Consider the following 115,343-nt stretch of genomic DNA (forward strand, 5'->3'; position numbering starts at 1 on the left):
CACTCATGTTTTAGTTTGGAAAATTGATCGTGTTTCCAGGAACCTTCGTGATTTCACAGAAATGTACGATGAAATAAAAAAATACAATGTCACTTTTATTTCTAAAAACGAACAGTTCGATACCTCCACTGCTATGGGTGAGGCTATGCTTAAAATTATCCTGGTATTTGCAGAGCTAGAACGAAAGCTCACAGCAGAAAGAGTTTATTCCATTATGCTTTCAAGGGCAGAAAAAGGTTTGTGGAATGGAGCACCTGTGCCTTTAGGGTATGATTTTGACGAAGAATTGAAATTTGCTGTTGTAAATGAAGAAGAGGCCAAAATAGTAAAGTTTATTTTCGATACCTATGAGGAAGTAAGGTCCACCGGAGAAGTAAAGCATCGTCTAGAGGCTAATGGTATTCGAACTAAAAGAAATGGCCACTGGACTACTAAAACAATAGCTGATATCATAAGGAATCCTTTTTATATCGGTACCTATAGGTACAACTACAGGTATACTCCTCATGGCAAAATTCGACCAGAGTCCGAATGGGTAGTCGTGGAAGATAATCACCCTGCGATTGTGTCGAAGGATCAATTTGAAAAGCTTAATAAAATAATGGATTCTAATGCTCACGGAAGAGGTACCGATAGAACAAAAGAAAATCATATTCATGTTTTTAAAGGTCTGATTAGCTGCAGTAAGTGTAATAAAAATTATATTGCATCTATCGATCGTCCTAGGTCTGACGGATACAAACCTTCTGTTTACCGGTGTTATAATTATGTTCATAACAAAAAACAGTACAGGACATGCAATGGTGGTATTGGCGAGGTAAAACTTGGCCCATTTGTAATTAATTATATAACTAACCTAATTAAAGCTAATGAGTTTATTTCTGCCTATGGATCCAAAGGAACAGAAAAAGAAGTTGAAAAAATATTATTAAAAGGATCCTCTTTTAAGGATGTTGCCGGTATAATTCCCCAGGATCTAAAACATACTTATGAGATTTTATTAAAAAGTACAGGAGACATTCTTTTTGATAGTATCGAGGAGTCTAAAGAAATTGAACAGGATACGGAGCTTGAGTCTTTGAAATCTGAAAAGAAGAAGATTGAAAGAGCTCTTCAAAGGCTAGAAGATTTGTATCTATTCTCGGAGGATAGTATGTCTGAAAAGAATTACCTGGTGAAAAAACAAGAGCTTGAGAAGAGAATTAATTCTATAAACGACAAAATAAAAAAGAGGTCCCAGGAATACTCCAGGAACCTTCCAGGCCATGACTTAAGTTTTATAAAAAAGGCCACTCAATATCTATTGGCTCATAATTTATATAATGATCGAGCTATTAATTATAACAAGATTGTAAAAATGATAGATAAGAAATTACTACAAGATTTCATGCAATGCGTAATTAAGAAAATAATCGTAGAGGAAGATAAAACAATTTCATCTATTGAATTTGTTAATGGTCTTTCCCATAGGTTTATATACAGAAAGTGAGATGGGAAATATTAAATACATCTCACTGCATTCATTTGACAACCGTAAGTAACGATCATCACTTTTTTTTGTCTTCCGGTTGTCCTATATAGCTCCTTATTTTTATGGGAAACTTCTTCTATAATCTCCTGTTGTCTTTGAAGATCTAGTGAATTAATTTCATAGTTTTTTTCTCTCTTCAAACTTACTTCCTCCTTGTACTAAAACAACTTTTGCATCTATTCTGATTTCCTTCTTTCTTGATTATAGATATACGCTTTAAAGCTTAAATTTTAATATCCACGGTTTACAGTTTCCCTCCTAGTGTATTAAAATTCGTAGGCATGTATCTATAAGTATATTATAACCTAATTTAGAGGATAAAAAAAGCACAGGGCTAAATTACCCTGTTATCAAGAAAAAATTTATACAAATATAGGTATTTTTATATAAATTCTATATCACTTTGACAAAATTGATTTAAGGGTATAACCACAATGCTCTGATCCTTTCGCTGAACATACACGTTGATATTGCTCTGGTCAAAGACTACACTACCTGCTCCATGGTCAAAGGTAACAATTTTCCCTTCCATAGAAGTAGGAGGATTGCTCTGAAATTTTTGACCAGTAAAATAATCAAAGATTCTTTTAGAAAGGGTAAAAAACAAATCGATATCGACTTCATAGAGGTGATCTTCTTTAATCCTATTAATTGTATACAAAGCATTATAGCGTTTACCTATAGTATAGAAGGTATAAAGGTCTGCAAGATAAATAACCCGTGATAATAACGGAATATTTTTACCTATAAGCCCTCTAGGGTAGCCTGAACCGTCATATTTTTCATGATGATGTAATATGCCTTTTAACATATCCCTGGTTATAAATGAACACTTTGTCAATAGGCGCTGACTGTAAATTGCATGTTGATAATATTCATTCATATTTTCTTGTTGCCATTGTTCTCTATACCTTTTGTCTTCCGGCAAGTTCAATATCCCTATATCCGCCAACATGGCTGTAATATATAATTCTTCCCTTTTTTCTTGGTTCCAACCCATCCATTTTCCTATCATATAGGCGGTTAAGGCAGTACTGTAGTTATGAAAAAAGAGAGAATCATCTACCCTTTTTATCTTTTCTATTAACTGAGGAACATTGACGAAGGTATTCATTACCTCCATGCTTTTTCTTAAATCTTCTTCTATAGAGGATGCTTCAGAAACATCAGCACTGTTAAATAACAACAGCATTTTTTCAGTAATATTCTTTTTTGAATCCGGTATTAACTTATCAACAAAGTCTGCTTCTTGTTTATCAGGAATATCTAATACTTTTGAGTAAGCTTGCAGCAAAAACTTCTCTTTATTTTCTTCATCAGTCTCTTCCTGCTTTTCTGCTACATTGCCCTGTATGATGTCTTCAAAGAGTTTAGTCGCTTCAAGCCTTTTTTCATCTATTTCTTCAATCTTTACAAGGATACTTTCTATATTGTATCGTTCCAAAATCCGCTGAACTTTTTCCAGGGTATGTTGGTCTTTAACACAATAGCCTTCTTTTACTAAAATATTTGTATTATTTACAATAATATCTTTAGCAATCGTCATCCCTTCTTTCAAGGCTGCTACAGGCACAGTTATTTCCTTTACCGAAACAGTTTTATAGGTACCACTTCCCATCGTTATTCCCCCTTCTAGTACGATATATTCCCCACCCTTTTTCGTTTAAAAATTAAAACTTCTCTTCTATATCTCTAAAAAATTTAAGTAAATCCTATTTATTAAGTTTTCACAACCGCATTATAGATGCGCGCTTCTAAAGTTAAATTTTAATATACACGGTCTACGGTTTCGCCCCAAAACCGTGGGCTGCAAATGTAGCCCTTAGTATATTAAAATTTAAGGGCGCACATCTATAGATCATTGCACAATTTAAAGTAAATCGTTATATTATTATCGGTTTAATCAACTGGTTTCTATAGGATAAAATAATAAAATAAGCCAATAATCCTATTTTTTTGAGATAACGTGAACTCATACATCGGAGGATAATTTTTTCATCCTCCTAAGGTTACATCTTGTTTATCATACCATTCCAAGGCTTCATATAAATGTTCCGCTTTAAAATCTGGCCAATAATCATTGATAACATAAAAGTCTGAATAGACTGATTGTACAGGCAAAAAACCACTTAGTCGACGCCTTCCTCCCCATCGAATAATGAGATCAATTCTGGATATATCTGAAGAGTATAAACTTTGTATCAAATTATTTTTATTTGTAGAGACATTTTCAGGGGTTTTTGATAAGTCCCAATGCCATCCATAGTTCACCAAGAAATTCACTTTTGTAGAAGCTTTTCCAAAGTTTCTTCTACTTGTATAGGACTCAAGCTCTTTAGGAAATAAAGGTGAACTTGTATTACCAAGTACTAGTAAAGAAGCATCTTCATTGCAAAGCATTTCTACTGCACCAACGCAGGCTTTTCTAAAAGCTGTGGTTTGAACAGCTGGTCTTTTTGTATTGTCCATTGTAAAACCATAGTAAGTTAACTCTTTAATACCAATTTCTTGGCAAAGCTTAAATAATTCTAGTCCCGGCCTAAGTCCCCTATCATAGCCATCCTCTTTAGGCAATCCCTTACCTTCCGCCCATCTTCTATTACCGTCTGGAATAATTCCAATATGTACTGGAATTCTCATGTTTATGCCCTCCTATTTTAAATAAATGTATCTTCCATTATTAACATCTTCAGTCATAATCATTCAAATCATATTGTTTATCCTCTAGAAAAAAATATTTCAATATTCTATAAATTGAAACGTAAAGGTTTTCATTGTTTAATTTTTTGAATATGTGTTATTATATAATTGTAAGAATAAATTAAATATATAGGAGGTATATATATGAATTTATCAAAGCGTATTACAGCTATGCAAGAATCTCCAATAAGAAAACTTGTGCCTTATGCTGAAGCTGCCAAAGCCAAAGGAAAATATGTTTACCATTTAAACATTGGCCAGCCTGATATTGAAACCCCCTCATCTTTTATGGAATCAATTCGCAACTTTGAGGGGAAAGTATTAGCCTATTCCTTCTCCCAAGGAATACCTGAATTAATTCGAGCAATTATTCACTATTATAAAAAATACGACATGCATTATGAAGAAGATGAGATTCTTATTACCAATGGAGGTTCTGAAGCTCTTTTATTCGCTATCATTGCTATAGCAGATGCTGGAGATGAAATACTGGTCCCTGAGCCTTTTTACACTAATTACAATGGATTCAGTTCTGCTGTAGACGTTAAAGTTTCTCCTATTACCTGTAAAGCAGAGGATGGTTTTCACTTACCATCGAAGAAAAGTATTGAAGATTTAATCAATCCAAGAACCAAGGGTATTATGCTATCTAACCCTGGTAATCCTACTGGCGTTGTTTATACAAAAGAAGAGATAGAAATGTTAGCAGCCTTGGCAAAAGAATACAATTTATTTATTATTGCCGATGAAGTATATAGAGAGTTTGTTTATGATGGTTTAGGGTATACAAGTTTTGGTAACATACCAATGATTCAAGATAGAGTAATTATTGTTGATAGCGTATCAAAAAGATATAGTGCTTGCGGTGCCCGGATTGGTTCCATTGCCAGCAAAAACAAAGAATTAATTGCACAGGTTTTAAAACTCTGTCAAGGAAGATTATGTGTTCCTATTTTAGAACAGATAGGTTCTGTAGAATTATACAAAACTTCTGAAGAATATTTTCAGATCGTTAATAAAGAATACCAAAAACGTAGAGATATCGTATATGATGCACTAAATAATATGCCAGGTGTATTATGCAAAAAGCCAACGGGAGCTTTTTATGTTGCTGCAAAGTTACCGGTAGACGATGCAGAAAAGTTTGTCGTTTGGATGCTGAAGGATTTCCACGTAGAGGGCAGCACAGTTATGTTGGCACCTGCTGAAGGTTTTTATGCTACTCCAGGCTTAGGTAAAGATGAAGTTAGAATCGCCTATATATTAAATGAAAATGATCTTAAAAAGGCTATGAATGTACTTAAATTAGCATTGCAAAACTATCCAAATAAAACAATCTAACCAATTGCTTTTAGAAAACTATAAATGTGCGCCCCTAAATTTTAATATACTAAGGGCTACATTTGCAGCCCACGGTTTTGGGGAGAAACCGTAGACCGTGTATATTAAAATTTAATTTTAGAAGCGCACATCTATAAAACATGGGAAAGTAGATGGAACTTTGGTAGCAAAAAAATTAAAGCTTGGATGAATTCCAAGCTTTAATTTTTGCCGCCAAATATTTTTTTTAAAATAGATTTTTTCTTGTGTTCTTCTCTTTTTATTCTGTCTTTCAACTCTGCTAATTCATAGGACTTTTCCTTTATTTGCATTTTTAGCTTTGCATTTTCGCAAATTAAAATATCCTTCTCCTGATTTACCATTTCATTTTTTAATTCATCAATTTTTTCTGATAAGGCTTCAATTTCTTTTCTATAGTCTAACTGTTGAATAGATAACAAGGTTTGATTTAGTAGATTTTGAAATTCCTCCTGTATCAAAGCTCCGTTGCTTTCAATAGCATATTGAAGATAATCGTTGTTAGATACAGCGATTTCCTGTAAAACATTATCTCCACCATTCATAATGATTTCAGGAGATTTTAACAGCTGTTTAATTTGCTTATTTGTTAACCCTTTATCCTGTAGTATTTTAATGTTGCGAAGCTCCTCTAGCTCCTTATAGGTAAAATACCTTCTATTCCCCTCATCTCTTGGAATTTCCAGTTCGAATTCCTTTTCATAGTATCTTATAACATGGGGCTTAAAACCAATGATATCTGAAATTTCTTTTATAGAATATACTTCATTTATAACCTCCACATTTCCACCTCCTGATAGAGTTCTTCCATATCCACAAGGAAATTTCCTTTTAAAAATTCAAAGTTTCGTCATACAAATTCGGCCAATCTGCTCTAAAAAAATAAAAATGCAGACAAAAAAAGACATGGAACTCATGTCTTTTTCTATTTACTATTATATTTCGATAGGATTTTTAAGTATATGCACTGTCAGTTCAATCGCTTCTTTTACATCTGATAAGAAGACCATTTCACAATTACTATGAAGGTATCTACAGGGAATAGACAATACACCGGAGGGTACACCACTCCTGGTTAAGTGAATTGCTCCAGAGTCAGTACCACCAAATTCTAATATTTCTAATTGATAAGGAATATTGTTTTTTTCTGCCTGTTTCACCATATAATCTTTCACCTTTGGATGACATAAAATAGAGTTATCCTTTACCTTAATGGCTGGTCCTTTGCCTAGTTCTACTGCCATAGATTTTGCTTTAGGGGTATCTCCAGTCGCAGTGACATCAAAGGCTATAGCCATATCTGGTGCTATATCATAAGCTGCTGTTCTAGCGCCTCTTGTGCCTACTTCCTCCTGCACCGTAAATACGAAATATAGATCATTTTCAGTAGTAGACAGCTTTTTTAACGCCTCTATCATCACAAAACAGCCAATTCTATCGTCAACAGCTTGAGACATTACTTTTTTATCATCATAAAGTGCTGCTGTGTAATATACAGCCATGTCGCCTATGGAAACTTTGGTTTCAGCTTCTTCTTTACTGGAAGCACCAATATCAATAAACAGTTTTTCTAGTTTAAAGTCCTTTAGATCATCAATTTTCTCACTACCAATTACCCCTATTGTTCCATTTTGAAAAATTACTCTTTGGGACAGACTGATGGTTGGAGAAATACCGCCAACATTTGTAAATCTTAAAAATCCTTTGTCATCAATATAAGTAACCATCAGGCCAATTTGATCCATGTGACCCGCCAGCATAATTTTTTTACCATTACCTTTTTTTCTAACGATTAAATTCCCCAACACATCTACTCTTATTTCATCTACATAATCTTTTATTTGCCCCTTTATGAAAGTACATATTCTCTCCTCATTACCTGCTGGAGAGTAGATTTCTAACATTTCCTTTAATAATGCTGTATTTATCACTAAATGATACCTCCTTTGCTAATCTCTTCAATATATTTGGCAACCAGATCTTTTGTATACTCTAAATCCTTCTTACTTAAAACAGATATAGGTGAATGAATATATCTACAAGGTACAGCGATGGACACACAAGGGGTACCACCCTTTGCTAAGTGGAATCTTCCTGCGTCATTACCTCCAAAAGCTGCCTTGCGATATTGCCATGGTATATTATATTTTCTAGCAGTATCAATGATTGTATCTATATATTTTTTATTGTAAATAGAGGATTGATCCATAATAGAAATAGCTGGCCCTTGATCCAGTTCCGTCACTTGTAAATGGGGTTCTATCTCTGCAACATCAGAACATGTGGTTCCCTCTAATACCACCACTAGATTCGCATCAACTTGATTCGCTGCAACTTCAGCTCCTCTTAATCCTATTTCCTCTTGTACAGTAAAAACCCCTATGATATTGACAGGTAGTTGTTTTTTTAATAGATCTATCAAAACATAACAGCCTACTCTATTATCCAATGCCTTTGCTTTTACTCTATTTTCTCCAAACTCCATATATTCACTATGAAAGTGAATATAGTCACCAATTGAAACATGTTTTTCTGTTTCATCTTTACTTTTTGCACCAATATCAATATATAAATCATCAATTTTCAATGCCTTCTGTCGTTCTTCCGGTTTTTGCATATGAATGGCCTTTGCTCCAATCACCCCAGGAATATTTCTTTCTCCGATTAAGACTACTTTAGATACCAAAATCCTGCTATCTATTCCTCCTACTGGAGCAAATCGAATCAAGCCGCTATCCTCTATTCCCTTTACCATCAGCCCTACTTCATCCATATGTGCTGTAACCACAATATTATACGGGGAATTAGGGGCCTTTTTTTCTACAATCACATTGCCCATTCTATCGACTTTTACTGTATCGACAACATCCTTTACTTCTTCCAGTACAATACTACGAACTTCTCCTTCATTGCCAGATCCACCCAAGGCACTTGTTAATTTTTTTAATAGCATAACCATTCCTCCATATCTACCTCATTTAAAGAAACAATAAGCTTCGCCAATAGCTTTCCTGTCTTTTCAATATCCGATAGGCTGATGGTTTCAACAGAAGTGTGCATATATCTTAAGGGGATGGATAAAAGACCAGTGGCAATGCCTTCCCTGGATATCTGTATAGATCTGGCATCTGTGCCAGTGACCCCAGGTTCAACTTCTATTTGATAATCTATATAGTTGTCTTTTGCAACTTCTTTTAATTTTTTAAATACTTTAGGATGAATATTAGGTCCCATTGCAATACCAGGGCCCTTCGCCATTTCTATTGTATCAAATTTATTTAATTCTGGTGTTTTTCCAAAACCTACATCAATAGCTATACCAAGATCTGGGTTAATTTCATAAGTAGAAACGATAGCCCCTCTAGTCCCTACCTCTTCTTGTACAGTAGCTACACAGTAAACATCTATATCATGTTTTAAACTCTGCAGCTCCTTTAAACATATATATAAAGCTGCTACCCCTGCTCGATCATCTAATGATTTTCCTGCTACCCAATCATTTAATAGAAAGGTGAGACTTCTTTTAAAGGTAATGATATCACCTACCCTTATCAACTCATCTACTTTTTCTTTTGACAAACCTACATCGATTACCAAGTCCTCCATTTTATAAGCTTTGCTTCTCTCCTGCTCTGTTGTTAAATGAGGAGGCTTTACGCCAATCACCCCATAGACCTTTTCTTTACCGTGAATGATCACCTCTTGACATAATAGGGTTCTTTGATCGATGCCACCGATATTTGTAAATTTAATAAATCCCTTGTCATCAATTTCTTTTACCATCAAACCTATTTCATCCATATGCGCCGCCAACATAATTTTTTTATTACCATTACCTGTTCCTTTTTTTAAGCATAATAAGTTTCCAAATTCATCCATATGTATTTCATCCGTAAAAGAATCAAAATACTTTTTCACCACTTCCGCAGTTTCCATCTCATACCCTGAAACACCAGCAGTTTCGGAAAGTTTTTGTACGAATTCCTTTAATTCCATCTATAGACATCCTCTCTCTCTAATTTAAGGGGTTTTTGAGTAAAAAAAAGTTCTCAAAGGAGTAAGTTTATATCGATGTGGTAAAATAATTTGCTCGGTACTTCCAACAAACAGTACACCATTATTATTTAACGAATCGTAAAATTTATGATACATTTCATTTTTTGTTTCCTCTGTAAAATAAATCATTACATTTCTACATATAATTAAATCACAATTATCTGGATAAGGACTTTCTAAAAGATTATGTTTATTAAAAGTAACGGTATTTTTTATATTTTCTGATATCTTGTAGCTTTCTGCAACTTTATCAAAGTATTTATCAATAAATTCTTTAGGAAGGTTTTCTAAACTTTTCTTTGAATAGATTCCTATGTTTGCTTTACTCAAAGCCCCTTCATCAATATCTGTAGCGATTATACGAATATCCTTTAAGGGTAAAAATTTTGTCAAAAGCATAGCTAAGGAGTAGGGCTCTTCTCCAGTAGAGCAGGCAGCACTCCACATTTTTAATTTGTTTTTTGTTTTAAATAAATTTGGTAGAATTTCTTTTTCTAGGGTTTCCCATTGTTGTGGATTTCTATAAAATTCTGATACATTTATGGTTAAATAATTGATAAATTCCTCCAGTAGTTTGGTATTGGTGTTCAGAGCTTCAAAGTACTTATCGTAAGAAGTAAAATTATTGCGGTTAATAAGAGACTCTATCCTTCTTTTCATCTGTCTCTCTTTATAACAAGACAAATTGATACCGACTTTTTTATAAATCTTTTCTTTGAAGATATTATAGCCCTCCATCTATTTTCCTCCCCTTGTTATCATATTCTTAACTGCTAAAAATCAACCCTATATTTTTACCATAGACTAGTTTCATTATCAATTATTGGAAATAAAATGAGACTTAATTTAGGGAGAGTTTTTACTCCCCCTGAATTATAGACGAATTTATTTCAAGGATGTAATGCTTGACCTCCCACTTGCATAAGTAAGTGACCTAAATCTTTGATCTGGTGTTAGTCACTTAGTTTGTTCAGCTAGAAGTGGATGTCTTAGCAATACACCGAAGGATAACTTAGATTAAAAAATAAAGAGTCTAGGACTCTTTATTTTCATTTGAAGCATCTAAGGTGTCTACCACATCACCAATCGTAATAGCGTTATCTTCGCTAATATATTCATTGGCAGTCTCTTCTTTATTTTCCTCTGCAGCAGTTATACTTAAGCTAATACGCTTTTCTTCTTTATTGATGTCTAATATTTTCACCTTAACAACTTCATTCATGGCTAAAACATCGCTTGCTTTTGCTATGTGTTTTTCACTAATTTGAGAAATATGAACCAGTCCATCCAAACCAGGCTCCAATTCAACAAAAGCACCAAATTCCACCATTTTTACAACTTTACCTTCAACAATATCTCCCACTTTATAGTTTTCCTCTACATGCTGCCATGGTTGAGGCTGTGTATTTTTTATGCTTAAGGAAACCTTACCCACTTCTTTGTCAAAGTCTAAAACTTCAACCTCAACCTCTTGTCCTACTTTCAAAACATCTGAAGGATGCTTTACTCTGCCCCAAGATATCTCTGATATATGTACTAAACCATCGATACCACCTATATCTACAAACACACCAAAATCTGTTATTTGCTTTACTTCTCCCTTTATTTTATCACCTTTTTGAAGGTTGCTAAAAACTTGATTTTTCTTTTCTTTAAATTCTTCCTTTAAAACAACTTTTCTAGATAATACCACTTTGTTTTTTCTACGGTCCAATTCGATAATTTTTGTATTAAAATTTTTACCTATAAATGATTTTAAATCTTCTACATATTTATCAGATAATTGGCTAGCTGGAATAAAACATCTAATGCCTCGGCATATGGCTATGACACCACCTCTAACAGCCTCTATTACCTTTGCTTCCACCAAAGATTGTGATTCTTTAATTTTTTCTAAGTCTTCCCAGCCTTTTTCAGCATCTACTTTCTTTTTAGATAATAATACGTTTCCATCGCCATCATCTACTTTTACAACATACACTTTTATTTCCTCACCAATCTTAGCTACATCATATGGGCTCACTGAAGTATCATTAGATATTTCATTTCTTGGTATAATACCATCTGATTTATACCCTACATTCACAGTAATTTCATCTTCAGTAACATGAATCACCTTCCCAGTTACTATATCACCTCTATGTAGTCTCACCATAGACTTTTCTATTTCTTCCATAAAGTTTTCCATTTCATTACTCATTACATTTGCCTCCTTAGATTCATTATATATTTCTTAGTTTTTGTATAATTTCGGTAATAATCCACTTAGGCGTCGATGCTCCAGCAGTAACACCTACAAGATCATATTGCTTTAATTCTTCTACCGGTAAATCCTTTGCGGTTTCTACATGAAAAGTAGCCGTAGGTCTAATGTCATTACAGATAGAAACCAACTTTTGGGTATTAGAGCTATGGTATCCCCCTATAACAATCATTGCATCGACTTTTTGGGCTAAATCCTTTGCTGATTTTTGTCTCTGCTTGGTGGCTGAACAAATTGTATTAAACTTAACGACCTCTTTTGCCTTTTTTTCTAATGCAGCAGCAATTTTTTCAAATTGACTGATTGACATTGTGGTCTGTACTACGATACATAATTTTTCAATATTTGGAAGTTTTTTTACTTCTTCTTCTTCTTGGATAATTAAAGCCTTATTATCACACCATCCATTAATTCCTACTACTTCTGGATGCTGAGGATTTCCAATAATCACAATTGTATAGCCTTCTTTATAGTGATCCTCTACAATAGTTTGTATTCTTTTTACGAAAGGGCAGGTAGCATCTATAAGGGTTAAGGCCTTTCTGTCAGCAGCTTCATATATCTTTTTAGGAACACCATGGGATCTGACAATAACAGAGCCTTCTGATACCAATTCAATATCCTCAATTACATCAACACCTCTTGCCTCCAACTCCTTTACAACTTGTACATTATGTATTAATGGCCCCAGAGAAAAAATTTTTTGGTTTTTATCTTCTTTATCTAACTCTTCAAAAGTAGTAACTATTGCTTTTTCAACCCCAAAGCAAAACCCTGAATAGTCAGCTAGAATTACTTTCATATTTTACCTCCCATTTAGATCAACTGGATAACTTTCATTTTTAATACTTTTCCTTTATGTATGCTCTAGAGTTTTTTTAGTTTTGCAGTTTTTTAGCTATGATTTGTTGTATTTTTTCTACAACAGCTTCTATATCCAGTCCAGTGGTATCTACCACAACAGCGTCTGCCGCTTTTACTAGAGGTGCAAATTCTCTTTCTGTATCAATCTTATCTCTCTCCTTAATAGAGTCAATAACATCAGCAAAACTTACTTGTTGTTGTTTGTGCAGTAGTTCAGTGTATCTTCTATGCGCCCTTTCTTCAATGGAAGCGGTTAAAAATATTTTTATATCAGCATTTGGTAATACATATGTACCGATATCTCTTCCGTCCATGACAACACTATGCTGCTCAGCAATTTTTTTTTGAAAACCAACGAGAATTTTTCTTACCTCTGCAATCTGTGCAATATGTGAAACATATTTAGTTACCTCTTGGCTTCTAATCTCATCTTTAACAAGCTGATTATCTATATATACATCTCCATGAACGATGGTAATATTTGTAGTTTCTGCTAATTGAATGATTTTCTCTTTACAGTTTATTTCTATGTTTTCCTTTAAAACTTTATAAGTTAAAGCTCTATACATGGCGCCTGTATCAATATAAGTTATGTTTAGCCCTTCAGCGAGTTTTTTAGCAATGGTGCTTTTCCCTGCTCCAGCTGGACCATCAATAGCTATCTGTAAATTACCCAAGTATATTCCTCCTATGAAAGTGTTATAACCACCAAAAGGTGGTTACTTATAAGTCTAACCTGTCTAATGATGATATACACTATTAAAATTATACATTAATTTTAACAATTACTCAAGTATTCTTAAATTTGAATAAGAGACAAAATTTCTATATTTTTGTTTACTGTAATTTCTTTATAAGGAATACTATTTTTAATGTTAGAAGAAACTTCAAGGATTCTTAAGGTAATTTTTTCGGCATACATTGTAGCATTTACTTGTACTAAATCTCTATCCCTTACTGCAATGGTCACTGCAGTATCTTCTCCAAAGGTTTTATGCACTTCCCCGTTGACTAACACTTCTAAATCATGATAGGTTTGTTGCCCTACTAATCCAATGACAACAAACCCCTCCTGCTTAGGTGATAAAAAAAAATTATATTTTTCTTCTTCTTGAGCATAATATACACTATAGTATCGATTATAGTTTGTCAGATAGTTAAAACTTACCATCATCAAAATTAAGATTACTGTGCTATATAATAAAAACTTTTCTATAAAATCAATTTTTTCGATTTTCATTCTTATCACCATGACCCTCAATATTTATATGACAGGTATCATTATACTTTAATAAAACTGGACCATAGTTCTTATAACCTATGATATTAATGCTACAATTATCTTGCTTTAGTCTATAATAATTACTTAAATCCATATCTAAAATATGCAATAATAATAACTTAATGATCGTACTGTGACTAATGATAAGTATTTTATTTTTTTCTGTGCTTTTCAAGAGATTTTCTGTAAACGCTACAATTCTTTTTTGAGCAAACCACAAGTTTTCACCCTCGGGTATAAATGCTTCATGGGGAGCATCCCTCCATTGTTTTAGCTCCTTAGGATAGCATTGAGAAATTTCTTTATGGGTAAGTCCTTCCCACCTTCCAAAATTCATTTCATTTAAACTTTCTTCATAATAACAAGGCACTTGCAATTTGTTTTTTATCGCCATCGCTGTAGATTTTGCTCTAGCTAAATAGCTGGTATAGATTATCTCAATATTTTCTTTTAATAATCTATTTGCTAATAAATGTGCTTGTGTAAAGCCCAGTTCTGTCAATTCAGAGTCTTGTACTCCTTGGGTTCTTCCCTGTAGATTCCAATGGGTTTCTCCATGCCTAACAACATACAGTTTTTTCATCATCTTCGCTCCAACAGTTTTGTTTTCATTTTATTTATGCTCAAAAATGAAATAAATTATTACAGTATTTCGCCTAATCCTGATAAATAAATAGAAACAAAATTTATTTATCGGTGTATTGCTAAAATGCCCAAAAGTGTGTAAGCATATGATTTGTTAGAGAAAAAATTAGAACACCTTAAAAGGTGTTCTAATGGTATAATCATATTATTTTTATTTTTCTCTATCATAAACATGATACTTATCCCATAAACCTTCTAGCTTGTTAAAGTACCTTGTGATCTCTTCTTTTTCACGCATACCAACAGCTATGATGAGTGCATTGATTAAACTTAAAGGCGCTACCAATGAATCAACGAAGGAAGCCATATTGTTTTTCGCTGTTAAACAGTAGTCAGATAACCCATAAATTGGGGACATCAAACTATCGGTAATAGAAACAATGGTTGCATTTTGTTCTTCAGCATATTTAAGGACTTCTACGGTTCTATTTGAATACCTAGGAAAACTGATGCCGATGACTAAGTCTTTCTCAGACACCCTAAGCATCTGTTCAAAGATATCGCTAATCCCATAGCCTACCACCTTTACATTATCTAATACTAAATTCAAATAAAAACCTAAATATTGTGCCAAGGCAGTAGAACTTCTTAAGCCAATAATATAAATATTTTCAGCAGATAATATTTTACCTACAACTGCTTGAAACACTTCATAGTCCATATTTTCCTGGGTGGCACGGATATTATCTATATCAGATTTGAACATCTTTTTTAAGATGACTTCTTCATCTGAATAATCTCTAGCCATCTCTACCCTTTGTACAGTGGTAAGTTTGATCTTAATAATATTCTGTAATCCTTTCTGTAGTTGAGGATAACCATCAAATCCCAATGCATTTGCAAATCTAACTACAGTTGATTCACTGACATTCACTGTTTTAGCTAACTTCGATGCAGTCATAAAAGCAGCTTTATCATAATTGTCTATGATATATTGGGCAATTAGTTTCTGTCCTTTACTTAGTTTGGTAAAGTTTTTTTGAATTTCATGTATTAAGTCTTTTTTTTCTTCTATCATCATTGACCTCATCATCCTATTATTATTTTTTCTATTTCATTGATTCCTTTGTATCATCTTACTTTCTTTTGTTAACCGCTAACCCTCTCTTAATGTAAACTTATTTTTTTCAGAAGCAATACCTCACCCCCTGTTGAGTTTTCATCGCATCTCCTTTTTCAACATAAGGTATACTTATAATTATTTGTTGATACTATTAATTTTATCAGTAGCTTTTAAATATTCCTCTTTATATTCCGGTGCAGTGATACTCTTAAACACTCTTCTTAAAAAGTTTCCCTCTTTTATCATGATTTTGCTTTTAGGGTATAAGACCCCACCTCTAAGCGTTAGCGTAGGTGGGATTCTCAATTAGGTGTAGTAGACTCTCCACCTGATTCCCCGATGTTCGGACGAGTTCACTCTTCAGTAGACTTTCTATAAATCCTGTTCATTGCACAACATGATAAACAGTTCCTCTAGCAATACAGGTAGCACCAGCTCCTTATAATCCTTAGTTTTTTGTTAAGGGTTTGACTAGACACGCTATGCAGCTCCCTCCATGATTTGCATACGATTACCTCTCAATAAAAGCATAACAAATTTCCTTCAAACTTGCAATTTAAACTTCACAATCAAAGAAATTTTGTTATTTTTGCAATATTCGTTTCATTTTTTTAGTCTTTTAGAACAAAAGAAAATCATCTACATAATAAGGCTATCCTTGAAAATCCCACTCTTTTATTTTTTCAAAGGTTTTAAAATGTGTTAGATCAAAGTGTATGGGTGTAATAGATATGTAATTATTTTGTAAAGCGATGATATCGCTGTTTTGATTTTGTTGTAAGTCCATAACCGTACCAGAAATCCAAAAATAAGAATTACCTCTAGGATCTTTTCTTTCAACAAATGAATTTTCATACTTTCTAACGCCCAGGGTGGTTACCTTCACACCCTTGATTTCCTCTTTGGAACATGTAGGATAGTTAATATTTACAATCGTATCTTTTAGATCCTGATGATAAAATATTTTTTCTGCTATTTTACAAACAAATTGTGCTGCATCTTCATATTGTGTGATTTCTGTACTACCCATAGACACCGCTATGGAGGTAATATCCATGATAGCAGCCTCAACTGCTGCTGATACAGTACCAGAGTAAATAACATCAGTTCCCAAATTAGGACCATTGTTAATGCCAGAGATAACAATATCTGGCTTTCTGTCTTTTAATAATGCCTCTATCGCCAGCTTTACACAGTCTGCCGGTGTACCATTAATGGAATAGGCTTCGATAGAGGTATCAAAAAATTTAATTTTGTCTACTCTTAAGGGATGATGAATGGTAATTGCATGCCCTGTTGCACTTCTCTCTGTATGAGGGGCTGCAACAATAACTTCTCCCACACTTTGCAAAGCCTTTGCTAATATATATATTCCTTCTGCAAAGATACCATCATCATTGCTAATTAAAATTCTCATAAACTTCCTCCTCTAATATAAAAATAATTTAATTATATATCCTGCATCTATTACAAATACTATAGTAACTTGACATAGTTCATTCGTCAGAAATTTATATTTGAGGTGATATTTTGATTCAAATAGATGACGCAGGTAGCGGTAGCCTATTAGGCGGTACCATTATAGGTGTATTAAGAACAGAAACCGGTGAGTTTCAATATTCTGTTATTCCTCTAGATTATTATCGAGGCAAAAACTTTGATCGTAAATCTTATATCAATTATGTTGTTACAATTGTAGAAAAAATATTTCAAAAACTCCAAGTAACAAAAGAAGAAGATATTGAAATATGTCGTGGCTACATGTTTGATCTATTAGATGTATGGCTCAATGAAAAGGGCTATCGTTTCACTAGAACAAAAATTCAAGAGCCTCTTCAAAGTAAAATTGAAACAGCTTTTGAGGAATATGCCATAGAATTAGGATTACCTCAAAAGTTTATTAGCTATACGAAATATCCTTTTCATTTTCATAGAATATTGAAATGGGTTTATGCAGACTACGACAATCGTAGTTTGCTCTGCAAAACCGGCTGGAAAAGCTGGAAAAAATTCGGAAACCTCTCAACGGAATACAGTCAAGAATCTATTAAAAGCAAAAATTTAATTTGTTTAAAATGCTATGAAATCATTCCTAAAAATACTACTGCAACTGTGATTAGCTATTATAGCAACAAATTAAACAAAGTATTTATTCATAATGCGTGCATTTAGAAGGCTCCTAGTAGTTTTTAGGAGCCATATCTCTTACAATTTATACAGGATGGTTTTTTTCTACTTCATTATATAAAGTAGACTCTATTTTATATTTTTCAGCCCATCTTTCTTTAAAAAAATTCATAGCCACCTGTGGGAATAATGCATAGGAAAGAACATCTTCTTCCTGTTCTAGATATTCCTTCATCTCTTGTTTTAAAGAAGGTAATTGTGGTGGAATAATGTCAGCTGGTCTTTGTGTCATTACTTCTTTATCACCTATAATCTTTTGTTTTACTTCATCCTCAATAGGAGTAGTGGCTTGCCCATAAAGTCCTGCAACATAATCCTTGATTTCTTTTGGTACCATTTTATAGCGCTCACCTATGATGACATTGAACAGCGCCTGGGTTCCTACCATCTGGCTCATAGGGGTAACTAAAGGTGGATACCCTAAATCCTCCCTTACTTTTGGAACTTCTGCTAAAACTTCTTCAAATTTATCCAGCTTATTTTGTTGCTTTAATTGAGAAATAAGGTTAGATAACATTCCCCCAGGAACTTGGTAAGTCAAGGTATTAGCATCTACTCCTAATACCTTAGGATCAATAAGTCCCTCACTTAAGTATTTATCCCTTAAGGGTCTAAAATAATCAGCTATTTCACTTAGTAATTCTAGCTTTATGCCAGTATCATAAGGGGTATCCTTTAAGGCAGCTACTATAGGTTCCGTAGGTGGTTGTGAAGTTCCCAAAGCCAATGGAGAAATAGCTGTGTCCACAACATCTATGCCAGCTTCAATTGCCTTCATGTAAGTCATAGAAGCGATACCACTGGTATAATGGGTATGTAATTGTATAGGAATATTTACTGCCTGTTTTAATTGTTTCACTAGGTCATAAGCTGCATAAGGCGTTAATATACCCGACATATCCTTAATACAAATCGAGTCCGCCCCCATACCTTCCATCTCTTTAGCTTTTTGCACATAATAAGGTAGATTATGAACAGGACTAATGGTATAGGAGATTGCACACTGAGCATGTCCTCCTTCTTGTTTCGTTATCTTTAAAGTAGTTTCTAGGTTTCTTATGTCATTGAGTGCATCAAACATTCGGACAATGTCTATACCATTATAAATTGCTTTTTTAACAAATTCACTAACCACATCATCAGCATAATGTTTATAGCCTAAAAGATTTTGTCCCCTCAACAGCATTTGTAGTTTTGTCTTTTTTACTTTTTTTCTTATACTTCTAAGTCTTTCCCAAGGATCTTCATTTAGAAATCTTAAGCATGCATCAAAAGTTGCTCCTCCCCACATTTCTAAAGAATGATAACCCACTTCGTCCATTTTCTCTGCAATAGGTAACATATCCTTTGTTTTCATTCTTGTAGCTAAAAGTGATTGATGTGCATCTCTAAAGACAGTTTCCGTAATTTTTAGCTTTGGTTTCATCTTCTATACTCCTCCCAATCTAAATTAATTACTCGGCTTGTGCAATTTCTCTCCGTAATTTCTTATTGTATTCTTTTCAACCCTACTTTTTTTCTACCAGCAAAATAATAGGAGGATCGTTTTCTTGGTTGATATAACTACATTCCATTACTAGGTATTTTTTAGCCTCCAATTGCTTCATATATTCAAGGATTGTATTTTTTTCCTCTATACCGCCTGCATGCCCATAGTATAGAACAATCGACAAAATGCCTCCCCTCTTTAATAAATTTAAAACCGCATTCACCGCTTGTAGCGTAGTCTGGGGCTTGGTAACAATATTTTTATCGCTACAGGGTAAATAACCTAAGTTAAACATTGCTCCATCAATAGGTTCTTTTACATATTTCTCTATATTTTCATGGCCATCGTGTATCAATTGAATATTCTTATGATCTATTGAAATGTTTTCTTTCTTCAAGGCTTGCCTCGTATTTTCTAATGCTGCCTCTTGAATATCAAAAGCATAAACTTTTCCACAATCTCCAACTAGATTATATAAAAAAACTGTATCATAGCCATTGCCCATTGTGGCGTCTATGACAGTACCACCTCTATGCATCTTATGCTTTATTAAATCCTGTACAAAACTGGTTGCTTTCAACATTCCTTTATTACTCATTTTTCACCTCAAATAATTTTTTTATTTTCACAACCTTGTTTAAAAAATAAAGGAATATCACAGAAAAAACTGCTCTCTAAATCATACTTCCACAAATACGTTTGAAGATTTTTAGGAACATCAGTTTCACTTAATAAGCGTAGCCCTTCTTTCCTTAAAAAGTTAAACAAACCTTGCTTTTTAGCATCCTGTATCACACCCCAGAGATAGCCTTGCTTTTCAGCATAGTTCAAAGCAGCTCTAAAAATACCATCTCCTAGTCGTTGACCCCTTTCCTCTGGGTTTATATAAATTGCTGCTATTTCTACTAAGTCTTTATCATAAAACTTTATTTTAGAAAAACCTAAAGGAACATTTCCATCTAAAGCAATGATATATTCTTCAACATTAGGTATATCCTCGAAAACAAATTGTCCTTTGTAGGTATTCGATAATACTAAGATATCTTCTTTTGTTGCTTTTCTAATGGTAATCATCTTTTTCACTCCTCTGACCTATTTTATTTTTCTTGCATAAATTGAGACATTTATATGTTTTTTAGATATTGCAACTCTTCAGTAGTTAAATATCTCCACTCACCAGAAGGTAGCTTTCCTAATTTTATCTTACCTACAGCGATTCTCTTTAGACTAACCACAGGATGACCAATAGCTGCACACATTTTTCGCACCTGTCTATTTTTTCCTTCCCTAATTTTAATTTCTAAAATACTATTTTGATGTTCTTCTTTTATTATCTTAAGCTTGGCTGGGCTGGTTACATAATCCTCTATTCGTAAACCCCTTTCAAAAGCCCTTTGTTCCTCCTGGGAGGGTTTTCCTTCTACCCTTGCAATATAAGTTTTTTCTACCTTAAACTTAGGATGCGTTAACTTAAAAGTTAACTCTCCATCATTGGTCAATAATAATAATCCTGATGTATTATAATCTAATCTTCCTACAGGAAAAAGCCGATAAGGCAGGTTCACCAGGTCTATTACCTTTTTTCTATTGAACTGGTCTGAGGCGGTAGTGATATAGCCTGTAGGTTTATTCAACAAAACATATACATACGCTTCTTTTATGTTTACTTTTTTATCTCTTACAGTGATTTGATCTTTTTCAGGATCTATCTTATAACCCATCTCAGTGATAATTTTTCCATTTACCTTTACAATACCTTCTTTTATAAGGTCTTCGCTTTTTCTTCTTGAAGCTATGCCAGAAGATGCTAAAAATTTTTGTAATCGCATTTACTTCACTCCTTCTGCTTATTCGAGTGTTTAATTGTATATATCCATTCCCTCTTTTTAACTTATTATTCTTCTTAAGCATTAGAATATAACAAAAACTAATTGTAGTCCTGAGAGACTACAATTAGTTTTTTAGATGAATAAAGTTATTGCGTACTAAGGATATACTCTATTTAATGTTCGAGCAAAAGGAATTGTCTGTCTAATATGGTCAATGCCGCAGATCCATGCAACGGTTCTTTCAAGTCCTAATCCAAATCCTGAGTGAGGTACTGAGCCATATCTTCTTAAATCTAAATACCATTCGTAAATCTCCAAAGGTAGGTTTTCTTCTTTTATTTTTTGTAAAATCAAATCTAAATCATGGATTCTTTGAGAACCTCCGATAATTTCTCCATAACCCTCTGGTGCAATTAAGTCTGCCCCCAAAATTACTTCTGGGTTATCCGCATCTGGTTGCATATAAAAGGCCTTCATTTTTGTAGGAAAATGCGTGATAAATACAGGCCTATCGAACTGTTCTGCAATATAGGTTTCATGAGGAGCTCCAAAATCATCTCCCCATTCAAACTCAAAGTCTGCCTTCTTCAACATTTCTACTGCATCGGTATAAGTTATGCGGGGGAATGGTGCTTTAATGTTTTCAAGACTTGTGGTATCTCTGCCTAATACTTTTAATTCGTATTTTTTATTTTGAAGAACTTTTTGTACAATGTACTCTATCATTTCCTCTTGAATTTTTAAATTTCCTTCAAAGTCTACGAAGGCCATCTCTGGTTCTACCATCCAAAACTCATTAAGATGCTTTCTTGTCTTTGATTTTTCTGCTCTAAAGGTAGGCCCAAAGCTATACACTTTTCCAAAAGCCATTGCTGCGGCTTCCGCATAAAGCTGTCCTGTCTGAGATAAGTATGCATTTTCTCCAAAATAGTCAATTTCAAATAATTCTGTTGTCCCTTCACAAGCAGAAGGTGTAATAATAGGTGGTTCAATCAATACAAAACCTCTTTCGTGAAAAAAGGTTCTGATTGCTAGGTTGATTTCATCACGAATTCTTAAAATAGCATTTTGTTTAGGTGTTCTCATCCATAAATGTCTATGCTCCATTAAAAAGTCTGTTCCATGTTCTTTCAGAGAAACAGGGTACCCCTCCAAAGCAATATGAATAGGTTTCACTTCCTTTACCAGTAACTCATAGCCGGCAGGGGCTCTATCATCTTTTTGTACCAAACCAATCACTTCTATAGAAGACTCTTGGGTTAACTCCTTACATATCTTAAAAACCTCTTCTTCCACTTCATTTTTTACCACTACACCCTGAATAAAAGCGGAGCCATCCCGAATCTGAAGAAAATGTATTTTCCCACTTGATCGTTTATTATATAGCCATCCTTTAATTAAAACTTCTTGTCCTTCGTGCTTGTTTATCTCTTCTATCGTTGTAAAAACAGCCATTTTAATACACCTCCAAAATTCCATATAGATGTTAAAAATTAAACTTTTAAGTCAACTTCAATACCTAATAAATCTTTGTTTTTATCTAAAATAGGATCAATATATTCCTCTAGAAATTCAACAACCTGTTGCGGCGCTCTGCCGATAAAATTCATAGGGTTCATAATTTTACTAATTTCATTTTCTGAAAGATTAAAACCTTCATCCTTCAAAATTCTATCTATGAGGTCATTCTCTTTTCCTTCTATCTTTACTTGCTTTGCAGCCTCCATGGAATGCACTCTTATTTTTTCATGTAGCTCCTGACGGTCTCCACCATTCTTCACAGCTTCCATAATGATATTTTCAGTTGCCATGAAGGGTAGTTCCTTTTCAATATGTTGATGAATCATATTTTCATAAACCACTAAACCATCACTTACATTGACAGCAATTTCTATAATAGCATCTGTTGCCATAAACATCTCTGGTATTGTGATTCTTCTATTTGCTGAATCATCTAACGTCCTTTCGAACCATTGGGTAGAGGTTGTCATAGCAGCATTTTGAACAGCCGACATCACGTATCGTGCTAAAGAAGCAATTCTTTCGCTTCTCATAGGATTTCTTTTGTAAGCCATAGCAGAAGAGCCTATTTGATCTTTTTCAAAAGGTTCTTCAATCTCTTTAAGGCTCTGTAGCAAACGCAAATCATTGGTCATTTTATGTAAGCTTTGAGCAATACCACTTAATACTGATAAAACTTCAAAATCTACCTTCCTTGTATAAGTTTGTCCTGTGACAGGAAAAGTTTTATCAAAGCCCATTTTTTTAGCTACTTTTTGATCTAATGCCTTAACTTTCTCACTATCATTATCAAATAACTTCATAAAGCTGGCCTGCGTTCCTGTAGTCCCCTTAGCACCCCTAAGCTTCATCTTACCTAGCTGAATTTCTATATTTTCATAATCCATCAATAGATCATGTAACCATAGTGTAGCTCTTTTCCCAACAGTTGTCAATTGGGCTGGCTGAAAATGTGTAAACCCTAAGGTAGGTAACGCTTTGTAGGTTTTAGCAAACTTGGAAAGTACCTCTAGCAAGTTCACCAACTTCTTTTTAATGAGTTTAAGTGCCTCCGTCATAACAATGATATCTGTATTGTCACCAACATAAGCACTGGTAGCGCCTAAGTGAATAATCCCTCTTGCTTTAGGACATTGTTCCCCGTAAGCAAAAACGTGAGACATAACATCATGGCGAGTTTCCTTTTCTCTTTTTCTTGCTACATCATAATTTATATTATCCCTATGGGTTTTTAATTCTTCTATTTGTTCGTCGGTTATAGATAACCCTAGCTCTTGTTCAGCTTCTGCTAATGCAATCCAAAGCTTTCTCCAAGTGACGAACTTATTGTCAGAAGAAAATAAATAACTCATATCTTTGCTTGTATATCTTTCAATTAAAGGATTTTGATATAGTGATGCATTCAAATTTGTTGCTCCTTTCTTTTCTTTAAGTATTTAAGTAATCGTGTCACTAGTTTTTAATTTCCTTCAGTAAATAAGACATGAGAAGGTCTCATATCTTATTTGTTTAAGAAATCATCAATTCGATTTAATCCTTCTTGTATATTCTCTAGTGAAGTTGCATAAGACAGTCGCATAAAGTTGTCCGCACCAAAAGCGATTCCTGGTACAATAGCCACTTTTGTATTTTCTAGCAATATTTCAGCAAAATCTATAGAATTATTCACTTTATATCCTTTTATTTCTTTACCAATCCACTTTGAAATATTCATCATTACATAAAAAGCACCCTTAGGTGTAATACAGGATAAATCTTTAATTTCATTGATCCTATGAATCATATATTTTCTTCGCTCATCAAAGGCTTTTGTCATTTCCTCTATGGTGGTTTGTTCTCCCCTTAAGGCTTCTATACTGGCATATTGGGCAATTGTATTAGGGTTAGAAGTAGCATGACTTTGGATGTTACCCATTATTTTTGCAATTTCAAGGTTTGAAGCTGTATAGCCTATTCTCCAACCAGTCATAGCATATGCCTTTGACATACCATTCAATACAATGGTGCGCTCCTTTATTTCTTCATTTAAACTAGCAATGCTAATATGTTTTTCTCCATCATAAACTAATTTTTCATAGATTTCATCTGATACTACAAGAATATTGTGTTTTACAACAATCTCAGCAATTTCTTCTAATTCTTCTTTTGTATATACTGAACCAGTGGGGTTAGATGGGCTGTTTAATACAATGGCTTTTGTTCTAGGCGTAATAGCAGCTAATAAGTCACTTTTTTGTAACCTAAATTCATTTTCTTCCGTACATTCTATGTATACTGGTGTAGCATCCGCCATTTTCACTGATTCAGGATAAGTTACCCAATAAGGCGTAGGAATAATCACTTCGTCACCAGGATTACAAATAGCCTGAAAAATATTATAAAGTGCGTGTTTTCCTCCATTGGATACAATGATATTTTCTGGATGATAGGACAATCCATTATCTTTTTGAAGTTTCTCACAGATAGCTTTTTTAAGCTCTGGCAGTCCAGAAGCTGCCGTGTACCCTGTAGGGCCTTTTTCTATTACTTCTATCGCTGCTCTTTTTATATTGTCAGGGGTTTGAAAGTCTGGCTCTCCTACACCAAAGCTAATAACGTCTATACCCTCCGCCCTCATTTGTTTACTTCTTGCATCAATTGTTAGTGTTACTGATGGTGAAATTTTAAGATTTTTTTCAGAAAGTTTAATATTCATTCATTTACCTCCACAATATTTAAATATACTTTTACTTAATAGCTAAGTGACGATAGGATTTTATCCTTCGGTGTATTACTAAGACATCCACTGAATTAAGTCTCATTTTATTCTATCAGATTTTTTCAATTACCGATAGTAAAATTATGCAAAATTATTTATAACTTCTATTCATCCCAACCCTGTAAACTTACAATAGGATCTTCCTTTAAAGGATTTTTAGAGCTTTCAGGGCTGCTTGCCACTATGCATGATAAATGTCCTTTAATGTATTTTTAATAATGGTCAGGGAGTCTTGTAGGTTGGCTTCATATAATCTCTTAATATTACTATAGTGTTCTAATCCTTCATCTGTTATACGGTAATGTCTAATGGATCTTTTGTCTGGCTCTTCCCACCAACCTTTGATATAGTTATTGCTCTCTAAATCCCGTAATAAAGGATACATCATTCCTGGACTAGGCTCCCACTTGTAATCCATTCTACTTTTAATTTCTTCTATTAATTCATTACCGTAAAAGCTCCTGTAGGCTAATAGATGCAAAATATATAGTTTAACAAACTGTGTTGTACTTATTTTAGATGGAAACTGTCGATTTCTTTCCCCTTTTGATCCCATGACTTCAACCCTCACTTTACCTTACTTTTTATAAATTTATCTACCTCTTCTATAGAGATTTTTTCACTACCTAAATCTCCATGCCTTGTTTCTCCCTTTGGGGGACTGTGAAAATCAGATCCTGCTGTAACTTTTAAATGATACTGTCTTGCAATCAATGAAAACTTTTTATGCTCCTTCTCTCCATGCTCTGGATGGTATACTTCTATACCATCTACTTTTTTTTCTAATATATCTATCAATATCTTTTCATTTTTTATGAGTCCAGGATGTGCTATTGTAACAAAACCTTCAGCTTTTTTTATCATATCTATCGCTTCAAAGGGGGTTATTTTATATCTTGGCACATAAGCAGGGCAACCCTTACTTAAATATTTGTGAAATGCTTCCTGTATACTTTCAATATAACCTTTTTCCAGCAAAACCCTTGCTATGTGTGGTCTCCCTACAGCACCCTCCCTTGCTATTTTCAAGACTTCATCATAGGTGATCAGTAAACCTAGCTTCTGTAATTTATCAACGATTTTAACTGCTCTATTCCGCCTTTGTTCTTGAATAAAGCTTAATGCCTGTAATAAATCTTTAGATGTATGGTTGATGTCATAACCTAAAATATGAACTTCCTCCCCTAGATATTCTGTACTGAGTTCAATACCTGTTATTACAATGAATTTGCCTAATTTACTAGCATAGTTCATTCCTTCATCAATACCTTCTACTGTATCATGATCCGTAATTGCAATGCCACTAAGACCTTTAGTGATAGCGTAGTCTATCAATTGTCTAGGACTGTAAGTACCATCCGAAGCAGTGGTATGGGTGTGCATATCTATATATCTCATAATTTTACTCCTTATAATACTTGATAAATTCTATAGTATAATTGTTGACTAATTTTTGGTTGCTGATGCTGCTAGAAGTAAAAAAGCCCACTCAATAGTAGGCTTTTTATTTTTCTCTTTATCTTGGTTCTACAATTAATTTAATTGCAGTTCTTTCTTCACCATCTATTTCTATATCAGTGAATGCAGGTATACATATCAAATCAATTCCACTAGGAGCTACAAATCCTCGTGCAATTGCCACTGCTTTTACTGCTTGATTTAGAGCCCCAGCTCCAATAGCTTGGATTTCAGCAGTCCCACGTTCTCTGAGAACTCCTGCTAATGCTCCAGCAACAGAATTTGGTTTTGATTTTGCTGATACTTTTAAAACTTCCATTAAAAAGCCCCCTTTGATATTTTGATGTAATGTATCTTCCTACAATTAAATCCATCTTATATTATTCTACCTATTTTTAAAAATACCTGCATTTTTCATAAAATTTTGTTAAAATTTATTTTCCAAAAACTGCAAATAAAAAAAACTGCTTTCAGCAGTTTTTTTACTTTGCAAATTCTATAGCTCTTGTTTCTCTGATAACGTGAACTTTTATTTGACCAGGATATTCTAACTCACTTTCAATACGTTTAGTAATACCTCTAGCTAATACTACGATTTCTTCATCGTTATATTGCTCCGGCTTAACCATAATTCTGATTTCTCTTCCAGCTTGTATAGCAAAAGATTTTTCAACCCCATCATATGCGTTAGCAATTTCTTCAAGCTTTTCAAGTCGTTTAATGTAGGATTCCAATGTTTCACGTCTTGCCCCTGGTCTGGCAGCTGATATAGCATCTGCTGCTGTAATTAACACAGCTTCTATTGTTTCCGGTTCATAATCCCCATGATGTGTAGACATAGCATGAATGACTTCTTTTGATTCCTTGTACTTTCTAAGAAGCTCCATTCCTATCTCCACGTGAGTACCTTCAATTTCATGATCTACTGCTTTGCCGATATCATGCAACAATCCAGCTCTCTTAGCTAGTTTCACATCTACACCTAACTCTGCCGCCATAATTCCTGCAAGATAAGATACTTCAATAGAGTGTTTTAATACATTTTGACCATAGCTTGTTCTATACTTTAATCTTCCTAATAGTTTAATCAGTTCAGGATGTAAGCCATGAACCCCAGTATCAAAGGTTGCTTGCTCTCCTTCTTCCTTGATAATATTATCAACTTCTCTTTTAGCCTTTTCAACCATTTCTTCTATTCTAGCCGGATGAATTCTACCATCAACAATTAGCTTCTCCAAAGCTAGTCTAGCAATTTCACGTCGAATTGCATCAAACCCTGATAATATTACAGCTTCAGGCGTATCATCAATAATCAAGTCAATACCTGTTAAAGTCTCTAGCGTTCTAATGTTTCTACCTTCTCTTCCTATAATTCTTCCCTTCATTTCGTCATTGGGCAATTGAACTACAGTAACAGTTGTTTCAGCCACATGGTCTGCAGCACATTTTTGAATGGCATAAGTAATAATTTCTTTGGCTTTTTTCTCAGCATCTTCTTTTGCCTTTGTTTCTATATCCTTGATCATAATTGCTGCTTCATGCTTAATTTCTTTTTCAATGTCATTTAAAAGAAGTTCTCTTGCTTCTAAAGACGTTAAACCAGATAATTCTTCTAACTTTTGGACTTCTTTTTCATAAAGTTGTTGAATTTCCTGCTCTTGCTCTTCTAATTCTTTAAGTTTTCGATTTAGCTTTTCGTCTTTATGTTCTAAAACATCTGACTTTTTATCTAAAGTTTCTTCTTTTTGAATTAGCCTTCTTTCAATTTTTTGTAGCTCATTACGCCTTTCTCTACTTTCTCGGTCAAATTCATTACGAAGCCTATGAACTTCTTCTTTGGCCTCTAGCAAAATTTCTTTTTTTGATGTTTCAGCATCTTTTTCTGCTTCTTCAACTAATTTTTTTGCTAGTTCTTCAGCACTGTTTATCTTACCCTCCGCAATGTTTTTTCGGATAAAATAGCCGATAAGGCATCCTACTATAGCAGCAACTAAAACTATGAGTATGATTAGACCATTATTAATACGTGGACACCTCCTTTATTAAGTTTTTTTCAACGTATACATTTTCACTAACATGAATAAAAACTTTTAAAATTTAAAAGTTTAGGTAAAATCATCTAAATATATAATGATTTGATTTTATTGTATATCTTTTTTTATTTTGTGTCAAGTTACATTATCAGTTATAAAGGATTGGTCATTTTATATTTTTTCCAATTATTAGTATATTATACCTTTCTAGTCCCCTGAACTAAGCTGGCCTTTTTATTATAATATAGTATTTATATCTATAAATATACGCTTTTATCGTTGTATTTTGTTCCATACCGCTATCGTTTTATTTTCCACCGAAAGAAGGAATAAATATTTATAAACCCACCTCTAATTCCTAGGCATATGTTTATCCTTTGGTGTATTGCTAAGACGCCGACTTTAAGTAGTGGGCGATTAAGCAATACATCATGGAAATAAATTCTTCTACAATTCATGGGAGTTTTTACTCCCCATGAATTATAACTAAATTTTATATAGCCTCTGAAAAAATAATTTTACCAAAAGAATAAAAATAGAGTTTAAAACCCTATTTTTATTCTTTGCTTACTTCTGCTCTTCTTCTTGTTCTTGATTTTGTTGACTTTCTTCATTAACATCATTATTGGGGTTTGCTTTTGCTAAGGGTAAGTTATAATGTTTTCTGATGGTATTTTCTACCTCTAAATAGATATCTGGATTTTCCTGCAAAAATTGTTTAGCATTTTCTCGTCCCTGCCCTAGTCTATGCTCTCCATAGCTATACCATGCACCAGATTTTTTAACAATTTCTAAGTTAGTTGCTACGTCTAAAACATCCCCATACTTAGAAATCCCCTCTCCATACATGATATCAAATTCAGCTTGTCTAAAGGGCGGAGCTACTTTGTTTTTTACTACTTTTACCCTCGTTCTATTCCCCATAACATCATTACCTTGCTTGATAACATCTATTTTTCTTACGTCTAATCGAACAGAGGCATAGTCGACTAAGAACCAAACGCCTTTCCGCATTACTGAGGTAGGTTTTTCAATTCTCGTCACCAAACCGTACTTGAAAGTTTCCAATCATACGGCTCTCCAATTGTTACTTGATGTCTCAATTCTCAATTCCTACAGAATTAGTCAAGTTCTCCTTTGTGTAATCTTAGGTGGCAATTATTTGTTGACCCTTTGGTACAAAGTACAAGAGTTTTTCGTTTTCGGGCTATCATAAGTTTCTCCCAAGTCTTTTTACCTTTTAAGTCTTTTAGTTTTTTAACATGATGAACTTCAAAGGGTCCTGTCATGTCTCCACACCATTCACACTTATTTGCTAATAATCTTTTAATGAGTCCGTTTCTTCCTCCAAAATTAGTGTTTGGTTTTATGTCAACGGCATCATTGTCTTCTTCAAAGATTTTTTTACAAAACTTGATTTCTTCCCTTTTAAAGAGAGGTACAAAACATTCTTGTCTATCTTTATTAACCCAAGTAATACCCCATTCACCTTCTCTGAAATACTTTTTGTTGCCTTTTTCGGTTTTCTTTCCCATAAGTTTACTTGTTTTACACGCATATTTATTACCTAGTGTCTTTGTAAAGCTGTTTTTGAATACAAAGTGTGCATTAGATAATTTACTTGCTACGTCAAAGGCAAACTTATAGTAATTATAAAATCCTCTAAATTCTTGGTTATATGCCGTTACTATTTCTAGGTCATCATTATGACGAAATTTTGCTCTGTGTACTGGTTTCCATACTTTATCATCTTCTTTGATGTAGCCATTTTTCATCATAAAGTTAACTAGCTTGTCATGGGGTAGTGAGAGTTTGATGCTATTAACACCAGTTTTTGCTACCTCTTTTCGACCTTGAAAATTTCTTTTTATTAGCAAATCTTCATTAGTATTGACAAAAACATCATATCCTAAAAATCTAGCTTTTTCAGAGTTATGGGTTATAAGTGTTTTCTCCTGACTGAGAGTTAACTTGAGTTTATTGTTGAGAAATGATTTTAATTCTTCTTTGACTTTCTCTGCATCTTCTTTTGTTCCTATAATACCTATTAGAAAGTCGTCTGCATATCTAACATATTTCATTCTCCTATGGTCTTCATCCATTTGTTCATAGGTTTTGAGTGTCTTTAGTTCTTTTGATAGTTCCTTAATTTCAGATATCAGTTTACTTCTTTCTTCTTCGCTTGGTTTACGTAATACTAGGTTCCTTTTGTAAATGCAACCTCTTAAGCGACGAACTGTATCATCATTGTTAAAGTTCTTTATTTCAGGGTGAAGAGCACAATACTGTTTTATTTCCTCATAGGCTTCTTCAATTTCCTTTTTTGCTTTTTGAATTTTTTCATCTGGTTGTTCTTTCAGAAGCCTTCTTTTAAGATGAATTTTATTTGAGATATTTTTGTATTGTCTATTTTCTTTTCTTTTATTCCCTTTATCAAACTTTCTTATATATTCCTCCATATATATATCTAATTCATTTAGATATATATTAGCAAGAATTGGACTCACTATACCTCCTTGCGGAGTGCCTGAGTATGTTTGATACAGTTTAAAATCTTCAATGTATCCTGCTTTAAGGAATTTCCATATTAGCCTTATGAACTTTTCATCTTTAATTTTCTTCTTAAGGATTTCAACCATAATAGCATGGTCAATGTTATCAAAGAAACCTTCAATATCTCCCTCTATCCACCATTTTGTTGCAGTAAAGTTATGTTTTATCTGCAATAAAGCTGTATGACAACTTCTTCTTGGTCTAAAACTGTGAGAATTATCCGAGAATGTTGGCTCATATATCGATTCTAATATCATTCTTATAATCTCTTGCAGGATTTTATCATATATTGCAGGTATTCCTAGTGGTCTTAGTTTCTTACTATTTTGTTTAGGAACATAAACTCTACGTGCTGGTTTCGGTTGATATGATTCGTCTTTTAGGCTATTGATTAATTTCTCAACAATGTGTACGCCGAAACCATCTATTGTTTGATTATCTGTTTCTGCTGTCATATTTCCTTCTTTAGCATATATTTTCTCATATGCTTTTAGATAAAATTCTTGATTATAGAGGTTTCTGTATAAGTCTTCAAATCTGTACCCTTCTTTGATAGAATTGTTCCTCAGCACCTCTAAAACTTTGTCTGGATTTCGCATGGTATCTCACCATATCCTTTCTCCATTTTAGAATTCACAATCTGTTCCCCTTCACTCCATGGGCATTACCCCATTTCATCATTACTACGAGAACTCCGTTACCATATAGGGCATCTATCGCGTCTACACGCTGTATCTATGGCAGGAAATATAGATATTATAAATCCTGTTTTAACGTTCAAGAACGATTGTTCGACATGTAAAAATTTTAATCAAACTTTTATTGCCTTCCATAGACATCCCTACTTAGGTAATCCCAAGTTATCCTATATATCATAATTTATATCCTTCCGTTTAGGTTCTCCTTTCGACATTTACTCTCTTATTGAGATTGTGGAAAAGGTGTTCGTTAACATACGTATAAATTTTAAATACGCTGTATCCTTTTCTACTACCAATACTATCTCCCAGTAGGTAGCACCCGCCCTTTCTAGGCACTCTGTCTAGAGTTCAAGCAGTCTAGCTTTAACCATGCGGAAGATTTCCGTCTCGCCATTCGTCTTTGCTCTTGAGAGATAGAGCAGATTATGACTTTTCAACCATGTGTTGGTCCCCCATCCCTTTCGGTAAGAGGTAAGGTTGCTAACGGTAATCCAAACGAACTAGATTATCTGTTTTTCAACAGCAATGCTATATAAGACGCGTACTAGCAATACTTTCACGTATTATGCTAACACTTCTTGGCACACAAACTTCAGCGCTCTTCCACCGGGGGTCACTTCTGGATTTCCAAACATGATGCCCACTTTCTCTCTTAATTGATTGATAAAGATAGCTGTGGTTCTAGATTTATTCACAGCCCCTGCTAGTTTTCTTAGGGCTTGCGACATCAGCCTGGCCTGTAATCCAACATGACTATCTCCCATCTCTCCTTCTATTTCCGCCTTTGGCACTAATGCAGCAACAGAGTCAATTACAATAACATCTATAGCACCACTTCTTACTAGTGCTTCAGCGATCTCCAGAGCTTGTTCACCAGTATCTGGCTGAGAAACGATTAAGTTATCTGTATCTACACCTAGTTTTCTAGCATAAGCAGGATCAAGGGATAGCGATAGGTAATCAACTGTCCTCGGCTTTACCCGTTAGGAGTGATTTTGTCGGCTAAGTCAGAGGGATTACTCCCTCCTTCTCGCCTAAGAACCGTACGTGTTGGTTTCCCAACATACGGCTCAAGCATACATTTCTCCTAAATCTTGGTTATATAAGCCCTGCTGATTTCTTGTTTTTAATAAATTTCAGGCAATTTCTTAATTGGGCTTCATCAGGTAATCCTTCTTTAACAGGGAATAATTTATGGTATTCTATGTGACATGATATGTGTACCAATTGAAGGTTTCTGTAATCATCACTTCCACCTTTAACTTTAGGTATTTTGTGATGAGTTTCTAATCCTTCCTTAAAATCAGTTATGCTCATACCACATAGAGGACACTTATATTCCTGTTTCTTTGCTAATTTTTTTCTGTAAGCAACATTATTCTTATGAAACTCTTTTATATCTCTTTTGTAGAAATATTCTTTGAGTTCTCTATTGTATAGACTATAGTTATGCTTTACTTGCTGATGTCTAACTATAGATGTCCATGCCATTTTCTTTAACTGATTATTTGTTATTGGGTCAGTTAGTATCCATTTATTTTTACTCTGCCCTGTTTTATCTGGTTTAAAGTATTTCTCTTTAATCCATTTCCAACTTTTCTTTGGGTGTAACCTTCTAAGAAATCTATATACATTCACCCATACATAATTGTCCATTGCAGTATAAACTTCTTTGGATACTACTGATGACCAGTAATTTGCAGTTCCTATGATTATAGGATTTAGTGTGTTAATAAGGGTTTGAATATTCTTACCATACAACATCTTGGTTTTATCTGAAATTTTACCTTTGAAACTTTTTATGCTATTTTTTGAAGGTTTAATGATTAGTTTACTTCCACTTTCAGTTTTATATCTTTTAATATTAAAACCAAGAAAGTCAAATCCTTCTGTGATATGTGCGACTTTTGTCTTTTCCTGTGCTAATTCTAACCCTCTGTTTTCGAGATAAGGTTTAAGAATTTTAAACAAGTCTATTGCATCTTGTTCACTCTCACACATTATTACAAAATCATCAGCATACCTTGCCATAGCATATTTACTTCTGTTTTCATATGTCACTTCATCTTTCCTATTAACGGTATTGTATTTAGTACCGATGGTTTCTTCCATTCCATGTAGTGCTATATTAGCAAGGAGTGGTGAAATTATCCCTCCTTGTGGAGTTCCTTCATCAGTTTCATTAAATACACTGTTGTCAACAAATCCTGCTTTAAGCCATTTTTCTATAAGTTCACTTTGTGGAAAACCTTTGATTTGTTCCGTAATGAATTTATGATTTAGGTTATCAAAGCAACCTTTGAAGTCTCCTTCAAATATCCATTGTTTTTTACCACCTTTAACTGTGTTAAATATTCTTTCTATAGCATCATGGCAATTTCTTTTAGGTCTAAATCCGTAGGATGTAGGTTCAAACCTTGCTTCCCACTGTGGTTCAAGTGCCATTCTAACTATGTTTTGATATATTCTATCTTTAATGGTTGGTATCCCTAATGGTCTAAGTTTTCCATTTTTCTTTTCAATATATGTCCTATAGGCAGGTTTAGGATTGTGACATTTGATGTTTAATTCTTTCATTGTATGGTATAATTCAAGTCTTTCATTTGAGGTTAATGCTTTATATCCATCTACTCCTGCTGTCTTTTTTCCCTTATTAAGTTGAGTTACTCGTCTTATAGATAACAATAATGTTGCTCCACTATTGATTAACATTCTTTGAAGGTCTCTAACCTTTCTTACCTCACCAAGACTTTCGGCATGATATATTCGTTGTTGTAATTTCTCTACATACCCTTCAATCTCTTGCCAACCTATTTGTTGCCAATCGGTAATGTTAGGTAATGCGGACTTCATAGTTGAAGTATTCATCGACTTTTACCTCCCTTTTGAGAATTACTTTACGCTTTATTCTCATGTTGTATACCAGTTAGAAGTCAGCACTCTTTCGAGTATATCTCACAATACTATCCACATGGTTATTTCCATTCCCATTGCCTTTCGACTTTGTGGCATTTGCTTTTTCTAACTTCCTTTACCCTCTGAAGAATTCCGCTTTCCTTACGGTCAACCTACCATCTACAATGGACTTCATAGGGCTTACCAAGTTCGACTTCCGTCAGATACGAATGGGTTAGGTTCTTCCAATACGCCGATAGGCATTTGGGTTGTGTTGAATACATTTTAGGGGAGATGTATTCCCTACCTATAAAACGATAGCAATTATATCCCAACTATCGCCTGTGATGACGACGCTTATAGAAGTTCACTTATCGTTAACCATACCACTCTTTCTCTCGCCCTCAGAAACTATGGATACTAAGTTTCCGATTAGACTTTCCCTCATGCAACCCACAAAGGGATTACTCCCTTTGCAGTTTTGGGTGAGAATATTCCTCACAACTGGAATAACAGCCTATTGCTGTACTGACTAGTGCGGAAGAAGTCGCTTCTTGTCGCACCCCCCGCTTCACACCGTGCATGCGAGTTTCCCCGCACACGGCGTTCCACCGTGATAATAATTCAGTTCATACTAATTGACCAGGAGAATGTCCCTGTATTTGTTGAGTTTATCAATATTTTTCTTATTGAATCTTTTAATTTCCGATACATCAAGATTTGGTTTATGCACTAATACATGACAGCATTCACATAGTGATGCTAGATTTTGAACCTTATTTATTTCCTCAATGGGAAGACTATTATTGATATGATGTGTTGTCGTATTCTTTGCATCTAACCATTCATTGCAGATTTTACACCTGCCTTTGTCTCTGTTAAATGCATAACATCGATTCATATAATATTCAAAATTGTAAATGGGGTTCTTTTTTACCTCCTGCTATGATTCTTGAATAGCTAAGTTCCATTAGCTCCTCAGCTCTTGCTAGCAGTGGTGTTTTCTTAGTCCTTCTCTCAAACAATCCTCTGCCGAAGGGGGTATAAGGTGTTTCTTCTTGATTTTTCATAGGCTTCTTTTTCCAAGTTGCCATTCCTAAACTTGTTATGCCAATCCATTGCCTTTAGGGATGTAGACTCTTCTAACCATTTCAGGGTCATACCTTAAGAACATTTGCTCGATTACCTTATATACTTTTTCTAAATCTTTTTCAAGTATATCCCGTGTGGTTTTTCCATCTACACCAGCAGTTTTACTGCCCTTATTGGCTTTATAGCATTAGTTATAACCACTTTACTAGAGGCTACTTCTACTATACCCTTGAAGGAAGGCGGTTTCCCTTCGTTTATTGCATTGAATGTTGTTTTGTACAGCCAATCTTGAAGATTTCTAAACTCTTGTTCACCTTGCGGTACGGTAAGTTGTTGCACCATTTTGTTATACACCCCCTTATATAGGGAGCATTAATATGGCTTTAGTCAGTTTTGCACACCGATACCATTAAATGATATCCTCACGGCTTCCTTACCTCGTTTGTCAATTAGTATTCCTTATCACGGCTATGCCCCTTCGCTCCGAACAGTTTTATCCATCCTTCCTATGTTGCCATAGATAGTAACTATCGGCTGTTCATCTTAGCTACTACGGGCTGCTGCCCCTCATCTTCAACAGTCATTTCCTACTGTTTAGTGACATCGGACACTACTATCCTTAACATTCACTGATGAGATTCACTTGTTCCTCATTTCCTATCCTTTAACATAGTTTCCTTAGGTTCCCTCTCTGACCCGTCAGCCATTCTTTCGTCCATTGTTGGGGGACTGAGAACTCTAATCCTTCACTGGATTAGGTTAGACAAAGCAAACACGAATACTTTATCTAAGACTGAACCTCCAAACAGAGGTAGGAGACTTCCGATTCGTACTCCTCACGCATTACGAGCCTAACATCCGAGGGTTCTTTCCAGTACATCTGTACTCTATAACCATAGAAACTTTTTGGACCCCCGATTACTTCACTAACCACTTCACAGGTCTGTTTTTCACCGACTTTCTCGGGCTTCATACCTCAATCCAGTAGTTCATTGAGGCATGCCGAAGTATTAGGGCGAGAATACCAACATTTATTCTCTACTTGGGATTTCACCAAGCTACTCGGAAATGAAGTTAGGGTTTTTCTCCTTCGGTGTATTGCTAAGACTCCCACTTATGCAAGTGGGGGGTCAAGCACTACATCCTCGAAGTAAATTCGACTACAATTCAGTAGGAGTAAAAAAAATTCCCACTGAATTAAGGCTCATTTTATACCCCACTAGTTTTCAATATCCGTTTCCAGATATCTTGTCTAGCAACAAGTCGCACCATGTTCTGCATCGATAAACGCTGCTGCACCGCCACTTTTTTGTGCTTCTGCTACGATATGCAAGGAAACTGTGGTTTTACCGGAAGACTCTGGGCCGTAAACTTCTACGATCCTTCCCCGTGGAACACCGCCAATACCCAGTGCAATATCTAAATCAATAGAGCCAGTAGAAATACACTCAAGATTTAACTTTGACTCCTCGCCTAATGTCATAATAGAACCTTTACCAAACTGCTTTTCAATTTGGCTAATCGCCATTTCTAATGCTTTTTTCTTTTCCATCATCATCCAGAACCTTGTCTGGCTCACCTACCTTTCTTTTATTCGAACAAATGTTCTCAACCTATTATAACCTATTCCATTTATTTGGTCAAATAATAATTTTATCCTCAAAAATAAAGAAACACCTTTAAATGATGAAAAAATCCATGGTTTTTTCATCACCTAAAGGTATATTTGACTATCTTTATATTTTTCATAACTATGCACTAATGTTTTAAAACATGGCTATTAAGTCGAATATAATCTATCCCAGAAATGATTGTAAAAATCACAGCTACCCACACCATAATCATATCAAAGGGAAAATTAATATATTTGAATGGAAAATTGTCTATTAAAACCGCTATGATTGCTATAATTTGTGTAATGGTTTTTAATTTTCCCCACCAACTGGCTGCGATCACAACACCCTCTGCAGCTGCCACAGCTCTTAAGATACTAATAGTAAACTCACGGGCAATGATGATAATTACCACTAGGGCAGATAGTTTGCCCATTTGCACTAAAGATATTAATGCCGCTGATACTAAAAGTTTATCAGCTAAAGGATCCATAAACTTACCTAGAGTTGTTATTTGATTTTTCTTCCTGGCTACATAACCGTCAAGAGCATCTGTAATAGCAGCTATGATAAAAATAAAGGCAGCAATCTCTACTCCATAAGGAATTTTATTTAATAAAAAAATCATAAAAACCGGAATCAAAAATATTCTTAAAATGGTTAATCTATTCGCTAAATTCATCCACTTTCTCTCCAATCAAATCGTACTCTAGAGCACTTGTTATCTTAACCGGAACAATATCACCAATCGCTATTGGTGTTTTTGTTTGAATATATACCAAACCATCAATTTCTGGTGCATCACCCTTAGTTCTTCCTAGATATTCACCGCTTCCTTCTAGCTCTTCTTCTACTAAAACCTCAAGTATTTTACTGATTTTCTCATTATTTTTATCAAGAGAAATTTTTTGCTGTATCTCCATAATCCTCTTTTGTCGCTGTTCTTTTATATCTTCTGCCACTTGATTTGGCATCTTAGCAGCTGCTGTATTCTCCTCCTGAGAATACATAAATACGCCTAGTCTATCAAACTTCATTTCTTCAACAAACTCCAATAATTCATTAAAATGATTTTCCTCTTCTCCAGGAAAACCCACAATCAAGGATGTTCTAATAACGATCTCTGGTACTTCTTTTCTTAGCTTGTTGATTGTTTTTACTAAGCTCTCTTTGTTTGTTCTGCGATTCATCTTCTTTAAAATTTCATCACTGCAGTGCTGTATAGGCATATCAATATATTTACATATTTTATTATATTTTGCAATAGTTTCTATTAATTTATCTGTAATCATTTCAGGGTAACAATAGAGTAACCGAATCCACTGAATACCCTTTATCTCATTCAACTGTTGTAATAAATGAGAAAATTTATACTCCCCATATAAGTCTATGCCATATCTTGTAGTATCTTGAGCAATTAAGATGATTTCTTTTACACCATTTTCTGCTAACTGCTGCACCTCTTCTACAATACTTTCCATTTTCCTGCTTCTATATTTACCCCTTAATTTTGGAATAATGCAGTAGGTGCAGTAATTATCACAACCATCAGAAATTTTAACATAGGCACTGTGGGTAGGGGTGGTTTGGAATCTTGGCAGAGATTCATCATAGATACTATCTACATTTCCTATGCGAACAATTTTATTTCCCTTTATACTTTCATGAATGATTTCGATAATTTCATTATAGTTCCCAGTACCGACAATGGCATCTACTTCAGGTAATTCCTTTAATAATTCGCTTGCATATCTTTCTCCTAAGCACCCAGAAATAATCAATAATTTTAGTTTGTCTTTTTTTAGTTCTCCCATTTCAATAATCTTATTAATAGATTCTTCTTTAGCAGATTCAATAAATCCACAGGTATTTACAATAATTACATCAGCCTTTAATTTATCATTGGTCAACTTATATCCATATTTATTCAATAAACCTAACATAACTTCTGCATCAATAAGGTTTTTAGAACATCCAAGGGATTCTAAGTATACGCTTAAGTTCATTATTTTATCTTCCCTTCTACTTGATTGTAATAATGCTTTAGTTGCTTTACTGCCTTTTCAATTTTATCATAATTTACATATAAATCATAATCATATTTTGCAATAGAATGTTTATATAAGGGATCATAGTAGTTGAGCATTAATTCCTTTGCCACTTCTTCATATTTTTTACTTGCAATATAGTCAATATATTGACTTACTTTTTCTTTACCAACTCTTTTTTTTAGATTTATAATAGACTTTATTAATCCTTCATCAGGATTTGCAGGCTTGTTTACATAATCATCCATTAATGTAGCTATTCTGTTATTCACAGTAGTTTCAATCAGCACATGCCTTCCACCCATGATCTGCTGATGTAGGGAATTGGGGATGAATACATTGCCGATCCTTTTACTTTCACTTTCAACAATAAGAAATTTACTTTTAGCTTTTATAAGGTTATCCACTAATAAAGCTTCAAAGTTTTTTTGTGTTACATCTGTTTCATCAAAACTTATATTGCCAAATACAGATCCAGTATTTTTTGCTAAAGCTTCTAAGTTCAGCGTAGGAATTTTTTCATCCTGCAGCTTATCTAGAATTTGGGTTTTGCCTACACCTGTATAGCCATGTAAAACAATGAATTCATGATAATTATGAATGTTTTCTAAATATTCCAAGGTAAACTTACGAAAAGATTTGTATCCTCCCTGTAGCTGATAAACAGCTACACCTAAATTATTTAAAAAATTTACTACCGAACTACTCCTTAGTCCACCTCTTGCACAAAACACAATAACTGCTTCATTTGTTTTACTAACCTCTGACAATATTTCATAAATATGGGCTAACTTAGAGGAAGCAAACTTAACACCTTTGACCTTAGCCTCCTCAACAGAATTGTTTTTGTAAATTTTTCCGACTTCAACTCTCTCCTCATCATTAAACAATGGAAGATTTATAGCTTCCGGAATCGTACCGTCTTGGTGCTCAAAGGGGGAACGTATATCTATAAATACTTTTTTTTCTACATATAATGCATTTTTAACATCAATTGTCTTCAACATACTCTTGTCTCCTACAACATATAAATTTTTTATCCTTCGATGTATTGCTAAGACGCCTGCTTCTAAGTGAACAAACTAAGTGACTAACACCAAATCAGAGATTTGGGTTATCTACTTATACAAGTGGAAGATCAAGCACTACATCCTCGAAACAAATTCCTCTACAATTCGGTGGAAGTAAAAATTTCCCATGAATTTAGTCTCATTTTATCTTGTTTTATCCATTTCGTTTTTATAAAAAATAGCAGTTTCACCTTGTTTAACAACTACCCTCCTGCAAGAAAGTCTCTTTGTCTACGAGTACCTGCCTTGGTTTACTACCTTCATGGGGGCCTACCATACCCTTGGCTTCCATTTCATCTATAAGCCTTGCCGCCCTGTTATAACCAATTTTTAATCTCCGCTGCAACATAGAAATAGAAGCTTGTTGACTTTGCACAACAATTTTCAACGCATCTTCAAATAATTCATCAGAATCCATATCCTCTTGAGCCACATTGCTTTGATCTATTTTCTCAATGATTTCCGCTTCATAACTAGGCCTTTCTACTTGTTCCTTCATAAAAGCAACAACTTCTTCCACTTCTTTTTCAGAAACAAAAGCCCCTTGTATTCTCATGGGTTTACTGGCGCCGATAGGATAAAATAACATATCTCCTTTACCTAATAACTTTTCAGCTCCTCCCATATCTAAAATTGTCCTTGAATCTGTTTGAGAAGCAACAGAAAAGGCAATCCTTGAGGGTATATTTGCCTTGATTACCCCTGTAATAACATCCACAGAAGGTCTCTGTGTAGCTATAATGAGATGGATTCCTGCAGCTCTAGCCATTTGTGCTAATCTACATATAGAATCCTCCACTTCATTAGGAGCTACCAACATCAAGTCTGCTAACTCATCTATGATAATGATAATATAAGGTATTTTATTCTCTTGGAACTTTTTATTATAACCCGCAATATCCTTTACACTATTTTCACTAAAGGTTTTATACCTTTGCGTCATCTCCTGTACCGCCCAGTTTAAGGCACTGGTTGCTTTTTTTGCATCTGTTACTACAGGAATTAGAAGATGAGGAATACCATTATAATGATTCAATTCCACTACTTTAGGGTCAACCATTAAAAGTCTTACTTCATCTGGCGTGGATTTATATAATAAACTTAGTATTAAGGTATTAATACAGACACTTTTTCCAGAACCAGTAGCTCCTGCTATAAGTAGATGAGGCATTTTTCCGATATCAGTGATAAAAGGGCTCCCTGAAATATCTTTACCTAATGCAAATGGTAAACTAGAACTAAAGGACTGATAAGCTTCACTATCAATGATCTCTCTTAAAGTAACAATGGTTACATCTTCATTAGGTATTTCTATACCTATTGCTGCCTTACCAGGAATAGGTGCTTCTATCCTTATGGCAGGCGCTGCTAAATTTAAAGCAATGTCATCACTTAAATTTACGATTTTGCTGACTTTAACACCCGTACTAGGTTGCAATTCATATCTTGTAATAGCTGGGCCTTTACTTACTTGTAATACCTTAGCTTGAACACCAAAGTTTTTTAAAGTTTCCTCCAAAGTTTTTGCCTTCGATACAATTTTTCTTTTATCATCTTTATTTGGCAAGTGGTTGATCTCATCTAATAAGTCAATACTTGGTATTTCGTATTGAAAATTTTCAGCATAGGCTTCAACTTCCAAAAGGGGAGGAGGAGTTTCATCCTTTTCCAAGGATACATTTTCTTTCATATCTTCTTTATTCATTACAGTATAGTCTAATATTTTTATCTTTTCCTCAACATTTGTTTCCGTCTTTGGTAATCGATCCTCTAGGATAATCTCCTTATCTTTAAGTTTTTTAGTCCTGTTTTGGGGCGTCACTTTAAATCTCCAAACCAGTTGCTTTATACCGGAAAAAAAGTTACCTATATAGTCTTTTACTTGAATAGTGAAGGCTAATAAAGAGATCTTCGTATAGATAATAATAGAGATTAAAGACAGTGTTACAATAATAATATAAGTACCTACTTGTCCAAATAAATTAACCAACCAGTAGGTGATAACCGTTCCTACAGCACCTCCCCCAATTCCCTGAGTCCCTTTAGTAAACATGATCTTTATTGCTTCAATAAAACTGGAATCTGTTAATTCTTCTATAAGAGATATCTCTAAAAGTGTTCTAAATATCAATAAACATAGAAAAGTTAATATAAAAAACAGTTTTCCTTTTAATTCTTTCCAAAAAGGTTTATTAATAAAAACCAACACCCCTAATAAAACCATGATATAAGGAAGAATAAATGCAGTATTAGAAAACAAACCCATCAATAAATATTTAAGTCCTTCTCCTACTTTACCTGCGCCATTACTCTGAAGAGCGGTTAGAAGAATAAGCCCTAGTGCAATGGTAAAGATGCCATATATTTCATGATTAAATTCTTCTTTTAACGAAAAAAAAACATCTTTACTTTTTTTCTTTTTTCTACTCAATGCAATCACCTCTCTTAATATGTACAATATGTATTGTAACATATTATCTGCTTTTTTTATTGGAAATTTTTTATGAAACAAAGGTAGCCCTTAGTCTATAGATGTGCGCCCTTAAATTTTAATATATTAAGGGCTACATTTGCAGCCCACGATTTTGGGGCGAAACCGTAGACCGTGTATATTAAAATTTAACTTTAGAAGCGTGCATCTATATTAAAATTCATGGGTAGATGCCTATAATAATTTTACACCATAATTTGATATTCTACAAATTTTATATTTTCTATCAAAATTTCCCTTAAAAAATCCCTGTCTTTTTAAAATATCTTGAGCTGTATAATGCTTTCATCTAAATAAAAAATTCCCCAAGTCGAATAGTATAAAAAAATAAAGTGTTAATAAAAATATTAACACTTTATTATGAAGAATTAGCTTTCTTTTCCCTGTTGAATTAATTCCTGCAGTTTTTTTACCGCTTTATCAAGGCCACCAACTTCGTCAATAAGTTTATATTTTACAGCTTCCTCCCCAATCAAGATACTTCCAACATCATTCGCTAATTCGTCTGTTGCGCTAATTAGATCCATAAGTGTTTCTTTATTAATACCTGAAGTTCTAATAATAAAGTCAGTAATTCTATCTTGCATTTTGGCAAAGTACTTAAAGGTCTGAGGTACACCGATAACAAGCCCTGTCATTCTAATAGGATGAATTGTCATCGTCGCTGTGGGAGCGATGAAAGAGTAATCCCCTGATGTAGCAAGAGGAACGCCAATACTATGACTACCACCTAGTACTAATGTAACCTTTGGTTTTGATAAACTATGAATCAATTCTGATATTGCTAAACCAGCTTCTACATCTCCTCCTACTGTGTTTAATATAACTAATAAGCCTTCCACATTCGGGTTCTCCTCTACAGCAATAAGCTGGGGAATAATATGCTCATACTTTGTGGCTTTGTTTTGAGGAGGAGCTACTGTATGTCCTTCAATATGTCCTATGATGGTTAGTGTATGAATTTTTTGATCTACTGTAGGAATATTTTGTGTGCCTAAAGCATTAATATTTGATAGCTCAGGATTTTTTTCGCTACCCTCATCGATTTTTGGAGAATTTTCCTGACCTTCCTCTGTGTTTTTTAACCTTAATTTATATTGACTCATCACAATTCACCTCTAGCTATTTTTTTAATTCTAGTACTATTTTTACCTTTTAGTGAACAACTATTCTTGAATTGTGATATGTATTTGTATTTTCATCTATTATTATAGGGAGTATTTTCTCTTCTTATCATCTTCTAATTCTATAATAATCATATCATTGCCAATTTTTTTAACAGCTTCCCAAGGTATTTCCAATACAGAGTTATTAGAGAAAAAATTTAAGAAGTTTTTGTCATCTGGTATCAATAGAGCAACTATTTTTCCTGTTTTTTCATCAATTAATAAGTCAGACTCAGCAATAACACCTAAGCGACTTCCGTCACATAAATTTACAATTTCTTTACCTCCTATCGCACTGAATCTCATAGACTCCCTCCTCGTTTTACATTTATCCAACCTTGTCTTTATTTAAATATATTCTTTATCTTATAATATATTCTTTATCATTTATGATAAAATTTTTTATGATATATAAACTTGAAAATAAGGCTAGTTATTTAGCCTTATTGAGCACAAAATCTTTTTCTATTTTTCCTACGACGGTTGAAGCAACATGATCTAAATCAATAATTTCCTGAATAATTTCTTCAACGTCTTCCATCTTCACGGTATCAATTTTTTCAATAATTTCTTTAGGGCTATATATTTTATTTAGTAATAGTTCTGATTTCCCTATGGATGTCATTCTACTACTTGTACTTTCTAATCCTAAGATATAATTTCCTTTTAGCTGTTCTTTTGATTTATTCAACTCTGAAGAAGTCAGTCCCTTTGTACGAAGTTCTTCTAGCTCTTTATAAATTAATGCCGTTACTTCTTCCAGTAGGTGAGGACTCATGCCTCCATAAATCGTCAATAAACCTCCGCCTTTGTAATTTGAAGGGTATGAATAAATAGAATAAGCCAAACCCTTCTCTTCTCTAATATTTTGGAAGAGTCTAGAGCTCATGCTTCCTCCCAGTATATTATTGACAATTAGCAAAGGGTATAGTTTGCTCTGTCCCAAGGGGATACCTTTAAATCCTAAACAAAGATGTACCTGTTCGATATCCTTTGATTTTGAAACAGATTGAAAATTATATTGAAGGGGTTCCTGTTTTTTCGTTAGCTCCTCTGTTCTTTCCCATTGACCAAATTTCTTCTCAATCACTTTCAGGAGACTATCCTCGTCAAAGTTTCCTGCTACAGATATGACAGCATTATTAGCAGTATAGTATTTTTTCATATAATGAATAATCTCACTTCTACCTATTGGTTTAAGTGAATCATTGGTTCCTAATATAGGAAGACCTAAAGAACTGTTTTTAAAAATAGACTGATACAATAAGTCATGTGCTAAATCTTCCGGTGAATCTTCATACATACTAATTTCTTCGTATACAACACTTTTTTCTTTTTCTATATCTTCCTCATCGATTTTAGAGGAGAATAACATATCTGCTAAAAGGTCAAGAGCTAGTTCATAGTGGGTATCTAAGACTTTAGTATAATAACAAGTACATTCTTTACTGGTAAAGGCATTAATTTGCCCACCTATGCCATCAATGATTTCTGCTATTTCCTTCGCTGATTTTGTGGTGGTTCCCTTAAATAACATATGTTCTATAAAGTGTGAAATACCATTATTCGTAGCTGTTTCATATCTTGATCCTGTTTCAATCCAAACACCAATTGAAATGGACTTGACAAAGGGTATATGCTCTGTTACTACTCTTAAACCGTTATCTAGTGTATGTTTTTTGTACATTTTATCCTCCTATGTAACTGATTTTTCTTATTCATTATAATGTAGTTTAGCCATATATGCAACCTAATCCATTAAGACATCACTTACGCCTCCAACTTTAAGGTTTTTTCCCTGCAATTCATCTATAAGGGTAGGTAGTGCCTTTGCTGTTTCTGGCATAGGATGCATCAGTACAATAGCTCCCCGATGATTGGGTTTTTCTATCACTCTTTTTACAATAACATCCCTAGTACTTCCCTGTCGCCAGTCAATCGTATCAATAGACCATAATATGGTTTTATAACCTAATTCCTGTGCACTAATTAAAGTATATTCATTATAAGCTCCTGAAGGAGGTGCAAATAAAACTGGTTTTTTGTCACTATATTGCATGATAAGTTCTTCCGTTTGTTTTATTTGTTCCTTATTTTGGTCTAATGTCAGTTTGCTGTAATCAACATGTTGGTAGCCATGGCTGCCAATTTCATGTCCAGCCTTAACAATCTCTTGAAACATTTCTGGAAAGGCCTTCACCCATCTTCCAGTTACAAAAAAAGTGATTTTCACCTCTTTTTCTTTTAAAATAGCTAATATTTCTGGTATAACCTCATTGCCCCAGTCTACATTGCAAGCAAAGGCTATGTAATCACTATTTTCATTCCCTCTTTCGATGGGTCTATTCACTGTGGCATAATTCGTTGTTGTACTGGTAGCAGCTTTCCTATTATATAGTATTGTTCCTGTAATAATTATTATAAGTAATAAAATAACTGCAACGATTATACGAAGAAATTTTTTGTTCAAAATTACAATCATATACTTACCCCCTTTAAACAATGGTTTTGATAATATATTATTCCAAAATTTTAGAGTTATTCTATAGAAATAAAATTTCATAAAAAAAACATAAACCTTTATGGTTTATGCTTTCTTATGATCCTCTTGTTTTTTTTCTTTATTTACATTAGGTTTAGGTAATAAAGCTTTATGAGATAAGTTCACTTTACCTTGTTGGTCAATCTCCATTACTTTCACCTCAAGTTCTTGTCCCACTGCAAGAACATCCTCTACCTTATTCACTCTTTCATGGGCTAAATTAGAAATATGCACTAAGCCTTCTTTGCCAGGTAAAATCTCTACAAATGCACCGAAATTTGTTATTTTTACAACTTTTCCTTTGTAGACTTCTCCTATTTCTGGCTCTTTTACAATATTTTCAATGGTTTTTAGTGCTTTTTCTCCAGATTCTCTATTCTCAGAAACAATATAAATCGTACCGTCGTTCTCGATATCGATCTTAACACCAGTCTCTTCGATAATTTTATTGATGGTCTTTCCACCGGTACCAATAACATCTCTAATTTTATCTGGATTGATTTTCATGGTAAGTATTCTTGGCGCATAAGGTGAAAGTTCTTGGCGTGGTGTATCAATGATTTCCTTCATTTTTCCCATAATGTGTAGTCTTCCCACTCTTGCCTGTTCCAGTGCTCTTACCATAACTTCTTGATCCATGCCATGAATTTTAATATCTAATTGAATGGCAGTAATTCCCTTTTCGGTACCTGCAACTTTAAAGTCCATATCTCCTAAAAAGTCTTCCATCCCTAAAATATCCGATAGAATGGCTACTTCGTCATTTTCTTTGATTAATCCCATTGCTATACCTGCTACCATACTCTTAATAGGAACACCAGCATCTAATAGGGATAAGGTACTGCCGCATACACTAGCCATAGAGGAGGAACCATTAGAACCTAAAACCTCTGATACCAATCTTATTGTATAAGGGAATTCTTCTTGAGGTGGAATCATAGGTTCCAAAGCCCTCTCAGCTAAAGCACCATGTCCTATTTCACGTCTTCCAGGTCCCCGTAAAAATTTCACTTCACCAACACTATAGGGAGGAAAATTATAGTGGTGCATATACCTTTTAGACTGTTCTTCACCTAAGCCATCAAGAATTTGTACTTCCCCCAATGCTCCTAGAGTTGCAACATTCAAAACCTGTGTTTCTCCTCTAGTAAACAAAGCAGAACCATGGGTCTTAGGTAATACACTAACTTCGCAGGAAATAGGTCGAATTTCTTCCAAACCTCTATCGTCAGGTCTTTTTTTCTCCCTAAGAATCATACTTCTAAATTCATTCTTAACAATGCCTTCTAAGATCTGTTTTATATCCTTTAAATCATCTTCATATTTTTCAGCAAAATATTCTAAAGTTTCAGTTTTTACCGCATCAATTTTTTCATTGCGCTCTGTTTTATCCACAGTTTTTATAGCTTCTAATATTCTTGTTCCTACATATTCTTTTACTTCTTTTTCTAAAGCTTCATCTATCTCAAAGAGAATGACTTCTTGTTTTGCTTTTCCTACCTCAACAGCAATTTCTTCAATAAATGCCACAATTTTTTTGATTTCCTCGTGACCAAAGGCAACTGCATCCAACATCTGCTTCTCAGTTAATTCATTGGCACCAGCCTCGATCATCATAACAGCATCTTTTGTTCCTGAAACAATCAAGTCCAAGTCACTGATTTCCCTTTGTTTACTATTGGGATTAATCACATATTCCCCATCTACCATACCAACTCTTACAGAACCAGTAGGGCCGTAAAAAGGAATATCTGATATAGAAAGTGCAACAGAAGAACCAATCATAGCTACGATATCAGAAGAATAATCTTGATCCACTGATAGTACTGTTGCTATCACCTGTACCTCATTTCTATATCCTTTAGGAAATAAAGGTCTTATGGGCCTATCGATCAACCTTGAGGTCAGCACTGCTTTTTCTGATGGTCTTCCTTCTCTCTTTATAAAACCACCAGGAATTTTACCAACTGCATACAATCTTTCTTCATAGTCTACACTTAATGGAAAAAAGTCAATGCCCTCTCTTGGCGCCTGTGAAGCACAAGCATTTACCAAAACCGCTGTATCTCCATACTTTACTAAACATGAACCGTTAGATAACCGTGCTAGTCTTCCAACCTCTACTTCAAAAGAACTGCCAGCAATCTCCGTCTTAAAAGTTTTTATCATTACAGTATATTTCCTCCTTTCGTTATCAGCATCGCTTTATAGATAATCAACTATTTTATTACTTTTTGTCGTTGGTTGTCTACAGATGCTAATATACTACATGATTATTATTTCCTTTTATGTATAAATAAATTACTGTCTAGTTTATGTTATTTTTGAGTATTATGTAAATTAAACAATAGAGCGGGAAATCCCGCTCTATACTATTTTCTTAAGCCTAGTTTTTGAATAAGCTCTCTATACCTTTCTATGTTCTTTTCTTTAACATAGTTAAGTAAGTTTCTTCTTTTACCTACCATTTTCAAAAGACCTCTTCTAGAGTGGTGGTCTTTCTTATGCATCTTAAGATGGTCATTTAAGTGATTGATTCTTTCAGTTAATAATGCAATCTGAACCTCTGGTGAACCTGTATCACTATCATGTGTTTTGTACTCTCCTATAATAGACTGCTTTTTATCTTTTTCCATACTTTCACCTCCTTATTTATATCCCCTTATTCTAAGTAACTGTCGGTGAATCAAATTACCGAGAATAGGTTCTTTAACCTTAATCATTTTAGCACATTTAAACCATATTGTAAATGATTTTTTACTTGTTTTACATCTTCATTAATTTGTTTTACCAAGTCTTCTGGGCAAGAAAATTTTATCTCGCCCCTTAATCTTTTAACAAAATAAACTTCTATATATTCATGGTATAAATCACCGTGAAAGTCTATAATAAAGGTCTCAATAGAAGAAGTCTTGCCTTCAAAAGTAGGCTTTATACCTACTGAAGTAGCTCCTTTATAAAATTTTTCTCCAACCTTTACTAAAGTGGCATACACCCCTGCCTTTGGAATCAGTTGAAATGCATCAATAAAAATATTAGCTGTTGGAAACCCCAATAATTTTGTACCTCTAGCATCTCCATGAATCACCTTACTATGAAGAGAAAAGTATCTACCTAAAAACAAATTGACTTTTTCTATATCGCCATTTTTTAAGTATTGTCTTATATTAGAGCTACTGACTTTTTCTTCTTCTATCTTAACAGCATCAATAATACTTACTTTAAACCCGTGTTTTTCTCCAAGTTTTTTCAGTAGTAGAGGATCTCCCTTTGCCTTATGGCCGAAACGATAATCAAACCCTACCACCGCTTCCTTGCAGTTTAGTTCCTTTACTAATATCTCTTCCACGAATTCCTCTGGAGAAAGAGCCATCAACGCTTTATTAAATGCATCTAAAACCAGTAATTCAATTCCTAGATCTTCAAAAACTTTTTTCTTTTGATCTATGTTCGTAATATATTGTAAAGAACTTTTATTATTTATCACAGGCATTGTATGGCTCACGAAAGTATAAACACAGGATTGCAGATTTTTAAGCTTGCATCTTTGCAATAAATGGTGAATAAGTTTTTGATGACCTGTATGTACCCCGTCAAAGTTTCCTAGAGCTATACCTCTTTCGATTTTTTTATTGACTTCTTGATGATGATATATTACCTGCATAAGTACGCTCCTTTAAGCAAACAGCCTAGAAAATTTAACATATCGCTTTTTTTCACTGTCTTCTTTGATATTACCAATACCTATAAAGTTTTCCTCTACATAGATTCTTACTTCAGTTTCCATAGGAATGGAATAAAAGCTGTCTTTTATATATAGTTTATTGCCATTTAAAGCTGCTTTTTTATAGGCAGCATCAAAATCAATTTTAAGTATATGACTTAAGGGAAAGTCAATGGGCTTAAGATAGGCTTCAACATCCTCTGTTTGTTGGAGTTCTTCTAATGTAATTGCAGAGCCTATGTCAAAGTTATGGGTGGCTGTGCGTAGTAAAAAGGACATAACACCTCCACAACCTAATATCTTTCCAATATCATGACATAAGGTCCTAATATAAGTTCCTTTGGAACAGACCACGTCAAATAAAACTTTCTCTCCCATCATACGAATAATGTTTATTTGATGGATTTGTACTTTTCTAGCTTCACGACTTATTTCTATTCCTTGTCTTGCCAACTCATATAATTTTTTGCCCTTTACTTTTAACGCTGAGTACATGGGAGGCGTTTGATAATATTCTCCAACAAAGCTTAAGATAGTTTTTTCTATTTCATCGGAAGAAAGCTTTACAACCTTCTTCTCTATCGTATTGCCATAAATATCTTGTGTATCTGTTTCAATGCCTAAGGTTAATTCAGCTCTATATTGCTTTGTACTATCCAATAAAAACTGAGAAATTTTTGTAGCTTGTCCGATACATATGGGTAAAACCCCAGCTGCATTGGGGTCTAAAGTTCCTGTGTGTCCTACTTTTTTTATCTTTGTTTTTTTTCTTACCCTAGCTACTACATCATGGGAAGTCATTCCTGGAGGTTTTAAAATATTTAAAATACCCTTCAAGTCATCACCAACCTAAGTCCATTGTTATTTGCTCTTCAAGTTTTTTCCTTACTTCTTCTATGGTACCTTCTATGGTGGCTCCTGAGGCTTTTTTATGGCCTCCACCACCAAATTTCCCTGCCAGTAGGCTTACATCTATATCCTTTTTAGCTCTAAAGCCTACTTTTACTTCCCCGCCTGCACTTTCTTTCAATAATATCGCTATCTCTATTCCTTGAATATCTCTTGCATAGTTAATCACACCATCTACATCACTGGAAAGAACATTAAACTTTTTCAATAGTTCTTCAGGTATTGCTATGATTGCTACCTTTCCATCAAAACCTATCTCCATATGATTTAACACATGGGCAAGAAATCGCACACTATTTAAAGGCTTATTCTGATACAAGTGATAAGAAATTTTATGAAGATCTATGTGAAATCCCATCAGTTCAGCAGCCACCTGATGGGTATAGGCGGTGGTATTATCATAAACAAAATTACCTGTATCAGTGGCAATACCAGTGTATAAGCAGGTTGCTATATCTACATCCAATGCAAGTCCAAAGTCCTTCAATAGATTATATACTATTTCACAGGTTGAAGAGGCTTCTGTATCTAGAAGGTTTATATCTCCGAAGGCTGTATTGCTTATATGATGATCAATATTGATGATCTTCTTACTTCTTTTTAAGATGACCTCGCTATAGCCTAAACGCTTTTCGTCTCCACAATCTAATACAAAACAAAAGTCAAAATCCTGTTGACAATCTTCTCTGTAGGCTTCAACCTGCTGATATCCTGGTAAAAACTTGTATTTTTCAGGAAACAAATCATTTCTAAAAATATAAACCCCCTGACACAGTTTTTTCATTGCCAGCCCTAAAGCGATTAGAGAACCTAAACTATCCCCATCAGGGGATACGTGAGATAATATAGCAACTTTGCTATGTGTATCTAATAAAGATAAAGGATTATTCCTCATTTGCTTCATTGTTTTCTTCCTCTTGATGATTTTGTTCCTGACTTATCTTAGAAATTTTATGGTACATGTCTATGCCTTTTTCAATAGACTCATCTAATTTAAAAATAATTTCAGGGGTATATCTGGTTTTGATTTTTTTTCCAACTTCTCTTCTTACATAGCCAGCCGATTTTTCTAGCGCTTTTATTGTCTCTTGCTTTTCTGTCTCGTTCCCTAGAACGCTTATATAAACAGTTCCATACCTTAAATCTCTCGTGACATCCACAGCAATAATACTTGTCAAAGGTGATATTCTAGGATCCCTCAGTTCATTTCTAATAATATCACTGATATATTTTTTCATTTCTTCGTTTAGTCTACTTACTCTAGGATATGCCAAGGTCTCCCTCATCCTTTCTTCTTTATCTTTTAATTTCCTGCATTTGATAAGCTTCTATAATATCCCCTTCTTTTAGATCATTAAAGTTATCAATGCCGATACCACACTCGTATCCGGTAGCTACCTCTTTCGCATCATCTTTAAATCTTTTTAATGATCCTATCACACCATCGTGAATAACAATACCATCTCTTACCAATCTAATTTTAGCATTTCTTAAAATTTTACCTTCGATTACATAACAACCGCCAATCGTACCAATGTTAGGGACTTTAAAGGTTGCTCTAACTTCTGCTTTTCCTAGTTCTACTTCTTTATATTCAGGGTCTAACATACCTTCAATAGCTGCCTCAATGTCCTCTAGCGCATTATAGATAATTCTATAGCTTCTTACATCTACATCTTCCTTCTTGGCTAAAGCCGTTGCACTAGAAGTAGGTCTAACATTAAATCCAATAATAATGGCATTAGAAGCTGAAGCCAGCATCACATCAGATTCTGTAATGGCACCTACCCCCCCATGGATGGCTTTAATAACCACCTTTTCAGTAGAAAGTTTTTCAATTGACTGTTTTACTGCTTCCACAGAACCCTGTACATCTGCCTTAATAATAAGATTTAGCTCTTTAATGGCTCCTTGCTGTACCTGGCTATAGAGAGCATCTAAAGAAATTTTTTGACTCTTCTTCATTTGTTCTTCTTTTACTTTATCTATTCGCTTATTAGCAATCTCCTTAGCAGTCTTATCGTCTTCTACAACAATCATCTGATCTCCCGCTTCCGGTACTTCAGAAAACCCTGTGATTTCCACAGCAGTAGAAGGAAAAGCCTGTTTTACCCGTTTCCCTTTATCATTTACCATAGCTCTTATTCTACCAAAGGTTGTACCTATAACTACAGAATCTCCAACCTTCAAAGTACCGTTCTGTACAAGAACTGTAGCCACGGGACCTCTGCCTTTATCCAGTTCTGCTTCAATAACAGTTCCTATAGCACTACGATTAGGGTTTGCCTTTAGTTCTTCCATTTCTGCTACCAATAGAATCATTTCTAACAAAGTGTCTATATTCGTTCCTTTAAGCGCCGAGACAGGTACGCTAATAACATCTCCGCCCCACTCTTCTATAATCACACCATGGTCAGATAACTCTTGTTTTACTCTGTCAGGGTTAGCCCCCTCTTTATCCATTTTATTGATGGCAACGATAATTGGTACACCTGCAGCCTTTGCATGATTGATTGCTTCTACGGTTTGTGGCATCACCCCATCATCAGCTGCCACTACCAAAATAGCGATATCCGTTACCTTTGCTCCTCTTGCCCTCATTGTTGTAAATGCCTCGTGACCTGGTGTATCTAAAAATACAATTTTATTACCGTCAATCACTACTTCAGAAGCTCCTATATGTTGTGTAATCCCCCCAGCTTCCTTTTCCGTTACATGGGTCTCTCTAATAGCATCTAACAAAGAAGTTTTACCATGATCAACATGCCCCATCACGGTTACTACTGGCGGCCTAGGCCTCAAATCTTCTTCTTTATCAACTGGAATAAATAAATCTGTATCTTCTTCTTGTATTTCTACATTTTTTTCGATCTCTATTTCAAACTCACTAGCAATACTTTTAGCGGTTTCGAAATCGATCTCTTGATTAATAGAAGCCATGACCCCTATCTTAATTAACTTTCCTATAACTTCAGTAGGACTTTTTTGAATTTTTTCTGCAAAATCTTTAACAATAATTTTCTCTTCTATTTGTATCACTTGTTCACCTTTTTCTTCCATAGTATTGTGTTCTTCTTTCTTAAAAGCATCGGTATTCTTTTTGTTTTTTTTGTTATTGTCCACTTTATCTACAACTGGTTTTTTTTCTTTATTTATAACCTTAGGTTCTTTATTTATAACCTTAGGTTCTTTATTTATAACCTTAGGTTCTTTTTCTATAACTTTTGTTTCTTTATTATCTTCTTTTTTATTATAGGATGGTTTTTCTTGAGGTTCACTTGATGTTTCTTCAGTAAATAGCTCTAGCAATAGCTTTGCATCATCATCTTCTATGGTACTCATATGATTTCCTACTTCTACCGATAACTCCTTCATCTTTTCGATTAATTCTTTGCTACTGACTTTTAGTTGTTTTGCCAATTGATATACCCTTACTTTTGACAAAGTAATCACCCCCTAAATTAAATCTAGTCCCTATAAATATACACCTACCAATTTTAATATACTAAGGGCATATATCTATATGATTCATACAGTTTAAAAGCACCGTTGCAAGCTTTTTATCTTTTATACCGATGGTAGCTCTGGAAGTTTTTCCGATACAATGTCCTAACGCATCTTTTGTACCCATGAATTTTAAAGGTACATTGTAGTAGCTGCATTTGTCAGAAAACACTTTTTTTGTGTTATTAGAAGCATCTTCCGCAACAATCACTAGGTATAAACTCTTTTTCAGTTCCTTTTTGCAGGTTTCTTCTCCAGATACAATATTGCCAGCCCTCATAGCCAATCCTAACAAATTGCTAATTTTACTGTCCACCATCACTAATCTCCTTAATAAGTTTTTCATAAACTTCATCAGGTATTTCTGATTGAAATGCACGATTCAGGGCTTTTGATTTTTTTATCTTTTCAAAACAATCTTTATTGTTACAAATATAAGCACCTCTACCATGGGCCTTTCCTGTAAGATCTACATTGATTTCCCCCTGCTTATTACAAACAATTCTAATTAGTTCTTTTTTTCCCTTCATCTCATTACATCCTACACATTTTCTTAGTGGAATTTTTCTTACCTTCATAGGTTCACCACCTTTAGTCAGCAGATTTTACTTGACTTTCACTTTTGATATCTATTTTCCAGCCGGTTAATTTTGCCGCTAACCTCGCATTTTGGCCTTCTTTACCAATAGCTAAAGAAAGCTGATAATCAGGAACAACAACCTTTGCTGTTTTATTTTCAACACTAACATCTGTAGATAGCACTTTTGCCGGACTTAAAGAACTGGCTATAAACACACTGGGATCTTCACTATATTTAATAATATCAATTTTTTCTCCCCTTAACTCATCTACAATTGCCTGCACTCTTGTGCCCTTTGGGCCAACGCATGCTCCAACAGCATCTACATTAGGATCCTTTGATTCTACAGCAATTTTTGTTCTAGAACCTGCCTCTCTGGAAATACTTTTAATTTCTACCACACCTTCATGAATCTCTGGTACTTCTAGCTCAAATAATCTTTTAATAAGTCCTGGATGTGTTCTAGAAACTAATACCTGCGGCCCCTTTGTGGTTTTTTTCACCTCCACAATATAGGTTTTGATTCTTTCTCCATGTTTATATTCTTCATTAGGTATTTGTTCTGTAGGACTCAAGGTTGCCTCTGTTTTCCCTAAATTCACATAAACAATGCCCTTTGCTACTCTAGCTATGGTGCCAGTAATGATATCAGACTCTCTATTAATAAACTCTTCATATACCACACCGCGTTCAGCTTCCCGTATCCTTTGAACAACTACCTGTTTTGCAGTCTGAGCCGCTATTCTTCCAAAATTCCTAGGTGTTACTTCTCTTTCTATAATGTCCTCTACTTCGTAATTTCTATCAATTTCCTTTGCTTCTTCTAAACTGATTTCTAGCAAATCATCTTCAACATCTTCTACTACTCTTTTTTGTGAATAAACATGGACTTCGCCGGTTTCTCTATTAATTTCTATTCTTACATTTTGTGCTGAGCCAAAGTTTCTTTTATAACTTGAGATTAATGCAGCTTCAATTGCATCGATTAGTATTTCCTTCGAGATACCCTTATCTTTTTGGATTTGCTCTAGAGCTTCTATAAACTCTGTATTCATTATTATACCCCCTAAAATTTAATAGCCAACTTCGTAATCGCAACTTTTTCTTTAGGTATCTCCACTAAACCTATGTCAGCTGTATTTATCTTAATTTTATTGTCCTCTAAACCAATAAGTTCACCTTCAAAAATCTTTTTATTATCAATAGCTTCATATAGCTTTACTTCTACATTTTCACCTTTGAACTTTTCAAAGTCACTATCTTTTTTTAGTGGTCGATCTAAACCTGGCGAAGAAATTTCTAAAAAATAGTTTTCTTCGATGGGATCTAACGCATCTAATTTCTCACTCAATTGTTCACTGACTTTTTGGCAATCGTCCAATGTGATTCCCTCTGGTTTGTCAATATACACTCTTAAATATTTATGGGGTCCTTCTTTTTTAAATTCAATATCCACTAGTTCAAAGTTTTCATTTTCCAGAATTGGGCTTACCAATTCTTCAGTTATTTTTTCTACACTGACCTTCCCCATTTTATAACCTCCCTAATATTTAGTTTTAAATTATACTTGTATATTTTGTAATTTTTTTTAGAATTATTCCTCGCTAACATCATTCTATGTAGTGTTTTCTTATTCATTCTGAATAATAGGAAAGAGTGGGCATCTTCCCACTCCTACAGAATAAACCTATATTGTTACATTGAGTATATCATAAAGTACCTTTTCTTGCAAGTTAGAAGAGCGAAAGTTGATTGGTTCTAGGTAAATCTTGAATACATTCATGCTGAATTAAGGCTTCTATCACAGTTTTTGTTACCTTTGTTCGATCTCTTAGGTCTTCTATAGACAAAAATTCTCCATCTTTTCTAGCGGCTACAATGCTTCTGGCAGCATTTTGTCCTACCCCCTGCAGGGATTTCAGGGGCGGTAGTAGTTTTCTGTCCACAATCATGAAGCGGTCTGCATCAGACCCATACAAATCTACAGGTAATAAGCCTATCCCTCTACAATACATTTCAAGCACTACCTCTAAAACTGTTAGCAGGTTTTTTTCCTTTGCTGTCATAGTATTGCCCATGTTCTCTAATTCTATAATTTTACTTTTTACTACTTCCTTTCCTTTAACAATTAAATCAGCATCAAAATCTTCTGCCTTCATCGTAAAGTAAGTAGCATAAAAGGCTTCTGGAAAATGCACCTTAAAATAAGCGATTCTAAAGGACATCATGACATAGGCCACAGCATGAGCTTTAGGAAACATGTACTTTATTTTATTACAGGAGTCAATATACCACTTGGGCACATTGTTCTTCTCCATCATTTCCTCATCCTCCGGCCTCAAGCCTTTACCCTTCCTTACATTTTCCATGATTTTAAAGGAAGCTTTAGCTGGCAAGCCCTTTAAAATTAAATAATTCATAATGTCATCTCTGGTAGAAATAACATCCTTCAGTTCTGCTACATTCCCTCTGACTAAATCCTGAGCGTTATTTAGCCATACATCGGTTCCATGGGATAATCCACTGATTCTAAAAAGTTCTGCAAAGGTTTTAGGCTGAGTATCTACCAACATCTGCCTAACAAACTTTGTTCCAAACTCTGGTATGCCTAGAGTACCTACTTCACATTGATAATCTTTATCTTCTATGCCTAAAGCTTTTGTAGAAGTAAATATTCCCATCGTCATTTTATCGTCTAAAGGTATTTCTTGAGCGTTTAACTTCGTAATATCCTCCAGCATTCTAATAATGGTTGGTACGTCATGACCTAAAATATCCAATTTCAACAATCTACCGCTGATAGAATGGTAGTCAAAATGTGTTGTAATTACACCAGCATTCGGATCATTTGCAGGGTACTGTACAGGAGAAAACTCATGAATATCTCTATTGCTAGGAACAATCATAACGCCGCCAGGATGTTGCCCCGATGTTCTTTTTACCCCGGTGCATCCAGCTGTCAAACGATTCACTTCAGCTTGATTATAGCTGATTTGCTTTTCTTCTAAATATTTTTTTACAAAACCATAGGCGGTTTTATCTGCAATGGTTCCTATGGTCCCTGCTCTAAAAACCTTGCCTTCACCAAAGAGTTCTTCTGTATATCTATGGGCCTCGCTTTGATATTCGCCGGCAAAGTTCAAGTCTATATCTGGTTCCTTATCTGCTTCAAAGCCTAAGAAAACTTCAAAAGGTATATCATGACCATCCTTAATCAGTTGTTGGCTGCATTTAGGACATTGTTTATCCGGCAAATCTGCACCAGAACCAAAGGAGCCGTCTGTAATAAACTCTGAATATTTACATTCAGGACAAACATAGTGGGGAGGAAGAGGGTTTACCTCCGTGATATCACTCATGGTAGCAGCAAAAGAAGAACCTACCGATCCCCTTGAGCCTACCAGATACCCATCCTTTAAAGATTTTGTTACTAATTTTTGTGCAATGATATACATTACAGCATAGCCATTGTTGATAATAGAATTAACTTCTCTATCTAGCCTGTCTTTTACAATGGCTGGAAGAGGGTTACCATAAATTCTTTCAGCTTTTTCATAGCATAGACGTCTTAATTCTTCTTCAGAACCTTCTATTTCGGGAGGAAAGGTTCCATCGGGAATAGGAATTAAGGCATCAATTTTTCCATTGAGTAGATTAGGATAATCTATCACTACCTCTTTCGCTTTATCCTCTCCCAAATAAAGAAATTCCCCCAGCATCTCATCTGTGGTCCTTAAATACAAAGGTGCTTGGTTGTCTGCATCACTGTATCCCTGTCCAGCCATCAATATTTTTCTGTAGTATTCATCCCGTTGATGCAAAAAATGCACATCTCCGGTGGCTACAACTGGCATGTTAAATTGATCTCCTAATGCAACAATTCTTTGATTAATGGCTTTAATATCCTCAACACTACCAAGGATGCCTTTTTCTATGAGAAAGCTATTGTTTTCTAGTGGCTGAATTTCTAAATAGTCATAGTATTTAACAATGCTTTCTATCTCTTCTACAGCAGCATTATTTAGTAAAGCTTGAAAAAGCTCCCCAGCTTCACAGGCAGACCCTATGATAAGCCCCTCTCTATATTTATTTAGTAAACTTTTAGGAATTCTAGGTTTTTTATAAAAATAGTTTAAATGAGATTCACTAACAAGATGATATAGGTTTTTCAGTCCTGTTTGATTTTGTACTAAGAAAATGATGTGATAGGCATTTAATTTTGATATATCTACTTTTTTGCTCAAATGTTGGTTGATATCCTGAAGTGTAAATATATTTTTATCCTTCATCATCCCTATAAACTTGATAAACACCTCTGCTGTAGCTTCAGCATCCTCTACTGCTCTATGATGATTTTCCAATGCAATGCCTAAATCCTTTGCAATGATATTCAGTTTATGTCTTTTCAGGTGGTTTAATAGGATTCTAGACAATTTTAAGGTGTCTACCACTGGACTGCTTAGTCTACAACCTAGTTTTTTCGCATTTTCTCTTATAAAACCCATATCAAAGTCAGCATTGTGGGCTACCAAACAGCTGTTTCCAACAAACGCCAAAAATCTCGGCAATACTTCTTCAATCGTAGGAGCATCCTGAACCATTTGATTGGTAATACCCGTTAACTCTATGACTTTTTCAGGTATCGTCATTTCAGGATTCACCAATGCAGAAAAACGATCTACTACCTGCATGTCTTTTATTTTTACTGCACCTATTTCTGTAATTCTATCATTTTTATTGGAAAGTCCTGTTGTTTCAATATCAAAAATCACATACTCATCCTCTAATGAGTAGCTTCCCTCATCTATATTCACCAGCTTTTCTTCATCATTGACTACATAACCTTCCATACCATAAATGACTTTTATGCCAAATTCTTTTGATGCCTCCATAGCCTCAGGAAAAGCCTGTACAACACCGTGATCTGTTATGGCAATCGCCTTATGTCCCCACTTTGCCGCCATCTTAATTAAACTTGTTGTACTGCTAACTCCATCCATAGAGGACATCTGGGTATGTAGATGTAGTTCTATCCTTTTTTTCTCAGCTAGATCTTTTCTTTCTTCTTTTGTTACAGCAATTATATCTGAAGCCATGATGACATTTTCTCTTACATATTTGTCATAGAAAAGTTCACCCTTCACTCTAACATATTGTCCTTTTTTTAGGGTTTCCTTCATGCTGGGAGACTGATTCTTTCCTTCAAAAACTTTGACAGTAATAGAATTACTATAATCAGTAATATGGAAGGTGATTAAGGTCTTCCCACTGTTCAATAATCTATCCTCTATATGAAAAACTTCCCCTTCTACGATAACAGTTTCTAAATCATTGCCCAAGTCACACAACTTGATCACATTCCCCGAAAAGTTTTTACCCAAAAGAATAGGAGATGTTCCAGCAGAGGTTTTTTCACTAGCCTTTTGTTGGCTTTTTTCTTGAACAATACTTTCTTTTTTTATTTTGTCCAGCAAAAGAATATTTTCTTTTGCTTTTTGATCTTCATAACTGGACAAATCAAAATCTTTTTCATCATGGGAAAAAATCATGCATTTTATAGAAGCATTAAACTGTTTTTTAAAGTAACTCTGTATTTTCTTCTCTATATTACGCTCTTTTGCCTTTTGTGTAATAAAGGGTTCTGGTATTCTAATAGAAAATACATTATCTGCTATTTCCCAAGTCATTTGCTCTTCAACTGCTTTGATGGAGGGTACTTCTTTCCTAAGAAGAAAAATAAGATTCCTCCAGTTTAAGTTTATCAATTCTTCTAGGGACTGATATTGAAGATGATAGTTTATGTTGATTTCCACATCTTTTAAAGTCCCCATACTTTTTTTAAACTGTTTTCTTAAAAAGTATAGTTCCTCCTGATTAATAATCTCTGAAGCTTTTAAGTGTATAGCTAATTTTTTGCTTTTTTTATAAAACTTCAATCCTGCTAGAAAGGTTTTTTCTAATGAAGGGATTGATTTAACCCCAAAAGCATTCGCAAAATCATAAAAATTCATTTGTTTTAAAGGATCCATTTGGCTCCCCCTATTCTAATTTAACCAATATTTCAATATATCCTTATACATCTTTAGCCGCCAAACCATCCCTTTCGTAAGGCCTAGCTTTTCTTCCTTCATGACATGGCTTATATTCTTTAGCATCACCTGTTCTGTGATAATATGATGCTCTTTAATATACTTAGAAAGGGCTATCTCAAGACTATACCCCCTCATATTCAAACCAAGAATATCTTCTATTAAATGCCTTTTAAAAGCTCTTTGCCCTGATAAATTAGGTGCAATTTTTTGTGCTAAGTTGGTTATCATTCTGCCGGATTCAAAGATACCCACCGTCATCTCTACAGGATCTTCCAATAATGGTGCTATTAATGCTTCTATGTGTTGTTGTGTTAAACCTACTAAGTCAGCATCTAAAAACAATATAATTTCACCATTGCAGCGCTGCAAACCATGCTTTATCGCCTCTGCCTTACCCTTATTTTCGGGTAATCTTATTACAGTTATATCATCATATTCAGTAGCAATCAAGGCAGTGCGATCCTTTGAACCATCATCTACTACAATAATATTTGTGATCAATGAGGATTTTCTTAAAGGCTCTAATACATTCTTTATCCTCACTTCTTCGTTATAGGCAGGAATAATAGCAGATACCTTCATAAAAATACTCCTTCGCTACATATTTTCTATTTCATCCATCAATGTTTTTACAATTTCTTTTTCTGGAACTTTTTTGATGATTTCACCTTTTTTAAATAACAAACCTGACTCGATCCCGCCAGCAATGCCGATATCTGCATCCCTAGCCTCTCCGGGACCATTCACAGCACAACCCATGATAGCTACTTTTAATGGCTTTTTTAAGTGATTAATTTTTTTTTCAACTTCATTGGCTAAATCAATTAAATTGATTTGACATCTACCGCAGGTGGGGCAGGATATCAGGGTAATTTCATTCTTTATCAAGCCTAAAGACTTTAATATTTCTTTACCTACCTTGATCTCTTCAACTGGATCTCCTGTTAGTGAAACACGAATGGTATCTCCAATCCCCATTAATAGCAATGCTCCAATCCCAACAGATGACTTTATGGTTCCTCCCCATATTGTACCAGCTTCAGTAATCCCCAGATGTAGTGGATAGTCAACCCTATTTGCCATTTTTTTGTAAGCATCTACCGTTAAGTGCACATCGCTAGCCTTTAAAGAAATCACGATATTAAAAAAGTTCATTTCCTCAAGAACCGCTATATGAGCTAAGGCACTTTCTACCATTGCTTCTGCCGTAGGGTGTCCATACTTATCCAAGAGATTTTTTTCTAAAGACCCCGCATTGACACCTATTCTAATTTTAACATTCCTCTCCTTAGCAAGCTTCACCACTTCTCTTACCCTATTTTTATCTCCTATATTACCAGGGTTTAACCGCAGGCCATCGATGCCTTGTTTTAAAGATGCTAAAGCCAAACGATAATCAAAATGTATGTCCGCCACAATAGGAATAGTGGTTTGCAACTTGATATCTTTTAATGCTTCTGCCGCCTGCATATTTGGAACAGCCACTCTAACAATATCGCAACCTGCCTCCTGAAGTTTTTGAATTTGTTTTACAGTAGCAGCTACATCTCTGGTATCTGTCGTGGTCATAGATTGCACAGATATGGGGTGATTCCCACCAATGAAAATATTACCACATGTAACTTCTTTTGTATTTCTTCTCAAAATTTACCACCTCGATTAAACTGAATGAATTCCTCTAGCTAAAGCATGCCTATGCATTTTAATATAGCAGGAGGTACATTGCCTATATAATAAAATTAAAGGATAAAGAGGCCATACCTACTAACTACTAAAGAAAGTTAATATATCTTTATAAGTAATAATGATCATCAGTAACATTAGCAGTGCTAAGCCCACCATGTGAACAAAAGCTTCCTTGTCTGGATCAACTGGCTTACCTCTAAAAAGTTCAAATATCAAAAATAAAATTCTACTACCATCTAAAGCAGGGATGGGCAGCAAGTTTATGATCCCTAGATTGATGCTTATTAGGGCTGCTAAATATAGAACATTGTACAGGCCATCTCTACTAGCCTGACCCACTAAAGTTATAATACCCACCGGTCCAACAACTTCTGCAGAAATTGCCTGCCTTCTAAGTAATCTTCCAAAAAAACCCAACATTTCTACAACAATCATTCTTGTTTGTTCATAACTACCCCTTAATGCTAAAGTAAGAGACTTTTCTGTAGCTGGTACAATACCAATCATAAATCTATTGTTGCTTTCATCTATTTCTGGTTTTACCACTTTTTGAATTTTTTCATTATCCCGCATTAATTCAAGCTGTAATTCTTCACCCTGAGACGTATTTATTTCCTCTACTAAATGTTCCCAATCCCTTATGGTTACATTGTTGACAGATAGAATTTCGTCCTTTGGTTGAATCCCTACGATTTCTGCTGGTGAATTTTCTATGACTTGTTGTATTCTAGTGGTAGGCGCTCCCATGACATTGTAAAAAGTAATTACAAATAAAAGAATCGCTAAAATGAAGTTCATAAGAGGTCCAGCAAAGATTACCGCAATTCTTTCACCTACGGTTTTTTTGCTAAAACTTCTTAAGTCATTAGAAACCTCATCTTCTCCCTCCATCTTTACATAACCACCTATAGGTAAAATCCTTATGGAATAATCTGTTTCCCCTTTTTTGTACCTAAAGAGTTTAGGCCCCATACCTATAGCAAACTCATGGACTTTGATGCCCACCGCCTTAGCAATACTAAAATGTCCTAGTTCATGAATAAAAACCAGTAAACCAAATACAAAAATTGCTGTTAGGGCTGTTCTCAATATAAACACCTTCCTATCTTAATTCATTAACAATCCAACTTCTCACCCACTGTTCTAACATTTGCAGTTCTTCAGCAGTACTGTAGGAAAAGGCTTGATGAACCTCCATAACCCTTTCAATATATCTTGGTATATCATAGAAACTTATTTTGCTTTTTAAATAATAGTCCACCAACATTTCATTGGCAGCATTCAGAACACAGGGCATTGTGCCACCTATTTTCATAGCTTTGTAGGCCAAAGCTAAACAAGGAAATCGTTCTACATCTGGTTCTATAAAGGTTAAGTTATTCATTGTTTTAAAGTCTAATCTTGTTACCCCTCCTTCTACTCTTTCAGGATAAGAAAGGGCATATTGAATGGGCAGCTTCATATTAGGTACCCCTAGTTGTGCAATAATAGAAAAATCTTTAAGCTCAATCATGGAATGAATAATACTCTGAGGATGTATAATTACTTCTATTTTATCCACATCTACATGGAATAACCATTTTGCTTCAATTACTTCTAAACCTTTATTCATTAAAGTGGCAGAATCGATAGAAATTTTCTGTCCCATATTCCAATTTGGATGTTTTAAAGCCTCCTTAAAGGTAGCTTTTTCAATCTCTTCATAGGACCACTCCCTAAAAGGTCCTCCTGAAGCAGTAAGTATGATCTTAGAAATATCATTCATCTTTTCTCCATTCAAACATTGAAACACAGCAGAATGTTCACTATCTACGGGAAGAAGTTTTACATTGTTTTTATGGCATTCTTTCATCACCAATTCTCCTGCTGCCACTAATGTTTCTTTATTCGCCAATGCAACCGTCTTTTTACTTTTGACAGCCTCCAGTGTAGGTAAGAGCCCTATGCTTCCTACCACTGCGTTTAACACTAATTCAGCTTCATGGTAGGTTGCAACTTCAATTAAGCCTTCTATCCCTGAGGAAATTTTTACATTCGATGAAACTCTAGCCGCCAGGGTTTTTGCTTTTTCTTTATCAAAAACAGCAACAATTTTAGGCTGAAACTTTCGAATTTGTGCTTCCAATTCATCTATACTTTGCATAACAGCTAATCCAACAACTTTAAACTTTTCTGGATGTTCCCCTACAATTTCCAAGGTTTGCTTCCCAATGGAACCTGTAGATCCTAAAATGCTAATTTTTCTTGTCATCCCTTCACCTCTTATTTAATAAAATAAGCATTGCTTTAAGGCTATGCTTATTTTAAATTACTATTTTAATAAGATATATGCTATAAATTTTAATATACTAAGGTCTACATTTACAGTCCTCAGCTGGTCTTTTAGCCTAGAGGGAAACCGTAGACCCTATATATTAAAATTCAAGTCTAAAGGCGCATATCTATTAGTAAAACAAAAAAATAATAAACAATAGGAGCAGTAAATAATATACTGTCAAATCGATCTAATACTCCACCATGCCCAGGTATTAGATTTCCAAAGTCCTTCAGCCCTGTATATCTTTTAATTTGTGAGGCCGTTAAGTCCCCCACCTGAGAAATGATACTTCCAATCATCCCTAAAAAAATAAACATTACCATATATTCTATGAAAAACATATAAGCAAATATACCACATGACAACATGCTTCCGATCGTCCCGACAATTGCTCCCTCCACCGTCTTTTTAGGACTAATTTTAGGGCACAATTTTCTTTTGCCAAAAAAGTATCCTCCAAAGTATGCAAAGGTGTCAGTGGACCAGGCAATAATAAATATAAACCAAATCCCATTACTGTTGCTAAGATTGCTTGTTAAAATAATATGCCCTAAAAAAAATGCAACATATATGATGCCATAAAGCGACAAACTGATGTCTACAATGGTATACTTTGAATGATATAACAGTACTATACTAAATAAAAGAACGGTGATAAATACTAAAAAAAATAAATAATTCATAGCTATAGAGAGATAAAATCCAGTCAATAAAAACACTGTTACACCATAGGCTAACCAGCACATGGGTCGATAGCTTTTAAGTGTCATCGCATGATAAAATTCATTCAGACCTACCAATGCAATTAGCATGGTTGCTAAATATAAAAGAATACCTCCCTGTAAGACAATATAAATCAGCAAGGGGATTCCCACAAAACCACTGACTATTCTCTTTAACATGTAATCTCCCCCCTAAGTTCCACCGTATCGCCTTTGTCTGTTTTCAAAGTCCTTAATAGCTTCTAATAAGTGGGTACCAGTAAAATCCGGCCAGTATACGTCAGAGAACCAAAGTTCCGTATAGGCACTCTGCCATAAAAGAAAGTTACTTAGTCTATACTCACCACTTGTTCTAATTAATAAATCTGGATCTGGAATATCTCCAGTATCTAAATGTATTTTGATTAGATTTTCATCTATATCCTTCACATCAAACTGTTTTTTTGATAGTTTTTCAGCTATTTTTTTAACACATCTCACCATTTCATCCCGACTTCCATAGTTCAATGCAATATTTACACATAAGCCCTTGTTATTTTTTGTTAACTCTTTCGCTCTATGAATTTCAATCTTAACCGCCTCTGGAAATTTTGTAATATCTCCAATTGTATTAATTTTTACGTTGTTTTTATGTAATTCCTTGGCTTCCTTTTTTAAATATTCTACTAATAACTTCATTAAGGCAGATACTTCTTCTGAAGATCTTTTCCAATTTTCCGTTGAAAAAGCATATAGAGATAAGTACTTCACCCCTATGTTAGATGCAGTTTTTATCACATCTCTTAAGGCATTTACCCCTGAGCGATGCCCTAATGTTCTTGGTAAGTTCCTTTTTTTTGCCCACCTTCCATTTCCATCCATAATAATACCAATATGTTGAGGTATTTTTTCTTTATCCACATAAAGTTCCTGGGTATTTTTATTCTTGATCATGTCTTTGATTTTGTTCATTTACTCACCTCAAGTGTTTTTAAACCCCCAAACGGGGGCTTAAAAATAGGATATGATAAGCTCTATTTCATCCTGCGATACTCTTTTTGACCGTATAACTCTAGCACAGCCTTCTTCAACACAGGTTTTAGCAATACTCTCCTTTACATTAATCTTAAATGCATTAGATTCTAGTAAAAGTATAGCGTCTTCAATCTTATAGCCTAGAACATCCGGTAATGTCTCCAATCTTAAACCTCCAAAATTTCCTTTTCTTTTGCTTCCGCTAATTCATCAATTTTCTTTATAAATTGATCTGTAATTTTTTGCACCTCATCTTGCGCTGCTTTTAAATCATCTTCTGTAAGTTCTCCATCTTTGTGCATTTTCTTTAAATCATCATTTGCGTTTCTACGCTCGTTTCTAATAGCTACTTTACTATCTTCAGCTGTCTTTTTAACAATTTTTGTTAGATCTTTTCTTCTTTCTTCTGTGAGTTGTGGAATGTTTAGTCTTATCACTTTTCCATCATTAGAAGGGTTAATACCTAAGTCTGACTGCTGTATCGCCTTCTCAATTGTCCCCATAACCGATGGATCATAAGGTTGGATAGTAATTAGTCTTGGCTCGGGGGCAGCAACAGATGCAATTTGTTTTATAGGTGTCGCAGTGCCGTAGTAATCAATGCTAAGTCTGTCTAACATAGATGGATTTGCTCTACCAGCTCTTATGGCATTCAAGTCTTCTTTTAAAACCTTTAGCGTTTTGTTCATTTTTTCTTCTAGATTCTTATGTGTTTCTAATTTCATATTTTCTCCTCCCTTATATAAAATCTTTATTCACTAAATGTCACTATGTATATAGGTCCCAATTTTTTCACCATAAATCACCTTTAGAATGTTTTCTGGCTCATCTAAGCTAAATACTTTGATAGGTATTTTATTATCCATACATAAAGAAGTTGCCGTAGAGTCCATCACCTTCAACTCTAACTTTAAAACATCTAGATAAGTTAATTCTTCAAATTTTTTCGCATCTTGATTAATATGTGGATCTTTATCATATACAGCATCTACTTTTTTAGCCAATAAAATAATATCAGCTTCGATTTCTGCTGCCCTCAATGCTGCTGTAGTATCAGTCGAAAAATAAGGATTACCTGTGCCAGCTGCAAAAATAACCGCTCTATTTTTCTCTAGATGTCTTACAGCTCTTCTTCTGATGTAAGGCTCTGCAATTTGTCGCATTTCGATGGCTGTTTGCACCCTTGTAACAATATTAATATTCTCTAAAGCATCCTGTAGGGCTAATGAATTAATGACTGTAGCCATCATTCCCATGTAGTCAGCGGTTGTTCGATCCATGCCTTCTCCGCTTCTTCCTCTCCAAAAATTCCCCCCGCCAACAACAATCGCCACTTGTACCCCTTGCTCTGAAATAGCCTTGATCTGTAGGGCAATGTTATTAATGGTATCTGTATCTAATCCAAAACCTTTTTGTCCCGCCAATGCTTCTCCACTAAGTTTTAATAGAACCCTTTTATACAGAGGTGTTCTCATATAGGAGCCTCCAATCTAATTATTTCTACAATCAGTAAAAAAATCCTTTATTTTATCTATAGTTTTCACTAAAAAACTTTATTTAACACAAAAAAAATAACAGCGTCTTCAAAAAGTATTTATTTGAAAAGAGAACACGAAAGTGTTCTCTCAACAAAGCTATTGTCCCATTTGTTTTGCTACTTCTTCTGCGAAGTTTTCTTCTTTCTTCTCTAATCCTTCTCCAACTTCAAATCTTACGAATCTTCTTATACTTAAGTTTTCTCCGATTTTAGAAATTTTCTCTGTTAACAATCCACCAACAGTAATATCAGGATTTTTCACAAAAGGCTGCTCTAATAAACAAACTTCCTTGTAATATTTCTCAATTCTACCTTCTACCATTTTATCTACAATTTTTTCTGGTTTGCCTTCATTTAAAGCTTGCTTTCTTAGAATTTCTTTTTCTTTTTCAATTTCATCCTGAGGTACTTCTTCCTTACTAACATAGAAAGGATTAGATGCTGCGATCTGCATAGCTACATCTTTAACAAACTCTTTAAATTCTTGATTTTTAGCAACAAAGTCAGTTTCAGAGTTTACTTCTACTAATACGCCAATTCTGCCACCATGTATGTATGATTCTACCAATCCTTCTGCTGCTATTCTTCCTGCCTTTTTAGCAACAGCAGCAAGTCCCTTTTCTCTTAAAATCTCTACAGCCTTGTCCATATTTCCAGCTGCATCTGTTAAGGCTTTTTTGCAATCCATCATACCGGCTCCAGTTTTTTCTCTCAGTTCTTTTACCATTGCTGCAGTAATATTCATTAATAACGCCTCCCTAAAATATTTTTAAAGGTAAGGACGTAAGGGAATATTCCCTAAGCCCTTACCTTCTCATTGTATAGTATTAACTATTCTTCAATTTGGAATCCTTGTCTTCCTTCTATTACAGCATTTGCTATAGTAGCAGTAAGCAGCTTTACAGCTCTAATTGCATCATCATTACCTGGGATCACATAATCAACATCATCAGGATCACAATTAGTATCTACAATTGATACTACAGGTATACCCAATGTATGAGCTTCCTTGATAGCAATTCTTTCTTTTCTTGGATCTACAACAAAAAGTGCACTAGGCATTTCTTTCATATCTTTAATACCGCCTAAGAACTTTTCTAGTTTTTCCATTTCATTTCTAAGCTTAATAACTTCTTTTTTAGGAAGTACATCAAATGTACCATCCTCTTCCATCGTTTCTAATTGACGAAGACGGTCAATACGATTTTTAATGGTATTGTAATTTGTTAACATACCACCTAACCATCTTTGGTTAACAAAGTACATACCGCATCTTTTTGCTTCTTCTTCTATAGCTTCTTGTGCCTGCTTTTTTGTTCCTACAAAAAGAATGGTTTTTCCTTCAGAAGCTAATTCCCTAACAATATCATAGCACTCTTCTACTTTTTTTACAGTTTTTTGAAGATCTATGATATAAATACCATTCCTCTCTGTAAAAATATACTCTGACATTTTAGGGTTCCATCTTCTTGTTTGATGTCCAAAGTGAACGCCTGCTTCTAATAATTGTTTCATTGAAATTACTGACATTTTACTACCTCCTTTAGTTTTTTCCTCCATCTTACTCATCTCAATACAGAACCCTTTGAGGCACTACTGCATTGATTATAAGATGTGTGTTTTATCACCTTTTGTATTCTAACACAATGAAAAACATTTATCAATACATATTTTTCAAATTTTACTATAATTATTGTCAACAAATGTATTTTTTATTAGTGTTTTTTATCAAAATTTTATTCATTCATATCCATATACTCGACCAGTAACCCTGGTTTTTTCCCTGGTTTCTATCAAATTATTCTCCAACGCATTTAATTCTATAGAAAGTTGATTCATCGTATCTTCTCTAGTTGCATTTTCCTGTGTTATATTTTCTCGACTTATGCTTTCTTGAAGAACCTTTTCATTTCTTGTAACCTCAATAAAAGGATCGCTGTTTTGCAAGCTATCTATAGGCTGACCAGTAAGTAATATATTTATAACAGCAGCTATGATCATTCCTATTCCTATTCCTATAGCTAAGCTTTGAATAGAAAACTGTTTCAATAAATTCACCTCATTTTACTAGTTTTACAACCATCTCAACCTCTCGAATGCTTTTATTCAGCTTTCTTGCGATTTCCTCTAGATTATTGGTTTCCTTATATAATTCAATAATATCTTTGTTTTTTTGAAGAAATTTGTTGTAATTTAGAATATGGTTGAAATGCTCATGATCATTGGCCTCATAAGTAGATACAGTACAATTTTCTATGGATTTCTCTTTAACATCTGGCAGATTTGTTATATATTCTCTCAACAGAGCTACTTCGCTTGTAAGTTTATGTATTTCATGACTTAGCTTCAGATGTCCTTCGCCTATTAAAGCTTCGAGTTTTTTTAAGTCTTTTTCATTAGGATTAAGGGAAGAAAGGTGATTTTGAGAAAAAGAATGATCCTTTTGTCGCAATAAAATATATAAAGCTATAAAAATAGTAAACATCCCAGTTATAACAATAATGATATTATAATCCATGACACACTCCTTAAATTCAAATGAAAATATCTAATTTTTGACCTTTTTCTTTAGCACATCTTATTTTGTTCTTTTGCTTCGTTGTTTTTTTTTCTGGGTTTTGAGAAGATTTAGACTTTTGTTGCCTGCTTTGAGACTGCTCTTTATTATCTTTAGTAATTTTTTTCCCCTGGGTATCCTCAGTATGCTTTACTTTATTTCTATTTTGCTCTACTTGATTTTTTTCAGTGTTTTGCAAAAATGTATTTGTGTCTCTTATTTTATTAAAATCATTTTGTTTTTCTTTAGATTCCATAAGCGTATTATTTAGGGTCAGATGATAATCAATGGGTTTAATAGACATATTTTCACCACCTATTTTTCATAGGGACCAATGATGATTTCCCCTTCTTTTACACATAAGGTGCACATAGATAGTTCATCATATATGTGCCTTGCAGCATTTAATATGCTGACTTTTACACCAGGATAGATTTTTATAGAAGCATGTACCTTTCCTCTGGATAAATCTTGTGCCCTCAGCTCAAAACGCTTCAATTTATCCTTAAGTTCTTTATAATTCTCTTTTAAGTAATCATAAGTTTTTACAGACTTAACCAAAAGCTCTTTTTTGCTTTCCTCTAAACTTGAATTTTTGCCCATTTTATTTAAAAGTTCGATAGTTTTCTTTAAATTGCTTAAGTTTTTTTCAATTTCACTAACTTCTAGCTTCATTTTTTCGTAATTTGATTTTTCCTCAGGATCTATACCTACTTCAATTTTCGTATTGGTCCCCATATGAGAACCAATCACCTTCGCTCTTATTTCTTCTCCGGCCCTCACCTGGCCTCCAACAATTAGCCCCCGTTTTCCAACAACAGTAATGCTTTTTTTTGCGATCACATCACTGTGAAGTATACAATCCGATTCAATGTTTTCTAAGCTCTTAATCTTAGTATTTTCGATATACTTAGCCACTAAGCTTCCTTCACACTCTAAATAAGACTGATTATTGCCTTGAATCCCTCTATTAAGAATAATATCGCCTTTTGCTATTAAGGTTGCTCCTTCTACCACACCATTGACCTGTATATCTCCATCTGCCTCAACCGTAAACCCTGACTTAACATTCCCCTTAACCACTACTTTACCATTAAATTTAATATTTCCTGTTGCATGCCCTACATCCCCTGAAACCTCATATACTTCACTTACATGCAACTTCCCATCTTTTATAAGAACTTGACCTTCAACTTTAGAATAAAGCTTAAGGCCGTCTTCGCTTTCTACTACATTTTTTCCCAAAATTGTTTTTGTTGGTTTTCCTTTTTGTGGTGTTATTTCATTACCAAAGACATCCATCCCACAAATTCCATCAGTAGGAGGAATAACTTCAGCCAATAACTGCCCTTTTTTGACATTTGTTATTAAGTCTAACTGTTTAAAATTTACTGTTCCATCCTCCAATACTTGAGGCTTAGACTGCTTATGTATCGCAACATGGTATAGTATTCTACCATTTTCTCCATGCTGAGGTTCTTTACCCTCAGCAATCAAAATTTCTTCATCAAAAATACTATTGTAAAGGATTGTATTTATTTTTTTCTCATCTATACCATATAAAACACCTTTTTCCCTGAGGGCTTCTTTGGCATCTTCAAACGTAATATCCTTGCCACCAAGGGCTTTGGTAATCACAACATATGCCTGGAGCCTATCCTTAGAGATACTTATTACAATGCTTCCATCTAATAAGTGCTCCTCCTGGTATGGTGCTATTTTTGTTGGCTCACCTATATTCTTTCCTAGACATTCATGAATAGCTTCTATATTCAATTCAATCACAGACTTTTTTTCTAAATAATCCAATACTTCCTTCGTCTTTTCCTGAAGATTTTTTTCTGTAGCTCTTGTAACAGTCATATAAACACCCTCTGGAAGATAATCAATGCGAAAAAAATCTTCATCTAAATATAAGCTTAGAGCCTCCATAGCCTGGGGCTGTATTTCTTCATTTTCATTATTTAATTCACTATTCAATAAAAATTTTTCAACGTTTTCCTGTTTTTCACTTATCTTCAGGCGAATAGATTTCTTTTTCAAAATCAAAGAGGTTTTCTCTTCTAAAATTTCTACCTCTACTTCTTCAAGTTTTAGTTTCAGTTCCTCTAACCCTTTGCTTAAAGCAGCTTCATAATTTTTTCCTTCGACAATAATATCTTTCACTGCTCCCACGCCCCTTTAAGATTGCTATTAAAGTTGAATAATTTTTGATTTCAGTCTACTGATTGCTTTTGAATGCAACTGGGAAACCCTTGATTCAGATATCCCTAAAACTTCTCCAATCTCTTTATAGGTTACCTCACTATAATAATATAAAGAGATTACTTGTCTTTCACGTTCTGGTAATCTGTCTATATTATATTGTAGTAAATGATGCATCTCATTATTACAAACAAGATCTTCTGGTGAACTTTCATGGGTTCTTAAACAATCTGTTATATTGCCATCGTATAACTTTTCCTCCAAAGATACGATATTGAAACTATTAATCTGCTGCAAGATACTATACAGCTCATCTAATGACAGATTTAATTCTGTTGCTACCTCCACATCTGTAGCATTTCTTCCCAGCTTATTTTCTAACTTGTTATAAGCTTCTTCAACTAATTTTGATTTTTGTCTTATAGACCTTGGCACCCAATCTAAATTTCTTAATTGATCAATAATTGCACCCTTAATTCGTATTTGTGCATAAGTTTGAAACTTCACTTGTTTATTTATATCAAATTTTTCTATAGCATCCAATAGGCCAAATATACCATAACTAACTAGATCATCGTATTCTATATTGGAGCCATAAGTAGTACATAGTCTACCAGCAATCACCTTTACCAATTCAATGTATTTTTCTATGAGACAATTTTTAGCTTCTAAGTCATTGTTCGTTTTATATTTTTGCCATAGGCTATGGTACTCCATCGAAAAACCTCCTGGCTTATATTCTTCTAAATCTCTTTAACACCATGTCCTATTGTTTTTACTAATAATTTTCCAGTATCGCCGTAAACTTCTATCGTCCTTCCATGATTCCCTCCTGTGTCTTCAGCTAACAGAGGAATTTTTAAATCTTGCAGCACTTCTTTTGTAGCTACTACATTTCTGTAGCCAATCTTCATTACATCGCTATTGCCGCCAAAAGAAAACATTTGAGCACCACCGGCTATTTTTGCAACAGTCCTGCTCTTATTTCCCCCTGCTTTTATCATTTCTTCCAGTAATATATTGATTGCAGTATCAGCAAATTTAGCTTTATTGTTATTATTCTTTATTTGATTACTGTTGGGCAGCATGATATGGGCTAATCCAATAATTTGAACTTTTAAATCATATAATGCAATACCTACACAAGAACCTAATCCTAGTGTGGTTAGCACCTCAGGAAACTTTGTAATTTTTAAATCAGCCATCCCAACCTTAATTGTTTTTTGCATTTATTCATACACTCCTAGACTTTTTAATAAAGTACCAAAGGATGTAGCATTCGGTATTAAAAAGAAATTTGCTTTTACTAAATCATTGCCATCCCTTAACTTTGTTTCAATGAGCAATACTTTGTCTGTTACAAAACCAAACTGGATTGCTGGAACACTTAAAATAGCGCCTGCCATATCTACACAGAGGGAAGGAACCGAAAGTGTCAAATTGAGGCCAGTTAGCGTAGAAAGAGAAGCAATATAGGAGCCGGATAATATATTGCCTACCTCCTGCAATGCTGAGTGATCCATTTCGTCTAATTCCTTTGAATAATCTTCTCTTCCCATAAGTATACTCGTTAATATTTTAGAAGAAACAATATCTAATAAAAACATAATATTACCATCCAAATCTCCATCAAGGTTGAAGTATATCCCAGCCACAACACTTTCTTCTCCCCCTAATGTGCTGACCACATCGTTAAAGTCCAAAATTTTTACATTTGGAACCTCCATATCAATTTTTTTATCTAGCATATTCGCTAAGGCAGTAGCTGCATTTCCTGCACCTATGTTGCCAATTTCTCTTAAGACATCTAGATGCATATTGTTTAAATTTTCCAAATTCAACATTTCCATTCCACCTCCTTTTAGACCTCTTGTATTTCTTGTTTCAGTATCTTAAGTATATCTAAGATAACAATAATCCTACCTTCAACTTTTCCTATGCCCTTAATATAGTCATCTTCAAAGGCACTAATGATATTATTGGCATTTTCAATATCTTCTTTTTCCATTGTTATCACTTCCGAAGAGCTATCTACCAATATTCCTACAATCATTTCATCCAATGATAGAATAATAATTCTTGATTCCTCTGTTAAGGGCTTTTCTTCCATTTTAAATCTTTTTCTTAGATCAACTACAGGAATCACTTCTCCCCTTAGGTTAATTACTCCCTTTACATAGTAGGGCGCATTCGGTAAACGTGTAATCTCTGAGACTTTTTCGATTGTTTCAACGAGATGAATGGCAATGCCATAGTACTCTTCATCAAGCTGAAAAACAACATATTGATTAATTATACCTGTATGATTATCCAATCTATTTCACCCCTCTAAAAAAATGAATTTGTGTCTATAATTAAAGCTACAGAGCCATTACCTAGTATTGTTGCCCCTGCAATTGCCTTGGTGTTTGATAAAAACTTTCCTAAAGATTTAATAACAATCTCCTGTTGACCAATCAATTCATCTACAACAATTCCAGTGATCTTGTCACCTTTTTTTACGATAACGGTTGTATATTCTTCGCTTTCATCCTTCGTGTTCGGCACATTTAATAATCTAGAGAGCCTTAAAATTGGTAAGGTTGAATTTCTAAATAGAACGACTTCATTCCCCTGAACTTTTCTAATGCTATTGGCAGTAATTGTAGTAATTTCTTTGATATTGTTTAAGGGTATAGCATATTTTTCCTCACCAGTAATCACTAATAAAGCCTGTATGATAGCCAAAGTTAAAGGAAGCCTAATAATAAATTTGCTACCTATGCCTTTGATGGAATCAATTTCTACCGTGCCCCCTAAAGCTTCAATTTTTGTTTTAACAACATCTAACCCTACCCCCCTGCCAGATAAGTCAGAAACCTTATCCGCTGTACTGAAGCCTGGGGCAAAAAGCAACTGAATAATTTCATTTTCCTCCATTAATTGACTTTGTTGCAGTGAAATGATATTTTTCTCAACAGCCTTAGTTTTTACTTTTTCAGTATCTATTCCTTTGCCATCATCTTCTACTTCAATAACAACGCTGTTTCCATCAGGATACGCTACAAGCTTTACTGTCCCTTTTTTATCTTTATTCTGTTTTAATCTAGTATCTATATCTTCAATACCATGATCAATTGAATTTCTAATAAGGTGGATTAAAGGATCTCCTATTTCATCGATAACAGTTCTGTCTACCTCAGTATCAGCTCCTGTCATAATCAAAGATATTTCTTTATTAAGCTCCTTCGATAAATCTCTAACCATTCTAGGGAATCGATTAAATACCCTTTCAATAGGAACCATTCTGACCTTCATCACTGCATCATGCAGGCTGGTAGTTATTCTCTCTAAATGTTCTGTAGCTTCGTTCATACCATGTCTTTTCTGAGAATCATCAATATCTTCTAGTCTTGTTTTTATAATAATTAACTCACTGACTAAATTCATCAAATTATCTAAACGATCTATATCTACCCTAACAGTTTTTCCTGTTTTAGATTTTTTGCTGCTAACATCTTCAGATTTATCAGAGGAAAAATTGCTTACCGAAGGCTGTTCCTCATGAAAATTTTCCAATGGTATCGCTTCTGCTTGGTCTATAGCTGCAATACTATAAGCCTTATTCTTTAAATTAATTAGTTCTATCGATTCTATTTCTGAAATATCACTAAGTTCATTGTGAATATAACGATCGTCATATTTAGAGATGATAATTAATTCAAAATCAAGATCAAATTTCTCATCTTCAATATCCTCTATGCTCGGGGTAGACTGAATAATTTCCGATAGTTTTTCAAGTGTATTGATAATAATATAGGCTCTAGCTGACTTCAACATACACTTTTTATCAAGAGATAGCCTAATCAAGTATACATTAAAACCTTTGTTCATTGCTCCTTCTATTGTGTTACTTACATACTGATCTATGGTAATGTTCTTACCTTCTTCCAAGGTTTCCACCGAAGCTGCTTCATTGTTTTCAACAGTTACAGTTTTAGCCTCCTGATTCATCAACCTCTGTAATTTTTTTATTAAAATATCAGAGGTGGATTCTCCTTCATTATTGCTATGTTCTATTTTATTGATGTATTTTTCTAATTCATCAAAGCATTCAAAAAGTATATCGATTACTTCACTGTTGACATGAATTTTTCTATTTCGAATATTGTCTAAGATATTCTCCATTTCATGAGTTAAACTTGAAATATTGGTAAAACCCATAGTACCAGACATACCTTTTAAAGTATGGGCTATTCTAAAAATTTCGTTTAACAAGTTAATATCCTCTGGGGAATTTTCTAACTGCATTAAAATTTCATTCATACTTTGTAAGTGTTCCTTTGATTCTTCCATAAAAATGTCCAAATATTGACTCATGTCCATACTATAACACCCCCACCCTTTTTACTATAATATCTATTATTTCTTTTAATGGAACTATTTTATCTACTATGCCTGCCTTCACTGCACTTTTAGGCATTCCATAAACAACACAGCTTGCCTCATCTTGAGCAATAATATAGGCTAACTTTTTTGTTTTAAGCTCCTTTAGTCCGTTTGCACCGTCAGAACCCATCCCTGTCATAATTACACCTGTGATATTCATGTGCTTAAAATTCATTTCTGCTAATGAATGAAACAACACATCAGCAGCCGGTCTATGCCCTAAAACTGCTTGCTCTTGAGATAAATGAATTAACAATTTATCTGTGTTACTCTTTTTTACCTTTAAGTGATAATTTCCAGGAGCAATATATACGTGGGCAGGGAGAACTTCTTCTGACTCCTCAGCTTCTTTCACTGTAACAGCTGAAATACTGTTTAAACGTTGTGCTAAGGATTTTGTAAAACCTGCTGGCATATGCTGAACGATTAAAAAGCTTCCTGGAAAATTTTGAGGTATCTGAGGAATAATGCTTTGTAGCGCTCGTGGCCCACCAGTGGAGGTTCCAACAGCTATGATATTTTTAGTTTTTGTACTATTTATTTTAGGACTTTCCACCGCTGCAGTATTTTTTTCTATACCAACTTCCCTCAAAACCTCATGATTTTTCTCTACTTTTATCTGATATGCCGCTTTGATTTTTTGTATCATTTCTATTTTTAAGTTTTCTCCCTGCATATGAAATAAACTTGAGGGTTTTTGTATAAAATCTACTGCCCCCAGTTCCAGTGCAGTGATGGTAGCTTCGGCACCATGATGCGTTAGGCTACTCAACATAATGACTGGTACTGGATATTTTTGCATAATCGTCTTTAATGCTTCCAACCCATCCATTACAGGCATCTCTATATCCATAGTAACTACATCCGGCTTCAAGGCAATAATCGTTTCTATTGCTTGTTTACCGTTTTTTGCTGTAGCTATTACTTGAATAGCATCATCATTTTGTAAAACATCTGCTATAATCTTTCTCATAAAGGGTGAATCATCTACAATTACTGTCCTTATTTTCCTTCTTATTGAAGTCATATTATATCAATCCCTTTTGTAAAAGTTCCCTCTGTTTTTTAAAAATAAAGGAAATAATTTCATTTCTTGTGTTATCTGCTATATCAATATAGCCTATGGCTAACTCATATTCATTCGTTACGGAACTTCTTACAGCCCTTATTACTTCCCCCACTACAGTAACAGTTTTGCTTTCTTCTAAGGTTATTGCACACTCTACTTTCTGTCCTTCATTAAAAAGTTTTTTAGAAACAACTTTCATTCCACCGCCGCTGATATCCTTTGTGTAAGTTTCCACCGCCTCAGTCTCACCAATGCCTTTAATAAGCACTTTTGTTAAAGCTTTCAGCCTAAAATAAAATCTTCTTTGTGTCTTCTCTGGAGAACTTATTGGCTGAATCGTATATATAGGTAATTGTATATCTATTCTCTGTATAACCTCTCCTTTAAAGCTATAGACCCCCTTCTCATCTCGAAAAAATAGGATGGTTATTTTTTGACCTACATGTAAAGGGTATTTCATTCCTTGCTTTATAGGACTAGATATAAATAACAAATCATCTTTTATATCTATAAGCTGACTTACGATAGGCTTTGAAATAGTACTTTCCCCACTTCTAATAGGTTCAATCTCCAACTTATCTCCTACTTTAAGTACCATTGATAAATCCATTGACACATCTCCCTATCTAAATAAGTTAAGTATTTTACTAAAAAAGCTATCTGCTTTTAAACCCTCTTGCTCTTCTATAGCATGCTGCATAACTTTTGATGCTATTGTTTCTATATTTTTACTAACTGCGCTACCAGGATATTGTAAAACAAATGGTTTTTGTAGCTTAACAGCTCTACTGACATTATAATCTTCAGCAATAAAACCTAACTTTTGAATTTCTAAATCCAAAAATTTTTCTGCAGCATTTTTTAATTTTTGAAAAGCAACATTACCTTCATTTATATTTTCAACACGATTAATAACCACTTTAATATTTTTATTTTTATCCTGAAGTCCAATTGTTTTTATCATGGCATATGCATCTGTTAAAGATGTAGGCTCTGCAGTAGTAACAACAATTACCTCACTAGCAGCTAAGACAAAAGAAACTACAGATTTTGACAATCCTGCCCCCGTATCAATCAAAATGATATCTGCATAATCATTAATTTTATTCAATTGGTTGATGAGTATATTCAAATCTTCATCTGACATATCGACTAAATCTAAGATTCCCGACCCTCCAGATATAATTTTTATTCCATTAGGCCCAGTATTCATAATCTCTATAATATTCTTATTATTTTTCACAACATCCAACAAAGTATATTTAGGTATAACCCCTAACATCACATCAACATTTGCTAAACCAAGATCCGCATCAATAACAACAACACGTTTGTCTTGCTTGGACAAAGCTATGGCTAAGTTTGCAGTAAAGTTGGTCTTTCCTACACCTCCTTTTCCACTAGTTATACAAATTACTCTAGCATGATGTTGTTTTTCCTCATTTTGTTGTATAGAAGCACTAGGGATAATGTTTTTCTTCCGAATTAACTCCCTCAATTTTGTTGCTTGATCCATCACTCAGTGGCCTCCTTTGTCAGAAGGCTAACAATTTTTTTAATGTCCACTTCTTCAATATCGTCGGGAACGCTTTGCCCTGTTGTCATATAGGCAATAGGTTTTTGTGTTTCCTTGGCTGTATTAATGATCGTTCCAAAAGCAGTGGCCTCATCAACTTTTGTAAAAATGATATTATAATTTTCAATAAAATCATAAGTGTTAATAATTTCTTTGATATCCTTCTCTCTGGAGGTGCAGCTTATTACAAGATATGTTTCTTTTTCTTGTACTTCATTTAATAATGACTTCAGCTCCAAAACTTGTTTTATATTTTTATGGCTCCTACCAGCGGTGTCTACCATAATAATATCTTTATCCCTTAATTCTTCTATTGCCTTATGTATTTCAGTAGAATGGTAAATCACCTTTAAAGGTATGTTAAGAATATCACTGTATACCTTCAATTGTTCAACCGCTGCAATCCTATAGGTATCTGCGCTAATCAATCCTACTGTCTTTCCTTCATTTAAAGCATAATGTGCTGCTAATTTTGCTATAGTAGTAGTTTTTCCTACACCGGTAGGTCCTACAAAAAACATCGTTTTAGCATTGTGATGTCCCTGCTGCGACATAATATACTTTTTAAGCACTTCTTTAATCTGATCTTCTACAAATTCTCTGCTTTGTTTATTTTTATCCTTTTGGTCTTGTATTGAAACATAATGATGAATAATTTCCTCTAAAAGAAATGCATCAAGTCCTTGATCTTTTAACGTATGAAACACTTTAGAAGTTTCTTGGTCTTCTACATTTTTCAAAAGAATCGGTAAATCTTGCTGATTCATCTTAGAAACAACTGTCTGTAGCATCTCTTTCATTTCTTCCATTTCTTTTGAAATACTTTTTGTTATTTCCCCTTGATATTTATTCTCTTGTGGTTTTTTATCTAGGCTTTTTGCTACTTCAACAAAATCATTAGCCTTGTCAGATGCGTAGCGGGAAGTTTCTTCTTTAGCTGCCACTACTTCAATAATAGGTTTTTTAAAAATCCCAAAAATTCCTTTGGGTTTTACCTTCCTTTGGTATAAAATAATAGCTTCTGGCCCTAATTCATTTTTTACTTTTGATAATACTTCTTGGTTATTGTTGGCAGAAAACTTTTTTACCTTCATCTATATACTCACCGCCCCTACTGATTGAATTTCTACGGAAGGATCTACTTCATTATAGGATAAAACAACTAAATCTGATGTAAGCTGTTCTGATAATCTTTTAAAGTAGAGTCTCACTATGGGAGCCGTCACAATAATAGGATGCTCTCCTATAGAAATCAGCTTTTGTACTTGTTGAGAAAGATTATTGATCATTCTCTGTATCACATCAGGGTCCATTGAAATATAAGTACCGCTTTCTGTTTGCTGTATGGAGTCCATAATTTTTTGCTCTAATTCTTTTGTAACTGTGATTACTTTAGCAGGGTGAGATACAATAAATTGTTTTGTAATAGCTCTACCTAGTGCTTGTCTTACATATTCTGTAAGCATATCCGTATCTCTGGTAATAGTAGCATAATCTGCCAATGTTTCTAAAATCGTCACCATATTTCTAATGGATACGCCTTCTTTAAGCAGATTAGCCAGTACCTTCTGTATTTCTCCTAGCCCCAATTGATTAGGAATCAGTTCTTCCACAAGAACTGGATGATTTTCTTTAACATTATCAATCAGTTTCTTAACATCCTGTCTGCCTAACAGCTCAAAAGCATGCTTTTTAATAATCTCAGTTAAATGTGTAGCAATAATAGATGGAGGATCTACAACTGTATAGCCTAATATTTCTGCTTTTTCACGCTCCTGTTCATTGATCCACTTGGCAGGAAGGCCAAAAGCAGGTTCTACTGTATCAATCCCTTCTATTTCTTCATCAATCATACCAGGATTCATTGCCAAATAGTGGTCAAATATAATTTCGCCAACAGCTATTTCAATTCCTTTTATTTTTATGATATATTGATTCGGTTCTAATTGAATATTATCACGCAATCTAATCATAGGAACAATGATCCCTAACTCCAAGGCGCATTGTCTTCTAATCATTACTAATCGATCAAACAGGTCTCCTCCCTGACTAGCATCCGCTAAAGGAAGAATACCATAGCCAAACTCTAATTCTATTGGGTCAACATTTAAGAGTGGTAAAACATTTTCCGGTTTTCTTTTCTCTTCAACCGCTTCCTCTATTTCATCAGGAATCTCTTCAATTTCTACAGCTAATGCGTTTTTCCTTAAAGTTAAACCGAGAAAAAGAAAAGCAGCTGATAAAAACATAAAAGGCAGTACTGGTAGTCCAGTAAAGCTAAAAAACAATAAAACACCAGAAATAACAAACATAATTTTAGACTTATTAAAAAGCTGCTTGATTAAGTCGGTACCTAAACTTCCTTCTGATGCCGCCCTCGTAACTACAATACCAGTAGCTGTAGATATTAAAAGAGCAGGAATTTGACTTACTAACCCATCGCCTACCGTCAACAATGTATATTTTTGAATAGCAGCACCAAAGTCCAGCCCTTGCATGGATACACCTATAATAAAGCCTGCTATAACATTGATGATGGTTATGATAATTCCAGCTATGGCATCACCTTTAACAAATTTACTGGCTCCATCCATAGCACCATAAAAATCTGCCTCTCTTTGAATTTTTGTTCGTCGTTGTCTAGCTTCACCATCGTCAATGAGTCCGGCATTTAAGTCAGCATCTATTGCCATTTGCTTCCCTGGCATCGCATCCAATGTGAATCTTGCAGCCACCTCAGCTACCCTTTCGGAGCCCTTCGTAATTACTAAAAATTGTATAATAACTATGATTAGAAATACAATAAATCCTACAATTGCATTTCCTCCCATAACAAAGTCGCCAAAAGTAGTAATAACATCTCCCGCAGTCCCTTTTGATAATATATACCTGGTGGTTGTAATGTTTAAAGCCAACCTCAGTAAAGTAGTAATTAGCAGGATTGATGGAAATATGGAGAATTGCAAAGCTTCTTCAGTATACATAGCTATTAATAAAATTAATAATGCTAAAGATATATTGAAACTCAATAGTATATCAAGAGCCCCTAGAGGGATAGGAATAATGATGATAATGACAATGGCAATAATCGCTAATGCTACTATGATATCTCCGTGTTTCAAATGCGTCCCTCCTTAGGTTCTATTGTTCATCTGATAAACATAAGCTAGTATTTCTGCTACTGCCTGATATAACTCTGGTGGTATAAACTCACCAATCTCTACCGTATCATATAGCGTTCTAGCCAGTGGCTTATTTTCAATAATAGGCAAACTATTTTCTTTGGCAATTTTTTTGATATTCTGTGCTATTAAATCCTGTCCCTTTGCTAAAACTTTTGGCGCATCGAAATGTTTAGGATTATATTGGATGGCAACTGCAAAATGGGTTGGATTTGTGATAATAACGTCTGCTTTCGGCACTTCCTGCATCATTCTCCCCATAGACAGCTGTCGTTGTTTCTCTTTAATTTTTGATTTGATTTGGGGATTGCCCTCTGTTTGTTTATATTCTTCTTTAATTTCTTGTTTCGACATTTTAAGATTTTTATCATAATCGTATTTTTGATAGTAATAGTCTAATACTGCAATCACCAACAAAACAACAGCAGATCTCAAGCCAATATTAATCGTTATATGTATTAGGGTTTCTACAATAACACCAACATCCAACAACATCATATTGAAAATTGTGCTTAACTGATTTACAGCATAACGGTAAACGATATAGCCGATAAAAATAATTTTAATGAAGGATTTAATGAGTTCTACGAGGGATTTCATAGAAAACATTCGTTTAAAACCTTCTATAGGATTTAGCTTACTAAACTTCACAGCTAAGGTTTTTGTCGTAAACAGATAACCTACCTGCGCATAGCTACAGATCACGCCAATCAATAAACATACAATACCAATAGGAATACTAATCTTTAAAAGATGATAAAGGGTAATCAAGGTTAATCGGCTGATGTTTTTAAGAGAAAACAAATAGTCTATGTTCAAATATTGATCATATATATATCTGGCGAATCCCCTCATTGACGCCCCTATATACCCTGCTAATAAATTTAGGGTCACAAACGCTCCCAATAAAACTAAGGCAGAATTTACTTCTTTACTTTGTAATACCTGACCTTTTTCTCTTGACTCCTTCACCTTTTTCGGGGTTGCTTTTTCTGTCTTTTCTTCTGTGAATAACTGTAGGTTAATATGAAATTTCATAAAATCATCCTCTAGATATGATGTCAATGAAAACCTGTAGGCTATGAAACATGCTGTCAAATAATCTTTCTGAAAAAGGTACAATAAATTGCAAAGTAATTAAAACCGTCAGTAAGCCAACCATAACTTTTAGAGGCATTCCTACAATAAAAACATTCATTTGAGGCATCGTTCTAGCTAAAATTCCTAATAATACATTTGCTAGAAAAATCGTAGCTAGAACTGGTGCACTAAATCTAAAAGCTAATATAAATACCTCCATCAGAATTAACGTTAGACCATAAATTCCTTCTTCTCCTATGGTAAAAGCAACGCCTACTGGCAACATATCATAACTATATACCAAAGCCCGTATAAGAAAATGATGACCATCAAAGAGCAGGAATAACAGCGTAAAAAGAATATTATAGTAGTTTCCCATAATTGGCATTTGTGTGTTGGTTTGGGGGTCTAACACATTCACCATACTAAAACCCATCTGGGTGTCAATAATCGTCCCAGCTAGATATAGGGTGCTGAAATATAAAAAACCTATAAAACCAATAATTATTCCTATCAAAAACTCATTAACACTATAAATTGCTAACTCTATAAAATTGCTATAATGAATAGAGGCAGAGGTTGAAAGAATTGGCAACAATATAAATGCCATTAACAAAGATATCCCAACCTTCATCGTCATGGGTAAATTGTTTCGTCCAAATACGGGTGCTATCACAAAAATACCAGTAACTCTTATCAAAATAAGCAACAAGAGATCTATGTTCAGTAAAAGAAGATCGTATATATTATCCACAGGTATCCTCCCACTTTACTGTATAAAATTGCTCATATTTGTATATAATGTTACTGTAAAATTAATAATCGTTGAAAGTAGCCAAGGCCCAAAAATTACAACAGATCCTAAAACAGCAATGATTTTAGGAATAAAAGCCAGTGTAGCTTCCTGTATTTGCGTTGTAGCTTGAAAAATACTTACTGCTAACCCTATGATAAGGCCTATACCCAACATTGGCGCTGACATTAACAAAATCGTAAACATTGTCTGTTGTCCCAGTTCGACAACCATTGCTTCGTTCATATGGTCACCTCTATCTAAAGCTTGTTATTAAAGAACGGATTAATATGTTCCAACCATCTACCATGATAAATAACAAAAGCTTAAAGGGTAAAGAAATCATGGCAGGAGGTAACATCATCATTCCCATAGACATCAACGTACTTGCCACCACCATATCAATGACGATAAAAGGAATAAACAAAACAAAACCTAATTGAAAAGCAGTTTTTAGCTCACTGATAATAAAAGCAGGTATTAATACCGTATTGGTAATTTCCTTAACTTCTACAGGACCCTCTACATTTGCAACTTCTGCAAACAAAGCCAGGTCCTTCTCTCTTGTTTGCCTCAGCATAAATTCCCTTATAGGTTCCATTGCAATGGTTAGGGCCTCCCCTTGACTGATTTCCTCTTGAAGATAAGGCTGCAATGCATTTTGATTGATTTCAGAAGCAATGGGCCCCATCGTAAAAAAAGTTAAAAATAGCGCTAACCCAATCAGCACTTGTGTAGGCGGTGTTTGCTGTGTAGCTAAGGCATTTCTTAAAAAAGATAATACGATAATAATCCTGGTAAAACTAGTCATCATAATGAGTATTGCTGGAGCAAGAGACAAAATTGTCAGTAAAAATAAAATTTGAATGCTCGTTACTGCCTCTTGAGGGTTTTCTGCATCTTCAATGGTCAACCCTATTCTAGGTATCGGCAAATCCGGTTGTGCATAAGCACTTATTGTGCTCATTATAAACAAAATAAGCAACACCGTAATTAAAACTATGAACTTTTTGTTCTTCTTATATTGTTTTTTCCTTGTATTTGTTTTCATGATTTCTACTTTCTATCGCTTTTTTTATTGATTTTTTTCATCATGACTGCAAGCTTTTCTTTCATTTCCCTCCAAATATTATGGGAAATTTTTAAAAAATCTTTGTTATTTTGCAAAGCATCACCTTGCGTTTTTTTAAAGATGTTCCACGCCTCTATACTTAGCGTGTCTAAGATTTCCATGTTCTTATTACAAACAACTAAAATATATACTTTGTCCATTACTTGAATAACCATTAAGTTTAAGTTTGGAGCCAAAGTTGTACGCTCTAGAACTTTGGCTGTTCGCCCTTGAAAGTATAAATTGGATTTTTTGCCAATAACCCTCGTGGTATAATAGGCAAGAAAAATCACACAAACAGCTATAATCACCATCATGAAAAACGTATAAATAGTATTTATCATTATATCTCCTAACTAAAGTTAAGATAAATTAACCAATGACTTTTTTTACAGCTTCAATGACACGATCCGCTTGAAATGGTTTAACAATAAAGTCCTTCGCCCCCGCTTGAATGGCTTCAATAACCATTGCCTGTTGTCCCATGGCAGAACACATAATAATCTTAGCATTAGCATCTATTTTTTTTATCTCTTTTACTGCTTGAATACCATCCATTTCTGGCATAGTAATATCCATAATCGTTAATTGTGGTTGCAGCTCTTTGTATTTTTCAACTGCTTTTTGACCATTTTCAGCTTCTCCAATAACTTCAAATCCATTTTTAGTCAATACATCCTTCACCATCATTCTCATAAATGCAGCATCATCAACTATTAAAATACCTTTAGACATAATTTTCTTCCTCCTTGATTATCTTTTAATACTTATCTAGCACATATAAATATTAATAAAGGTTACTTTCATTTTATATTAATATTACTATTATGACAATTTAATTTCGTCATAGGACTTTAGAATTTTTTATAAATGACTCTATATTTTCTCAAAACGTCTATTTGCATGAACAATATCTGTTATTCTTATGCCATAATTTTCATCAATGACCACAACTTCTCCCTTAGCAACATATTGACCGTTTACTAATATATCTAAGGGTTCCCCCACCAATTTATCTAATTCTATAATTGTTCCTGGGCCAAATTCTAATACTTCATTAATTCTTTTTGTGGTTCTTCCAAGCTCAACCGTAACCTGCAGAGGTACATCTTGAATTAAAGCAATGTTTTCAGGTATCCCCTTCTGAGACCCTTCATCAAAGGATTGAAAGGTAACAGGTTGAACATTTATTTTCGTATTATGTTGAGGTCTTGTGCTCTCTTGATGCTTTTCAGAATTTAATGGCATGCTAGGGGTTTCCTGATTACTTTTCATTTCTAAGTTTTGACTATTTGGAGCATCATAATAAGGTTCTGGTACTGCAACGGATTCTTGAATATCAGTAGCATTGCCAGCAGGCATAAGAATGCTCACCATTTCTTTAGCAAAATCCATGGGAATTAATTGCATAATTTCACTATCAATTAAGCCTTCAATTTCCATCTTAAAAGCAATTTTTATAACACTTTCTTGTTGATCACTAAGAATCCCATTGATATCATTTGACTGAAAATCCAATTCAAATGCTCTAGGAGGATGTATATCTATTTTTTTAGAAAACATTTCTGATAGAGAAGTAGAAGAAGATCCTACCATTTGGTTCATAGCTTCACTGATGGCACTTAGATGTAACTCAGATAACGGATCTTCAGTAACTGTACCACTTCCCCCCATCATTAAATCAGTAATGATCTTCACATCATCTACCTTTATAATTAAAAGATTGGTCCCTCTAATGCCTTCTTTATATCTAACATCTACTGCTACAAAAGGTATCGTATATTGCTCCGAAAGTTCCTCCATTGTAATAACAGAAACTTTTGGTGTTGTAATACCTACTTTATGTCCAAGCAATGTAGATAAGGTCGTTGCAGCAGTTCCCATGCTAATATTGCCGATCTCACCAATCGCATCTTTTTCTATATCTGTAAACTCATCTATCGCTTCTTTCATCGAATCCACTGTATTAATATCACTTCCACTAAGGAGAGCATCAATTTCTTCTTGAGATAACATATCACTCATCTAGTTCATCTCCTCCCTTGTCAATTTTAGTTACTTTTATTGCTATCTTATTTTTTACCGTCCCCGGTATGCCAAAGTATTTTCGTTTATCTCCTACCAAAATTTCTATCTCCTCATTTGCTAACTTATCCAAAACAATGACATCACCCATTTGCAACTCTAAAAAATCCCTTACTGTTATATAAGTAGACCCTAACTGAGCAGCTATGTTTACCTTGCTTTTTTCAACACGTTTTTTTAAAGATTGTTTATCCTCTTCCGTAACAGTTTTACTAACACTGGAAAACCAAAACTTTGTGCTTAATTTTGTTAAAATAGGCTCAATAACAATATGAGGTATACATAGGTTCATCATTCCCATAACATCGCCAATGGTTATATTCAATGTTATAAGCGCAATAGTTTCATTTGGAGAAACAATTTGAGCAAACTGAGAGTTGGTTTCTATTTTTTCTAAAGATGGTTGTAATTCTATCACATTTTCCCATGGATCAATCATCAAATCCAGTATCTGTCTCATAAATTTCTTAATAAGCATAATTTCGATTTCAGTAAAAGTTCGACTCTCTTCATAGTTTTTGCCACTTCCACCTAGAATTCTATCTATTAAGGTGAAGGCAATAGATGAGGATAAGTCAATCATTATCTGGCCAGTTAAAGGCTGAAAATTTACAATAGACAACACTGCAGGATTAGCAATAGAATTACTGAATTCGTAGTAAGATAATTCTTCTACGGAAGAAACCTCTGCTTGAACATAACTCCTTAAATACCCTGATAAAAATGTATTTAAAGTTCTAGAAAAGTTTTCATGAATGATCTGTAAAGTCCTTAACTGATCCTTTGCTAATTTTTTAGGACTTTTAAAATCATAGCTCTTTGTTTTTCTTTCCTGTTTTTCCTCCTTAATTTCTTCTGCATCTAACTCGCCGCTATTTAAAGCTAGAAGCAAAGCATCTATTTCATTTTGTGATAAAACATCAGACAACAATATCACCTCCTATTGAATAATATAGTCAGTAAAATACACATTGGTGATTTTATCCGATGCCATTACCTGTCCTATCACCTGTATTAGTTCTTCTCTTAGTTGTTGCTGACCTTCTGGGCTCAAAATTTCCTCTGGTTTCTTTGCAATAATCACCTCTATAATACTATCTCTTAGTTCAGCATTTTTTTCATCAAATTTTGACAATAATTTTTTATCGGCTGTTTCAATAACAATCTCACCTTTGAAAAAGTTTCGTTGATGGCTTAAGTTTGTAGAAAAAGAACCTATGTGGAATTCATAAGTCTTTATATCTCTATTAGCTTCATGGGCCCCCCTAAAAAATGCAAAATATGCAATTGTACCAAAAACAACGCCTGATAGTATAAAACCTATTAATGAATATAGTACTATTTTTTTTACATTCATGTTGTATTAACCCCCGATTCATAGGTTGTAGGGTGCAGAAGTAGTTAACTCAGATTTCAAAATCACAATATCCACCCGCCTATTTTTTGCCTTGTTTTCTTGTGTATCATTAGAAGCCACCGGTTGATACTCTCCGTATCCCGACGCCGAAAATCTAGCTGGCTGTAAACCTATCTCTTCTATTAAAAATCTTACTACATTTGCAGCTCTAGCCACCGATAATTCCCAATTGGTTTCGTATTTAGCGTTTGGTCTCAACGGATCTGTGTCCGTATGACCCTCCACGTTAACAAACTTCTCTTGAAACTCAAGTTCCTCTAGAAATTCTGCTATAGCTGCCAGGATTTCCTTTGAGTCCTCTTTTATAATGGCTTTTCCTGAATCAAATAGTACATTATCTTGAAAACGCAGTACTAGCCCTCTGGTTTCCATTGTGACCAACACATTGCCCTCAAGCTCTTTGTCTTCCAGAAAAGCCTCTAACCGCTCTTGAAGCTTTCTAAAATCTTCCAGTTCCTCCAGTTGCTTTGTAGTCAGATCTTCATCATAAGCGCTAAAAATATAATCACTGGGTTCTATTGTCTTGCCAGCATCTAAAACCCCCAAAGATCCTTGAAAAGATTGAATAATCGCTTCAAATTTTTTTACATCAATTTCTGAAAAAGAAAATAATAATATAAAAAAACATAATAACAATGTCACCATATCTCCGTAGGTAGTCATCCACTCAGGAGAGCCCTTTGGGGCACTATCTTCACTGCGACTTTTCCTTGCCATTACGCCTCCACACCTTCCTCTTTTTGTTGTAGTTCTTTTCTGATTTTAGGTGGTAAAAAGGCTTTTAATTTTTCTTCGATAATTCTAGGGTTTTCGCCAGCTTGGATAGATAATAATCCTTCAACCATAATTTCTTTTCGTAAAATTTCTTCTTTACTTCTAAGCTTCAGTTTATTTGCTAGAGGAATAAATAATAAGTTTGCCAGCAAAGACCCATAGAAGGTGGTAATGAGTGCCACCGCCATACTTGGTCCTATCGTACTGGGGTCGTCCAATGTCCTTAGCATGTTAATAAGTCCAATCAATGTTCCAATCATTCCAAAAGCAGGAGCTAGGGAACCCATTGTTTCCAATATTCCTTGTCCCTCTTTATGTCTTTCTTCTACAAAAGCTAACTCCGTCTCCAATAAATTTCTAACTAACTCTGGGTCAGTACCATCTACAATTAACATAACACCTTTTTGCAGAAATTCGTCTTCTACCCCCTCTGCCGCTTCTTCTAAAGCCAGTAAACCTTCTTTTCTAGCAGTATTGGCTAAGCCATTAATGCTATGAATAATATCTCTAGGTTCTACTTTTTCTTTAGAAAACGCTTTAGATGTTATTTTCATGGCCTCTAATACCTTTGCTAGAGGATAAGCAACAAAAGTAGCAGATATCGTTCCCCCTATTACAATCAAAATTGATTCAAGGTTCAGATAGGTTATGACACTCCCTCCCGCCATAATACCTGCAAAGACAAATATCAGTCCCACTATTATTCCAGCAATCGTTCCTAAATCCAAGTCTACACCTCTTTTCTTTCACCAACTTAATCTTGAGAAATAGCATGAATTTTTTTCTTAAATGCAATGACTTTCTCAATGATTTCATCTGCTGTCTCTTTTACTACAATTTTATGACCATTTACTAAAGTAATCACAGTATCTGGTGTTTCTTCAATTAATTCTATTATTTCACAGTTTAGTATTACTTCACTATGATTTAATCGCTTTAACTTTATCATAAGCACCTCTTTTTCTTTTGTAAGAAATAGATGAAAAGCATTTATTTAAACCATGAGTAGAGTACATGATTTCCTCTACTCATGGTTATAAACTATCTCTTCATATTCACCACTTCTTGCAGCATTTCATCACTGGTGGTTATAATTCTTGAATTTGACTGAAAACCTCTTTGTGTGGCGATCATCGTAACAATTTCTCTTGACAAATCTACATTGGACATTTCCAAGCTACCGGCACTCAACGTTCCTAACCCTCCAACACCTGGATTGTCTTCTATTGGTATGCCAGAGTTAGAGGTAGCGCGATACATGTTTGAACCAATCTTTTCCAAACCCGCTGGGTTTCTAAAGTTTGCAAGTCTAATTTGACCCAATAACTTTCTTTCGCCATTGGAAAATATTCCTGTTATCTCTCCCGTTGGAGCAATAGTAAAATCATCTAAGGTTCCTAATGGAAAGCCGTTTGTTTCGTCGGCATGAGCAGTGGAAGAACTGGCAAACATCGTCAAATCCCTATGACTTAGTGTAAAGGTAGTTGCTTCTGCCCCATTGGTTAGACCTTCACCAATTCTTAGCTGCATCGATTGACCAGCAATCAACTTTCCTTTTGCATCAAAAGTTAAGATATTATTTTGAGGCGCTGTCAACGGATCATCTGCTTGCCCAGTAGCATGAATCATATTACCATCCTTATCCAGGTAAAAGGTTTCTACTCTAAACTGACTATTACCATCGGCATCATCTTCTATCCTGATATAAGCCTGTTTTATTCTGTGAATACCTCCTAGACCATCAAACACCTCATAACTGGTTTCTCTAGCCACAGAATCAGTAAACTCCTGATTAATTTGATAGACCACCGGGTTATAATTGTCTTCATTAGGATTTGGTTGATAGGCTGCATCTGGATCCTTTAAGACCGCTCTATAAACCATACCTTCATTTGGTCCTCCTGCTGCATCTAAGGCTTCTTGATTTCCATTAAATCCAGCAAGATTTGCCACTAAGGCACCATCTGCAGGTAAAGCAAATCGTTTTGTACCAGCGTCTAAGTTGCCTTTCATTGTTACTCTGTCCGTTGCCATCGGATTAAAAGTGGCTGATTTTGAAATAACCAAACCAGATAAATTAGGTTGAAGGACCCCTTCTTCATCTGCTCTAAAGCCTAATACCTTAAAGCCATCAGGTGTTACCAAATTTCCACTAGCATCAAGGGAAAAACTTCCTGCCCTCGTATAATATTGATTTAATGCATTTGCATCATCTGAAACAATAAAAAAACCATTGCCGCTAATCATAACATCTGTCATATATTCTGTTCTCTCTACTGTCCCCTGAATATGAAAGGTATCCATTGCAGCAACATCAATACCCAAACCAACCTGCTGCGGATTGGTACCGCCTCTACCATCTCTAGCTGCTGATGCTCCTTGGATTGTCTGATTCATCACCTCTTGAAATGTCATTCTAGATCCCTTAAAACCTATGGTATTCACATTGGCAATATTATTGCCGATTACATCCATCTTAGTTTGATGAGCCCGCAGACCTGACACAGCGGAAAACATCGATCTCATCATAGTTCATAACCTCCTCATTTTTTCTATTCTTTTCACTTCTTCTGTCATTCAGAAGTAATCAGCCTCCACAATTGGTCCGGCTTAAATAATTACAGCACCATCTATATTGGTAAATACATTTTCTTTTAGTTCTTCCTCTACAGCTACTGTAATCACTGTCTTATTCTTCACACTGGCAATAAACACTCGATTATCCATAATAATCAAAGTTTCTTTTATTCCCTTCTTTGCAACAGTATCCATAGCATGGTCCAGTCTTGTCATTTCTTGCGTCGTTAAATGGATATTCCTCTGCTGTAATCGTTCTGCAGCATGCTTAGAAAATTTCAATCCACCATTTTTAGTGATTTGTTCCTGTAAAACCCCACCGAAGCCTGTTGCAGCCTTTAAGTTACTGGACTTTGGTGTGCTATTTTGGGTCAACAGCGGTTTGTCATTAATTTTATATGTAATCATATTCATTCCTCCTTACTTCTGCTGTTGCTTAAGGAGTTTCTGTTTCCACTTCACCTTCATTTGGCTCTTCGCTTTCATTCTCACCTTCGTTTACATCTTCAGTTTCTTCATTGTTAGGCAGTAAGGCATCTGCTATTTTCCCAAGGGTTGTGTTAATACTGTCTAATGTTTCACTCATAAAGGTATGACTTTTTACCAGATTATTATTCATCATGGTGATATGCTCTGCTAAGGTTGTTTTCACATCCTGCAAATTATCATTCATATTCTGCATCTGCTCCAAGGAACTAAACTGGGCCATTTGGGCAATAAATTCTTTATCCTCCATGGGGTTTAATGGGTCTTGGTTTTTAAGCTGTGTAACTAAAAGTTTTAGAAAAGCATCCTTATCAAGATCACTGGATTTTTGATTCTTTGTTTCACTATCATAGTATCTATAACGATACTCCGTTTCAGTTGTACCATTTACATTACTCAAGGACTTCCCTCCTTATCCAAATTTATCAAAATCTGTAGTAACAATATACGGATTGATATTCTTTATTGTACCAAGCTCTTCATTACTTATCACACTATGAAGTTGATCCAAAGGTCTTCTAAACTTCATTTTCTGCTGTGTGAAATTTTTGTTTTGTTGGAAGTCATTGGCGTCTTGTCCTACAGTAACCTCTATGGTTAAAATATTTATGCCCTTTTCCCTTAAGGATTCTCTAAATTGATTTAAATTACTTTCGATCACTTCCTTTACCTGTAAGGATTCAACATAAACCTTAGCTTTTACTTCTTGATTGTTGCTAGATAAATCAATAGAAATTTTTCCAAGGTTTTCAGGCAGCAATTGAAGACTCATTTGATTTTTCCCGTTTTTAAATGACGTAAATATTTTATAGCTGATTTCTTCTAAAAAAGCGCTGCTGTATACTTCATCAACAACCAGTGTTTCATAAGGCATCGAGGTAACTTTTACTTGTAATTCCTTCTCTAAACCTAAAGCTTCTAAGTGCTGATTTGCATCCATCGTTTCTTGTGGTTTTGAAGTGATAATGTTTTTATCCTCTTCTATAGAAGCTTTTTGTTGTTTTGGTGCTTCTTTTTTATCAAGGTGTTTATCTGTAGCAGTTATGTACTCATCTTCTTTTAGATTTTTAGGTGTCTGGATAGCCTTATCCTCTTCCGTCTTTAAAAATTCTTCGAATTTTTCTTTTACTGCTTCTTTACTTATGCCTTTGAATTCTTCATCAACACCTATTTCACTTTCTAGGTTGATTTTTTCTTTCAATTCACCTAAAATATTCTTGTCAATCTCCCCATAGCCTTCTATTATCTCCAGAACCTTTAATAAATTACCTAAATTTTCCACAACAACAGATTCTATCAATTCCTCTTCCAATGCCTTTAATTCATTTTCTTCTATACACCCCTGCTGCTGCAATAAACATATTAGCTCTTGTATTAGCTCATATACTTTACAATTTTCCTGCTGTGTACCGTCATCTTCATCCGTTATTTTTATATCTGTTTTTGGCTTCTTGCTCATCGTAGAATGATGATTTACATGATCCATCAACTTAGTACCTTTATGCTGCATATTTTTTTTTGGTTCTTGAAACAAATTATTATGACGTTCTTGCATTGACTTATTTTTGCTTTTTAGGATTTCTAAAAAATCCTTTTCATTATTGTTTGCAACGGGTATAGATTTTTGGGAAACTTGCATGTTTATTGCATTTGTTATTCCGTTAAGCTCTATCACCTTCTCACCTCCTTTCTCTAAAATCTAATTTACACACCAATCGTCTTTTTATCTAAAAGCATTTACTACAAATTTTTGTGATAAATCTATCGACCTTTCTGTTTCTAATTTTTCTAGCAATTGTGCTACCTTATTGGGTTTAAGATGATTTAATACATCAACAACTAATTGTTCTTCTGTAAAAACAATCTCTTCATCCCCCACGGAATGCCTGCTATAGATTCTGTTGCTTCGCATCATTTCTTCCACAACATTTGTAAGCTCCTCTACAGACATTCTCTGATAAATTTCTACTAATTCTCCTACCTTTGTTTGATAGTTTTTATGAATTTCTACAGCTTCTGCTAAATGTACAGGTAGGTTGGTTTCTCTTTTGTTAAGGACTTCCAATGTATTGATTTGATCATATAATTCTGTTGCAAAGGCTTGTTCCTCTACAGAAGCTAAAATTCGGCCTCCAGTTTCTATCTTCATATTCTTGAATATTACTGCCAAGTCCTGCGCCCTAAACTTATTATCATTCCCTAAATCAAACACCTGTTCTTCAAGAGATTTCTTTTCATAAATACTAGCTAGAGCTTCCAGTTCTTTTTCTTTATTCTGGGTCTCTTGTATTTTTTTCTCAATGTTCCTTCTCGCTGTTTCTCTCAATTGATATCTTATAGCTTCTGTCAAAGCCGGGTCTAAGTAAAGCAAGAACCTGGCACTTTGATCCACCGAAATGTTTTCTAAAATGGATACTATTTCCTCTCTATCTAGTTCACCACTACGATAGGTTCTTTCAATTTCTCCTATAGCATCTGTTATTTTAAGAGAAGTATAATATCTGGCCAATTCATTCACCTTTTCAGTTTTTTCTTCATCAATATCGTCTAGAATTCTTTGTAATAGATTTGGTGTTAATTGTGCCTTTCTTAAATGTTCCCGCACACTTCTCATCTTCATTGGGTTTTCTCTGTTTAATAATAGTAACAGTTCATCATAAAGGTCTTTATCTTCACCCTTTACAATCAACAACTTATCTACTAACCTATCCTCTTCTAAGGAAATATAATGCTTAGCTATTTGCTGTTTTAGGTTTTCTTTCTCTTCCTTAGTGGGCATTCCTTTAAAATAGCTCCCTATGTTGCTAGGCAGCAAAGATAAATAGTCATTCATCGTATATCTAAGATTTTCACTGGTGAAATAAAGCATTATTATCGTCATGATAGGAATAAGTAGAAAGGCTATAACAATAATAAAAATTGGCTTTATTCGTCTTTTTTTCTCACTTTCTTGAAGGCTATCCGTCATTTTAACCTCCTTTGTTCGCTATGCTTTTATAGGTAACTAATTGATCTACTAAATTTGCTTCGTTTTTTAGTTGCGTGTTTACAAAGGTTTCATAATCCTTCTCCATTAGTTTTTCAAATGTTTTTGTTTGTTTCTTTGCCTCTATTAATTCTCCTCTTGCTTGATTTAATCTTAGCTCATGATTTTTTACCTTAGCCACCTGCTTTTTAATCAAATCCTCCACTAATTGAATATTGTTTGAACAATCCTGTAACGCCTTTATTTTTACTATGTTGTTTTGCTTTGTTTTGTTATTCCAGCTTTCAATAATGGATTCTCTTTTTTTTATAAGCATAGCCAAGTTTGATTTTTCCTTTTCTAAATCCTTCTGCACATCAGCAAATTGATATTTTTTGCTTTCTTCAATTTTTTCCTTTATTTTTAAAATGTGGTTAAACCGATAAACAAAGTTTTCCGCCAATAGAATCCCCTCTTTACTTAATTAATTGACTTAGCAAACCTAACACTTCATTGTAGTTAATTTTTTCATCTACATCCTGGTGTAAAAAACCGTTCACTGCAGCTATGTTTGCAATGGCATAGTCTATTTTTCTATTGCTACCCTTAGCATAGGCACCTATATTAATTAAGTCTTCAGCATCCTTATAGGTTGCTAAAATCTGCTTTACTTCATTGGCCCTCATTATTTGCTCCTTTGGAACGATATTAGGCATAACCCTACTGACACTAGAAATCACATCAATAGCAGGATAATGCCCCTGATTTGCTAACTTTCTGGATAACACAATATGTCCGTCTAGAATTCCTCTTACTGCATCAGCAATAGGCTCGTTCATATCATCTCCATCCACGAGAACAGTATATAAGCCCGTAATTGCACCTCTATCTGAGGTCCCTGTCCGCTCCAACAACTTAGGCAATACCGCAAATACCGAAGGCGTATAACCTTTTGTAACTGGAGGCTCTCCTATAGCCAGTCCCACCTCTCTTTGAGCCATCGAAAACCTGGTTAGTGAATCCATCAATAGTAAAACATTATGGGTCTGATCTCTAAAATACTCTGCAATAGCAGTGGCTAAAAGAGCCCCCTTCATTCGTACTAAAGGCGGTTGATCAGAAGTAGCCACAATAACAACAGAGCGTTTTAAGCCTTCTTCCTTAAGGTCATTATCAATAAATTCCTTCACCTCCCGCCCTCTTTCCCCAATAAGGGCGATTACATTAATATCCGCTTGAGTATTTCTAGCGATCATACCCAGTAACGTACTCTTACCCACCCCACTTCCTGCAAAAATCCCTATTCTTTGACCGTTACCGCAGGTTAATAACCCATCGATCGCTTTTATTCCTAAAGTTAAAGGCTCTCTAATTTTTGTTCTTTCTAAGGGGTTTAACGTTTTTCCCGCCACTGGGTAAGTTGTTGTCTGATGAAGAGGCCCCTTATTATCTATTGGATTTCCCAGCCCATCTAAGACTCTTCCCAATAGAGAATTCCCTACCTTCACCTCTAGAGAAGTTCCTAAAGCCTCTACTCTACTACCAGGACCTATACCCTCCATTTCTCCCAAAGGCATTAGCAGTACCTTTTTTTCTTTAAAACCTACAACCTCCGCAATAATAGGAGAATCATTTTTTAGCGTATATATTTTGCAGACTTCTCCTATTTTCACGGCTGGCCCTATAGATTCAATGGTCAAGCCTATTACTTGAGATACTTGTCCTGTATACTTTATCAAGTCTAAAGCTTCGAGGGATTTTCTGTATCTTTTAAGCATGATTTCTTTCATGAGATTCCTCACTTCTTAATATTTCTTCAAATAATGTTTCTATTTGTTTTATCTGTACATCGATACTAGCATCAACTTTACCCGAAAGGGTTTCTATTATGATACTACCCTTTTTCAGAGCAACATCACTTTTAATTTCTATGCTGTCAATTCCTTCTAACATCATATAGATTTTGTTTTTATAGGAATTTAAAACTTCGTAACCCTCTTCGCTGACACGTATTACCAGTTTTTCTGTAAATGTACACTTCTCTAACCCTTTTTTTACAAGATTAAGCAAAATTTCATTGTTTTCTTCCAACGCATAATCTATGACTTTTTTTACACAGTACACCACTAAATCAATAATTTCTTCTTCCAATTCTTTTACTAACTTTTTTCTAAAGTGATATACTTCTTGTTTTGCAGCAACTGCTTCCTCCATCAATTGCTGGAATTCGTGATAACCTTCCTGCTGCCCTCTTTGAAGTCCTTCTTGATACCCTTGAGCTTTAGCATCTTCTAAAATTTTTTTACTGTCTTCATAAGCCGCTTCTATGATGACAGCCGCTTCTTTTCTAGCATTCTCTATTATTTTTTTTCCTTCTAAATCTGCTGCCTCTAGAGTTTCTTTAGCCTTTTTTTCTGCAATTTCCTCTGGCGTTTCTTGTTGTTCCACAGCTTCTACTAAAAGAGGATTTGGTTGTTTTGTTATACTTTGATTTTGAAATTCAAGTTCTTTCTTATCTCCCAGTATAACCTCCATAGACTTATAAACTCTATACAATGATTTCATCTCCTCCACCACGAGCAATAATAATATCTCCGGTTTCTTCTAGTTTTCTTATGATGTTAACAATTTTCTGCTGTGCCTCTTCTACATCTCTAAGTCTTACTGGTCCCATAAACTCCATATCTTCTTTAATCATTTCTGCCATACGCTTAGACATATTGGTGTAAATAATGTTCGCCACTTCCTCTGTTGCTCCTTTTAAGGCAATAGCTAAATCATTATTATCAATTTCTCTGATAAATCTTTGGATAGAAGTACTATCTAAGTTAATAATATCCTCAAATACAAACATTCTCTTTCTAATTTCCTCCGCCAGCTCTGCATCTTGTATTTCTAACGTATCCATAATATTTTTTTCTGTCCCTCGGTCAACAGAGTTAAGTATATCAACAATAGATTGAATGCCCCCTGCTGAGGTATAATCTTGATTTACTAATGTTGAAAGCTTCTTTTCTAAAACCATCTCTACTTCTTTAATAATATCAGGAGATGTCCGATCCATTGTTGCTATTCTACGAGCGACTTCCGTTTGTTTTGCCTGAGGAAGGGCTGATAAAATCTGTGATGATTGTGTCGATGGAAGGTAAGATAATATTAAAGCAATGGTTTGTGGATGTTCATTTTGTATAAAGTTTAATAGTTGTGCCGGATCTGCCTTTCTTGCAAAATCAAAGGGTTTCACCTGCAAAGAAGCAGTAAGCTTATTGATGATATCCATTGCTTTTTGTGAACCTAATGCTTTTTCCAACACCTCTTTTGCATACCCAATACCACCTTCAGAAATATATTCTTGCGCTACACAGATTTCATAAAACTCCTCCATGATTTTTTCTTTTTCTGCAGGAGATACCTTTCTCATATTGGCTATTTCTAAAGTTAATTCTTCAATCTCCTCATTATTTAAATGTTTGAAAATTTGTGCTGAATACTCAGGCCCTAAGCTTATTAATAAAACCGCTGCTTTTTCCCGACCCGTCAGCTCTCCTTTTGCCCCTCTTTTAGCCATCCTTTTATTTCACCTCTACTCTTCACTAAGCCAATTTCTTAAAAGCTGCGCCACAGCATCAGGTTTCTTATTCACCAGTTTTTCTAGTTGCTGTTTTACTTGAGAACCCGATAACTCTAAGTCAATTTCTTCAATCAAGTCTTCTGATTGAATAGGCGTTTCCCTCATTATTTCTTCGGATGCTTCTTTCTTTCTTCTGTTGGTTCTCATAAGCAGGAAGAATCCTCCTCCCAACAGTGCAGCGGCTGCTAGGCCTAATGCCCATAGCGGTATTTTTTGTCCTCCAGTAGCTTCTGCCGCCTCCATAGCTAAGCGTATTTGCTCTTCTAAACTATTACTAAATTCCTGTGCTGCCACCTGTACAACTCTAGTATCTAGGCCAGCTGCAGCAGAAACAATATTTTCTAACTCTCTTCTTTCCTCATCAGTAAGCTCCCCACCATTAATAGCATTTTTATTTAAGTAGACAGCTACAGTAATATCCTGCACTTGTCCCTGCGCTTTAACGATTTTTTTACGCAACTCATTAATTTCATAATTGATAATTTGATTTGCTTCATAGTACAAGGAGTTTTCTTGATCCTCTACAACATACTGAGGAATATCCTCCGTATTTGTGTCGGTCCCTGGGGCACCTCCTGCTGGTGAATTTACTACCCTTTGCTGCAAATCCTGCATACTTCTTACGATGCCCTCTGTTTCACCGTCAATTGGGGGAGAAAATTCCTGTATTTCTGTAACCTCGCTATTAAAATCTAGCTTTACATTGGCCATAACCACGACATTGCCATAGCCATAAACTGTGGAAAGAAAATCTGTAATACTCTTTTCTAGGTCTTCTTTTACTGCCTGTTGTAAAGACAACTGATCAGTAGGTCCAAAGGTATCGGAAGAATCAGAAGAAGTGGTATTTAATACCCGTCCGTCTGGTCCATGTACCGTTACATTTTCTGGATTAAGCCCCTGTACAGCATTAGAAACTAGAAGTGTAATTCCTGTTACACTATTGGGATCAAGTGTAGTGTTGTAATCTAAGTTTAAAAAGACCGAAGCTGTGGCGCTCTGATCTTGTGTAGTACGAATAAAACCTGTGTTTTCTGGTATAGAAAGCGTAACATAGGATTTATTAATGCCAGGAATTTCTTCTATGATTTTACTAAGCTCATTACCCAGCGCAACGATAAATTCCTTTGATTTTTCTTCACTGGTTTTCATAAAACTATTTCCAGAAAAAAAATCCTCATAGGAGAACCTTGCTTGGGGTAGTCCTTCAGTGGCAACCACGACTTGTGCCCTTTGATAGTCTGGTTTTTGTACTAATATGGTGCTACTGGTTTCCCCAAGTTTTGCTCTTATCCCACTGCCCTCTAAGGTATTCATAATCTCTCCTGCCTGTTTAGCATCAAGATTGCTGTAGAGTACAACATACTGCGGCCTTGTAAAATAATAAATAATTGCTGTTAAAGTAATCAAAATTAAAGCTATTGCAACAGCTATTTTGATTTTCTGCTTTTTTTCTAGTCCTTGTAAGAATTCGTTAAATTGATTTCGTATTTGCTGCAATCCTTCCGCCATGTATTCACCTCTTTTCAGCTATGGTTAAATCTGCATTCTCATTATTTCTCTATATGCATCAAGAACCTTATTTCTAATCTCCATCATAAATTGAAGAGATACTTCTGCCTTCTGTGATGCCACCATAGCTTCATGAATATTCTCTATTTCACCGGATGCTAGTTTCATGGAATATGCTTGAGCATTACTTTCTAATTTATTTACTTCATTTATTGCACCTGTCAGAAGCTCCTTGAAAGAGGTATGTACTGTTTTACTGTTCTTATCATTAAATAATCCTAAATTAGTGCCTAATATTTTATTGTTTTCTACATTCAAACGATTTACCTGCATGTATTTACGCCTCCACTATCTTCCTAATTCTAGGGCTTTTAATGCCATATTTTTTGTTGCATTTAATGCAGTAATGTTCGCTTCATAAGCTCGAGAAGCGGAAATCATATTGGCCATTTCCGTAACGATTTCTACATTAGGCATTAAAACGTACCCTTGCTCGTCTGCATCTGGATGTCCAGGATCATGAATTTTTTTGAAGGGGGTTTGGTCATTGCGTATCCCTACAACCTCTACTCCTTGCCCATTACTGTTTCTTTTTCCTATAGCTTGATTAAAAATTTGTGAAAAAGAACCGCTATCTTTTTCCTTAAAAACCACCACTTGCCTCCTATAGGGTCCTCCATTTACAGTTCGTGTTGTAGTTGCATTGGCAATGTTTTTTGAAATCACATCCATTCTTAGTCTTTCAGCCGTTAAACCTGATGCACTTGCGTTAATCGCATTAAATATTGACATTCTCTATCTCCTTCCTTCGTTAATAACTGTTTTTAATCTTTTTATATCATTATTTAATTGGGTTGAAACGGTATTAAAAACGATGGTATTTTTAGCTAATTCTGCCATCTCAACATCAATATCTACGTTATTTCCATCTCTTCGTGTTTCATAGTTTTGCGGCGTAACTACCTTATGTGTTAAATTGTTCAAGTCTTTTATACCAATATTAATATGTCTATGATGGGTTGTGTTTCCTGCAATTTCTCCTCCCCTTAAATGTTTCTGTAACAATTCTTCAAAAACTACATGTGATTTTTTAAAGTTAGGGGTTTCTGCGTTTGCAATGTTATTTGAAATCACTTCATCTCTTTTCCATGCAGCATTTAATGCCTTTGTCATGATATCCATATTTTTAAAAAAACTACTCATAACTACAACTCCTTTAGTAATTAGTATATGTAGACATCTATTCGAAACTATTTTAAATTGCATTTGAAACAACTTATATTTTAAAATTCATTTCCTAGATAAACCATATATCTAAGTTTCTACAGCTCTTCATAAAACTCCTCCAAAATTCTACATTTTTTTGAGTTTTTTCCCGTAAAATCTTTGGAAAGTTTACTACAAATTTCCTTTGATTGTTGTAAGTTACAGGCTTATTCCGGCAAAAAAATAGCTCTTCTGGTTGAAATTCCTAGTTTTTCACAATCTCTACGCTTGCTTCTTTTGCTTAATTTATTTTACCAGCAGCACCTAAAATATACAAGTAGCAAACAAAAAGATAATGAATTTCAGGACTTTTTGCCTAATTATGTTATTTTTTGTAAAAAAATAGAAAGAGAAGTCATTTATCCTGTAAATAACTTCTCTTTCTATTATATTTGAATTGTCCTACTACTTAATATTATCGTTTTATTTTTCTCAATTCTTCTAACAATCTGTCATTTAATATTCTTATATGTGTTCCCTTCATACCTAAAGACCTTGATTCAATCACCCCTGCACTCTCAAACTTTCTTAAGGCATTCACGATAACGGAGCGAGTAATACCTACACGATCAGCAATCTTACTGGCTACCAAAAGACCTTCATTGCCGTCCAGCTCATTGAAAATATGTTCTACAGCTTCTAATTCAGAGTAGGACAAAGTATCTATAGCCATTTGCACTACAGCTTTTTTTCTAGCTTCTTCTTCTATTTCTTCTGTTTTAGCCCTTAGGATTTCTAGTCCTACTACTGTAGCACTATATTCTACCATGACTAAATCTTCATCTTGAAATTGATCCTCATGTCTTGCTAAAACCATTGTACCTAACCTTTTTCCACTACCGTTGATAGGCACAATCGTTACTAGCTTGTTGTAACTTTCAACATCATAGATAAATACCTTCAACAGTTCATCCTGTGTGATATTGGATTGTGTTTCTGTAATCTGCAACAATTGTTCATTATACTCTTCAGGAAACCTTTTTGTTCCTGTTTTTTCATCAACGATAATCGGACAATCTGAAGCATCTGTTAGACTAACCCCCAATACTTTTCCTTTGGAACTAGCAACATAAACATTTGCATCTAATATCTCACTCAATATTCTGCAAAGTTCATTAAAAGACACTGCATTCTCCCCAGATTTTTGTAATATTTTATTAATTCTCCTAGTTTTTTCTAGTAAGTTGCTTTTCATTACACTTCCTCCTTTGTTCATTATATAATATATTTATCTTCACTAAAAGTTTTCACTGTATTATCGAGTTTCTTCTTCACATACTGCTTATCTATGGTTATTTCTTTCTCTAATAGTTCTGGTGCTTCAAAAGAGATATCCTCTAACATCTTTTCTGTGATTGTATGTAGCCTTCTAGCACCAATATTATCCCCCTGCTCATTGCTTATATAAGCAATCATAGCAATCTCATCTATAGCTTCCTCTAAAAAATGGATTTTTATACCTTCTGTTTCTAACAATAATTTGTATTGGGTTAGCAAAGCATTTTGTGGTTGCGTTAATATTTTTTTGAAGTCTTCTATTGTTAAGTTATTTAAGCCTACTCTAATTGGAAACCTTCCCTGCAATTCTGGTATTAAATCAGAAACTTTAGCTATATGAAAAGCTCCGGCTGCAATGAAAAGAATATGATCTGTTCTTACAGGACCATACTTTGTCATCACTGTAGACCCCTCAATAATAGGCAAAATATCTCTCTGAACCCCTTCTCGTGATACATCAGGACCAGATCCTCCATGGCTACCAGCAATTTTATCTATCTCATCAATGAAAATGATTCCTTGTTGTTCTGCGTTGTTAACAGCAGTTGTTATCACTTCATCCATATCCACTAATTTTTGTGCTTCCTCTTCGATCAATATCTTTCTGGCTTCTGTTACGGTAACTTTTTTTCTTTTTGTTTTTTTAGGAATAATACCGCCTAACATATCCTGTAGGTTAATGTTCATTTCCTCGTTTCCCCCAGCAAATATTTCAAAGGTGCTGGGGCTACGATCCTCCATTTCTACTTCTACCAACACATTCTCTAACAAACCTTCTTTTAACTGTTTTTCAATTTGTTGTTTCTTTAGTTTTAAATCAGCTTCATATTCTCCTTTTCCTACAGGTTCTTCCATAGGATTATTGGTTTTAAATAACATCTCAAATGGATTTTTAAAAGACGCTTCTTTACGTGGTGCAGGGTCTAATAAATCCAACAAACGATGCTGGGCTAACCTTTTGGCCTTCTCATAATTCTTTTTTATATATTTTTCCTTTATAATCCTTATAGAGGCCTCCACCAAATCTCTAATCATAGATTCTACATCTCTGCCAACATAACCCACTTCTGTAAATTTAGTAGCTTCTACTTTAACGAAGGGAGCTTCTGTTAATTTAGCTAATCTCCTTGCGATCTCCGTTTTTCCCACCCCGGTTGGACCTATCATTAAAATATTTTTAGGCTTGATTTCTTCTTGAAATTCACAGGAAACCTTACTTCTTCTTACTCTATTGCGTAAAGCAATCGCTACTGCCTTCTTAGCCTCCTGCTGCCCTATAATGTATTTATCTAATTCCTCTACAACTTGTCGTGGTGTAAATTCCTTCATCCTTTTCACCTCGCTTTATTGTTGCTAAAGAGCCTCCACAATAATTTGATTATTTGTGAATACACATATATCTGCAGCAATTTCTAACGACTTCTTTACGATTTCACTACTAGATAAATCTGTGTTTTTTTTCAATGCAATTGCAGCTGCCAAAGCATAAGAACCACCAGAACCTATGGCAATCACATTATCATCAGGCTCTATGACTTCTCCTGATCCACTGATCACCAACATCGTCGTTTTGTTTAGTGCAATTAACATAGCCTCCAGCTTTGTTAATACTTTATCACGGCGCCAGCTTTGTGCCAGTTCCACCGCCGCTCTTTTCAAGTTGCCATCATGCTTTTCTAAAAAATTCTCAAATTTTTCTGCCAATGCGAAGGCATCCGCTACAGAACCTGCAAAACCTATAAGCACTTCATCCTTATAAATTCTCCTCACTTTTTTAGCACAGTGTTTTATCACTGTTCTTTCTCCCAATGTAACCTGCCCATCTCCCGCTATAGCACAATCTTCCTCACTTTTTCTTACCGCCACGATTGTCGTACCCTTTAACATCTTTTATTCCACCACCCATCATTTATCATGATTTTGCTTTTAGAGTATAAGACCCCCACCTCTAAGCGTTAGCGTAGGTGGGATTCTCAATCAGATGGAGTAGACTCTCCATCTGATTCCCCGATGTTCAGCTTTAGCTGGACGAGTTCACTTATGCTAAATAATAGAACAGGTACTTAAATAAGTATATAAATCCTACTAAGATTTCACTTCTCTAGTATATTTACACTCTTTATTGGTACACATGATTTTTTCGCTTTTTTTGTTTACTTTATGTGTAAGTAAACTATTGCAGTCTGGACATTTTTCATTGATGGGCCTACTCCATGAAACAAACCTACATTTTGGAAATTCACTACACCCATAAAAAATTCTTCCCTTTTTCGACTTTCTCTCTATAATTTCTCCATCTTCACATTTAGGGCATTTAACACCGATTTTATGAACGATAGGTTTGGTAAAAGTGCAATCTGGATAATTAGAACAAGCTAAAAATTTTCCATAACGTCCATATTTTATAAGCATCTTTGCATTACAAACTTCACAATCCTCATCACTTTCTTCTACCAAATCTATTTCTTCAATGTCCTCTTCTGCCTTCATCAACATTTTTTCGAAAAATACGTAGAAATTTTTTATAAGTTGACGCCAATCTTCTTTTCCTTCTTCAATGTAATCCAGCCTTTTTTCAAAATCTGCTGTAAAGTTGATATCTATAATATCCGTAAAATACTCTTCTAGTATTTCAGTAACAAGAGCTCCTAATTCTGTTAATATTAAATGTTTTCCGTCCTTTTCTACATAACCCCTAGAAAGAATGGTACTTATGGTAGGAGAATAGGTACTAGGGCGCCCAATTCCTAATTCCTCCATCGTTTTTACCAAAGAAGCCTCTGTATATCTTGCTGGAGGTTGCGTAAAATGTTGATTGGGTAGAATATCAAGAACATTTACCAAGTCCCCTACTTTTAAAAGGGGTAAATTTAATTCTTCTGAGGTGGTAGCGAAGGAGTAAATTTTTAAAAATCCATCAAAATTTAATCTCGATCCAGTGGCTTTAAAGATGACATTTTCCACCTTTAGCTCAATACTTAAAGTATCGTAAATGGCTGCTGCCATCTGACTGGCTAAAAATCTCTCCCAAATCAATTTATATAACTTATATTGATCCTTTGATAAAGAAGGCTTTATGTGATCTGGTTGCCGAATAACATCCGTAGGCCGGATGGCTTCGTGCGCATCTTGTATTTCTTGATTTTTTTTAGCAGCTGTTTTAGGTTTTTCGTTTAAGTACTTTTCTCCCAAGTGATCCAGGATGTATTGCTGTGCACTCTTCTTAGCCTCTTCTGATAATCTAGTAGAATCAGTACGAATATAAGTAATTAATCCAACGGTTCCTTCCTTTTCAAGATCAATACCTTCGTACAGCTGCTGCGCAACAGACATTGTTTTCTTTGTAGAGAATCCTAATTTATTAGAAGCTTCCTGCTGCAATGTACTGGTAGTAAAAGGAAGGTTAGGATTTCTTCTTTTACTGCTTTCCTTAACAGCTGTTACTATTAGATCTTTCTTCTCTATTAATTGAATGATCCTATTTACTTCTTCTTGTGACTTAATATCTTTATTCCCCAAATCATCGCTGGCAAACTTTACTTCAAACTTTTCTTTTTGATTTGTCTGTACTTTGAGCACTAAACTCCAATATTCTTCTGGAATAAAACTTTTTATCTCTTCTTCTCTATCTTTGATAATCTTTGTTGCTACAGATTGAACTCTACCAGCACTTAGGCCTTTACGCATTTTTCTCCAAAGAAGAGGGCTAATTTTATAACCTACTAGGCGATCTAACACTCTTCTAGCCTGCTGAGCATCTACCAAGCTTTTATCAATGATCCTAGGCTTTTTAATAGCATTTTTTACTGCATTTTTTGTAATTTCATTAAACTCAATTCTACAAGGAATATCTTCTTGAATATTTAAAGCATTCGATAAATGCCAAGAAATTGCTTCTCCTTCTCTATCAGGGTCTGTTGCTAAATAGATTTTTTTAGCTTTTTTTGCCTCTGCCCTAATTTCTTTTAATACTGGGCCTTTACCCCTAATTGTAATATATTGAGGATCAAAGTTGTTTTCTATATCAATGCCAAGCTTACTTTTTGGCAGATCTATAATATGTCCAACAGAAGCTTTGACCACATAATTATTTCCTAAAAATTTTTTTATCGTTTTTGCTTTTGCAGGTGACTCCACAATTACTAAGGACTTTGTCAATCACCTCACCTCCAGTACCTCATTGTTTTTGGAATAATTCGACAAAATTAATTCAATCCATTATATCAATTTATTTATTTGCTGTAAATGTTTTTCCTGGCAACTGACATATAAATCCCTTTAATTCCAATATCGTTAATATTGTATTTAACTGAGAAATGTTTATACCACTCTTATAAGCGATCAAATCTATATGAATAGGTTGCTCTTGAATCGTACGAAACACTTTCATTTCTTCCTCACTTAAAGTATTCTTTAACTGTTGCTTTTCCTTAAGATTCTTTAAAGGATACTTGTATTTAAGTTCTTCTATAATATCCTCTACATCTAATAAGATTTTAGCACCCTCTTTTATTAACTTATTTGTTCCTCTGCTTTGACTGCTGTTAATATTGCCTGGCAAAGCAAATACATCCTTGCCCTGCTGAAGGGCATGTTCCACTGTAATTAACGTGCCGCTTTTTTCACCAGCCTCAATAACCACTACTCCATCAGACAGACCACTAATAATACGATTTCTTGCAGGAAAATGATGCTTTAGGGGTTGCATCTTAGGGCCATACTCAGATAAGATACACCCTTTTTCTTCTATTTGCTTGTATAGATAATAATTGGACTTCGGATAGTATTGATCAATACCGCAACCTAACACGCCAATGGTATAGCCGCCCTTTTCCAGTGCCCCTTTGTGTCCTTCCGCATCAATCCCTAAAGCTAATCCACTAACAGTACCTACGCACCAATCTGCTAATTCTGCAGCAAATTTTTTAGCGGCCCATCTGCCATAAGCTGTAGACTTTCTAGCTCCTACAATTGAAATAAGAGGTTTATCAAAGTTTTTCTCTCCTTTTATGTATATTACATAGGGTGGATTGTATATACATTTTAATTTTTCGGGGTAATCTTCATCTAAAATAGTTATAACTTGAAAATCACTATGATCTATTTCCTCTATTAACATTTGTAAATATTGTTTATGTCTAGTTTTGAACAATTTTTTTGCTATTATACGGTGATTATGCATTACCCGATATAAATTTTCTTCTTCTACATACCACAACTCTTGAAGGTTACCAAAATGTTTTATAAAACCTAATATCATCTCATAGGTAATGCTCCCTAAAGAATTAAGCCAAATCAGCAGATTTCTTTCATTTATCATACCTTACCTCCACATGATATTGTTAATCTTTCTATATTGAAGCGCCTCTGCTAGATGATGTACTTTTATTTCATCACTTTCTTCTAAGTCTGCAATTGTTCTAGTGATTTTTATTATTCTATTATAGGCTCTAGCACTTAAGCCCATTTTGTCAAAAGCATTACTTAGAAGACTTTGTGATGGACTATCAAGTTGACAATACTTTTTAATAGCAGCAGGTGTCAGCTCACTATTGAAGGTAAATCTATTTTTTTTATATCTCTCTAACTGCCTTTGGCGAGCCTTTTCTACTCTTTCTCTAATTTCCTTAGAAGTTTCTGTCTTTTTATTGCTGGTTAAATCTTTGTAAGAAACTGCACTTGTTTCTACGATAATATCCATCCTATCCAATAAAGGGCCTGATACCTTTGCCGTATATCGTCGTACTTGTTGAGGCGTGCAGCTACAGTGATGCTGTGGCGCATCTGTTCCATGATAGCCACAAGGACAGGGATTCATAGCACATACCAACATAAATTTCGCGGGATAGGTAAAAGTTCCATTAACTCTAGATAGCGTAATAGACCCATTTTCTAATGGCTGCCTTAGTACTTCAAGCACACTTTTCGTAAACTCTGGTAATTCATCTAAAAAAAGTACACCATAATGGCTTAAGGATACTTCCCCTGGCTTAGGAACACGACCTCCGCCTGTTAGAGCAACCATTGAAGCTGTATGGTGAGGTGCTCTAAAGGGACGTTGTGTTATTAATCCCTTCTGTGATGTCAACAATCCAGCAACACTATAAATCTTTGTTATTTCCATTGCCTCCTCAAAAGTAAGCTTTGGTAATATAGAGGGCAAAGCTGCTGCTGCCATGGTTTTACCTGAACCTGGAGGTCCTATCATCATGAGGTTATGACTTCCAGCTGCTACAATCTCTAAGCCCCGTTTTAAACTTTCTTGCCCTTTTAAATCTTTAAAATCTTGATGAAAATCCTGCTGATCCCAACGATGAAAAATAGTTCCTATAGAGGTTTCTAGTTGAATTTCATTATTAATAAAAGCTACCACTTCTTTCAATGAAGTTACGCCGATACATTCTATGCCTTCTACCAGCTTTGCTTCTTCGATATTCCCTAAAGGCAGGAGTACTTTTGTAAAACCTCTAGTACACATTTCCAACAGCATAGGTAAAACACCATTAACAGGATTGATTTGTCCATCTAAGGATAGTTCTCCTAGTACGACAACTTCCGAAAAATCTGTTAGCCTTATTTGCTCAGAAGCTGCTAATATTCCTAAAGCAATTGGCAAATCAAAATAAGTGCCTTCTTTTCTCGTATCTGCTGGAGATAAGTTTACAGTAATCCTCTTTAAAGGAAAATCTAATTCACTATTTTTAATAGCGGCCCTCACCCGTTCCTTCGATTCCTTCAAAGCAGCATCAGGGAGGCCTACAATATTCATGGTTGGTAAGCCATTAGCTAAATCTACTTGTACCTCAATATCCGCCGCCAAAAGACCATGAATGCAACAGGTTTTAACTTTTGCAAGCATCTTACTAACACTTCCTATCCAAATTAGATTGATATTAGTAAGATATTCTATATAGAACAAGTTTTCCCTTTATCTATTTTCTAAATATTCTTTATTTCCTTCAAAAAGCATTTTCGATATGATTTATTTCGTATTGATTTTTATTCTCGTTCCATTGAACCTCCATCACATCAAAACGAAAATTCATGTTTTTTAATTTCTTGTATTGTATGTATTGTTCTGCCAACTTTATTAGCGTCACTTGTTTTTTATAGTTAACGGCCTCTCTAGCTAATCCAAAAGTCATTGTTTTCCTGGTTTTTACTTCCACAAATATAATCGTATCATCTTTTTGTGCAATAATATCTATTTCACCTAATCTTGTCCTATAATTGCTATTTAGTATGAGATAGCCTTTATTGATAAAATACTTTCTGCTTAATTGTTCTCCATAGTGGCCTGTTTTTTTCTTCATAGCGCCCCTCTCTCTCCAATTAAAGCAATATTTTTTTTAAAAAACTTTTTCTATGCATATCCGTGGCACCGTATTTTATGAGGGCCTCTCTATGGGCTTTTGTTCCATAACCTTTGTGCTGATCTATACCATAAAGGGGATACGTCTCATGCCACTCCTTACACAATCTATCTCTTGTCACCTTAGCTATAATAGAAGCTGCAGCAATGCCATGGACTAAATCATCGCCTTTAACAATAGGCTTTTGAGGGATACTGGTATCGATTTCTTCTGCATCAATAAGAATATAGTCAGGCGTTAATAAATTACCATTTCTGTCTTTCAAATTTAAAACAGCCTCTTTCATTGCATGTCTTGTAGCATTCTTTATATTGATTTTATCTATCATCTCTGGAGAAACCATACCAATCCCCACAGCTAAAGCATTTTCTAGAATAATGGAATACATTGCTTCTCTTTTTTTAGGAGATAGTTTTTTAGAATCCTTTACTCCCTCTAGTTTAAGGCCTTTCGGGAAAATCACCGCTGCGGCTAATACAGAGCCAAAAAGACATCCCCTTCCCACCTCATCACAGCAAGCTATTTTCTCATACCCTTCTTGCCATATGCTCTCTTCAATTTCTAATTCCATCCTATTGCCTATCCCCCTCTATTTTATAGCGCTATGTCTATGGATTTCCATACAATTACATATAGTTATACTGGTGTTTCTAAAGAAATTTTTCCAATTTTTCCTGCACGAAACTCATCCAAAACCATATTTGCTGTTCTCGTATAATTTATTCCTCCACCACCGATTATGCATCCACGATTTTTTGCGATCCTATCCATTACCTCTATAGGTAACTCCAGCTCTTCTTCTACCTTGTATCTCTCTACCACCTTTTCTTTTTCCTTCCTCCATAAACTTTCTATGAGTTTCAAAGCCAAGGTTTCCGTATCCATGATTTCATCTTTAATGGCTCCTGTAAAAGCTAAGTTTAATGCAACTTCCTCATCTTCAAATTTAGGCCATAGGATTCCTGGCGTATCCAAGAGCTCCATATTTCCCCTTAATCGAATCCATTGCTTACCTTTGGTAACGCCTGGCCGATCACCGGTTTTAGCACTTTTTTTCCCTGCTAATCTATTAATAATAGAAGATTTTCCTACATTAGGAATCCCTACAATCATAATCCGTATCGCTCTGCTTCTACGTCCCTTTTGTTTCAAAGCCTCCATTTTTTCCTTCACAGCATTTTCAGCTTCTATCGTAACTTCTCTTAATCCCTTTCCCTCAATAGTATTCATGGGAATCGCTTTTAAACCCTGGGCCTTATAAAAGTCTATCCATTGTCTTGTAATGTTATCATTCGCTAGATCAGATTTATTCAAAACAACCACTTTAGGTTTATTCCCGATGATTTCATCTATCATAGGATTTTTACTACTCAAAGGGATTCTTGCATCTAATAATTCAAACACCACATCTACTAGTTTTAACTGTTCTTTCAACAGTTCCCTAGTCTTCTTCATATGACCAGGATACCAATTAATATTCATTTTATCTCTCCTTTTAAAATCACCGAAGGATCATTAGAAGAATTACACAAGCAGCATTACTGATTTATTATTATGTAAAATAAAGGGACTGTAACCAGTCCCTTTATCTCTAGTACTTTTTCTTTTCTTTAATCTTAAAGGCAGCTTTACCAATTCTGTCTCTTAAGTAGAATAGCTTAGCTCTTCTTACTTTACCATGCTTCATTACTTCAATCTTTTCAATCTTAGGAGAGTGTAATGGGAAAGTCCTTTCTACACCAACACCATAAGAAATTCTTCTTACAGTAAAGGTTTCTGCAACGCTTCCACCTTGTTTTTTGATAACAATTCCTTCAAAAACCTGGATTCTTTCTCTGTTACCCTCTTTAATTCTCACATGTACTTTTACTGTATCACCAGTATTAAAATCTACTACTTCGCTTTTTAATTGCTCTTTTTCAATTGCTCTGATTAAATCCATAGTTGTACCTCCTTCCTTCCTAGACGTTCATATGATTTGCATAGAGGACCGTCCGTACTAACCTTGACAATTATATCATAACTATTATAATAGTTCAATAGTTAATCTCCATGATTTTTTAAAATTTCTATTATTCTTATATCTTCTTCAGTAAGCTCTGCTTTTTTTATTAAATCAGGTCTTCGATCAAGGGTAATTTCTAAAGATTTTCTCCTTCTCCATCCTTCAATCTCCCTATGATTCCCTGAAAATAATACTGAAGGTACTTCTAAATTTCTGAATTTTTTAGGACGGGTATAATGAGGATATTCCAACAAACCTGAATAAAATGATTCTTCTTGAAAACTTTCCTTTTGACCTAGCACCCCTGGTATCAACCTAGCTATGGTATCAATCATAACAGCAACAGGTAGTTCTCCTCCAGTCAATACAAAGTCTCCAATAGAAACCTCATCCGTTACTAATTCGTCAATGACCCTTTGATCAATGCCTTCATAATGACCACAAATAAAAACCAACTCTTTTTCCTTAGCCATCTCTATCGCCATCTGTTGGCTAAAGGTTTTTCCCTTGGGAGAACAGTAGATGGTTCTAGGTTTTGAAGTGCTATGAAGATTTTTTATCGTATTCTCATAACAATCAAATAGAGGTTGGGGAGTCATCACCATGCCAGCACCACCGCCATAGGGATAGTCATCTACTTTTTTATGCTTATTACTGGTAAAGTCTCTTATATTCACAT

The 115,343-nt window shown here is 34.6% G+C and carries 115 protein-coding genes and 3 pseudogenes (2 of these 118 running past the window's edge); 3 read left to right on the forward strand and 115 right to left on the reverse strand.

Annotated features, from left to right (window positions below; translation table 11 throughout):
* Window positions 1-1,489, forward strand: the 3' portion of a protein-coding gene (locus tag BJL90_RS16075) for a recombinase family protein (RefSeq protein ID WP_236904938.1). The gene continues 221 nt to the left of window position 1, outside the view; 1,489 of the gene's 1,710 nt are visible here — the last part of the coding sequence; its start codon lies off the left edge, out of view; it ends in the stop codon at window positions 1,487-1,489.
* A gap of 11 nt (window positions 1,490-1,500) precedes the next feature.
* On the opposite strand, the gene BJL90_RS22110 is transcribed toward BJL90_RS16075, so the two are convergent.
* The 3 genes from BJL90_RS22110 to BJL90_RS16085 form a co-directional block, all read right to left on the reverse strand.
* Window positions 1,501-1,671, reverse strand: coding sequence for a hypothetical protein (locus BJL90_RS22110; RefSeq protein WP_156778827.1), 171 nt, complete (start codon window positions 1,669-1,671; stop codon window positions 1,501-1,503).
* A gap of 242 nt (window positions 1,672-1,913) precedes the next feature.
* Window positions 1,914-3,149, reverse strand: a complete 1,236-nt coding sequence (locus BJL90_RS16080) for an HD-GYP domain-containing protein (protein ID WP_070970295.1) — start codon at window positions 3,147-3,149, stop codon at window positions 1,914-1,916.
* 377 nt (window positions 3,150-3,526) lie between these two features.
* On the reverse strand, window positions 3,527-4,171 hold the full coding sequence (locus tag BJL90_RS16085) for an undecaprenyl diphosphate synthase family protein (protein WP_070970297.1): 645 nt from the start codon (window positions 4,169-4,171) through the stop codon (window positions 3,527-3,529).
* A gap of 204 nt (window positions 4,172-4,375) precedes the next feature.
* Between BJL90_RS16085 and BJL90_RS16090 the strand changes: the two genes are divergently transcribed.
* A complete protein-coding gene (locus BJL90_RS16090) occupies window positions 4,376-5,572 on the forward strand; it encodes a pyridoxal phosphate-dependent aminotransferase (RefSeq protein ID WP_070970300.1) in 1,197 nt (398 codons plus the stop codon).
* A gap of 200 nt (window positions 5,573-5,772) precedes the next feature.
* Here BJL90_RS16090 and BJL90_RS16095 read toward each other — a convergent pair whose 3' ends face one another.
* From BJL90_RS16095 to surE, 12 genes are all read right to left on the reverse strand, one after another.
* Window positions 5,773-6,372, reverse strand: a complete 600-nt coding sequence (locus BJL90_RS16095) for a MerR family transcriptional regulator (protein ID WP_070970302.1) — start codon at window positions 6,370-6,372, stop codon at window positions 5,773-5,775.
* Window positions 6,373-6,525: 153 nt separating this feature from the next.
* Window positions 6,526-7,521 (reverse strand): M42 family metallopeptidase, encoded by a 996-nt coding sequence (locus BJL90_RS16100; RefSeq protein WP_472234747.1) that lies wholly within the window; start codon window positions 7,519-7,521, stop codon window positions 6,526-6,528.
* Entirely contained in the window at window positions 7,521-8,543 is a 1,023-nt protein-coding gene (locus BJL90_RS16105) for a M42 family metallopeptidase (protein WP_070970306.1), read from the reverse strand. The genes BJL90_RS16100 and BJL90_RS16105 overlap by 1 nt, the downstream gene beginning before the upstream one ends.
* Window positions 8,534-9,586, reverse strand: coding sequence for a M42 family metallopeptidase (locus BJL90_RS16110; protein WP_070970309.1), 1,053 nt, complete (start codon window positions 9,584-9,586; stop codon window positions 8,534-8,536). The genes BJL90_RS16105 and BJL90_RS16110 overlap by 10 nt, the downstream gene beginning before the upstream one ends.
* A 24-nt stretch (window positions 9,587-9,610) precedes the next feature.
* Window positions 9,611-10,384, reverse strand: coding sequence for a CheR family methyltransferase (locus BJL90_RS16115; RefSeq protein ID WP_070970312.1), 774 nt, complete (start codon window positions 10,382-10,384; stop codon window positions 9,611-9,613).
* Between the two features lie 295 nt (window positions 10,385-10,679).
* On the reverse strand, window positions 10,680-11,846 hold the full coding sequence (gene rpsA, locus BJL90_RS16120) for a 30S ribosomal protein S1 (protein ID WP_070970315.1): 1,167 nt from the start codon (window positions 11,844-11,846) through the stop codon (window positions 10,680-10,682).
* A 22-nt stretch (window positions 11,847-11,868) separates the two neighbouring features.
* Complete coding sequence (locus tag BJL90_RS16125; protein ID WP_070970318.1) at window positions 11,869-12,711, reverse strand: 4-hydroxy-3-methylbut-2-enyl diphosphate reductase; 843 nt, start codon at window positions 12,709-12,711, stop codon at window positions 11,869-11,871.
* Window positions 12,712-12,787: 76 nt separating this feature from the next.
* On the reverse strand, window positions 12,788-13,450 hold the full coding sequence (gene cmk, locus BJL90_RS16130; RefSeq protein ID WP_070970321.1) for a (d)CMP kinase: 663 nt from the start codon (window positions 13,448-13,450) through the stop codon (window positions 12,788-12,790).
* A 122-nt stretch (window positions 13,451-13,572) separates the two neighbouring features.
* The gene (locus BJL90_RS16135) at window positions 13,573-14,013 is read right to left on the reverse strand and encodes a hypothetical protein (protein ID WP_070970325.1); all 441 of its coding nucleotides are present in this window, start codon (window positions 14,011-14,013) and stop codon (window positions 13,573-13,575) included.
* Entirely contained in the window at window positions 13,994-14,638 is a 645-nt protein-coding gene (locus tag BJL90_RS16140; protein WP_081562049.1) for a histidine phosphatase family protein, read from the reverse strand. The genes BJL90_RS16135 and BJL90_RS16140 overlap by 20 nt, the downstream gene beginning before the upstream one ends.
* A 213-nt stretch (window positions 14,639-14,851) precedes the next feature.
* Window positions 14,852-15,721: a MurR/RpiR family transcriptional regulator gene (locus BJL90_RS16145; protein ID WP_472234751.1), complete on the reverse strand. Its 870-nt coding sequence runs from the start codon at window positions 15,719-15,721 to the stop codon at window positions 14,852-14,854.
* A 694-nt stretch (window positions 15,722-16,415) separates the two neighbouring features.
* A complete protein-coding gene (gene surE, locus BJL90_RS16150) occupies window positions 16,416-17,180 on the reverse strand; it encodes a 5'/3'-nucleotidase SurE (RefSeq protein WP_070970332.1) in 765 nt (254 codons plus the stop codon).
* Window positions 17,181-17,293: 113 nt separating this feature from the next.
* Between surE and BJL90_RS16155 the strand changes: the two genes are divergently transcribed.
* The gene (locus BJL90_RS16155) at window positions 17,294-17,935 is read left to right on the forward strand and encodes a hypothetical protein (RefSeq protein ID WP_070970335.1); all 642 of its coding nucleotides are present in this window, start codon (window positions 17,294-17,296) and stop codon (window positions 17,933-17,935) included.
* Between the two features lie 40 nt (window positions 17,936-17,975).
* On the opposite strand, the gene BJL90_RS16160 is transcribed toward BJL90_RS16155, so the two are convergent.
* The 100 genes and pseudogenes from BJL90_RS16160 to trmD form a co-directional block, all read right to left on the reverse strand.
* Entirely contained in the window at window positions 17,976-19,376 is a 1,401-nt protein-coding gene (locus tag BJL90_RS16160; protein ID WP_070970339.1) for an oxaloacetate decarboxylase subunit alpha, read from the reverse strand.
* Between the two features lie 82 nt (window positions 19,377-19,458).
* Entirely contained in the window at window positions 19,459-20,037 is a 579-nt protein-coding gene (gene mnmM / locus BJL90_RS16165) for a tRNA 5-(aminomethyl)-2-thiouridylate-methyltransferase MnmM (protein WP_070970343.1), read from the reverse strand.
* Between the two features lie 8 nt (window positions 20,038-20,045).
* Complete coding sequence (locus BJL90_RS16170; RefSeq protein WP_070970347.1) at window positions 20,046-20,513, reverse strand: GNAT family N-acetyltransferase; 468 nt, start codon at window positions 20,511-20,513, stop codon at window positions 20,046-20,048.
* Between the two features lie 50 nt (window positions 20,514-20,563).
* The gene (locus tag BJL90_RS16175; protein ID WP_070970350.1) at window positions 20,564-21,268 is read right to left on the reverse strand and encodes a pseudouridine synthase; all 705 of its coding nucleotides are present in this window, start codon (window positions 21,266-21,268) and stop codon (window positions 20,564-20,566) included.
* A gap of 156 nt (window positions 21,269-21,424) precedes the next feature.
* Window positions 21,425-22,723, reverse strand: coding sequence for an asparagine--tRNA ligase (asnS, locus tag BJL90_RS16180; RefSeq protein ID WP_070970354.1), 1,299 nt, complete (start codon window positions 22,721-22,723; stop codon window positions 21,425-21,427).
* 38 nt (window positions 22,724-22,761) lie between these two features.
* Window positions 22,762-24,195: an adenylosuccinate lyase gene (gene purB, locus BJL90_RS16185; protein ID WP_081562050.1), complete on the reverse strand. Its 1,434-nt coding sequence runs from the start codon at window positions 24,193-24,195 to the stop codon at window positions 22,762-22,764.
* Between the two features lie 95 nt (window positions 24,196-24,290).
* Window positions 24,291-25,484, reverse strand: a complete 1,194-nt coding sequence (locus BJL90_RS16190) for a pyridoxal phosphate-dependent aminotransferase (protein WP_472234755.1) — start codon at window positions 25,482-25,484, stop codon at window positions 24,291-24,293.
* A 244-nt stretch (window positions 25,485-25,728) separates the two neighbouring features.
* Window positions 25,729-26,103 (reverse strand): PadR family transcriptional regulator, encoded by a 375-nt coding sequence (locus BJL90_RS16195; RefSeq protein ID WP_070970357.1) that lies wholly within the window; start codon window positions 26,101-26,103, stop codon window positions 25,729-25,731.
* A gap of 11 nt (window positions 26,104-26,114) precedes the next feature.
* Window positions 26,115-26,945 carry a PHP domain-containing protein gene (locus BJL90_RS16200; RefSeq protein ID WP_070970360.1) on the reverse strand — a complete coding sequence of 277 codons (831 nt, stop codon included), beginning with the start codon at window positions 26,943-26,945 and terminating at the stop codon, window positions 26,115-26,117.
* 118 nt (window positions 26,946-27,063) lie between these two features.
* On the reverse strand, window positions 27,064-27,324 hold the full coding sequence (spoVS, locus tag BJL90_RS16205) for a stage V sporulation protein SpoVS (protein WP_044822864.1): 261 nt from the start codon (window positions 27,322-27,324) through the stop codon (window positions 27,064-27,066).
* A gap of 163 nt (window positions 27,325-27,487) precedes the next feature.
* Window positions 27,488-29,029, reverse strand: coding sequence for a ribonuclease Y (gene rny, locus BJL90_RS16210; protein ID WP_070970363.1), 1,542 nt, complete (start codon window positions 29,027-29,029; stop codon window positions 27,488-27,490).
* Window positions 29,030-29,605: 576 nt separating this feature from the next.
* Window positions 29,606-30,022, reverse strand: a pseudogene (locus BJL90_RS16215) (recombinase RecA); the annotation flags it as partial.
* A gap of 137 nt (window positions 30,023-30,159) precedes the next feature.
* Window positions 30,160-32,190 (reverse strand): reverse transcriptase/maturase family protein, encoded by a 2,031-nt coding sequence (locus BJL90_RS16220; RefSeq protein ID WP_070970365.1) that lies wholly within the window; start codon window positions 32,188-32,190, stop codon window positions 30,160-30,162.
* A 689-nt stretch (window positions 32,191-32,879) separates the two neighbouring features.
* Window positions 32,880-33,239: pseudogene (locus BJL90_RS21585) on the reverse strand (recombinase RecA); the annotation flags it as partial.
* A 151-nt stretch (window positions 33,240-33,390) separates the two neighbouring features.
* Window positions 33,391-35,160: a group II intron reverse transcriptase/maturase gene (ltrA, locus tag BJL90_RS16230; protein WP_070970371.1), complete on the reverse strand. Its 1,770-nt coding sequence runs from the start codon at window positions 35,158-35,160 to the stop codon at window positions 33,391-33,393.
* Between the two features lie 661 nt (window positions 35,161-35,821).
* On the reverse strand, window positions 35,822-36,088 hold the full coding sequence (locus BJL90_RS22595) for an HNH endonuclease (protein WP_156778829.1): 267 nt from the start codon (window positions 36,086-36,088) through the stop codon (window positions 35,822-35,824).
* Window positions 36,089-36,095: 7 nt separating this feature from the next.
* Window positions 36,096-36,281 carry a hypothetical protein gene (locus tag BJL90_RS22125; RefSeq protein WP_156778830.1) on the reverse strand — a complete coding sequence of 62 codons (186 nt, stop codon included), beginning with the start codon at window positions 36,279-36,281 and terminating at the stop codon, window positions 36,096-36,098.
* A gap of 145 nt (window positions 36,282-36,426) precedes the next feature.
* Window positions 36,427-36,621: a hypothetical protein gene (locus BJL90_RS16235; RefSeq protein ID WP_070970374.1), complete on the reverse strand. Its 195-nt coding sequence runs from the start codon at window positions 36,619-36,621 to the stop codon at window positions 36,427-36,429.
* Window positions 36,622-37,549: 928 nt separating this feature from the next.
* Window positions 37,550-37,831, reverse strand: a pseudogene (locus BJL90_RS16245) (recombinase RecA); the annotation flags it as partial.
* Between the two features lie 206 nt (window positions 37,832-38,037).
* Entirely contained in the window at window positions 38,038-38,574 is a 537-nt protein-coding gene (pgsA, locus tag BJL90_RS16250; RefSeq protein ID WP_070970380.1) for a CDP-diacylglycerol--glycerol-3-phosphate 3-phosphatidyltransferase, read from the reverse strand.
* Window positions 38,558-39,898: a 30S ribosomal protein S12 methylthiotransferase RimO gene (gene rimO / locus BJL90_RS16255; RefSeq protein ID WP_070970383.1), complete on the reverse strand. Its 1,341-nt coding sequence runs from the start codon at window positions 39,896-39,898 to the stop codon at window positions 38,558-38,560. The genes pgsA and rimO overlap by 17 nt, the downstream gene beginning before the upstream one ends.
* On the reverse strand, window positions 39,898-40,947 hold the full coding sequence (mnmH, locus tag BJL90_RS16260; RefSeq protein ID WP_070970385.1) for a tRNA 2-selenouridine(34) synthase MnmH: 1,050 nt from the start codon (window positions 40,945-40,947) through the stop codon (window positions 39,898-39,900). Before mnmH ends, rimO begins: the two co-directional genes overlap by 1 nt.
* Window positions 40,948-41,206: 259 nt before the next feature.
* A complete protein-coding gene (locus BJL90_RS16265; RefSeq protein ID WP_070973338.1) occupies window positions 41,207-43,441 on the reverse strand; it encodes an FtsK/SpoIIIE family DNA translocase in 2,235 nt (744 codons plus the stop codon).
* Window positions 43,442-43,869: 428 nt separating this feature from the next.
* Entirely contained in the window at window positions 43,870-44,607 is a 738-nt protein-coding gene (locus tag BJL90_RS16270; RefSeq protein WP_081562051.1) for a ClpP family protease, read from the reverse strand.
* Window positions 44,608-44,709: 102 nt separating this feature from the next.
* Entirely contained in the window at window positions 44,710-44,973 is a 264-nt protein-coding gene (locus tag BJL90_RS16275; RefSeq protein ID WP_070970387.1) for a YlmC/YmxH family sporulation protein, read from the reverse strand.
* 127 nt (window positions 44,974-45,100) lie between these two features.
* Window positions 45,101-46,354 (reverse strand): M16 family metallopeptidase, encoded by a 1,254-nt coding sequence (locus BJL90_RS16280; RefSeq protein ID WP_070970389.1) that lies wholly within the window; start codon window positions 46,352-46,354, stop codon window positions 45,101-45,103.
* A 63-nt stretch (window positions 46,355-46,417) separates the two neighbouring features.
* On the reverse strand, window positions 46,418-47,149 hold the full coding sequence (locus BJL90_RS16285; protein WP_070970392.1) for a polysaccharide deacetylase family protein: 732 nt from the start codon (window positions 47,147-47,149) through the stop codon (window positions 46,418-46,420).
* A 105-nt stretch (window positions 47,150-47,254) separates the two neighbouring features.
* Entirely contained in the window at window positions 47,255-49,378 is a 2,124-nt protein-coding gene (locus BJL90_RS16290) for a polyribonucleotide nucleotidyltransferase (protein WP_070970396.1), read from the reverse strand.
* Window positions 49,379-49,581: 203 nt separating this feature from the next.
* Window positions 49,582-49,845 carry a 30S ribosomal protein S15 gene (gene rpsO, locus BJL90_RS16295; protein WP_070970399.1) on the reverse strand — a complete coding sequence of 88 codons (264 nt, stop codon included), beginning with the start codon at window positions 49,843-49,845 and terminating at the stop codon, window positions 49,582-49,584.
* A gap of 83 nt (window positions 49,846-49,928) precedes the next feature.
* Complete coding sequence (locus BJL90_RS16300; RefSeq protein WP_070970401.1) at window positions 49,929-50,873, reverse strand: bifunctional riboflavin kinase/FAD synthetase; 945 nt, start codon at window positions 50,871-50,873, stop codon at window positions 49,929-49,931.
* A 12-nt stretch (window positions 50,874-50,885) separates the two neighbouring features.
* Entirely contained in the window at window positions 50,886-51,770 is an 885-nt protein-coding gene (truB, locus tag BJL90_RS16305) for a tRNA pseudouridine(55) synthase TruB (protein ID WP_070970403.1), read from the reverse strand.
* Between the two features lie 4 nt (window positions 51,771-51,774).
* Window positions 51,775-52,746, reverse strand: coding sequence for a DHH family phosphoesterase (locus BJL90_RS16310; protein WP_081562052.1), 972 nt, complete (start codon window positions 52,744-52,746; stop codon window positions 51,775-51,777).
* Window positions 52,727-53,116, reverse strand: coding sequence for a 30S ribosome-binding factor RbfA (rbfA, locus tag BJL90_RS16315; RefSeq protein ID WP_070970406.1), 390 nt, complete (start codon window positions 53,114-53,116; stop codon window positions 52,727-52,729). Before rbfA ends, BJL90_RS16310 begins: the two co-directional genes overlap by 20 nt.
* Window positions 53,117-53,138: 22 nt before the next feature.
* The gene (gene infB / locus BJL90_RS16320) at window positions 53,139-55,286 is read right to left on the reverse strand and encodes a translation initiation factor IF-2 (RefSeq protein WP_070970408.1); all 2,148 of its coding nucleotides are present in this window, start codon (window positions 55,284-55,286) and stop codon (window positions 53,139-53,141) included.
* Between the two features lie 61 nt (window positions 55,287-55,347).
* Window positions 55,348-55,665 carry a L7Ae/L30e/S12e/Gadd45 family ribosomal protein gene (locus tag BJL90_RS16325; RefSeq protein ID WP_070970411.1) on the reverse strand — a complete coding sequence of 106 codons (318 nt, stop codon included), beginning with the start codon at window positions 55,663-55,665 and terminating at the stop codon, window positions 55,348-55,350.
* The gene (gene rnpM, locus BJL90_RS16330) at window positions 55,652-55,924 is read right to left on the reverse strand and encodes an RNase P modulator RnpM (protein WP_070970414.1); all 273 of its coding nucleotides are present in this window, start codon (window positions 55,922-55,924) and stop codon (window positions 55,652-55,654) included. The genes BJL90_RS16325 and rnpM overlap by 14 nt, the downstream gene beginning before the upstream one ends.
* 13 nt (window positions 55,925-55,937) lie before the next feature.
* On the reverse strand, window positions 55,938-56,981 hold the full coding sequence (gene nusA / locus BJL90_RS16335) for a transcription termination factor NusA (protein WP_070970416.1): 1,044 nt from the start codon (window positions 56,979-56,981) through the stop codon (window positions 55,938-55,940).
* Window positions 56,982-56,992: 11 nt separating this feature from the next.
* Window positions 56,993-57,457, reverse strand: coding sequence for a ribosome maturation factor RimP (gene rimP, locus BJL90_RS16340; RefSeq protein WP_070970419.1), 465 nt, complete (start codon window positions 57,455-57,457; stop codon window positions 56,993-56,995).
* Window positions 57,458-57,659: 202 nt separating this feature from the next.
* Complete coding sequence (locus tag BJL90_RS16345; protein WP_081562053.1) at window positions 57,660-61,955, reverse strand: PolC-type DNA polymerase III; 4,296 nt, start codon at window positions 61,953-61,955, stop codon at window positions 57,660-57,662.
* A gap of 15 nt (window positions 61,956-61,970) precedes the next feature.
* A complete protein-coding gene (locus BJL90_RS16350; protein WP_070970422.1) occupies window positions 61,971-62,600 on the reverse strand; it encodes a glycosyltransferase family 2 protein in 630 nt (209 codons plus the stop codon).
* A gap of 15 nt (window positions 62,601-62,615) precedes the next feature.
* Window positions 62,616-63,662, reverse strand: coding sequence for a flavodoxin-dependent (E)-4-hydroxy-3-methylbut-2-enyl-diphosphate synthase (gene ispG / locus BJL90_RS16355; protein ID WP_081562054.1), 1,047 nt, complete (start codon window positions 63,660-63,662; stop codon window positions 62,616-62,618).
* A gap of 120 nt (window positions 63,663-63,782) precedes the next feature.
* Complete coding sequence (rseP, locus tag BJL90_RS16360) at window positions 63,783-64,802, reverse strand: RIP metalloprotease RseP (RefSeq protein ID WP_236904939.1); 1,020 nt, start codon at window positions 64,800-64,802, stop codon at window positions 63,783-63,785.
* 4 nt (window positions 64,803-64,806) lie between these two features.
* On the reverse strand, window positions 64,807-65,955 hold the full coding sequence (locus BJL90_RS16365; RefSeq protein ID WP_070970432.1) for a 1-deoxy-D-xylulose-5-phosphate reductoisomerase: 1,149 nt from the start codon (window positions 65,953-65,955) through the stop codon (window positions 64,807-64,809).
* Window positions 65,956-66,131: 176 nt separating this feature from the next.
* Window positions 66,132-66,923, reverse strand: a complete 792-nt coding sequence (locus tag BJL90_RS16370) for a phosphatidate cytidylyltransferase (protein WP_070970436.1) — start codon at window positions 66,921-66,923, stop codon at window positions 66,132-66,134.
* A 12-nt stretch (window positions 66,924-66,935) separates the two neighbouring features.
* A complete protein-coding gene (locus BJL90_RS16375) occupies window positions 66,936-67,694 on the reverse strand; it encodes an isoprenyl transferase (protein ID WP_070970439.1) in 759 nt (252 codons plus the stop codon).
* Between the two features lie 39 nt (window positions 67,695-67,733).
* Entirely contained in the window at window positions 67,734-67,922 is a 189-nt protein-coding gene (locus BJL90_RS16380) for a PASTA domain-containing protein (protein WP_070970442.1), read from the reverse strand.
* A 2-nt stretch (window positions 67,923-67,924) separates the two neighbouring features.
* Window positions 67,925-68,482 (reverse strand): ribosome recycling factor, encoded by a 558-nt coding sequence (gene frr, locus BJL90_RS16385; protein WP_070970445.1) that lies wholly within the window; start codon window positions 68,480-68,482, stop codon window positions 67,925-67,927.
* Window positions 68,483-68,515: 33 nt separating this feature from the next.
* Window positions 68,516-69,232 (reverse strand): UMP kinase, encoded by a 717-nt coding sequence (gene pyrH / locus BJL90_RS16390; protein WP_070970448.1) that lies wholly within the window; start codon window positions 69,230-69,232, stop codon window positions 68,516-68,518.
* A gap of 159 nt (window positions 69,233-69,391) precedes the next feature.
* Window positions 69,392-70,039, reverse strand: coding sequence for a translation elongation factor Ts (gene tsf / locus BJL90_RS16395; RefSeq protein WP_070970451.1), 648 nt, complete (start codon window positions 70,037-70,039; stop codon window positions 69,392-69,394).
* Between the two features lie 86 nt (window positions 70,040-70,125).
* The gene (gene rpsB, locus BJL90_RS16400) at window positions 70,126-70,824 is read right to left on the reverse strand and encodes a 30S ribosomal protein S2 (RefSeq protein ID WP_070970454.1); all 699 of its coding nucleotides are present in this window, start codon (window positions 70,822-70,824) and stop codon (window positions 70,126-70,128) included.
* Between the two features lie 210 nt (window positions 70,825-71,034).
* The gene (locus BJL90_RS16405; protein WP_156778832.1) at window positions 71,035-71,352 is read right to left on the reverse strand and encodes a hypothetical protein; all 318 of its coding nucleotides are present in this window, start codon (window positions 71,350-71,352) and stop codon (window positions 71,035-71,037) included.
* Between the two features lies 1 nt (window position 71,353).
* Window positions 71,354-71,812: a hypothetical protein gene (locus BJL90_RS16410; protein WP_070970460.1), complete on the reverse strand. Its 459-nt coding sequence runs from the start codon at window positions 71,810-71,812 to the stop codon at window positions 71,354-71,356.
* A gap of 16 nt (window positions 71,813-71,828) precedes the next feature.
* Window positions 71,829-72,155: a hypothetical protein gene (locus BJL90_RS16415; protein WP_070970464.1), complete on the reverse strand. Its 327-nt coding sequence runs from the start codon at window positions 72,153-72,155 to the stop codon at window positions 71,829-71,831.
* An 11-nt stretch (window positions 72,156-72,166) separates the two neighbouring features.
* The gene (locus tag BJL90_RS16420; RefSeq protein WP_169824233.1) at window positions 72,167-74,017 is read right to left on the reverse strand and encodes a DUF342 domain-containing protein; all 1,851 of its coding nucleotides are present in this window, start codon (window positions 74,015-74,017) and stop codon (window positions 72,167-72,169) included.
* A gap of 27 nt (window positions 74,018-74,044) precedes the next feature.
* Window positions 74,045-74,773: a FliA/WhiG family RNA polymerase sigma factor gene (locus tag BJL90_RS16425; RefSeq protein WP_070970466.1), complete on the reverse strand. Its 729-nt coding sequence runs from the start codon at window positions 74,771-74,773 to the stop codon at window positions 74,045-74,047.
* Between the two features lie 26 nt (window positions 74,774-74,799).
* A complete protein-coding gene (locus BJL90_RS16430) occupies window positions 74,800-75,285 on the reverse strand; it encodes a chemotaxis protein CheD (RefSeq protein ID WP_070970469.1) in 486 nt (161 codons plus the stop codon).
* On the reverse strand, window positions 75,286-75,900 hold the full coding sequence (locus BJL90_RS16435; RefSeq protein ID WP_236904940.1) for a chemotaxis protein CheC: 615 nt from the start codon (window positions 75,898-75,900) through the stop codon (window positions 75,286-75,288).
* Window positions 75,901-75,917: 17 nt separating this feature from the next.
* Window positions 75,918-76,370, reverse strand: a complete 453-nt coding sequence (locus BJL90_RS16440) for a chemotaxis protein CheW (RefSeq protein WP_169824234.1) — start codon at window positions 76,368-76,370, stop codon at window positions 75,918-75,920.
* A gap of 14 nt (window positions 76,371-76,384) precedes the next feature.
* Window positions 76,385-78,415, reverse strand: coding sequence for a chemotaxis protein CheW (locus BJL90_RS16445; protein WP_472234768.1), 2,031 nt, complete (start codon window positions 78,413-78,415; stop codon window positions 76,385-76,387).
* A gap of 7 nt (window positions 78,416-78,422) precedes the next feature.
* The gene (locus tag BJL90_RS16450; protein WP_070970478.1) at window positions 78,423-79,511 is read right to left on the reverse strand and encodes a protein-glutamate methylesterase/protein-glutamine glutaminase; all 1,089 of its coding nucleotides are present in this window, start codon (window positions 79,509-79,511) and stop codon (window positions 78,423-78,425) included.
* A gap of 1 nt (window position 79,512) precedes the next feature.
* On the reverse strand, window positions 79,513-80,163 hold the full coding sequence (locus BJL90_RS16455) for a flagellar brake protein (protein ID WP_070970480.1): 651 nt from the start codon (window positions 80,161-80,163) through the stop codon (window positions 79,513-79,515).
* Window positions 80,164-80,175: 12 nt separating this feature from the next.
* Entirely contained in the window at window positions 80,176-81,069 is an 894-nt protein-coding gene (locus tag BJL90_RS16460) for a MinD/ParA family protein (protein ID WP_081562056.1), read from the reverse strand.
* Window positions 81,069-82,223 (reverse strand): flagellar biosynthesis protein FlhF, encoded by a 1,155-nt coding sequence (gene flhF, locus BJL90_RS16465; protein ID WP_070970486.1) that lies wholly within the window; start codon window positions 82,221-82,223, stop codon window positions 81,069-81,071. The genes BJL90_RS16460 and flhF overlap by 1 nt, the downstream gene beginning before the upstream one ends.
* Window positions 82,224-84,251 carry a flagellar biosynthesis protein FlhA gene (gene flhA / locus BJL90_RS16470; RefSeq protein ID WP_070970488.1) on the reverse strand — a complete coding sequence of 676 codons (2,028 nt, stop codon included), beginning with the start codon at window positions 84,249-84,251 and terminating at the stop codon, window positions 82,224-82,226.
* Window positions 84,252-84,263: 12 nt separating this feature from the next.
* Window positions 84,264-85,349 (reverse strand): flagellar biosynthesis protein FlhB, encoded by a 1,086-nt coding sequence (gene flhB / locus BJL90_RS16475; protein ID WP_070970492.1) that lies wholly within the window; start codon window positions 85,347-85,349, stop codon window positions 84,264-84,266.
* A gap of 4 nt (window positions 85,350-85,353) precedes the next feature.
* Window positions 85,354-86,145, reverse strand: a complete 792-nt coding sequence (gene fliR, locus BJL90_RS16480) for a flagellar biosynthetic protein FliR (RefSeq protein WP_070970496.1) — start codon at window positions 86,143-86,145, stop codon at window positions 85,354-85,356.
* Window positions 86,146-86,160: 15 nt separating this feature from the next.
* A complete protein-coding gene (gene fliQ / locus BJL90_RS16485) occupies window positions 86,161-86,430 on the reverse strand; it encodes a flagellar biosynthesis protein FliQ (protein ID WP_070970500.1) in 270 nt (89 codons plus the stop codon).
* Window positions 86,431-86,440: 10 nt separating this feature from the next.
* Window positions 86,441-87,151, reverse strand: coding sequence for a flagellar type III secretion system pore protein FliP (gene fliP / locus BJL90_RS16490; RefSeq protein ID WP_236904941.1), 711 nt, complete (start codon window positions 87,149-87,151; stop codon window positions 86,441-86,443).
* A gap of 89 nt (window positions 87,152-87,240) precedes the next feature.
* A complete protein-coding gene (locus tag BJL90_RS16495; protein ID WP_070970509.1) occupies window positions 87,241-87,639 on the reverse strand; it encodes a flagellar biosynthetic protein FliO in 399 nt (132 codons plus the stop codon).
* A gap of 28 nt (window positions 87,640-87,667) precedes the next feature.
* Complete coding sequence (locus BJL90_RS16500) at window positions 87,668-88,030, reverse strand: response regulator (protein WP_070970513.1); 363 nt, start codon at window positions 88,028-88,030, stop codon at window positions 87,668-87,670.
* 141 nt (window positions 88,031-88,171) lie between these two features.
* Window positions 88,172-89,320, reverse strand: coding sequence for a flagellar motor switch phosphatase FliY (fliY, locus tag BJL90_RS16505; RefSeq protein WP_070970516.1), 1,149 nt, complete (start codon window positions 89,318-89,320; stop codon window positions 88,172-88,174).
* Entirely contained in the window at window positions 89,313-90,308 is a 996-nt protein-coding gene (gene fliM / locus BJL90_RS16510) for a flagellar motor switch protein FliM (RefSeq protein ID WP_070970519.1), read from the reverse strand. The genes fliY and fliM overlap by 8 nt, the downstream gene beginning before the upstream one ends.
* 12 nt (window positions 90,309-90,320) lie before the next feature.
* The gene (locus BJL90_RS16515) at window positions 90,321-90,737 is read right to left on the reverse strand and encodes a flagellar basal body-associated FliL family protein (RefSeq protein ID WP_070970522.1); all 417 of its coding nucleotides are present in this window, start codon (window positions 90,735-90,737) and stop codon (window positions 90,321-90,323) included.
* An 18-nt stretch (window positions 90,738-90,755) separates the two neighbouring features.
* Complete coding sequence (locus BJL90_RS16520; protein ID WP_070970525.1) at window positions 90,756-91,514, reverse strand: OmpA/MotB family protein; 759 nt, start codon at window positions 91,512-91,514, stop codon at window positions 90,756-90,758.
* A complete protein-coding gene (locus BJL90_RS16525) occupies window positions 91,514-92,299 on the reverse strand; it encodes a motility protein A (protein ID WP_070970528.1) in 786 nt (261 codons plus the stop codon). The genes BJL90_RS16520 and BJL90_RS16525 overlap by 1 nt, the downstream gene beginning before the upstream one ends.
* Before the next feature lie 26 nt (window positions 92,300-92,325).
* Entirely contained in the window at window positions 92,326-92,520 is a 195-nt protein-coding gene (locus BJL90_RS16530; protein WP_070970531.1) for a flagellar FlbD family protein, read from the reverse strand.
* A 92-nt stretch (window positions 92,521-92,612) separates the two neighbouring features.
* Window positions 92,613-94,100: a flagellar hook protein FlgE gene (locus BJL90_RS16535; RefSeq protein ID WP_070970534.1), complete on the reverse strand. Its 1,488-nt coding sequence runs from the start codon at window positions 94,098-94,100 to the stop codon at window positions 92,613-92,615.
* An 81-nt stretch (window positions 94,101-94,181) separates the two neighbouring features.
* A complete protein-coding gene (locus tag BJL90_RS16540) occupies window positions 94,182-94,556 on the reverse strand; it encodes a TIGR02530 family flagellar biosynthesis protein (protein ID WP_081562057.1) in 375 nt (124 codons plus the stop codon).
* A gap of 28 nt (window positions 94,557-94,584) precedes the next feature.
* Window positions 94,585-95,034: a flagellar hook assembly protein FlgD gene (locus BJL90_RS21590; RefSeq protein ID WP_081562058.1), complete on the reverse strand. Its 450-nt coding sequence runs from the start codon at window positions 95,032-95,034 to the stop codon at window positions 94,585-94,587.
* A gap of 12 nt (window positions 95,035-95,046) precedes the next feature.
* Window positions 95,047-96,309, reverse strand: a complete 1,263-nt coding sequence (locus tag BJL90_RS16550; protein WP_070970539.1) for a flagellar hook-length control protein FliK — start codon at window positions 96,307-96,309, stop codon at window positions 95,047-95,049.
* 48 nt (window positions 96,310-96,357) lie between these two features.
* Complete coding sequence (locus BJL90_RS16555; protein ID WP_070970542.1) at window positions 96,358-97,602, reverse strand: hypothetical protein; 1,245 nt, start codon at window positions 97,600-97,602, stop codon at window positions 96,358-96,360.
* Between the two features lies 1 nt (window position 97,603).
* Window positions 97,604-98,062 carry a flagellar export protein FliJ gene (gene fliJ / locus BJL90_RS16560; RefSeq protein ID WP_070970545.1) on the reverse strand — a complete coding sequence of 153 codons (459 nt, stop codon included), beginning with the start codon at window positions 98,060-98,062 and terminating at the stop codon, window positions 97,604-97,606.
* Between the two features lie 13 nt (window positions 98,063-98,075).
* On the reverse strand, window positions 98,076-99,389 hold the full coding sequence (gene fliI / locus BJL90_RS16565; protein ID WP_070970548.1) for a flagellar protein export ATPase FliI: 1,314 nt from the start codon (window positions 99,387-99,389) through the stop codon (window positions 98,076-98,078).
* Window positions 99,370-100,155, reverse strand: coding sequence for a FliH/SctL family protein (locus BJL90_RS16570; protein WP_070970551.1), 786 nt, complete (start codon window positions 100,153-100,155; stop codon window positions 99,370-99,372). The genes fliI and BJL90_RS16570 overlap by 20 nt, the downstream gene beginning before the upstream one ends.
* Window positions 100,148-101,167 (reverse strand): flagellar motor switch protein FliG, encoded by a 1,020-nt coding sequence (gene fliG, locus BJL90_RS16575; RefSeq protein ID WP_070970554.1) that lies wholly within the window; start codon window positions 101,165-101,167, stop codon window positions 100,148-100,150. The genes BJL90_RS16570 and fliG overlap by 8 nt, the downstream gene beginning before the upstream one ends.
* Window positions 101,168-101,182: 15 nt before the next feature.
* Entirely contained in the window at window positions 101,183-102,742 is a 1,560-nt protein-coding gene (fliF, locus tag BJL90_RS16580; RefSeq protein ID WP_070970557.1) for a flagellar basal-body MS-ring/collar protein FliF, read from the reverse strand.
* A 24-nt stretch (window positions 102,743-102,766) separates the two neighbouring features.
* The gene (gene fliE, locus BJL90_RS16585) at window positions 102,767-103,075 is read right to left on the reverse strand and encodes a flagellar hook-basal body complex protein FliE (RefSeq protein ID WP_070970561.1); all 309 of its coding nucleotides are present in this window, start codon (window positions 103,073-103,075) and stop codon (window positions 102,767-102,769) included.
* Window positions 103,076-103,090: 15 nt separating this feature from the next.
* Window positions 103,091-103,534 (reverse strand): flagellar basal body rod protein FlgC, encoded by a 444-nt coding sequence (gene flgC / locus BJL90_RS16590; RefSeq protein WP_070970564.1) that lies wholly within the window; start codon window positions 103,532-103,534, stop codon window positions 103,091-103,093.
* Between the two features lie 3 nt (window positions 103,535-103,537).
* Window positions 103,538-103,945, reverse strand: coding sequence for a flagellar basal body rod protein FlgB (gene flgB / locus BJL90_RS16595; RefSeq protein WP_070970567.1), 408 nt, complete (start codon window positions 103,943-103,945; stop codon window positions 103,538-103,540).
* 478 nt (window positions 103,946-104,423) lie between these two features.
* A complete protein-coding gene (gene codY / locus BJL90_RS16600; protein WP_070970570.1) occupies window positions 104,424-105,203 on the reverse strand; it encodes a GTP-sensing pleiotropic transcriptional regulator CodY in 780 nt (259 codons plus the stop codon).
* A 20-nt stretch (window positions 105,204-105,223) separates the two neighbouring features.
* A complete protein-coding gene (gene hslU, locus BJL90_RS16605) occupies window positions 105,224-106,615 on the reverse strand; it encodes an ATP-dependent protease ATPase subunit HslU (protein WP_070970573.1) in 1,392 nt (463 codons plus the stop codon).
* Window positions 106,616-106,639: 24 nt separating this feature from the next.
* Window positions 106,640-107,173: an ATP-dependent protease subunit HslV gene (hslV, locus tag BJL90_RS16610; RefSeq protein WP_070970574.1), complete on the reverse strand. Its 534-nt coding sequence runs from the start codon at window positions 107,171-107,173 to the stop codon at window positions 106,640-106,642.
* Window positions 107,174-107,371: 198 nt separating this feature from the next.
* Window positions 107,372-109,444, reverse strand: a complete 2,073-nt coding sequence (gene topA, locus BJL90_RS16615; protein WP_070970577.1) for a type I DNA topoisomerase — start codon at window positions 109,442-109,444, stop codon at window positions 107,372-107,374.
* 70 nt (window positions 109,445-109,514) lie between these two features.
* On the reverse strand, window positions 109,515-110,606 hold the full coding sequence (gene dprA / locus BJL90_RS16620) for a DNA-processing protein DprA (RefSeq protein WP_070970580.1): 1,092 nt from the start codon (window positions 110,604-110,606) through the stop codon (window positions 109,515-109,517).
* Window positions 110,607-110,609: 3 nt separating this feature from the next.
* A complete protein-coding gene (locus BJL90_RS16625; protein WP_070970583.1) occupies window positions 110,610-112,145 on the reverse strand; it encodes a YifB family Mg chelatase-like AAA ATPase in 1,536 nt (511 codons plus the stop codon).
* A 100-nt stretch (window positions 112,146-112,245) separates the two neighbouring features.
* On the reverse strand, window positions 112,246-112,599 hold the full coding sequence (locus tag BJL90_RS16630) for a YraN family protein (RefSeq protein ID WP_070970586.1): 354 nt from the start codon (window positions 112,597-112,599) through the stop codon (window positions 112,246-112,248).
* Window positions 112,600-112,618: 19 nt separating this feature from the next.
* The gene (locus BJL90_RS16635; protein WP_070970589.1) at window positions 112,619-113,230 is read right to left on the reverse strand and encodes a ribonuclease HII; all 612 of its coding nucleotides are present in this window, start codon (window positions 113,228-113,230) and stop codon (window positions 112,619-112,621) included.
* A 65-nt stretch (window positions 113,231-113,295) separates the two neighbouring features.
* Entirely contained in the window at window positions 113,296-114,141 is an 846-nt protein-coding gene (gene ylqF / locus BJL90_RS16640; protein WP_070970592.1) for a ribosome biogenesis GTPase YlqF, read from the reverse strand.
* A gap of 109 nt (window positions 114,142-114,250) precedes the next feature.
* The gene (rplS, locus tag BJL90_RS16645; protein WP_070970595.1) at window positions 114,251-114,601 is read right to left on the reverse strand and encodes a 50S ribosomal protein L19; all 351 of its coding nucleotides are present in this window, start codon (window positions 114,599-114,601) and stop codon (window positions 114,251-114,253) included.
* A gap of 101 nt (window positions 114,602-114,702) precedes the next feature.
* A protein-coding gene (gene trmD / locus BJL90_RS16650; protein ID WP_070970598.1) for a tRNA (guanosine(37)-N1)-methyltransferase TrmD crosses the window boundary here: on the reverse strand, window positions 114,703-115,343 show its 3' portion. The gene runs 103 nt beyond the window's last position; the window shows 641 of its 744 coding nt (coding positions 104-744); the start codon falls outside the window, past its right edge — the gene reads right to left on this strand; its stop codon occupies window positions 114,703-114,705.

It is taken from the genome of Clostridium formicaceticum (genome assembly GCF_001854185.1).
GTDB lineage: Bacteria > Bacillota > Clostridia > Peptostreptococcales > Natronincolaceae > Andreesenella > Andreesenella formicacetica.

Coding starts and splice junctions, on each gene's coding strand:
- BJL90_RS22125 (WP_156778830.1), bottom strand. CDS start 36,281: ATGGCAACTTGGAAAAAGAAGCCTATGAAAAATCAAGAAGAAACACCT.
- BJL90_RS16275 (WP_070970387.1), bottom strand. CDS start 44,973: ATGAGATTCAGTGCGATAGGAGGTAAAGAAATTGTAAATTTATGTGAC.
- BJL90_RS16370 (WP_070970436.1), bottom strand. CDS start 66,923: ATGTTAAAGAGAATAGTCAGTGGTTTTGTGGGAATCCCCTTGCTGATT.
- tsf (WP_070970451.1), bottom strand. CDS start 70,039: ATGAATATTACTGCAGCAATGGTAAAAGAACTGAGAGAAAAAACTGGA.
- BJL90_RS16450 (WP_070970478.1), bottom strand. CDS start 79,511: ATGACTTCAATAAGAAGGAAAATAAGGACAGTAATTGTAGATGATTCA.
- fliY (WP_070970516.1), bottom strand. CDS start 89,320: ATGAGTGATATGTTATCTCAAGAAGAAATTGATGCTCTCCTTAGTGGA.
- flgC (WP_070970564.1), bottom strand. CDS start 103,534: ATGTCAATATTTAATGCGATTAACGCAAGTGCATCAGGTTTAACGGCT.
- BJL90_RS16190 (WP_472234755.1), bottom strand. CDS start 25,484: ATGAATATTAAACTTTCTGAAAAAAATCTTAAAATTTCACCATCAGTA.
- spoVS (WP_044822864.1), bottom strand. CDS start 27,324: ATGGAAGTTTTAAAAGTATCAGCAAAATCAAAACCAAATTCTGTTGCT.
- hslU (WP_070970573.1), bottom strand. CDS start 106,615: ATGAAGGAATTTACACCACGACAAGTTGTAGAGGAATTAGATAAATAC.
- pgsA (WP_070970380.1), bottom strand. CDS start 38,574: ATGAATTTAGCGAATAGATTAACCATTTTAAGAATATTTTTGATTCCG.
- pyrH (WP_070970448.1), bottom strand. CDS start 69,232: ATGAGAACACCTCTGTATAAAAGGGTTCTATTAAAACTTAGTGGAGAA.
- BJL90_RS16090 (WP_070970300.1), top strand. CDS start 4,376: ATGAATTTATCAAAGCGTATTACAGCTATGCAAGAATCTCCAATAAGA.
- rplS (WP_070970595.1), bottom strand. CDS start 114,601: ATGGATTTAATCAGAGCAATTGAAAAAGAGCAATTAAAAAGCGAAGTA.
- BJL90_RS16415 (WP_070970464.1), bottom strand. CDS start 72,155: ATGTCTATTAAACCCATTGATTATCATCTGACCCTAAATAATACGCTT.
- BJL90_RS16495 (WP_070970509.1), bottom strand. CDS start 87,639: ATGATAAATACTATTTATACGTTTTTCATGATGGTGATTATAGCTGTT.
- BJL90_RS16085 (WP_070970297.1), bottom strand. CDS start 4,171: ATGAGAATTCCAGTACATATTGGAATTATTCCAGACGGTAATAGAAGA.
- BJL90_RS16520 (WP_070970525.1), bottom strand. CDS start 91,514: ATGGCAAGGAAAAGTCGCAGTGAAGATAGTGCCCCAAAGGGCTCTCCT.
- fliG (WP_070970554.1), bottom strand. CDS start 101,167: ATGGCTAAAAGAGGGGCAAAAGGAGAGCTGACGGGTCGGGAAAAAGCA.
- BJL90_RS22595 (WP_156778829.1), bottom strand. CDS start 36,088: ATGAATCGATGTTATGCATTTAACAGAGACAAAGGCAGGTGTAAAATC.
- BJL90_RS16535 (WP_070970534.1), bottom strand. CDS start 94,100: ATGATGAGATCGATGTTTTCCGCTGTGTCAGGTCTGCGGGCTCATCAA.
- nusA (WP_070970416.1), bottom strand. CDS start 56,981: ATGAATACAGAGTTTATAGAAGCTCTAGAGCAAATCCAAAAAGATAAG.
- flhB (WP_070970492.1), bottom strand. CDS start 85,349: ATGAAATTTCATATTAACCTACAGTTATTCACAGAAGAAAAGACAGAA.
- BJL90_RS16365 (WP_070970432.1), bottom strand. CDS start 65,955: ATGACAAGAAAAATTAGCATTTTAGGATCTACAGGTTCCATTGGGAAG.
- fliE (WP_070970561.1), bottom strand. CDS start 103,075: ATGCAGGTAAATCGTTTGAATGTAGAAAACAATAAAATATTAGGCACT.
- BJL90_RS16105 (WP_070970306.1), bottom strand. CDS start 8,543: ATGCTATTAAAAAAATTAACAAGTGCCTTGGGTGGATCTGGCAATGAA.
- BJL90_RS16290 (WP_070970396.1), bottom strand. CDS start 49,378: ATGATAAAAACTTTTAAGACGGAGATTGCTGGCAGTTCTTTTGAAGTA.
- BJL90_RS16115 (WP_070970312.1), bottom strand. CDS start 10,384: ATGGAGGGCTATAATATCTTCAAAGAAAAGATTTATAAAAAAGTCGGT.
- BJL90_RS16445 (WP_472234768.1), bottom strand. CDS start 78,415: ATGAGTCAATATTTGGACATTTTTATGGAAGAATCAAAGGAACACTTA.
- BJL90_RS16325 (WP_070970411.1), bottom strand. CDS start 55,665: ATGGTGGACAGTAAAATTAGCAATTTGTTAGGATTGGCTATGAGGGCT.
- BJL90_RS16125 (WP_070970318.1), bottom strand. CDS start 12,711: ATGAAAGTAATTCTAGCTGACTATTCAGGGTTTTGCTTTGGGGTTGAA.
- BJL90_RS16410 (WP_070970460.1), bottom strand. CDS start 71,812: ATGGATTATAATATCATTATTGTTATAACTGGGATGTTTACTATTTTT.
- rnpM (WP_070970414.1), bottom strand. CDS start 55,924: ATGAAGGTAAGAAAAATTCCACTAAGAAAATGTGTAGGATGTAATGAG.
- BJL90_RS16430 (WP_070970469.1), bottom strand. CDS start 75,285: ATGCAAAAAACAATTAAGGTTGGGATGGCTGATTTAAAAATTACAAAG.
- BJL90_RS16435 (WP_236904940.1), bottom strand. CDS start 75,900: ATGTTGAATTTGGAAAATTTAAACAATATGCATCTAGATGTCTTAAGA.
- rpsA (WP_070970315.1), bottom strand. CDS start 11,846: ATGAGTAATGAAATGGAAAACTTTATGGAAGAAATAGAAAAGTCTATG.
- BJL90_RS16515 (WP_070970522.1), bottom strand. CDS start 90,737: ATGAATGTAAAAAAAATAGTACTATATTCATTAATAGGTTTTATACTA.
- BJL90_RS16280 (WP_070970389.1), bottom strand. CDS start 46,354: ATGTACAAAAAACATACACTAGATAACGGTTTAAGAGTAGTAACAGAG.
- fliP (WP_236904941.1), bottom strand. CDS start 87,151: ATGAGCACAATAAGTGCTTATGCACAACCGGATTTGCCGATACCTAGA.
- BJL90_RS16630 (WP_070970586.1), bottom strand. CDS start 112,599: ATGAAGAAAAAAACAGGCCACTATGGAGAACAATTAAGCAGAAAGTAT.
- BJL90_RS16160 (WP_070970339.1), bottom strand. CDS start 19,376: ATGAAACCAAAGCTAAAAATTACGGAAACTGTCTTTAGAGATGCACAT.
- BJL90_RS16080 (WP_070970295.1), bottom strand. CDS start 3,149: ATGGGAAGTGGTACCTATAAAACTGTTTCGGTAAAGGAAATAACTGTG.
- mnmH (WP_070970385.1), bottom strand. CDS start 40,947: ATGTTGAAGACAATTGATGTTAAAAATGCATTATATGTAGAAAAAAAA.
- BJL90_RS16175 (WP_070970350.1), bottom strand. CDS start 21,268: ATGCGATTACAAAAATTTTTAGCATCTTCTGGCATAGCTTCAAGAAGA.
- BJL90_RS16635 (WP_070970589.1), bottom strand. CDS start 113,230: ATGGAATTAGAAATTGAAGAGAGCATATGGCAAGAAGGGTATGAGAAA.
- dprA (WP_070970580.1), bottom strand. CDS start 110,606: ATGATAAATGAAAGAAATCTGCTGATTTGGCTTAATTCTTTAGGGAGC.
- codY (WP_070970570.1), bottom strand. CDS start 105,203: ATGAAAAGCAACTTACTAGAAAAAACTAGGAGAATTAATAAAATATTA.
- BJL90_RS16310 (WP_081562052.1), bottom strand. CDS start 52,746: ATGAAGCAAATGAGGAATAATCCTTTATCTTTATTAGATACACATAGC.
- BJL90_RS16270 (WP_081562051.1), bottom strand. CDS start 44,607: ATGAGTCAATATAAATTAAGGTTAAAAAACACAGAGGAAGGTCAGGAA.
- BJL90_RS16110 (WP_070970309.1), bottom strand. CDS start 9,586: ATGGAATTAAAGGAATTCGTACAAAAACTTTCCGAAACTGCTGGTGTT.
- BJL90_RS16140 (WP_081562049.1), bottom strand. CDS start 14,638: ATGAAAAAACTGTATGTTGTTAGGCATGGAGAAACCCATTGGAATCTA.
- fliI (WP_070970548.1), bottom strand. CDS start 99,389: ATGAAAGAAATCATGCTTAAAAGATACAGAAAATCCCTCGAAGCTTTA.
- BJL90_RS16345 (WP_081562053.1), bottom strand. CDS start 61,955: ATGGATCCTTTAAAACAAATGAATTTTTATGATTTTGCGAATGCTTTT.
- BJL90_RS16285 (WP_070970392.1), bottom strand. CDS start 47,149: ATGATTGTAATTTTGAACAAAAAATTTCTTCGTATAATCGTTGCAGTT.
- BJL90_RS16300 (WP_070970401.1), bottom strand. CDS start 50,873: ATGCAGGTAATATATCATCATCAAGAAGTCAATAAAAAAATCGAAAGA.
- BJL90_RS16625 (WP_070970583.1), bottom strand. CDS start 112,145: ATGCTTGCAAAAGTTAAAACCTGTTGCATTCATGGTCTTTTGGCGGCG.
- BJL90_RS16460 (WP_081562056.1), bottom strand. CDS start 81,069: ATGGATCAAGCAACAAAATTGAGGGAGTTAATTCGGAAGAAAAACATT.
- rimP (WP_070970419.1), bottom strand. CDS start 57,457: ATGGGGAAGGTCAGTGTAGAAAAAATAACTGAAGAATTGGTAAGCCCA.
- BJL90_RS16500 (WP_070970513.1), bottom strand. CDS start 88,030: ATGTCTAAAGGTATTTTAATAGTTGATGATGCTGCATTTATGAGAATG.
- BJL90_RS16135 (WP_070970325.1), bottom strand. CDS start 14,013: ATGAAAATCGAAAAAATTGATTTTATAGAAAAGTTTTTATTATATAGC.
- fliF (WP_070970557.1), bottom strand. CDS start 102,742: ATGGCGGAAGGATTGCAGCAAATACGAAATCAATTTAACGAATTCTTA.
- asnS (WP_070970354.1), bottom strand. CDS start 22,723: ATGGCTGTTTTTACAACGATAGAAGAGATAAACAAGCACGAAGGACAA.
- rimO (WP_070970383.1), bottom strand. CDS start 39,898: ATGAACTTAAGCGTATACTTAGAATCCCTTGGATGTTCTAAAAACCTT.
- frr (WP_070970445.1), bottom strand. CDS start 68,482: ATGAAATTAGAAACACATAAGAATCTAGAAGAAAAAATGAACAAAACG.
- BJL90_RS16200 (WP_070970360.1), bottom strand. CDS start 26,945: ATGAGATATATAGATATGCACACCCATACCACTGCTTCGGATGGTACT.
- flgB (WP_070970567.1), bottom strand. CDS start 103,945: ATGAGTAGTTTTTTTAAAAATATGGATATCATGACAAAGGCATTAAAT.
- surE (WP_070970332.1), bottom strand. CDS start 17,180: ATGAGAATTTTAATTAGCAATGATGATGGTATCTTTGCAGAAGGAATA.
- BJL90_RS16425 (WP_070970466.1), bottom strand. CDS start 74,773: ATGGAGTACCATAGCCTATGGCAAAAATATAAAACGAACAATGACTTA.
- BJL90_RS16455 (WP_070970480.1), bottom strand. CDS start 80,163: ATGGATTTATCAATGGTACTTAAAGTAGGAGATAAGTTGGAGATTGAA.
- BJL90_RS16530 (WP_070970531.1), bottom strand. CDS start 92,520: ATGATAAAGTTAAAGCGATTAAATCATAGTGAAGTAATACTAAACTGT.
- BJL90_RS16195 (WP_070970357.1), bottom strand. CDS start 26,103: ATGGGATCAAAAGGGGAAAGAAATCGACAGTTTCCATCTAAAATAAGT.
- rpsO (WP_070970399.1), bottom strand. CDS start 49,845: ATGGAAAAAGATAAAAAGCAGTCTATTATAGGAGAGTACAAAACACAT.
- fliQ (WP_070970500.1), bottom strand. CDS start 86,430: ATGAACGAAGCAATGGTTGTCGAACTGGGACAACAGACAATGTTTACG.
- BJL90_RS16555 (WP_070970542.1), bottom strand. CDS start 97,602: ATGACGGATAGCCTTCAAGAAAGTGAGAAAAAAAGACGAATAAAGCCA.
- flhF (WP_070970486.1), bottom strand. CDS start 82,223: ATGAAGGTAAAAAAGTTTTCTGCCAACAATAACCAAGAAGTATTATCA.
- mnmM (WP_070970343.1), bottom strand. CDS start 20,037: ATGAGTAATAAAGGAATGTTGAAAGCAACCAGTTTTGTACAGGATTTA.
- BJL90_RS16235 (WP_070970374.1), bottom strand. CDS start 36,621: ATGGTGCAACAACTTACCGTACCGCAAGGTGAACAAGAGTTTAGAAAT.
- BJL90_RS16375 (WP_070970439.1), bottom strand. CDS start 67,694: ATGAACAAAATCAAAGACATGATCAAGAATAAAAATACCCAGGAACTT.
- hslV (WP_070970574.1), bottom strand. CDS start 107,173: ATGTTAAAGGGTACGACAATCGTGGCGGTAAGAAAAAGTGAGGAAGAT.
- BJL90_RS16540 (WP_081562057.1), bottom strand. CDS start 94,556: ATGATTACATATAAAATTAATGACAAACCGCTGTTGACCCAAAATAGC.
- BJL90_RS16145 (WP_472234751.1), bottom strand. CDS start 15,721: ATGATGATAGAAGAAAAAAAAGACTTAATACATGAAATTCAAAAAAAC.
- ylqF (WP_070970592.1), bottom strand. CDS start 114,141: ATGAATATTAATTGGTATCCTGGTCATATGAAGAAGACTAGGGAACTG.
- ltrA (WP_070970371.1), bottom strand. CDS start 35,160: ATGAATACTTCAACTATGAAGTCCGCATTACCTAACATTACCGATTGG.
- BJL90_RS16220 (WP_070970365.1), bottom strand. CDS start 32,190: ATGCGAAATCCAGACAAAGTTTTAGAGGTGCTGAGGAACAATTCTATC.
- BJL90_RS16350 (WP_070970422.1), bottom strand. CDS start 62,600: ATGAAGGTATCTGCTATTATTCCTGCCTATAACGAAGAAGTGAGGATA.
- BJL90_RS16170 (WP_070970347.1), bottom strand. CDS start 20,513: ATGATTACCATTAGAAAAGCAACAAAAGAAGATATCTTAGTATTATCG.
- rpsB (WP_070970454.1), bottom strand. CDS start 70,824: ATGTCAGTAATTTCAATGAAACAATTATTAGAAGCAGGCGTTCACTTT.